We start from the raw sequence: 114,799 nt of genomic DNA on the forward strand, positions 1-114,799 counted from the left end.
GCAGCTGCGGGTACTTCTCGAAGTGCGGGGCCTTGAAGTAGTCGCTCCACAGCACCGAGATGTGGTGCTTGACGGCCTCGGCGCGCTGCTCCTTGATGATGACGGCGCGGGCGCGGAAGTGCGGGTCCTCGTTGGCCTGGTACTTCTCCTGGGTGGCCTTGACCGACTCGGCCTCCAGCTTGGCCTGCGCGGGGTCGTAGACGCCGCAGGGCAGGTCGCAGTGGGCGTGGACGGTGGCGCGCGGTGCAAACAGACGAGAGAACATGGGAGTCCTTCCTTAGATCGTCTTCCCGCGCCCGAGATTACCCTTCCGCCCTCCCGGTTTCGCGATCGGGCGGTGGGCCTAGGGCGAAAGACGGACCGGGAACCGGCGCAATCCGGACATCGGACGGACGGCGGTCCGTACGGCAGACTGGGGGCGCGAGCGGGGGCGGGAGGAGGAGTCGTGGCGCGGAGCACGCGAGCGGAGGGCGCCGGGGCGGGGGAGCGCGGCCCGGGCGGCGCGCTGCCGTTCGGGCTGGTCGACGTGGCGGGGCCGTCGATGGTCCCGACCCTGCGCGAGGGCGACCGGCTGCTGGTCCGCTACGGCGCGCCGATCCGGCCCGGCGCGGTGGTGGTCTTCCGGCACCCCTTCCAGCAGGACCTGCTGGTGGTGAAGCGGGCCGCCGAGCGCCGGGCCACGGGCTGGTGGCTGCTCTCCGACAACCGCCCGGTGGACAGCGACAGCCGCAGCTACGGCGCCGTCCCGGACGAGCTGGTGCTCGGCCGGGTGCTGCTGCGGCTGCGCCCGAGCCCGGTCTGGCTGGCGCCGGGGCGCCGGCTGGAGCGGCTGCTGCTCACCCCGCGGCTGGCCCGGGTGCCGGGCCTGGCCCGCCGGCTCGGCGCCTGGGTCGAGGAGGTCTAGCGGGCCGCTACGCCCGGGCCGCCGCCTCCGCCTCCAGGCGCTTGCGGGCCCGGTAGGCGGCCACGTTGGCGCGGGTCGCGCAGCGGTCCGAGCAGTAGCGGCGGGAGCGGTTGGTCGAGGTGTCCAGGTAGGCGTTGCGGCAGGGCGCGGCCTGGCAGATGCCGAGCCGGTCGGCGCCCAGCTCGGTGAGGTGGACGGCCAGGCCCATGCAGGCGACCGCGCTGAAGTGGGCGGTGGCGGTGGGGGAGTTGTCGGCCAGGTGCAGGTGCCAGCGCGGCCGCCCGGCGTCGTCCAGGTAGTCGTGCCCGGAGATCAGCGGGCTGACCGGGTACTCCATCAGCAGGCTGTTCAGCAGGTCGACGCCGCGGATCTCGTCCCCGCCGGCGGCGGCCTCGAAGACCCCGCGCAGCCGGGTCCGCACCGCCCGCAGCCGGGGCACGTCGGACTCGTCGGCGAGCGAGCGGGCCCGCGAGGAGTCGGAGAAGAGACCGCGCACCGCCTCCACGGAGGTCAGCGAGTCGGTGCCGCGCTCGGGCTCCTCGGTGTTCACCAGCCGGACGGCGAGATCGGCGTAGGCGGCGAGCTCCACAGGGGTCCTTCCAGGGGGGTCGGTAACGGGCTGACTGCCTCCAGCCTATTACCCGGGCGGGGAAAACGACGGCGCCCGGCAGGAGTGGCCTGCCGGGCGCCGGGCGTACGGGCTCAGAGCACCTTGGAGAGGAAGGCCCTGGTGCGCTCGTGCTGCGGGTCGGTGAGCACCTCGCGGGGGTTGCCGGACTCGACCACCACCCCGCCGTCCATGAACACCAGCGCGTCGCCGACCTCGCGGGCGAAGCCCATCTCGTGGGTGACGACCACCATGGTCATGCCCTCCTCGGCGAGGCCGCGCATGACGTCGAGGACGTCGCCGACCAGCTCCGGGTCGAGCGCGGAGGTCGGCTCGTCGAAGAGCATCAGCTTGGGCTTCATGGCCAGCGCGCGGGCGATCGCCACGCGCTGCTGCTGGCCGCCGGAGAGCTGCGAGGGGTAGTTCTTCGCCTTGTCGGCGAGGCCGACCCGCTCCAGCAGGGCCATCCCGCGCTCGCGGGCGTCGGCCCGGCTCTCGCCCTTGACCTGGACCGGCGCCTCCATGACGTTCTCGACGGCGGTCATGTGCGGGAACAGGTTGAAGCGCTGGAAGACCATGCCGATGTCGCGCCGCTTGAGGGCGACCTCGCGGTCCCTGAGCTCGTGCAGCCGGTCGCCCTTCTGCCGGTAGCCGACCAGCTCGCCGTCCACCCAGAGGCGGCCGCCGTTGATCTTCTCCAGGTGGTTGATGCACCGCAGGAAGGTCGACTTGCCGGAGCCGGACGGGCCGATCAGGCAGAACACCTCGCCCTGCCTGACCTCCAGGTCGATGCCCTTGAGCACCTCGACCAGGCCGTACGACTTGTGCACGTTCTCGGCGCGGACCATCGGCTCGCCGGACGCGCCGCCGCCGGCGGGGGACTTGGTCAGATCGGTCATACGTGACCACCTCCCTCGAGCCCCGGGACGACGTCGGCGGTCGTCCTGGGGGCGGGCTTCCCGGCGAACAGCCTCCGCAGCCGCTGCAGCGGGGTGGGCGGGAGGGTGCGGTTGGAACCTCGGGCGTAGTGGCGCTCGATGTAGTACTGGCCGATGGTCAGCACCGAGGTGAAGAACAGGTACCAGAGGCTGACCACGATCAGCAGCGGGATGTTCTGGTAGTTCCGGGAGTAGATGACCTGGCCGGCCCGGAAGATCTCCTCCAGGGAGATCACGGAGACCAGCGAGGTGGTCTTCAGCATCGAGATGGTCTCGTTGCCGGTCGGCGGGATGATCACCCGCATGGCCTGCGGCAGGACGATCCGGCGCATGGTCTGGAACCGGCTCATGCCGAGCGCGTGCGCGGCCTCGGTCTGGCCCTCGTCCACCGACTGGATGCCGCCGCGGACGATCTCCGCCATGTAGGCGGCCTCGTTGAGGCCGAGGCCCAGCAGCGCGGCGACGAAGGTCGGGATCAGCACGTTGGTCTGCTCGGACCAGAACTCCGGGCCCCACGGGACGCCGATCGACAGCTTGGCCCAGATCAGGCCGAGGAAGTTCCAGAACACCAGCTGCACCAGCACCGGGGTGCCGCGGAAGATCCAGATGTAGACCCACGCGACGCCGGCCAGCAGCGGGTTCGGGGACAGGCGCATCACCGCGAGGACGATGCCGCCGACCACACCCATGAGCATGGCGAGCACGGTCAGTTCCAGCGTCACCAGCAGGCCGTGCATGATGCTGTCGTGGAACAGGTACTGACCGACGATGTCCCACTTGAAAGCGGGGTTGGTGAAGAGGGCGCTCACCAGCATCGCCGCGAGTACGGCGATGACGACGGCGCCGGCCCAGCGTCCGGGGTGGCGGACGGGGACGGCCTTGATGGTCTCGGGCCGGCCCTGCTCCGCCGTCCCCTTGTCCAAAGAGTTCACGGTGTGGCCTCGGGGGAGAAGATGGAGCGGACGAGGGTCAGCTGACGGCGCCGTTGACGGTCGAGGTGGTGATGGCGCCGGACTCGACCCCCCACTTGGCGAGGATCTGCTTGTAGGTGCCGTCGTCGATCAGCGACTGGACGGCCCCCTGGACGGCCGGGGTGAGCTTGGAGCCCTTGGCCAGCGCGACGCCGTAGGGGGCCACGCCGTAGGTCTCGCCGACCTTCTCCAGCTGGCCGCCGGACTGCTTGATCGCGTAGTCGACGACCTGGGAGTCGGCCATCATCGCCTGGTCGCGTCCGGAGACCACGGCGTTGGTGACGTCCGTCTGGAGGTCGAACTTGTCGCCGCCGTTCTGGACGCCCGGCTTGCCGGCCTTGGCGCAGTCCGGGTCGCGGGTGTCCTTGATCTCGTCGGCCTGGGTGGTGCCGGTCTGGACGGCGACCTTCTTGCCGCAGAGGTCCTTCGGGTCGATCTTCTCCGGGTTGCCCTTCTTCACCGCGACGGCGCTGCCGGAGTTGAAGTAGGTGACCATGTCGACGATCTGCTCGCGCTCCTTGTTGTCCGTGAAGGACGACATGCCGAGCTGGAACTTGTTCGACTGGATGCCGGGGATGATCGCGGTGAAGCCGGAGTCCTGGACCTCGGCCTTCAGCCCGAGCTTGGCGGCGATGGCGTTGGCCAGGTCGACGTCCATGCCGATGACCTTGCCGCTGTCGTCCTTGAACTCGTCCGGCGCGTACGAGGCGTCGGCGCCGACCAGGAGCTTGCCGGCGGCCTTGACGTCGTCCGGGACGAGCCCGGCCAGCTTGGGGTCGGCCTTGACCTCGTTGACGGTCGCGGAGGCGTTGGGGGCGCCGCTGCTCTCGCTCTTGCTGCTGCTGCAACCGGTCAGCACCAGGGAGACCGAGGCGGCGACCACACCGGCTGCGAAGAGCCGGCTGCGCTGGGTACGGGTGGTCATGAGGGGGATCTCCATCCTGGGGGAGAGAGGTCGGGCGGAGCGCGCCGCGGGAGCGGCGCACCGGAACGGCGAGCCGCGCGGCTCGGTACGGGTGCGTGTCGCCGTACGTCGTCGTACGTGCAGGCCGGGTCGTGCAGTTGCCCGGGCGCGGGGGAGCCGTCCGGGGTTGTACGAGGTACTGCTTCCGCCACCCTCCGCCGAGGTGGACGTTGACCGGACGGCCTCGACCAGTGGCCGGCTCGATCCGAGATGGGGGGAATCCTGCCATCTGATGACAGTCAGGTGGCCCTCATCCAGATCAAAATCGGATAACGAGGGGTCGCGCTGTCCGCTATTCGGACTTATTCCGCGCCCCTGTCACTCTGCGCATAAGTATGCAGATCGGTCCGTGCCGTCCCCGGAGGCCCGCCGCCCCCGCCTCAGATGCCCCCGTTGACCACCGCGTTCTGCGCCGCGCCGGCGCCGACGTTCCACTTGGCCAGGATCTTGTCGTACTCGCCGCTGCGGATCAGCTGGTCGATCGCCCCGGCCAGCGCGTCCCGCAGCGGCCCGTCGTCCTTGCGCACCGCGATCCCGTACGGGTTGGAGGTGGACTGCCCGCCGGTCACCTCGAAGCGGGCGCCGCCGTCGGTGGTCTTCGCCGCGTAGGCGGCCACCGGGTAGTCGTTCAGGCCGGCCGCGGCGGCGCCCGAGGCGACCTCGGCCAGCGCCTTGGTGTCGCTGTCCAGCTTGTGCGGGGTCAGCGGGCGGCCGGCCCGGGTGCAGACGCCGACCTGGCGGGTGACGATCTCGTCCTGGGTGGTGCCCTGCTGGAACGCGACGGTCTTGCCGCACAGGTCGTCCAGGCCCCTGATCCCCTTGGGGTTGCCCTTCGGGACGACGATCGAGGTGCCCGCGATGAAGTAGTCCACGAAGTCCACGCCCGGGCCGGTCGGCTTGCCGGTCTCGTCCACCGCGTCCCGGCGCCGGCGGGTGTCGCTGAGCGCGGACATCGCCACGTCGTACTGCTTGGCCTGGAGGTTCGGCACCAGCTTGTCGAAGGGGGTGTCGACGAACTCGACCCGCACGTCGAGGATCCGGCCCAGGGCGGCGGCGAGGTCCGGGTCGAGGCCGGTCGGCTTGCCGTCCGGGCCGCGGAACTCCACCGGGGCGTAGTTGACGTCCATGCCGACCCGCAGTGCGCCGGCCGACCGCTGGGCCTTCGGCAGCTTGCCGCGGAGGTCCTTGACCGGGTCGCCCGGGGCGGCCTGCCCGCCGCCGCAGCCGGTCAGCAGGAGGGCTCCGGCGGCGGCCAGGGCGGCGCCGGCCGGGACCGGACGGAGGGCGTGGCGGACGTGCGGCATGAGGGCGGCTCCTGAGGGAGGGAGGTGGGGCCGCCACGGTGTCGCACGGGTGTACGCGAAATGGCGGACAAGCGATCCTGCCATCCCGCCCTGCCGGGCCCGGCGGCGGGTGTGTCAGAATTCGGTACCGGGTGACCCCCGAACGCTCGAACCAGGCCGACGAGCCCCGACAGGCTCGGGGTGCCCGGGAACGGAAGTCCTCACGCGGCTCCGTATCCGGGGCACCGGATCCCCTTCGGCCTGTGTTCACTCCTGCGGGTGCGCGTGCGCTCATGCCGTTGCCGCCGCCGGAGCCCGGCGCTTCCGCCGCCGGGCCCCTGTGACGCGACAGCGCGGCGATGAACCGTACGTGACGAGGACGAAAAGGCATAGGTGCGATGCCTTCCTCCGACCTACGCTCGGCCCGGAAGCACAACGCGGACAACACAGACCCCATACAACCCTCATCCGAGGGCGCCGCCCGACGGCAGCGCCCCGACCCCGACCCCGGGTCCGCTTCGGCGTACCCGGTTTCCGGTTTCCGGACGGGTCGCCCTGCCCGTCGGCCGCGCGTCCTCGCCAGATCAATGACGAAGAGGTCATCGTGGCAGCGGAGATCATTCACAGCAGCACCCAGGACACCGAGGATCCGGTCGACGCGGTCTTCGCGCTCCACCGCGGCGGGAAGATGGAGATCCGGGCGACCGTCCCGGTGCGCGACGCGGACGACCTGTCCCTCGCCTACACCCCCGGTGTCGCCCGGGTCTGCACGGCCATCGCCGAGCAGCCGGAGCTGGTCAACGACTACACCTGGAAGTCCAACACCGTCGCGGTGGTCACCGACGGCACCGCGGTGCTGGGCCTCGGCGACATCGGCCCGCAGGCCTCGCTGCCCGTGATGGAGGGCAAGGCCATCCTGTTCAAGCAGTTCGGCGGCGTGGACGCGGTGCCGATCGCGCTCGACTGCACCGGGGTCGACGAGATCGTCGAGACCGTGGTCCGGCTGGCGCCCTCCTTCGGCGGCGTCAACCTGGAGGACATCTCCGCGCCCCGCTGCTTCGAGATCGAGCGCCGGCTCCAGGAGGCCCTGGACATCCCGGTCTTCCACGACGACCAGCACGGCACCGCGATCGTCACCACCGCGGCCCTGTGGAACGCCGCCAAGGTGACGGGCCGTGAGATCGGCTCGCTGCGGGCCGTCATCTCCGGCGCCGGCGCGGCCGGCATCGCCATCGCCAAGATGCTGGTCGCGGCCGGCATCGGCGACGTGGCCGTCTGCGACCGCAAGGGCGTGGTGTACGAGGGCCGCGGCGACCTCACCGACGTCAAGGCCGAGATCGCCGGGCGGACCAACCGCACCGGTCTCAAGGGCTCGCTGGCCGACGCGATGGCCGGCGCCGACGTGTTCATCGGCGTCTCCGGCGGCACCGTGCCGGAGGAGGTCGTGGCGACCATGGCCGAGGGCGCGTTCGTCTTCGCGATGGCCAACCCCAACCCGGAGATCCACCCCGAGGTCGCCCACAAGTACGCCGCCGTGGTGGCCACCGGCCGCAGCGACTTCCCGAACCAGATCAACAACGTGCTGGCCTTCCCGGGCATCTTCGCGGGCGCCCTCCAGGTCCGCGCCTCCCGGATCACCGAGGGCATGAAGCTGGCCGCCGCCAAGGCGCTGGCCGGCGTCGTGGCCGACGAGCTGACGCCGCAGAAGGTCATCCCCTCGCCGTTCGACGAGCGGGTCGCGCCGGCGGTCACCAAGGCCGTCGCCGAGGCCGCCCGGGCGGAGGGCGTCGCCCGGATCTGACGAGGTGATCGGGGGAGCGCGCCCGCCACGGCGGCCGCTCCCCCGCGTCCCCCCGAGCGCCCGGAGGCGAGCGGGGGAGCAGCAGCCGGGACACGCGTCACACCTCCGCGTGGTTCCCGGCCCCGGCCGTCGCGGCTATCGTCCGGGGCATGTTCGCTGCCTACGCCGCACGTACCGACGCCGCCGACCCGCTGAGCGGGCTGGAGCTGGGCGACCTCCCCGAGCCGCAGGCCCGCCCCGGGTGGAGCGTGGTCACCGTCCGGGCCGCCAGCCTCAACCACCACGACCTGTGGTCGCTGCGCGGGGTCGGCCTGCCCGCCGAGCGGCTGCCGATGATCCTCGGCTGCGACGCCGCCGGCGTCGACGAGCACGGCAACGAGGTGGTCCTGCACTCGGTGATCGGCCAGAGCGGCCACGGGGTCGGCCCGGACGAGCCGCGGTCCATCCTGACCGAGCGCTACCAGGGCACCTTCGCCCAGCGGGTCGCGGTGCCCACCTGGAACCTGCTGCCCAAGCCCGCCGGGCTGAGCTTCGAGCAGGCCGCCTGCCTGCCCACCGCCTGGCTGACGGCCTACCGGATGCTGTTCACCAACGCCGGGGTCAAGCCCGGGGACACCGTCCTGGTGCAGGGGGCGGGCGGCGGCGTGGCGACCGCGCTGATCGTCCTCGGCAAGGCGGCCGGCCTGCGGGTCTGGGTCACCGGTCGGGACGAGGCCAAGCGGGCCCGGGCGGTGGAGCTCGGTGCCGACGCGGCCTTCGAGAGCGGCGCCCGGCTGCCCGAGCGGGTGGACGCGGTGCTGGAGACGGTCGGCGCCGCGACCTGGTCGCACTCGGTGAAGTCGCTGCGCCCGGGCGGCACCATCGTCATCTCGGGGGCCACCTCCGGCACCAACCCGAGCTCCGTCGAGCTGAACCGGATCTTCTTCCTGGAGCTCAGGGTGGTCGGCTCGACCATGGGCACCAAGGAGGAGCTGGCCGGGCTGCTCGCGTTCTGCGCCAACACCGGGGTCCGGCCGGTGATCGACTCGGTGCTGCCGCTGGCCGAGGCCCGGGACGGCTTCGCCCGGCTCGCCGAGGGCGACGTCTTCGGGAAGATCGTCCTCACTCCCTGACGGCACCCCGCTCCTGACGGAGCCCCACCCCCTGACGCCTGCCCGCGGGCGTGCGGCGGCCCGGTGCCTCCCGTGACGGGGGCACCGGGCCGCAGGAGCCGTTCCGGGCTCAGCCGAGCAGCCGCTTCAGCCGCTCGCCCGCGGCGCCCAGCACCGTACGGGCCTCGGCCAGCGTGTCCGCGTTCACCCCGCCGTCCCGGGCCGCGTCGCGGACCTGGTCGCGGAAGCGGTCGAGCAGCCGCTCCAGCTCGCGGGCCGGGTCCCCGGCCGGGTCGGTGGCGGCCCACGGCGGCAGGTCGGCCGGGGTGTCGGAGCCGTCCTTGTCCAGGTCGATCCTGGTCACGGTGACCCGCTCGGCGGGCTCGGCGGGCGGCTCCTCCGCGCCGTGGCCCCAGCGGGCCGCGTCCGCCAGGCCGGCCAGGCCCTTGGTCAGCTCGGACAGGCCCTCGGCCAGCCCGGTCGGCCAGTCGCCCTTCGCGGCGTGCTCGCGCACCTGCTGCTCGACCCGGCGCTTGATCCGCAGCGCCTCCTGCTGGGCCGCGGTGCGCGAGGCCTTGGCCTGCTCGCGCAGCCGTCGGGCCTCCGCCTCGGCGGCCTTCGCCTTGGCCTTGGCGGCCTTCTCCTGCTCCCGGGCGCGCTTGGCCTGCTCCTTGGCCTGCTGCTTGAACTGGGCGAACTCCTCCTTGGCGCGCTGCCAGGACTCGTTGTCGCCCCAGGGCCCGGCCCACGGGTCGCCGGGCTCGGTGCGCTCCGGCCCGGGCGCCTGCCGGGCGGCGTTCCACAGCTCCTCGCGCAGGTCCTTGGCGCTGTCCCGGACGTCCTCGCGGATCGCCCCGGCGAGCTGCGCCACGGAGTCCCGGATCTCCACCTCCAGCTCGTCCAACTCGACCTGCCGGGCTTCGAGTTCGGCGCGCCCGGCGTCGGTCAGCCGGTACACCTTGCGGCCGCCCTCGGTGCTGTGGGCGACCAGGCCCTCCTGCTCCAGCTTGGCCAGCCGCGGGTAGACCGTCCCGGCCGAGGGGGCGTACAGGCCCTGGAACCGCTCCTCCAGGAGCCGGATCACCTCGTAGCCGTGGCGCGGGGCCTCGTCCAGCAGCTTCAGCAGGTAGAGGCGGAGCCGGCCGTGGCCGAACACAGGGGTCATCTCAGGCCTCCTTGGTGAGGTTCGGGGTGCCCGGGCCGGCCGGGAGCTCCTTGACCACGACCGGGCCGTCCTCCTCCGCCTCGGGGCGGCGCAGCACGGTGACCGCGCCGGAGACGGTGGTGACGTGGAGGCTGCCGCGGCCCTCGCCGAGGCGGCCGGAGATCTTCTTGGCGCCCCAGGTGCTGCTCATCTGGAGCTCTTCGAAGGTGCTGGAGACGTCGCCGCTGGTGGAGCCGGCCTCGACGGTGGCGTCGGCCAGCGAGGGGATCCGGATCACGACGGCGCCGCTGACGGTGTTGACCTTGACGTCGGTCTCGCCGGCCACGTCGAGGTCCAGGGTGACGGCGCCGGTGACGGTGTTGGCCTGGACCCGGTCGGCGGTGCCGGCGATCACGGTGAGCTGCCCGGAGACGGTGTTGACCTTGAGCCGGCCGCCGACCGCGTGGGCGTCCACGTCACCGGTGACGGTGCCGGCCTCGATCTGGCCGGTGACCCCGGCGAGGGTGGTGTCGCCGTTGGCGCTCTGCACCGAGACGTGCCCGCTGACGCCGCTGACGGTGGTGTCGGCCGACACGGTGCCGACCTTGACCTCGACCTCGGTCGGGACGGTCACCGTCACGGCGGCGATCCGCTTGCGCTTGAAGGAGCCGAAGAGGTCCTTCACCGAGCCGACCGACTTGAGCCGGTCGCCGAACTCGCCCCAGCTGTGGATGTCCTTGTAGGTGACCGTCAGGACGCCGTCCACCAGGGTCACGTGCAGGGGCTCGCCGGCCAGCTCGGTGACCTCCAGGCGGGTCGGGCCGTCGGCCGCCACCACGTTCACCGTGCCCTCGATGGTCCGCACGTGCAGCGCGCGCACCGGCTCGTCGAAGGTGATCCTCTCGGTGCCCTCGACCGTCCACTGGCTCATGTCCGTCGCCTCCCGTTGTCGATCGCGATGTATCGCGTTCTCTTCTAAAGACGATATATCGCGTGCTGGCAGAGTCAAGCGCCCCGACCCCCGAACCCGACCCCGATCCGTCCCCGACCCGTCCCCGAGTCCTCCCCTACGAGGCCCCCGGGGTTCCGCACCCTTCCGCACTCCTCCGCACTCCTCCGCGCCCCGGACACGCGCGAGGCCCGGGAGGCGGTTGCCTCCCGGGCCTCACGGCGGCCGTCACCGGGTCACTCGTCGTCCTCGTCGTCGAGCCGCGCCAGCCAGGTGGCCAGCCGCTCGACCGGGACCTCGAAGTCCGGGTTGAGGTCGACGAAGGTGCGCAGCTGCTCGGCCAGCCACCCCAGGGTGACCTCCTCCTCGCCGCGCCGGTTCTCCAGCTCCTCGATGCCTCGGTCGGTGAAGTACACGGTTCGCTCCGGTCCGGTGGGGATTGACCTGGTCAGGATAGTCCGGGCCGGTCGGCCGTCGTACCGGTGGTGGCCCGGCGAACGCCCGCGGCCCCGCCCTCCCGGTGGGGAGGACGGGGCCGCGGGTGTGGAGAGCGTCGGGCTTCGGCTCGTCAGAGCGCGAAGACCTCCTCGACCAGCGCCTGCTGCTCGGCGGCGTGCCGCTTGGCCGAGCCGACCGCCGGGGACGAGGCGGCGGTACGGGCGACGCGGCGCAGACGGGCGTCGCCGCCGGTGCGGCCGATGACGACCTGGAGGTGGTCGACCAGGTTCATCGCGATGAACGGCCAGGCACCCTGGTTGGCCGGCTCCTCCTGCGCCCAGACGAACTGGACGTTGTCGCCGTAGCGGGCCAGCTCCTCCTGGAGCTCGGCCACCGGCAGCGGGTAGAGCCGCTCGACCCGGACGATCGCGGTGTCGGTGACGCCGCGCTCGGCGCGGGCCGCCGCCAGGTCGTAGTAGAACTTGCCGGCGGTGATGACCACCTTGCGGACCTGCGCCGGGTCGACGGTGGAGTCGCCGATGACCGGGCGGAACGAGCCGGACAGGAACTCCTCCGCCGCACTCGCCGCGGCCTTCAGACGCAGCATCGACTTCGGGGTGAAGACGACCAGCGGCTTGTGGTGCGGGTTGTGCGCCTGCCAGCGCAGCAGGTGGAAGTAGTTCGACGGCAGGGTCGGCATCGCGACCGTCATGTTGTCCTGCGCGCACATCTGCAGGAAACGCTCCGGACGGGCGGACGAGTGGTCCGGTCCCTGGCCCTCGTAGCCGTGCGGCAGCAGCAGGGTGACGCCGGAGTGCTGGCCCCACTTCTGCTCGGCGGAGGCGATGTACTCGTCCACCATGGTCTGCGCGCCGTTGACGAAGTCGCCGAACTGCGCCTCCCACATGACCAGCGCGTTCGGGCGGGTCAGCGAGTAGCCGTACTCGAAGCCCATGGCCGCGTACTCCGACAGCAGGCTGTCGTAGACGGTGTAGCGGGCCTGGTCCTCGGTGAGGTACTGCAGCGGGGTGTAGTCCTCGCCGGTCTTGCGGTCGATCAGGACGGCGTGCCGCTGGCCGAAGGTGCCGCGGCGGCTGTCCTGGCCGGCCAGGCGGACCGGGTGGCCCTCCATCAGCAGCGAGCCGATGGCGAGGGTCTCGCCCATCGCCCAGTCGATGGTGTTGTCCTCGACCGAGGCGGCGCGGCGCTGCAGCTGCGGCAGCAGGCGCGGGTGGACGGTCAGCCAGTCCGGGTGGTTGACCTGCGAGGCGGCGATCCGCTTGACCATCTCCTGGGAGATGCCGGTCTGGATGCTGACCGGGAAGTCGGCCTGCGGCTTGCCGGCGGTGGCGTCGGCCGGTGCCTGGGCCGCGTCGCGGACCTCGGCGAAGACCTTCTCCAGCTGGCCCTGGAAGTCCTGGAGCGCCTGCTCCGCCTCTTCCATGGTGATGTCGCCGCGACCGATCAGGCCCTCGGTGTACAGCTTGCGCACCGAGCGCTTCTTGTCGATCAGGTCGTACATCAGCGGCTGGGTGAACGACGGGTTGTCGGCCTCGTTGTGACCGCGGCGGCGGTAGCAGATGAGGTCGATCACCACGTCCTTGTGGAACGCCTGGCGGAACTCGAAGGCGAGCCGCGCGACGCGGACCACGGCCTCCGGGTCGTCGCCGTTCACGTGGAAGATCGGGGCCTCGATCATGCGGGCCACGTCGGTGCAGTACATCGAGGAGCGCGAGGACGCCGGGGCGGCGGTGAAGCCGACCTGGTTGTTCACCACGACGTGCACGGTGCCGCCGGTGCGGTAGCCGCGCAGCTGCGACATGTTCAGGGTCTCCGCGACGACGCCCTGGCCGGCGAAGGCCGCGTCGCCGTGGACCTGGATCGGCAGCACCGGGAAGGTGGTGCCGCCCTGGTCCAGGATGTCCTGCTTGGCGCGGGCGATGCCCTCGACGACCGGGTCGACCGTCTCCAGGTGGGAGGGGTTCGCGGCGAGCGAGACCTTGATGGTCTCGCCGTCCAGGCCGGTGAAGGTGCCCTCGGAGCCCAGGTGGTACTTGACGTCGCCGGAGCCGTGCATCGACTTCGGGTCGAGGTTGCCCTCGAACTCGCCGAAGATCTTGCCGTACGGCTTGCCGACGATGTTGGCCAGCACGTTCAGGCGGCCGCGGTGGGCCATGCCGATGACGGCCTCGTCGAGGCGGTGCTCGGCGGCGGAGTCGATGGTCGCGTCCAGCAGCGCGATCAGCGACTCACCGCCCTCCAGCGAGAAGCGCTTCTGGCCGACGTACTTGGTCTGCAGGAAGGTCTCGAAGGCCTCGGCCGAGTTCAGGCGGCGGAGGATCCGCAGCTGCTCCTCGCGCTCGGGCTTCGCGTACGGCTTCTCCAGGCGCTCCTGCAGCCACTTGCGCTGCTTCGGGTCCTGGATGTGCATGTACTCGATGCCGACGGTGCGGCAGTACGTGTTGCGCAGCAGGCCGAGGATGTCGCGGAGCTTCATCATCTTCTGGCCGCCGAAGCCGCCGACCGCGAACTCGCGCTCCAGGTCCCACAGGGTGAGGCCGTGGGTGGTGACGTCCAGGTCGGGGTGCTTGCGCTGCTTGTACTCCAGCGGGTCGGTGTCGGCCATGAGGTGGCCGCGGACCCGGTAGGAGTGGATCAGCTCCATGACGCGCGCGGTCTTGTTGACCTCGTCGTCGTGGGTGGTGGCGACGTCGGTGGCCCAGCGGACCGGCTCGTACGGGATCCGCAGCGACTCGAAGATCTCGTCGTAGAAGCCCTTTTCGCCGAGCAGCAGGCGGTGGATCTCGCGCAGGAACTCGCCGGACGCCGCGCCCTGGATGACGCGGTGGTCGTAGGTCGAGGTCAGCGTCATGATCTTGGAGACGCCCAGCCGGGACAGGGTCTCCGGGGCGGAGCCCTGGAACTCGGCCGGGTACTCCATGGCGCCGACGCCGACGATGGTGCCCTGGTTCTGCATCAGGCGCGGCACGGAGTGCACGGTGCCGATGCCGCCGGGGTTGGTCAGCGAGACCGTGACGCCGGTGAAGTCGTCCATGGTCAGCTTGTTGGCGCGGGCCCGGCGGACGATGTCCTCGTAGGCCTGCCAGAAGCCGAAGAAGTCGAGCGTCTCGGCCTTCTTGATGGCCGCGACGACCAGCTGGCGGTCGCCGTTCGGCTTGACCAGGTCGATGGCCAGGCCGAGGTTGACGTGCTCCGGCTTGACCAGGAAGGCCTTGCCGTTCTCCACCTTGTAGCTGTAGTTCATGCCCGGGGCGGCCTTGATGGCCTGGACCAGGGCGTAGCCGATCAGGTGGGTGAAGGAGACCTTGCCGCCGCGGGCGCGCTGCAGGTGGTTGTTGATGACGATGCGGTTGTCGATCAACAGCTTCGCCGGCACGGCGCGGACCGAGGTCGCGGTCGGCACCTCCAGCGAGGCGTCCATGTTGGTGGCGACGGCCTTGGCCGGGCCGCGGAGCTGGATCAGCTCGGGGCCGGCGGCGGCAGCGGGCTCGGCCGGCGCCGGGGCGGCGGCCTTGGGGGCCGGGGGCGCGGCGGGCGCGGCGGCGAGCGGAGCCGGGGCGGCGGCCGGAGCCGGAGCCGGGGCGGCCGGCGCCGGAGCGGCGGCGGGCGCGGCCGGAGCAGCGGCTGCGACGGCGGGCGCGGGGGCAGCGGCAGGGGTCGGCGCGGGGCCGGCCTGGGTCGCGGCCTGGGTCACTGGGGTCACCTCGGTACCGGGCTTGTAGTCGGCGAAAAAGTCCCACCAGGCTCGGTCGACCGAGTTCGGGTCCTGGAGGTACTGCTGGTAGATCTCGTCGACGAGCCACTCATTGGGGCCGAAGCCAGTGGAGCTTGCCGAGCTGTTGGGGGTTTCAGGGGACTGTGGCGACACGGCGGCAACCGCCCTCTTCCGCTTCCTTTTGGGATGTTTGGACAGCGGGGATTAAGGCTACGCCCCTGACCAGTGATCGCGCAGTCCCCGGGGCCCAGGCGTCGCCCAGATCACAGTGCTGACCTGCACTTTGGCTGAAAAAGTGCGTTAGAAAGCCGTATCTGAGGGGAACCGATCAGCGCCGAACAGGGGGCATACCGGGGCCAAAGCGGACAAAAACCCGGCCAAATCCTCTAACGATCTTCGTAGACCGCTGTGTCGGATCTGTGACAAATGTCCCGACCGTCGCTCTGACGCCGTGCGGGCAGCCGGACCTCGATCCGGCAGCCGCGCGGGGACTCGGCCACCGCGATCCGTCCGCCGTGCAGGTCCACCGCCCAGCGGGCGATGGCCAGGCCCAGTCCGGTGCCGCCGTCCGAGCCCGGCCCGGCGGCGGTCGCGGTGCCGCTGCGGCTGAACCGCTCGAAGACCCGGGAGCGGTCGGCCGGCGGGATGCCGGGGCCCTCGTCCTCGACCTCCAGCAGCAGGCCGCCCTCCTCGCCCTCCGGCCTCGCCCGCACCGTCACGGTGCCGCCGGGCGGGGAGTGCTTGCAGGCGTTGTCGACCAGGTTGGCGACCACCTGGTGGAGCCGTTCCGGGTCCGCCACGCCGGTCAGGCCGGTCGGGCTGACCTCCAGGGCCAGCCGGACGTCCCCGCGCCGGGAGAAGGCGCCGCCGGCCGTCGCACCGTCCACGGTGACCCCGCGCAGCACGCCGTCCAGGAACTCGCGCACCTCGAAGGGGCGGGCGTCCAGGGCGACCACGCCGTCGTCGATCTTGGAGAGGTCGAGCAGGTGGGTGACCAGGCGGCCGAGCCGCTCGGTCTGCTCCAGGGCCGCCCCCAGGGTGGCCGGATTGGGCTGGACGACGCCGTCCACCACGTTCTCCAGGACGGCGCGCAGCGCGGCGATCGGCGTCCGCAGTTCGTGCGAGACGTTGGCGACCAGCTCGCGGCGGTGCCGGTCGGCGGCCTGGAGGTCGGCGGCCATGGCGTTGAAGGCGGCCGCCAGCTCGCCGATCTCGTCGCGCGAGTTCACCTCGACCCGGCGGCTGTAGTCGCCGGAGGCCATCGCGCGGGCGGCGGCCGTCATCTCGCGCAGGGGGGCGGTCAGCCCGTGCGCGAGGAACTGCATGAAGAGCAGTGAGGCGATCATGGAGAAGACCATGATGATCCGGATCTGGGTCTCGGACCGGATCGCCACGACCACCATCCCGGTGGCCAGGCACACGGAGACGATCACGAGCAGGGTGAGCTTGCCCTTGATCGAGCGGACCGGGTCGAGCGGCCGGATGTCGGCCCAGACCCGGCGGGCGGCACGGGCGGCCAGGTTCTGCGGCCGCGTGTCGGCGGATTCCCCGTTGCGTTGCTGTGGAAAGGTCATCGGTTCCTTGTGGTCCCCGCGGTGTCGGCCCGCGTGGTGGCACGGCGTCGTCCGGGCTGCGGGCCCCCCGGTGGCCCGTCGCCCGAGGAGGGCCCTAGGAGAGCGGGGCCTCCAGCGCGTATCCGACACCGTGGACGGTGCGGATCCAGCTGGCGCCGATCTTCCGGCGCAGCGCCTTGACGTGGCTGTCCACGGTGCGGGTGCCGGAGGCGTCGGTCCAGTCCCAGACCTCGGCCAGCAGCTGCTCGCGGGTGAGCACGGCGCGCGGCTGGGCGGCCAGGCAGGCGAGCAGGTCGAACTCGGTCGGCGTCAGGTGGACGTCGCCCGAGGCCAGCCGGACCCGGCGCTGCACGTGGTCGATCTCCAGCTCGCCGAACCGCAGGCTGCCCAGCGCGGGCGTGCGGGCGGCCTGCTGGGCGCGCTCGACGCGGCGCAGCAGGACGTTGACGCGGGCGGCCAGTTCGCGCATCGAGAACGGCTTGGTCATGTAGTCGTCCGCGCCGACGCCGAGGCCGACCAGCAGGTCCGTCTCGTCGTCGCGGGCGGTCAGCATCAGCACCGGCACCGGGCGCTGGGCCTGGATCCGGCGGCACACCTCCAGGCCGTCGAAGCCGGGCAGCATGATGTCGAGGACCACCAGGTCCGGCTGCCAGGTGTGGAAGCCGTCGACCGCGCCGGGGCCGTCGTGGGCCACGGCGACCTTGAAGCCCTCGGCGCCCAGCCGGGCGGCGATCGACTCGGCGATCGTGGGCTCGTCCTCCACCACCAGGACTCTGCGCTGGCTGCTCACAGTGCCGCCGGCGTTGTGGTTGTCCTGCTGAATCTCTGTCACGGTCACGCCACCGCCCCCAGGGCTGCGGGCCGGCCACCTGTGGGGATGGCGGGGCTCCGCTCGTAGTCTTGTTCCGTCGTGGACTGTGCCGGGTCCGCCGTCCCGTCGCGCGATCGGGAGCCGAGGACGGATGGTCGGCCGCCCACTTCTCCCGCGCACTTCGCAGCGTACGGACAGCGGATGCTTCCCGGCAGGTGGACCGGACGTTTCCGGCCCGTGGGCCGGCTGTCGGGCCGCCCTCGGACCCACTGCACGAGTGGGCACGGGCCGATACCTTACCCGTCGAATTTTCTCTGCGTAACGGTACGTATGCAGTGCAGTTGACGCCAAGTCGCCGGTCAGAGGCCCTGGTGCCCCGTTTATGGGGAGAAGGTCTGGACCAATGTCGGGAATCCGGCGGTCCGCTACGGCGACGGTCTTCACGGGCTTCTTTCAGGTGCCTCTCAGAACCTCGACGTACCGTGGCCACGTGAGCGCCCGGCCGGGCGGAATCCGCGGCGCGCGCCGGTACGTTGGGCATCCGGCGGGGAGCCGGTGGCTGCGGCGTGGAGCGGAGGCGGCATGGCGGGACTCGGGCGGGGTGCCGACGGGTGCGGGAGTGCGGGGGCGCCGTACGGAATGCTCCGCCTCGGGCTGCGCACCGGCGTCCTGGAATGGCTGCTGGAACGGGTGCCGACGCCCCGGAGGACGCCCTTCACGCTCGGGTACCTCGCCGTCGTGGGAGCCACCACGACCTTCGCCCGGCTCGCCGATCCGGAACTCGTCCAGCGTCTGCAGGAGGCCTCCAGTTCGGACGGCCACAACCTGCTCCAGCATCCTTTGCGCGCCCTTGTGCTGAGCGGGTTCTGGGTGGCCGGCGAGGTGTGGATGCCGTACCTGTGGGGATTCGCCCTCACCCTCGCCCCGCTGGAGCGCAGGGTCGGCCCGGCCCGGGCCGCGGCGGTGTTCGCGGCCGGGCATGTCGCGGCGACACTGCTCTCCCAGGGCGTGGTGATCACCGCGGTGGAGACCGGGCGGATGGCGCCCGAGGCGATGGACTACCTGGACATCGGGGTCAGCTACGGCGTGCTCGCCTGCCTGGGCGCGGTGGCCGGGCTGCTCTCCTGGCGCGGGCGGCTGCTCGCGCTGGGCGGCGCCGGGCTGATGATCGCCGAGCAGATCGCCACCGACAAGGACGTGATCACCGGGGTGGGGCACCCGGCCGCGGTGCTGACCGGGGTCGCGCTGTGGCGCTGGCTGCGCCGGGCCGAGCGGCGCCCGCCCCGGCCGCGCCCGGCCGCCGCGACGGCCGCGGGCGGTGCGCCCGCGCGGGTGCGTGCGGCGCGCTGACGCCTGTGCGTTAGGCGCGTCTACGCTGTCGCCCGGTCGGACCTCCCCGGACTCGCGGGGCTCCCCGTCGGGACTTTTCGAGGCGTGTCCGGTGCTCTTTTGACGAAGTCGGGTGCCGCGCTTTCCCCGCCGATTCCTGTTCGCTCACGGCGAACAGGGGGCCGGGAACATCCGGCGCCTGTGAAGCCTTAGTCAGGTCGACTCAAGTTCACTGACTGGGGAGAGATCATGGCATCGACGTCCACACCGCTCACCCTGCCCGTGCTGCCGCTCGACGACGAGGTCGTCCTGCCGGGCATGGTCGTCCCGCTGGACCTGAAGGACACCGAGGTGCGCGCCGCCGTCGAGGCCGCCCGGGCCGCCGCCACCGGCGCCGGCAAGCCGCAGGTCCTGCTGGTCCCGCGGGTGGACGGCTCGTACGCAGCGGCCGGCACGCTGGCCACCGTGGAGCAGGTCGGCCGGCTGGCCGACGGGGAGCCGGCCGCGCTGGTGCGCGCCGTGCGCCGGGTCCGGATCGGGGTCGGCACCACCGGCCCCGGCGCCGCCCTCTGGGTGGAGACCACGCCGTTCACGGAGTCCTCGGTGGGCACCCCGGTGGCCGGCCGGGCCGCCGAGCTGGTCAAGGAGTACAAGGCGCTGTCCACCCAGTGGCTGCGCAGGCGCGGCGCCTGGCAGATCGTCGACCGGGTGGCGCAGATCGAGGGCGTCGGCGAGCTCGCCGACAACATCGGCTACGCGCCCTTCGCCACCGCCGAGCAGAAGCTCAAGGTGCTGCTGGAGGCCGACCAGGTCGCCCGCCTGGAGTACGCGCTCGCCCTGCTGCGCGACCACCTCGCCGAGGAGGAGGTCAACGACACCATCCGCAAGGACGTCGAAGAGGGCGTGGCCAAGCAGCAGAAGGAGTTCCTGCTCCGCCGCCAGCTGGAGGCCGTCCGCAAGGAGCTGGCCGAGCTGAACGGCGACCCGGCCGACGAGGAGGGCGACTACCGCGCCCGGGTCGAGGCCGCCGACCTGCCGGAGAAGGTCCGCGAGGCCGCGCTCAAGGAGGTCGACAAGCTGGAGCGCTCCTCCGACCAGTCGCCCGAGGGCTCCTGGATCCGCACCTGGCTGGACACCGTCCTGGAGCTGCCCTGGAACGAGCGCACCGAGGACGCGTACGACATCGCCGGCGCCCGCGCGGTGCTGGACGCCGACCACGCCGGCCTGGCCGACGTGAAGGAGCGGATCGTCGAGTACCTGGCCGTCCGCAAGCGCCGGGCCGACCAGGGGCTCGGGCTGATCGGCGGCCGCCGCGGGGGAGCGGTGCTGGCCCTGGTCGGGCCGCCCGGAACGGGAAAGACCTCGCTCGGAGAATCGGTGGCCCGCGCCATGGGCCGGAAGTTCGTCCGGGTCGCGCTCGGCGGCGTCCGGGACGAGGCGGAGATCCGCGGCCACCGGCGCACCTACGTCGGCGCGCTGCCCGGCCGGCTGGTGCGGGCGATCAAGGAGGCCGGCTCGATGAACCCGGTCGTCCTGCTCGACGAGATCGACAAGGTCGGCTCCGACTACCGGGGCGACCCGGCCGCCGCCCTGCTGGAGGTGCTGGACCCGGCGCAGAACCACACCTTCCGGGACCACTACCTGGAGGTCGAGCTCGACCTCTCCGACGTCGTCTTCCTCGCCACCGCCAACGTGCTGGAGTCCATCCCCGGGCCGCTGCTCGACCGGATGGAGCTGGTCCGGCTGGACGGCTACACCGAGGACGAGAAGGTCGTCATCGCCCGCGACCACCTGCTCCCGCGCCAGCTGGAGAAGGCCGGTCTGGGCGGCGGGCAGGTCACCGTGGACGAGCCGGCGCTGCGCAGGCTCGCCGGGGAGTACACCCGGGAGGCGGGCGTCCGCACCCTGGAGCGCTCGATCGCCCGGGTGCTGCGCAAGATCGCCGCGCAGGCCGAGCTGGGCGAGCGCGAGCTGCCCGCCGCGGTCGGCGCCGAGGACCTGCGCGCCCTGATCGGCCGGCCGCACCACGTGCCGGAGTCCGCCCAGGAGCCGGCCGAGCGCCGTACCGCCGTCCCCGGCGTGGCCACCGGCCTCGCGGTGACCGGCGCCGGCGGCGACGTCCTCTACATCGAGGCCTCGCTGGCCGACGCCGAGACGGGCGGCACCGGGCTGACCCTCACCGGGCAGCTGGGCGACGTGATGAAGGAGTCCGCGCACATCGCGCTCTCCTACCTGCGCTCGCGCGGCGCGGAGCTGGAGCTGCCGGTCACCTCGCTGCGCGACCGCGGCGTGCACCTGCACATCCCGGCCGGGGCCATCCCCAAGGACGGGCCGAGCGCCGGCATCACCATGACCACGGCGCTGGCCTCGCTGCTCTCCGGGCGCAAGGTGCGCACCGACGTGGCGATGACCGGCGAGGTGTCGCTGACCGGGCGGGTGCTGCCGATCGGCGGGGTGAAGCAGAAGCTGCTCGCCGCCGACCGGGCCGGGGTCACCACGGTGATCATCCCCAGGCGCAACGAGGCCGACCTGGACGACGTCCCGGCCGAGGTGCTGGAGCGGCTCACCGTCCACCCGGTGGCGGACGTCCGGGAGGTGCTGGAGCTGGCGCTGGAGCCGGCCGGGGCCGCGGTGCTGGTCGCCGCCTGACCGGCTCGCCCCGGCCGCCGCTCCGACCGCCGCCCGGGCCGCCCGAGCGGCGGTCCGGGCGGCCCGTCGGCGCCCCGCGGGGCCGCGGCGATCTGCGGGGCCGACGGCACCCCCGCGTGCGAGACTGCGGAGATGCCGTCCCCCACGCAGCGGGCCCTGGCCCGGGTGCCCGAGCGGCTGCGCCCGTTCCTGGTGCGGCACCGCCGGCTGGTGAAGTTCCTGCTGGTCGGGAGCGGCTGCTTCGCGCTCACCACGGTGATCGACTTCGAGCTCAAGTTCACCGTGCTGGAGCACAAGCCGGTGGTCGCGCTGACCGTCGCGACGGTGATCGGCACCGTCGTCTCGTACGTGCTGAACCGCCGCTGGGCCTTCCGGGCCCTGCGGGCCGACGGCCGGCGGCGCGAGGTGCTGGTGTTCGTCCTGGTCAGCGCGGTGGCGATCGCCGTCAACGACGTGCCGCTGGCGGTCTCCCGGTACCTCCTGGACCTGCGCGAGCCGTACGTCGACCCGCTCCGGCAGGAGGTCGCGGACTTCCTCAGCGGGATGGTCGTCGGCACCTTCGTGGCGATGCTGTTCCGCTACTGGGCGATCCGGCGGTGGGTCTTCCCGCCCGCCGGGACGGCCCCGGCCGAGCCCGTCCCGGTGCCGACGACGGTGCCCCCGGAACCCGGCTACGCTGCACCCGAGATGCCACGGGATGTGCCGTAAGGACGTAAAAGGGGCGAGGTGAGCCTTGTGCACGAGTCCGACCCCGCCCGGACCGGGCCCGCCAGCCAGCAGGGGATGCGCCGGGCCAACCTGGCCCTGGTGCTCGGGACGATCGCGAGCGGGCCGCGCTCGCGCGCCGAGGTGGCCGCCGGGACGGGGCTGACCAGGGCCGCCGTCTCCTCGCTGGCCGAACAGCTGATCGCCGCCGGCCTGGTGGTCGAGGAGGGCCCCGCCGCGCCCAGCGGCAAGGTCGGCCGCCCCGGCACCGCCCTCGGCCTCAACCCGGCCGGGCCCGGCGGCCTCGGCGCCGAGATCGGCGTGCGGCACCTGGGCGCCTGCGTGGTCGACCTGCGCGGGGAGGTCCGCGCCTGGCGGCGCCGGGAGGTCTCCAACCACGGCCGCGAGCCCGCCGCCGTGATGGCCGACCTCGCCCACCTGCTGCACGAGGCCGTCGCCGAGTCGGGGCTGCGCCCGGCCGCCCTCACCCTGGCCGTGCCCGGGCTGGTCGGCGGCTCCGGCGGGATGCTCCAGCGGGCCGCCAACCTGGGCTGGCAGGACGTCCCGCTGGCCGCGGCCCTGCGCCCCGCGCTGCGGACGGCCGGGGGCGGACTGGCCGACCTGCCGATCGAGGCGGACAACGAGGCCAACCTCGGCGGACTGGCCGAGCGCTGGCTGGGCGAGGGCCCGGAGGACTTCCTGTACGTCTCCGCCGAGGCCGGGGTCGGCGCGGCGATCGTGGTCGGCGGCCGGCTGCTGCGCGGGGCGGGCGGCTTCGCCGGGGAGTTCGGCCACGTGCCGGTCCACCCCGACGGGCCCCGCTGCGCCTGCGGGGCGCACGGCTGCCTGGAGCAGTACGCGGGCGAGGCGGCGGTGCTGCGGGCAGCCGGCCTGACCGGGGCCCGCGGCGACTGGGTGGCCCTGCTCGCCGACCGCGCCGGGGTCGGGGACCCGGCCGCCCTCGCGGCGCTGGCCGGGGCCGGTACGGCGCTCGGCACCGCGGCCGCCGGCGCGGTCAACCTGCTGGACCCGGCCGAGGTGGTGCTGGGCGGCGGCTACGCCCGGCTGGCGCCCTGGCTGCTGCCCGCGATGCGGGCCGAGCTGGCCGCCCGGGTGACGGTGCGGCCCTGGTCGGAGGAGCGGCTGACGGTCTCCCGGCTGGGCCGCCGGGGCCCGCTGCTGGGCGCGGCGGTGCGGGTCGTCCGAGCCGTCGTGGCCGACCCGGGCCCGGTCGGGTAGCGGCGGGGCCCGGCGGCAACGCGGCCGAGCCCCCGGCCGTGGCGGCCGGGGGCTCGGTGACGAGCGGGAGGAGTGCGGGGCTCAGCTCTCGGCGGCGGCCAGTTCGCGGCCGCCGGAGCGCGGGCCGCGCAGCACGGCCAGCAGGGCGACGCCGATGCCGATCAGTGCCCAGACCACCATGACCAGGATCGGCAGCCCCAGGTTGGTGGAGCCGAAGTAGGCGACCGACTTGGTGGCGGTGGTACCGGCGCCGTTGGGGATCCAGGAGCCGATCGCCCGCCAGAACGGCGGCGTCATCGGCGCCGGGTAGACCCCACCCGCGCTCGGGTTGCCGAGCACCACGAAGATCAGCACCGCGACGCCGATCCCGAGGATGTCGAACAGGCACTGCAGCGCCATGGTGAACGCGCCGACCGTGAACACCACCAGGGCGCCGATGGCGCTCAGTCCGAGGACCGAGCCCGGCAGGGCGTCCAGCACCGGCCCGGCGATCACCGTGCCGAGGACGCCGGCGCCGACCGAGTACACCGCGAGGACGCCGAGGCGGATCAGCAGGCGGTGGGTGTTGGCCGGCTTGGAGCCCGCGCTGATGCCCAGGATCGAGGCGACCAGGTAGCCGCCGACGCACCAGCCGATCACCAGGTAGAAGGCGGAGAGGCCGTTGGTGTCGCCCTTGGCGAGCGGCACCACGTCGTGGACCTTGACCGTACGGCCCTGGGACTGGTCGATCGCGGTGGTGATGGACTCGGCGGCCTTGGCGGCGGAGGTGCCGCGGGCGCTGCCGACCAGCAGGGTGTCCTGGGTGGAGGTCGGGTCCACGACCAGTGCGGCGTAGAGCTTCTGGTCCTTGATCAGCTGGGTCGCCGTCTCGGCGTCCGGCGCGGTGCTGGCGCGGACGGCGTCGTTCGGCACCGACTCCAGCGCGCCGACCAGCTTGGGGGCGACCTGCGGCGGGGCGACCACCGCGATGGAGAGGTTCTGCGGGGCGGGCTTGTGCAGTGCCCCGATGTAGGAGGTGATGAAGCCGAGCTGGAGCAGCAGCACGCCGATCACGAGCAGTGCCGCGCGCGGGGTGACCGCGCTCTTCAGTTCGGCGATGAAACCCTGCCCCGGGGCTGCCATCCACATCTCCTCGTGTAATGGGGAAAAACGGTACTTCCAGAACCGATACTTCATACCATGAAGTAGTTGGCTTGTCGCACCGGCCGCGCCGGGCCGCCGCCGGTGTCGCTGCGCGATACTGGCGCGGTGAGTGACGAGGAATCCCTGGTGGCGGTGGAGCGCGAGGTCGCGCTGATGTTCCGACGGGGCCGGGCCAGAGTGGCGGAACTCTCACGGCGGGTGCACCCCGGGCTGGAGGGGATGGCGTACAGCCTGCTCGGCTACATCGAGCAGGCCGGGCCGGTGCGGGTGACCGACGTCGGCGCGCACTTCTCGGTCGGCAAGGCGACGGTGAGCCGGCAGGTCCGGACGCTGGAGGAGCTGGGCCTGGTGGCCCGGGAGACCGACCCGCTGGACCGCCGGGCCGCGCTGGTCTCGCTCACCGAGGACGGGCGGCGGCGCTACCTGGCCGCGCAGGGCGTCCGGATGCGGCGGGTGCGCGAGGTGATGGGCGGCTGGTCGCCGGAGGACGTGACCCGTTTCGCGGAGCTGCTGCACCGCTTCAACGACGTGCTGGGGGAGTCGGCGGCCGACTGACCGGGCGGTCCCCGGCGGTGCGACAGGGCCCGTAGCTGCGGGTTTTACTTGCCCTTGAAGAAAGTTGCCTTATTCAACCATCTCGTTTTATGGTTGCTTACGGCAACGAAATTTCATGATCCGCGCATCCCGCCCGCCCGCCGAAGGACCCAGATGACCGTGACCACCGAGGCCGCGAGCGGAACCGCCGCCGCGGCCGACAGTCCCCAGATGACGCACCGGCAGGTGATGGAGGCGCTCTCCGGCCTGCTGCTCGGCCTGTTCGTGGCCGTGCTCTCCTCGACCGTCGTCTCCAACGCCCTGCCGCACATCCTGGCCGACCTGCACGGCGGCCAGTCCGCGTACACCTGGGTGATCACCGCGGCCCTGCTCACCCTCACCGCCTCCACCCCGATCTGGGGCAAGCTCTCCGACCTCGTCAGCAAGAAGCTGCTGCTCCAGATCGCCCTGCTGATCTACATCGGCACCTCGGCGCTGGCCGGCCTCTCGCAGAACACCGGCGAGCTGATCGCCTGCCGCGCGCTCCAAGGCGTCGGCGCCGGCGGTGTCGTGGCGCTCGGCCAGATCTGCCTGGCCGCGATGGTCCCGCCGCGCGAGCGCGGCCGGTACAGCGGCTACTTCGGCGCGGTCTTCGCGCTCGCCACCATCGGCGGGCCGCTGATCGGCGGCGTCATCGTGGACACCTCCTGGCTGGGCTGGCGCTGGTGCTTCTACGTCGGCATCCCGTTCGCGCTGGTCGCGATCCTGGTGGTGCAGCGCACCCTCAAGCTGCCGCTGGTCAAGCGCAAGGCGAAGATCGACTACCTGGGCGCGCTGGTCATCACCGCCTCGGTCAGCCTGCTGATGATCTGGATCACCCTGGCCGGCAAGAACTACGCCTGGCTGTCCTGGCAGACCGCGGCCATGGTCGGCGGCGGCCTGGTGCTGGGCGCCCTGGCCGTCGTGATCGAGCGCCGCGCCGCCGAGCCGATCATCCCGCCGAGCCTCTTCAAGTACCGCACCGTCACCCTGGCCGCCATCGCCAGCGTGCTGGTCGGCGTCGGGATGTACGGCGCGACCACCTTCCTCAGCCAGTACTTCCAGCTGGCCCGCGCCAAGTCCCCGACCATGGCCGGCCTGATGACCCTGCCGATGATCCTCGGCCTGGCGGTCTCCTCCGCGGTGGCCGGCCGGCTGATCACCAAGTACGGCAAGTGGAAGGCCTACCTGGTCTCCGGCACCGCGCTGCTCGCCATCGGCTTCGGCCTGCTGGGCACCGCCCGGGCCGACACGAACTACGCGCTGCTCTCCCTCTACATGGCGATCACCGGCGTCGGCCTCGGCCTGACCAGCCAGAACCTGGTGCTCGCGGTGCAGAACACGGTGCCCCGGCACGAGCTCGGCGCGGCCAGCTCGGTGGTCACCTTCTTCCGCACCATGGGCGGCGCGATGGGCGTCTCCGCGCTCGGCGCGCTGATGACCAACAAGGTCGGCCACTACCTGGCCGAGAACCTGGCCGCGGCGCACGTCCCGGCCTCGCCCGCGGCGACCGGCGGCGGCATCCCGGACCTGGCCAAGCTGCCGGCCCCGATCGTGCCGCTGGTGACGGACGCGTTCGGCCACGGCGTCGGCACCGTCTTCCTGTGGGCCGCCCCGTTCGCGGCGCTGGCCTTCGTCACCGTCCTCTTCATCCGGGAGACCGTGCTGAGGACCACCCAGGAGGGCTGACCGGCCGGCGGGACCGACCGCGGGCAGGGATGCGCGAACGGGCCGGGGAGTGTGGAGACACTCCCCGGCCCGTTCCGTTGTGCGTGGCGCGTGTGGCTAGTGGCCGGCGATCAGGGACAGCCCGTAGAGGACGACCCCGCCGCACAGGGCGAAGCAGACGTACGCGCCGGCCAGGGCCAGCCGCCCGCCGCCCGCGGCTCCGGCGGTGCCCTCGCCCGTACCGGCGGCGCTCACCGCGGCCTCGCGGCGGGACAGCGCCAGGATGCCGAGCGCGAAGACGGCGACCACGGCGACGGTGATGCCGAAGCTGAGACCGGCGGTCTGGGCCAGGGCGTTCCACTTGATGTGCATGGTGAGTGCTCCTCAGCCGGTGGCGCTCAGGCCGCGACGGTGGTCGAGGCGGGGGTGGGGGTGTTCGCGGTACCGGCCGGTGCGACCTCGACCGGGGTGACGTCGACGTCGTTGACGTTGTCCGCGCCGACCGGCTGGCGGCGGGAGATCACCCACATCGCGGCCGCGCCGGCCACCAGCACGACGCCGACCAGGGCGACGCCCCAGCTGCCCTGCTCGGCCAGCAGGGCGGCGCCGCCGGAGACCACCGCGGCGGCCGGCAGGGTCAGGCCCCAGGTGTAGACCATGCGGCGGACCAGGCTCCAGCGCAGCTCGCCCTTCGGGCCGCCGAGGCCGGCGCCCATGATGCCGCCGGAGCAGACCTGGGTGGTGGAGAGGCCGAAGCCCATGTGCGAGGAGGTCAGGATGACGGTCGCGGCGGCCGACTCGGAGGCGAAGCCCTGCGGCGGGCGGATGTCCGCCAGGCCCTTGCCCATCGAGCGGATGATCCGCCAGCCGCCCATGTAGGTGCCGAGCGCGATCGCCGCGCCGGCGGAGACGATCACCCAGGTGGGGGGCAGCGCGCCGTGCGGCAGGGCGCCGACCGAGACCAGGGTCAGGGTGATGATGCCCATCGTCTTCTGGGCGTCGTTGGTGCCGTGCGCGAGCGAGATCAGCGAGGAGGAGAAGACCTGGCCGGTCTTGAAGCCCTTCTCGGTGGTCGCGGTGTTGCCCTTGCGGGTGATCGCGTAGGCCAGCTTGGTGGCGCCCCAGGAGGCCAGTCCGGCGACGAAGGGGGACGCGACGGCCGGGATGAGGATCTTGGTGACCACGGTGTCGAAGTTGACGCCGCTCGTGCCGACGCCGACGATCGTGGCGCCGATCAGGCCGCCGTACAGGGCGTGCGAGGAGCTGGACGGCAGGCCGCGCAGCCAGGTCAGCAGGTTCCAGAGGATCGCGCCGGCCAGTGCGGCGAAGATGATCTCGGGATGGACGCCGGCCTTCTCGTTGACGATGCCGCCGGAGATGGTGGTGGCGACCTTCACGGACAGGAACGCGCCCGCGAAGTTGAGCAGGGCCGCGATGGTGACCGCGACCTTCGGACGAAGGGCCCCGGTCGCGATCGCGGTGGCGGCCGCGTTGGCGGTGTCGTGGAACCCGTTGGTGAAGTCGAAGGCGAGCGCCGTGATGATCACAACGGCTACCAGGAACGAGATGTGTTCCATACCCAAACAATCGTCGTAGTTGTCGCACGGACGTTGGTGACGTCGCGACCGTAGGTCTGCTTGGTAAACGGAAGGTGAACTGGGTCGGGAATCGTGGTTCCAATGGTTGACTCGCAGTGACCACTGGGTTTCGTCGGGGTGACATACGGCGCGCTGAACTGGACATTAGCGAAGAACGCGCCGGTTCGACCCGGTTTGCTGAGAGCTGTCTCACAGGTCAATCGAGAATTAACCTCCCAGTCCGCATGCGCCCTGTTTCCGGTGAGTAACCCGTGGGAGGATCTGCGGGATCCGGGAAGCCGGGACAGGGGCAGTGCGCGGCGGGGAGGACCAGCCATGGGCGGGGCGGGACAGAGAGCGGAGACGGCACGCGTACGGCCCTGGGTACGGGCGGCACTGCGCTGCGGAGCCGTCCTCGCGGCCGCGGCGCTCGCGCTGCCGGTCGGCGCGGCGGCCGCCTGGGCCGCACCCGACCCGGGAGCCGGGCAGGTCGTCGCCGGCGCGGACCCGCTCGCCGACGCCAAGGCCACCCTCGGCCCGCTGCTCGACCGGCTGCACGCGCTGTACCAGAGCGCCGAGGCCGCCACCGAGCAGTACAACGGCGCCGTCGCCAAGGCGGCGGAGCAGCAGACCTCGCTCACCGACCTCCAGGGCCGGCAGGACCGCCAGCAGAAGCAGGTCGACGCCGGAACCGACATCGCCTCCCAGCTCGCCGCCGCGCAGTACCGCAACGGGTCCGCCTCGGCCTACGCCGAGCTGCTGCTCTCCAAGGACCCGTACGAGGCGGTCGTCATCGCCGAGCTGCTCGCCTCGGCCAGCCGCTCGCAGTCGGAGTTCCTGGACAAGCTGAAGAGCGACCGGGACGCGCTGGACGGGCTGAAGAAGCAGACCGAGGAGGCGCTGAAGACCTCCCAGGCGCTGGTCGCCCAGCAGGACGCGGCCAAGGCCAAGGCCGCCTCCGACCTGGCCGCCGTCGAGCAGACGGTCGCCACCCTGACCGGCGCCCAGCGGGCCGAGCTGGAGCAGCTGGAGAAGGCCAAGGCGGACGAGGCGCAGCTCGCGTTCCTCGCCTCCGGGGCGCTCGGCAAGGGCGAGCGCACGCCCTCCCAGCAGGGTCGCGGGGCGATCGCCTTCGCGCTGGCGCAGGTGGGCAAGCCGTACCTGTGGGGCGGCACCGGCCCGGACTCCTACGACTGCTCGGGCCTCACCTCGCAGGCCTGGCTGCACGCCGGCCGGCCGATCCCGCGCACCAGCCAGGAGCAGTGGGCGCAGCTGCCGCACGTGGCGCTCAACCAGCTGCGGCCCGGCGACCTGGTGGTGTACTTCCAGGACGCCTCGCACATCGGGATGTACATCGGTGGCGGGCTGATCGTGCAGGCGCCGCGGCCCGGGGCGTTCATCAAGATCTCGCCGATCGGCTCGATGCCGATCCTCGGCGCCGTCCGGCCGGACCCGACCGGTGCGGCGGACGAGGCCGGCGGCGCCTGGAAGGTGCCCGACCTCCCGGCGAACTGGGACTCCGTGACGCCGATCGCGCCGAGCCCGGCCAACCAGGTGCCGGCCCCGCCGGCCACGGGCGGCACGGTGACGCCGCCGGCCGTGCCGGGCACGCCGACCGACCCGGGCACGCCGAGCACGCCGGGCGGGACCGGTACGCCGACCGACCCGGGGACGCCGACCGGCGGCACCCCGACCACGACCCCGACCGGGACGCCGACCGGGCCGGGCACCCCGAGCGGGACCGGCACGCCCACCCCGACCGGGACGGGCACCCCGACGGGGAGCCCGAGCGGCACCGGTTCGGCGACCGCCACGGCCGCGGGCAGTGCGACGGCGACGCTGCCGCTGGGCACCCCGACGCACTGACGCGCCGGACAGGCAACGAGGAGGCCGCCCCACGTCACCGGACGCGGGGCGGCCTTCGCGGTGCTCGGGGTTACGCGCCGCTGTCGGGGGCGAAGCGGATCACGACCGCCTTGGAGGTCGGGGTGTTGCTGATGTCGGCGGTGGAGTCCAGCGGCACCAGCACGTTGGTCTCGGGGTAGTAGGCCGCCGCGCCGCCGCGGGCGACGGGGTAGTGGACGACCCGGAAGTGCGGGGCGCGGCGCTCCACCCCGTCGCTCCACTCGCCGACCAGGTCGACGTACCCGCCGTCGGTCAGCCCCAGCTCCTCGGCGTCCGCGGGGTTGACCAGGACCACCCGGCGGCCGCCCTTGATGCCGCGGTAGCGGTCGTCGAGGCCGTAGATCGTGGTGTTGTACTGGTCGTGCGAGCGCAGGGTCTGGAGCAGCAGCCGGCCCGGCGGGACCTCGGGCGCGGTCAGCGGGTTGACAGAGAAGTTGGCCTTCCCGGTCGCGGTCGGGAAGGTGCGGGTGTCCCGGGGGCCGTGCGGCAGGGTGAAGCCGCCGGGGCGGCGGACCTTCTCGTTGAAGTCCTCGAAGCCCGGGACGACGCGGGCGATCCGGTCCCGCAGGGTGTCGTAGTCGGTGGCGAAGTCCTCCCACGGCACGGTGTCCCGCGGCCCGAGCACGGTGCGGGCCAGCCGGCAGACGATCGCGGTCTCGGAGAGCAGGCCGGGGGCCGGCGGGCGCAGGCCGCCGCGCGAGGCGTGCACCTGGCCCATCGAGTCCTCGACGCTGACGAACTGGGCGCCGCGTGCGCTGACGTCCCGGTCGGTGCGGCCGAGGGTGGGCAGGATCAGGGCGCGGGCGCCGGTGACCACGTGCGAGCGGTTGAGCTTGGTGGAGACGTGGACGGTCAGCCGGCAGTTGCGCATCGCGGCCTCGGTGACCTCGGTGTCCGGGGTGGCCGCGACGAAGTTGCCGCCCATCGCGAAGAAGACCCCGATCCGGCCGTCGCGCATGGCGCGGATGGTGTCCACCGAGTCGAGGCCGTGCTCGCGCGGCGGCTCGAAGCCGAACTCCCGGCCCAGGGCGTCCAGGAAGGCGTCGCCGGGGCGCTCGAAGATGCCCATCGTCCGGTCGCCCTGGACGTTGCTGTGCCCGCGCACCGGGCAGACCCCGGCGCCGGGGCGGCCGACGTTGCCGCGCAGCAGCAGGAAGTTGACCACCTCGCGGATGGTCGGCACGGCGTGCTTGTGCTGGGTGAGGCCCATCGCCCAGCAGACGATGATCTTCTCGGACTTCAGCACCAGCCGGCCGAGCTCCTCGATCTGCTCCCAGGGCAGGCCGGTCGCGGCGAGCACCTCGGCGCGGTCGGTCCGCCGCGCCTGGGCCTCGAACTCCTCGAAGCCGTAGCAGTGTTCGGCGACGAAGTCGCGGTCGACGCCGTCCTGCTCCAGGACGATCCGGTTCAGCGCGCGGAACAGCGCGAGGTCCCCGCCGAGGCGGATCTGCAGGAAGAGGTCGGTCAGCTTGGTGCCGTGGCCGACCAGGCCGCGCGCGTGCTGCGGGTTCTTGAACCGCTCCAGGCCGGCCTCCGGCAGCGGGTTGACGCTGACGATCGTGGCGCCCGCCCGCTTGGCGCGCTCCAGCGCGGAGAGCATCCGGGGGTGGTTGGTGCCCGGGTTCTGGCCGGCCACGATGATCAGGTCGGCCTGGTAGAGGTCCTTCAGGCTGACGCTTCCCTTGCCGACGCCGAGCGTCTCGGTGAGCGCCGAGCCGGAGGACTCGTGGCACATGTTGGAGCAGTCCGGCAGGTTGTTGGTGCCGAGCCGGCGGGCGAACAGCTGGTACGCGAAGGCGGCCTCGTTGCTGGTCCGGCCGGAGGTGTAGAAGGCGGCGCCGTCCGGGGTGTCCAGGGCCTTCAGCTCCTCGGCGACCAGCGCGAAGGCGTCGTCCCAGGAGACCGGCGTGTAGTGGGTGGCGCCCTCGTCCAGCAGCATCGGCTGGGTGAGCCGGCCCTGCTGGCCCAGCCAGTAGCCGGAGCGCTCGGCCAGGTCGGCGACCGGGTGGGCGGCGAAGAACTCGGCGCGGACGCGGCGCTCGGTGGCCTCCTCGGCGACGGCCTTGGCGCCGTTCTCGCAGAACTCGGCGGTGTGCGGCTTGTCCGGCTCCGGCCAGGCGCAGCCGGGGCAGTCGAAGCCGTCCTGCTGGTTGACCTTGAGCAGGGTGGCCAGGGTGCGGCGGGCGCCCATCTGCTCGGCGGCCATCCGCAGGCTGTGGCCGACGGCGGGCAGCCCGGCGGCGGCGTGCTGGGGCGCGGACACCTCGGGGGCGTCCTGCGCCGGGTCGCTCTGCGGGGCCTGCTTGGCCATGGCCGCTCTCCTCGGGCTCTGCTGGTGCGTACCGCCGCCTTCGTGCGGGGGTTCGATTCCATCCTTCCACCTGGCCGGGGGCCGGGGGAGGGGGCGGGCGGGGAGGGGCGACGGCGGGGCGAAGGGCGGCGGCCGGCGTCGGTAGAGTCTGGGCGTCATGGCGGGAGGGGAGCGCGCGTGCGAGTCGGGGACGTCCTGGACGGCCGGTACGAGCTGGTGGAGAAGCTCGGGCAGGGCGGGTTCGGGGTGGTGTGGCGGGCCGAGGACACCCGGATGGGGCGGCCGGTGGCGGTCAAGGTCATCGGGCACCACGGCGGCGACCGGGCGAAGGCCGCGCTGCGGTTCGTCCGGGAGGCCGGCGCGGCCGGCAACCTCTCGCACCCGCACATCGTCACGGTGCACGACCTCGGGCAGTGCGAGCTCGGCGGCGAGGAGGTCACCTACCTGGTGATGGAGCTGCTCACCGGCCGCACCCTCACCGAGGTGCTGGAGGCGGGGGTGCCCGAGCCCGGGCTCAGCCTGCGCTGGGGGCGGCAGATCAGCGGCGCGCTGGCGGCCGCGCACGACGCGGGCATGGTGCACCGGGACATCAAGCCGGACAACGTGATGATCACCGACGCCGGGCACCTGAAGGTGCTGGACTTCGGCATCGCCCAGCTGGACACCGGCGCGGGCGGGCTGACCACCACCGGGACGATCGTCGGCAGCCCGGCGTACATGGCGCCCGAGCGGTGGACCGGCGGCCGGGTGGACGGGCGGGCCGACCTGTACGCGCTGGGCTGCGTCCTGGTCGAACTCTTCACCGGGGCACGGCCGTTCGGCGGGGACTCGACGCCGGTGCTGATGTACCAGCACCTCAACGAGGTGCCCGCGCCGCTGGACCCGGCGCAGTTCGGGCTGCCGCCGCAGGTGGCCGGGCTGGTCGCGGAGCTGCTGGCGAAGGACCCGGCGGACCGGCCGGCCGACGCCCGTACGGTCGAGCGGCGGCTCGCCGAGCTGGCCGGGTGGGCGGGCGGCCGGGCGGGTGCGCCGGCGCCGGTGCCGACGGTGGTGGAGCGCCCGGCGCCGGTGGTGCCGCCTCCGCCGAGCGCCCCGCCGGTCGTCCCCGCGCCCGCCGTTCCCCCGCCCGCCGTGCCGCCCGCCGTTCCCCCGCCCGCCGCGCCGCCCGCCGTCCCGTCGGTGCTGCCGCCGCTGACCACGCCGCCGGTGACGGCCGCGCCGCCCTCCGAGGCCGTACGGGCCGGGCTGCGCGAGCGCCGGTCGGCCGCCTACCGGGCGGCGACGGCCGGCGAGTCGGCGATGCTCCTGCAGACCGTCGCCCAGGAGTGCGTGACCGTGCTCGGCGCGAGCGACCGGGACACCCTGTGCACCTGGCGGGACTTCGCCTGGTACCTCAGCCGGACCGGGGACCTGAACGGCGCGATCCGGCTGCTGACCGCCCTGGTGGGCGACATGCGCTCGGCGCTCGGCCCGCTCGACCCGGACACCCTCGGCGCCCGCTACCACCTGGTCTGGTGCGTCGGCGAGAGCGGTGCGCCGATCACCACGATCAGGCTGATGCACGAGCTGCTGCCCGACCTGCACGCCGCCTGGGGCCCGTACGACCCCCGGGTCCTGAAGGCCCGGCACGACCTCGCGCTGCACCAGGCCAACCGGGGCGACCCGCAGGGCGCGGTGATCCAGCTGCACGGGCTGCTGCCGGACCTCGCTCGGGTGCTGGGCGAGCAGCACCCGAGCACCGTGCAGGCCTGGCAGGACCTGGCCGGGTACCAGCGGCAGCTGGCCGAGGCCGGCCGCAAGGGGCCGGGGCCGCGCCGCCGGACGCCGCGGATGAGCCCGATGGAGGCGCTGGTGCTGGTGCGGCGGCTGCGGGTGTGGGACTTCGCCACCGACGAGCAGGCCCGGGCCTGCATGGACGCGCTGGACCGGGGGATCGGCCTGAAGGGCGTCGCGGACGTGGTGTTCGACGCGCCGGACCACGTCTCGGACGAGGACCTGGTGGAGGAGATCTTCGGGGCCTGAGCGCCGCCGCCACGGCGCCCAGGCCACGCCGGTGCCGTCGCCGCGGTGCTCAGGCCGATACCGCCGTCACCGTGCGCACGCCGCCAGCGCCGGGGCTGCCGCCGGGAGCGCGGCCAGGGCCCGGAGCAGGGCGCGGGCGGCGGCGTCGTTCTGCCGGAAGCCGGGGGCGTCGGTGCGGGGGCGGGCGAAGGCGGCGGCCGCGCGCAGGCTGGTGTGCGGGCCGAGGGCGGTGCGGCGCGGGTGCGGGGCGCCGCCGAGGGCCGGGTCCAGCAGCCGGCTGTCGGCGGCGGCGATGGTGACCAGGCCGGAGCGGTGGGTGTAGTCCGGGTCGGTGACCACCTCCTCGACGATCCGTCCGGTGCGGTGCAGTTCGCCGAGCACCGGGTCCAGGGTGCGGGCCAGCGCGTGCTTGGGCAGGTACGCCTCGACCAGGGCCGTCGCGGTGACGTGGTGGCCGGGCACGGTGGCGCCGGAGGCCCGCCAGGTGCCGCTCGCCTCGTCCCGTTCGATCCGTACGTCCGCGCCGAGGAAGCGCACCACCCCGGCCTCGGAGAGGGCGAGCAGCTGGCGCAGCCGGAACCCGGGCGGGCCGGAGGCGAGGAAGCTGAAGTAGCCGAAGAACCACTCGTCCACCTCCTCGGCGAGGGAGCGGGCGGTGAGCCGGCCGCTGGCGACGACCCGGGGGAGCCGGCCGAACAGCGAGAGCAGGGCGAGGAAGGCGCCGAGGTCGGCGCTGTGCGCGGGGTCGGCGCGGCGGTCGGCGTCGGCGGTGACGTACCCGCGCAGGTGCGCCTGGAGCTCCTCGTCGGTGCCGAGTTCGAGCCCGGCCAGCGGGTGGTCGAGCCGTTCGAAGTCGATCCGGTCGGCCGGGTCGGGGACGGCCTCGGCGACCAGGGCGGCGAGTTCGGGGGAGTACCAGGCGTGCCGGTCGTAGCGGGCGAGGAACTCCGGCCAGGGCAGGGCGGTGCGTCCGGGGTGGGCGTGGAACAGCTCGTGGTAGTGCCCGAAGGCGATCTCCTTGGCCATCAACGGCCAGAAGTCGCGCCGCAGTTCGAGCTGTCCGCCGGTGGCGAGCACGGCGTCCACGGCGGCCTCGTCGAAGTACCGGGGGAGCGGGGCGGGCGGCCCCTGGAGCCGGTAGCCGGTCTTGGAGTGGTACGGGACGCCGCGCCGGGAGCCGAGGTGGAGCACCGGCTCGCGGCCGGAGGGGAGGTAGCGCAGCGCGGGCCCGTCCCCGGTGGGCTCGAAGCGGCCGCCGCGGCCCTCGGTGAGCAGGGCGACCAGGTCCACCGAGGCGAGGCCGAGGCCGCGCAGCACCACGTGTTCGCCGGGGGCGAGGGCGGCCAGGTCGTCGGCCGCGTCGGCGGAGTAGGCGGGCGGGAGGTGGAAGCGGCCGTGCCGGGCGGCGAACCGGGCGTCGGCGGCGTAGCGCGGGTGCGGGACGGAGTCGAGGTGGCCGAGGGTGAGCACGACGTGGTCGGCGGCGAGGGTCCGGTCGCCGAGGCGGACGGTCTGCGGGCCGTCGGCCGGGCCCTCGATCCGGCGGACGGTGTCGCGGTGGACGGTGACCGTGACGTGGGCCGGCAGTTCGGCGACGGCGCGGCGGAACACCCAGTCCAGGTAGGCGCTCTGGGCCCGGCGGGTGGGGAAGTCGGTGGGGGCGAGGGTGCGCAGCTCGGCCCGGACGGCCGGGTCGGCGACCTCCCGGTAGGGCGCGAACTCCTCCTGCCGGGGCGCCCATTCGGCGAGCGAGGGGCCGGGGCGGACCGGTCCGTCGAGGGTGGAGCGCTCGTCGGTGAACATGGTGACGTCCTCGGCCATCGAGTTCATCCGCAGCAGCGGGGACTGGTCGTGGCGCCAGATCCGGCCCGCGCCCGGCGGGTACGGGTCGACCAGGTGGATCGCCAACGGCCGCTCGGCGGGCAGGAGTTCGGCGGCGTTGGCGGCGATCCGCTCCAGCAGCCCGGTGCCGCGCGGGCCGGCGCCGACGATGACGAGCTCCGTCATGCCCGCACCACCTTGACGAGGGCCGCGCGGGCCCGCTGCAGCGGCGTGGGCGGCAGGCCGTCGCGGGTGGCGCCCCGGGCGAAGCGGCGCTCCACGTAGTACTGGCCGATGGACAGCAGGGTGGTGACCACCAGGTACCAGATGGTGGCGACCATCAGCATCGGGATGACCTGGTACGACTGGAGGTAGACCAGCTGCACCGAGTAGAGCAGGTCGGAGACGGCCAGCACGCTGACGATGCTGGTGCCCTTGAGCGCGCCGATCAGCATGTTCCCGGCGGTCGGCACGATCGCCCGCATCGCCTGCGGCACCACGATCCGGCGCAGCACCCGCCACCGGCCGAGCCCGAGCGCGGCCGCCGCCTCCAGCTGGCCGCGGTCGACGGAGAGGATGCCGCCGCGGATCACCTCGGCGGCGTACGCGGTCTCCAGCAGGGTGAGGCCGATGACGGCGGTGAGGGTGGGGCCCATCAGGTTGACGGTCTTGACCGTGACGAACTCGGGGCCGAACGGGATGCCCAGGCCGAGGGTCGGGTAGAGCGCGCCGATGTTGAAGAAGAACAGCAGCTGCACCAGTGGCGGGGTGGAGCGGAACACCCAGATGTAGCCCCAACTGAGCGTGCGCAGGACGGGGTTGTCGGACAGCCGCATGGTGGCGAGGACGGTGCCGAGCACGAAGCCGAGGGCGAGGGTGGCGGCGGTCAGCCAGAGGGTCAGGGCGAGGCCGTCGAGCACGGAGCGGGCGGTGAACCAGTCGGCGACCACGCTCCACTGGAAGGCCTTGTTGCGGACCACCGAGTTGACCGCCATCGCGGCCAGCAGCAGGGCGACGGCGGCCGCGGCCCACTGGCCGGGCTTGCGGCGGGCGACGATCCGGGCCTCGGGGGCGGGCGGCGCGTCGGGGCGGTCGAGGAGGGCGGGGGCGGGCAGGACGTCCTGCGGGGTGGCCATGGCGGCGGCTCCTGGGCGGAGTGCGGGCGGGGAGAGGTACGGCGGTGGTCACGTACGGGGGCGGCGGCCCGTGTCCCTCAACACGGCCGGCGCGTGGCACTGCACTCCGCGTCGATCGTACGCACGCGCGATCGACGGCTGTCAAGGGTGGTCGGGGGTGCCGGACGGCTTCGTCGAAGCGCGTCGAAAAACCGACAGGAGATCGCAACAGTGCGGCAATGATGGATGGTTGACGTACCGATCGGCCGACTGTTCAACTTGGGGCCATGTACGCCGAGCAGCCCCTGGTCACCCGCGACCACATCGACTTCGGTCGGGTGTGGTCCGCGGCGTGTCGCAGCTGACCCGGCAGCGGGCCGCCCGTCCGGCCTGATCCCCCGGCGGGGAGAGCCCTCCCTCGGACCGCCCCGTCGCGGCCGGATCCGTCGTCGACGACCGGCGACGCGTCAGGCCCCCGCTGCCGCCGATGACCCCGCACTGCGCTCCGGCCCTCCCGCGCTCCGGCCCTCCCGTCGTCCGGCATCTCCGCTCCCGCACCCCTCCCACCGTCACCCGCTCGACGGCCGCCCCGCCGCGGCCGCCTCCGGTGCCGCCCACCCGCGGTCCACCGGACCTCCACCCACCCCGAAAGGTTCCGCCATGCCCGTCGAATTCCTCGGCATCGCCGCCACCGGCGACGGTTCGGAGACCACCGCCCGCACCACCGCCGCCTTCGACCGCGACTACACCCTGCGGCTGGCCCGGGCGCACGAGGACCACGGCTGGGACCGGGTGCTCTTCGCGTACGGGGCCGGGGCCCCCGAGCCGGCGGCCGCGGCGGCCTTCCTCGCCTCGCACCTGGACCGCCTCCAGATCCTGCTGGCGCACCGGCCGAACGTCTCCTACCCGACCTTCGCGGCCAAGACCTTCGCGACGCTCGACCGGATCAGCGACGGCCGGCTGACCGTCCACTTCATCACCGGCGGCAACGACCACGAGCAGCAGCGCGAGGGCGACTTCCTGACCAAGGACCAGCGCTACGAGCGCACCCGCGAGTACATCGGCATCGTCAAGAAGGCCTGGACCAGCCGGGAGCCCTTCGACCACGAGGGCCCGCACTACCGCTTCAACGACTTCGTCTCGGACGTCTTCCCCGTGCAGCAGCCGCGCCCCGGGGTCTCCTTCGGCGGCTCCTCGGACGCGGCCTACGCGGCCGGCGGCGCCGAGGCGGACGTCTACTGCCTGTGGGGCGAGCCGCTGGCCCGCACCGCCGAGCAGATCGAGCGGGTGCGGGAGGCGGCCCGGGCCGCCGGGCGCACCGACGTGCCGCGGATCCAGGTGGCGTTCCGGCCGATCATCGCGCCGACCGAGGCGCTGGCCTGGGAGAAGGCGCACCGGACGGTGGCCGCGATCCGGGCCCGCCGGGGCGCCGACCGGCCGGGGACCACCCCCGAGGCCGTGACACCCGAAAACACCGGCTCCCGGCGGCTGATCGAGATCGCCGAGGCCGGCGAGCGCTACGACCGCGCGCTGTGGACCCCGACCGCCGCGGCGACCGGCGGGGCGGGCAACTCCAACGCGCTGGTCGGCACCCCGGAGACGGTCGCCCAGGCGCTGCTCGACTACTACGACCTCGGTGTGGACATCCTCTCCGCGCGCGGCTACCACCTGCTGGACGACGCGATCGACTTCGGCCGGTACGTCATCCCGATCGTCCGCGAGGAGGTCGCCAAGCGGGACGCCGCCAAGGCCGGGGCCGCCCGGGCCGAGCGGGCCGAGCGCGACCGCCACCAGCTGATCGCGGCGCAGGCGTGAGCGCGGCCGGCGGGTGGGAGTTCCGCAAGGCGTCCGTCGACGACCCCCTGGTCGAACCGCTGCTGCGCGAGCTCACCCACGAGTACGTCACCCGGTACGGCCCCGAGGCGCACCAGGAGATGACCCGCTACCCGGGCGAGGCCTTCGCCGAGCCGCACGGCGTGCTGCTGCTCCTGCTGGAGGACGGCGAACCGGTGGCCGGCGGCGCGTACAAGCGCTACGACGAGCGCACCGCCGAGGTGAAGCGGATGTGGACGCACTCCGCGCACCGCCGCCGGGGCCTGGCCCGCCGGGTGCTGGCCGAGCTGGAGCGGACGGCCGTCGCGGCCGGCTACAGCCGGTTCTACCTCACCACCGGGCCGCGCCAGCCCGAGGCCAGGAACCTCTACCTGGCGGCCGGCTACACCCCGCTGTTCGACGTCTCGGCCGATCCGCTGACCATCGGCCCGCTCCCCTTCGAGAAGCGGCTGCCGGTCCTCGGACCGCAGTCGCCCGTTCTGGCCCACACTCCCTGAAAGGCCCCCCGTGAGAACCAGCACCGTCCGCCGCCGCCTGCTCGCGACCGCCGCCCTGCTGCCGGTCCTGGCCCTGGCCGCCTGCGGCTCGGACCCGAAGATCGCGGGCGCGGCGGCGGGCGGTCCGTCCGCCGCCGCCACCGAGGACCTCGTCTCCGGCCTCAGGACCTCGCAGGCCGCCGCCGCGCTGCTGCCCGAGGACGTCCGCGCCGCCGGCACGATCAGGTTCGGCTCGTCCTTCGGCACGCCGCCCAGCGCCTTCTACACCGACCAGGCCGACCGGAGGCCCGCCGGGATCGACGTGGACTTCACCGACGCGGTGGCCAGGCTGCTCGGCCTGACCGTGCAGCGCGAGCAGGCCGCCTTCGAGACCATCCTGCCCGCCCTGGACAGCGGGAAGTACGACGTCGGCACCGGCAACTTCGGGGTCACCGCGGCCCGGCTGAAGACCATCGACTTCGTCACCTACATCGACGACGGCCAGGGCTTCGCGGTGAAGAAGGACAACACCGCGATCCAGCCGGTCACCGACCTGGTCCAGCTGTGCGGACTGACCATCGGCACCGGCGCCGGCACCACCTTCGAGACCACCCTCAACAGCCGGAAGAGCGTCTGCACCGACGCCGGGAAGAAGCCGTACGAGGTCAAGGCGTTCAGCGAGAGCGGCGCCCTGCTGACCAGCCTCCAGCAGGGCCGGGTGGACATCGAGATGTCCACCATCAACGGCCTGCGCCACCAGGTCGCGCAGGAGGCCTCGGGGACCCGCTTCCTCAACGAGTTCCACCGCCTCGACGTCGGCTTCGCCCTGAAGAAGGGCTCGAAGCTCGCCCCGGCCCTCCAGGCGGCGGTCAACCAGCTGATCAAGGACGGGACGTACGAGCGGATCCTGCGCAAGTGGGGGGTCGCCGAGTCGGCGATCAAGGAGTCGCAGATCAGCCCGCCCGAGCACGCCTGAGCGCCGGCCCGAGCGAAGGAGACCCCCGATGACCACCGCCACCACCGCCACCACCGGGACCAGCGCGGCCCCGCCCAGCCGGCCGGCCCCGGCCGCCGCCCTCGACCTCGACCGGCTGGCCGGCCTGCGCACCGTCCCGGCCCGGCACCCCTGGCGCTGGGCCGCCGGGATCGCCGCGCTGGTCGTGCTCGCCCAGTTCGCCCACGGCCTGGCCACCAACCCCGGCTGGGACTGGGCCACCTTCCGGCTCTACTTCACCGCCGACACCATCCTCCGGGCGATCGGGCGGACCCTCGAACTCACCGCCTACGGCACGGTGCTGGGCTTCCTGCTGGGCACCGTGGTCGCCGCGATGCGGCTGTCCCGCAGCGCGATCCTGCGCTCCATCGCCTGGGCCTACGTGTGGGTGTTCCGCTCGATCCCGCTGATCGTCCAGCTGGTGTTCTGGTTCAACCTCTCCTACCTGTACAAGCGGTTCGGGATCGGCATCCCGTTCGGCCCGACCTTCGGCGAGGTCGAGACGGTCGGGGTGCTCAGCGCGCTCGGCGCGGCGGTGCTCGGCCTCGGGCTGCACCAGGCCGCGTTCGCCGCCGAGATCATCCGCGGTGGCATCATCGCGGTGGACGCCGGCCAGCGCGAGGCCGCCGCCGCACTCGGCATCCCGCGCTGGCGGCAGGGCCGGCGGATCGTGCTGCCGCAGGCCATGCGCGGCATCCTGCCGGCCGCCGCCAACGAGGTGATCTCGCTGCTCAAGGGCACCTCGGTGGTCTACGTGATGGCCATCGGCGAGCTCTTCTACCAGGCCCAGGTGATCTACGGCCGTACGGGCCGGGTGGTGCCGCTGCTGATGGTCGCCACCGTCTGGTACGTGCTGCTGACCACCGTGCTCTCGGTCGGCCAGTACTACGTCGAGCGCCACTTCGCCCGCGGCGCCCAGCGCACCCCGCCGCCCACCCCGTGGCAGCGCGTCCGGGCCCTCGCCCGGAGCCTGCCGGACCGCACCCGGCCCGCCGCCGCCCGTACCCCCGGAGGACAGTCGTGACCACCCTGACGAAGCCCGAGCCGAGCCCGGCCGCCCCGACCCCGGCCGCCCCGATGGTGCAGGTCCGCGGCCTGCACAAGAGCTTCGGCCGGCTGGAGGTGCTGCGCGGGGTCGACCTGGACGTCCCGGCCGGCTCGGTGACCGTGGTGCTCGGCCCGTCCGGCTCCGGCAAGTCCACCCTGCTGCGCGCGATCAACCACCTGGAGAAGCTGGACCGCGGCCACGTCGCCATCGACGGCGAGCTGATCGGCTACCGCCGCTCCGGCGACCGGCTGTACGAGCTCAAGGAGCGCGAGGTGCTGCGCCAGCGCACCGGCATCGGCTTCGTGTTCCAGAACTTCAACCTGTTCCCGCACCTCACCGTGCTGGAGAACCTGGTCGAGGCGCCGGTCTCCGCGCTGCGCCGCCCCAGGGCCGAGGCCAGGGCGACGGCGCTGGCGCTGCTGGAGCGGGTCGGGCTGGCCGACAAGGCCGCCGCCTACCCCCGGCAGCTGTCCGGCGGGCAGCAGCAGCGGGTGGCGATCGCCCGGGCGCTGGCGCTGGAGCCGAAGGTGCTGCTGTTCGACGAGCCGACCTCGGCGCTCGACCCGGAGCTGGTCGGCGAGGTGCTGGACGTCATCAAGGACCTGGCCCGCAGCGGCACCACGATGATCGTGGTCACCCACGAGATCGGCTTCGCCCGCGAGGTCGCCGACACCGTGGTCTTCATGGACGGCGGCGTGGTGGTCGAGCAGGGCCCGCCCGCCGAGGTCCTGGACCGGCCGCGGCACGAGCGCACCCGGGCCTTCCTGGCCAAGGTCCTCTGACCTTCCCCTTTCCTCAACCCCCCTTTACCGAGCAGGAGTTCCGCCATGTCCCTACCCCGTCGCGCCCTCGTGACCGCCGCCGCGCTCACCGCAGCCCTCGTCCTGGCCGGCTGCGGCAGCGGCGCCACGGGCGCGGCGGGGGAGCTCGCCCCGGCCAAGGGCAGCACCGCGCCGGACGGCACGGTGGTGAACCTGTCGCCGAACCAGGAACGGGTCACCACGCCCAAGGTCGACGCGATCGCCGCTCTGGTCCCGGAGGAGATCAGACGGAAGGGGACGCTGAGCGTCGTCGACTCCATCGGCTCCACCCCGCCGCTGGACTTCTACGCCAACGACGACAAGACCATCATCGGCGTCGAACCGGACCTCGCCCTCCTGATCGGCAACGTGCTCGGCCTCAAGGTCGAGTTCAACCCGGTCTCCTGGGAGAACATCTTCGTCGGCCTGGACAGCGGCAAGTACGACGTGGGCCTGTCCAACATCACCGTCACCGAGGCGCGCAAGGAGAAGTACGACTTCGCCACCTACCGGCTGGACGTCCTGGGCTTCGAGGCGAAGAAGGGCGGCGGCCTCAAGGTCACCGGCCCCAGGGACCTCGCGGGCAAGACGGTCGGCGTCGCCACCGGCACCAACCAGGAGAAGCTGCTGGTCTCCTGGAGCGAGGAGAACGTCAGGAACGGCCTCAAGCCGATCGACATCAAGTACTTCCAGGGCACCGAGTACTACCTGGCGCTCTCCTCCGGCCGGATCGAGGTCTACACCGGCCCCAACCCCAGCCTGGCCTTCCACGCCGTGCAGACCGGCGAGACCGAGGTCGTCGGCACCTACTCGGGCGGCGGCGCGGACGTCCTCGGCAAGATCGCGGCGACCACCCGGAAGGACAACGGCCTGGTCAAGGCGTTGAACGGGGCGATCGACGAGGTGATCAGGAACGGCACGTACGGGCAGGTGCTCAAGCGCTGGGGCCTGGACAACGAGGCCGTGAAGAGCTCCGAGATCAACCCGCCCGGGCTGCCCAAGCCGTAGCTGCCGGAAGTGGGCCCGGCTCGTTCACCCGTTCGTCCCCGCCCGCCGCTATGGTGACCCCTCCGACCCCTCCGGCGGCGAACGCCGAGCGGGCGCGGTCGGGTTGGGGGAGGGAATGGAGAAGGGCGAGGTGCTCGGCGGCCGCTTCCGGCTGGAGCAGGAGCTGGGCCGGGGCGGCTTCGGCGTGGTCTGGCGGGCGACCGACACGACCATCGACCGGCCGGTCGCGGTCAAGGTGCTGCTCGCCGAGCACGCCACCGACCGGGAGGCGGTCAGCCGGTTCGTCCGCGAGGCCCGGACGGCCGGCGGCCTCAACAACCCGCACATCGTCACCGTGTACGACTACGGGTGGACGGAGTCCGGCTCCGGGAAGATCCCGTACCTGGTGATGGAGCTGGTCCGCGGCCGGGCGCTGTCCGAGGTGCTCAAGGACGGCTGGCCGGACCACAAGCAGGGGCTGCGCTGGATGCGGCACGTGTGCAAGGCGCTGGACGCCGCGCACCGCTCGGGGATCGTCCACCGGGACATCAAGCCCGAGAACGTGATGATCGTGGAGGACGGGGAGCGGGCCAAGGTCCTGGACTTCGGCATCGCCCGACTGGTCACCCAGACCGTCCGGCTCACCTCCACCGGCAACGTGGTCGGCACCGTCCCGTACCTGGCGCCCGAGTGCTGGTCCGGCGGCCCGGTGGACGGCCGGGCCGACCTCTACGCGCTCGGCATCATGCTGTACGAGGTCTGCACCGGCACCCGCCCGTTCCGCGCCGCCTCGGCCGCCGAGTACATGTACAAGCACCTGGAGGAGGTCCCGCCCCGGGTGCGCGGCAAGGACCCGGCCCTGGCCGGGCTGGTCGCCGAACTGCTCGCCAAGCGGCCAGGACAACGGCCGGCCGGCGCCGCCGAGGTGCTGGAGCGGCTGCGCGCCATCCGGCCCGGGATGCTGCGCCCGGACGACCCCAGCCCGGAGCAGCTGCGCCGGCGGGCCGACCGGGCCTGGCGGCACGGTGAGGCCGGCGAGGCCGCGGAGGCGGTGGAGATCCTCACCGCGCTCGTCCCCGACTTCGCCCGGATCTGCGGCCCGGAGGACCCGCGCACCCTGCGCACCTGCCACGACCTGGCCCTCTGGGTGGCCCGGGACGGCAGCCCGGGCGCGGCCGCCGCCCTGCTGGACGAGCTGGCCCAGGTGCCCGGCGCCACCCCGGAGGCCCGGGCGGACGCCCGGCGCGACCTCGCGCACTGGCAGCGGGAGGCCGCCAGGCTCGGCCCGGGCCGGCCGCGGGCCGTCGCCCTGGCGGCGCTGCTCGGCGGCGGCGCGCAGGACGGCTGAGTCGCCTCCGCACGGTCGGCCCCCGGGGTGTCAACCGTGCGGGCCGCCGAGCCGGGGCGGCGGCCGGAGCGCCAACCGGGAGGATTTCGCCCATCGGGACGGTCTGGCCCGCCGCCCCGGCGCGTTGGTATACCTCGTTGCCGGACTCGGGAGCGGCCTCCGGGCCGCCCCGGTGAGCTGCGACGAAAGGCTGGTGACGGATCGATGAAGCTCCTGCGCGTCGGACCCGCGGGCGCCGAGCGCCCGGTCGTCCTGGGTGAGGACGGCACCGCGTACGACCTCTCGGGGCGGACCCGCGACCTCGACGGGGCCTTCCTGGCCGGGCTGGACCCGGCCGCACTGGCCCGGGACGCGGCCGCCGGCGTCCTGCCGGTGCTGGACCTCGACGGCCTGCGGGTGGGCGCACCGGTGCCCCGGCCGGGCAAGGTGGTCGGCATCGGGCTCAACTACCGCGACCACGCGGCCGAGGCCGGGGCCGCGATCCCGGCCGAGCCGGTCATCTTCCTCAAGCCGGGCTCCACCGTGGTCGGCCCGTACGACGAGGTGCTGGTGCCGCGCGGCGGCGAGAAGACCGACTACGAGGCCGAGCTGGCCGTCGTGATCGGCCGCACCGCCCGCTACCTGGACTCGCACGCCGAGGCGGCCGGGGTGATCGCCGGGTACACGATCGCCAACGACGTCACCGAGCGGGCCTTCCAGTTCGAGCGCGGCGGCCAGTGGGACAAGGGCAAGTCGGCGGAGACCTTCACCCCGCTCGGGCCCTGGCTGGTCACCCCCGACGAGGTGGCCGACCCGCAGGCGCTGACCCTGCGGCTGTGGGTCAACGGCGAGCGGCGGCAGCACGGCAGCACCGCGGAGATGATCTTCCCGGTGCTCGAACTGGTCCGCTACGCGAGCCGGTTCATGGTGCTGGAGCCCGGCGACGTGGTCATCACCGGCACCCCGGCGGGGGTCACCCTGGGCCGCCCCGGCACGCCGTACCTCGCCCCGGGCGACGTGGTCGAGATCGAGGTCGACGGGCTCGGCCGCCAGCGCCAGGTGCTCGGCAAGGCGTAATCACGCAGGCCGCCCCGACCCTTGGCACGGGGGTCGGGAGGGGCGCCGGGACCGCTCGGGTGCGGCCGCGCCGCCTAGGAGCCGCCGCCCAGCACCGCCCGCAGCCGCTCCGCCCGCTCCGGCCGCGGCCCCTCCAGCGCCAGCACCCCCGCCAGCACCTCGGCCGTCTGCGGGTCGTGCAGCGCCGTCGCCGCCGCCATCGCGGTGAACTGGTCCACCAGCCAGTCGCGCAGCTCCGCCACCGGCAGCGCGCGCCCCTCGTCCAGCCAGCTCAGCGACGCGCCCTCGACCACCGCGATCCAGGAGCGCACCAGCAGGGTCAGCCGCGGCCCGGCCTCCCGCACGCCCAGGTGGCGCAGCGTCCGGCGCAGCGCCTCCCGCCGGACGTCGTCCACGATCGCCGAGGTGCGGGCCGTCTCCACCACCGAACCGCCGCGCAGCAGCGCCGAGTAGCCCGCGTCGTGCTCGGCCACGAAGGCGAAGTAGCCGTCCAGCACCGCCGACAGCTGCTCGGACGGCGTCCCGCTCAGCCGCAGCGCGAAGCGGCTGCTCAGCTCGTCCGCCGCGGTGCGCAGCGCGGCCTCGTACAACTGCTGCTTGCCGCCCGCGAAGTAGCGGTACACCAGCGGGCGGGAGGCCCCGGCGGCCTCGGCGACGTCGTCCAGGCCCACCTCCTCGGGCGGCCGGGAGGCGAACAGCTCCAGGGCGACCGCGATCAGCTGCTCGCGCCGCTGCTGGACCGGCAGCCGCCGGTAGCCGGTGCGGCGCGGGCGCGGCTCGGGTGCGGCCGGGGCGGGGCTGGCTTCCATGGCGGCCAAGCGTAATGGGCGCCGGACGGATCGGATCCGGTCGCGCCGAACGGATTTTCGCAGGCGAACCCGGCTCGCAAAGGGGTTGCAAAGCTGCCGCGCCACGAAATGATGTCCGAATGCGTGAAGAACTGATCACCGCCGACGGCGCCACCCCTCGCCGCATCGCCGACGACCACGTCCGCGAACTGGCCGAGCTCGACCCGCTGACCGCGGTGTACCTCGGTCTCAACCTTGACGACGACCGGCTTCCCGACCTCTCCCCGGCCGGTCCCGAGGCCGTCGCCGACCTCGCCCGCCGCACCCTGGCGAAGCTCGACGAGGCCGAGCGGGCCGGTGCCGCCGACGACGAGGCGGAGCGCCGCTGCGCCCGGCTGCTGCGCGAGCGGCTGACCGCCGAACTCGCCGTCCACGAGGCGGGGGAGAACTTCCGCTCGCTGCGCAACCTGGGCTCCCCGGTGCACGACGTGCGGGAGTCCTTCACCCTGATGGGCACCGACACCGAGGCCGAGTGGCAGGTGATCGGCCGCCGGATGGCGCGGCTCCCGGAGGCGTTCGCGCAGTACCGACGCACGTTGACGGAGGGCGTCGAGCGCGGCCTGCTGTCCGGCCCGCGCCAGGTGGCCACGGTGCTCGGGCAGTTCGCCGAGTGGCTGGGCGAGGACGTGCCCGCCGCCGAGCGGGTGCCCGGCGCCTGGTTCGGCACCTTCGTCCAGGGCGCGCCGGAGGGTCTGCACCCCGAGCTGTCGAAGCACGCGGTGGCCGCCGCCGAGGCGCTGGCGGAGCTGCGCGACTGGCTGCGCGACGTGTACGGCCCGGCCGCGGCCGGCGCCCCGGACACCGCGGGCCGGGAGCGCTACGTCCGCTGGGTGCGCTATTGGACCGGTGCCGACCTGGACCTCGACGAGGCCTACGCCTGGGCCTGGAGCGAGTTCCACGACCTGCTGGCGCAGATGGAGACCGAGGCCGAGAAGGTCCTGCCGGGCGCGGGTCCGCTCGCGGCGATGCGCTGGCTGGAGTCGGACGGCCCGGCGATCGAGGGCGCCGAGGCCGCCCGGGAGTACCTCCAGGGCCTGATGGACCAGGCCGTCCGGGACCTCCAGGGCACCCACTTCGACCTGGCCGAGCCGGTCACCCGGGTCGAGTCGAGGATCGCCCCGGCGGGCAGCGCCGCCGCGCCGTACTACACCGCGCCCTCGCTGGACTTCAGCCGCCCCGGGCGGACCTGGCTGCCGCTGGTCGGCCGGGACCGCTTCCCGGTCTGGGACCTGGTCTCCACCTGGTACCACGAGGGCGTCCCGGGCCACCACCTCCAGCTCGCGCAGTGGAACTACGTCGCCGACCGGCTCTCCACCTACCAGGTGAGCCTCGGCGGGGTCAGCGCCAACCTGGAGGGCTGGGCGCTGTACGCCGAGCGCCTGATGGACGAGCTCGGCTACCTCACCGACCCGGGCCACCGCCTGGGCTACCTCAACGCGCAGATGATGCGCGCGCTGCGGGTCATCGTCGACATCGGCATGCACGTGGGCCTGGACTTCCCGGCGGACTCCCCGTACCGGCCGGGCGAGCCGGTCGCCCCGGAGCACGCCCGGGAGTTCTTCGGCCTGTACTGCGGCCTGTCCGCCGACTTCCTGGACAGCGAGCTGGTCCGCTACCTGGGCCTGCCCGGCCAGGCGATCGGCTACAAGCTGGGCGAGCGCGCCTGGCTGCGCGGCCGGGCGGCGGCGAAGGCGGCGCACGAGGCGCGCGGCGAGGAGTTCGACCTCAAGGCCTGGCACATGGCGGCGCTCTCGCAGGGCTCGCTGGGGCTGGACGACCTGGTCGAGGAGCTCTCGGCGCTCTGAGCCACCACGCGGCGCGAGCCGTGGAACCAGGCCCCCGGGACTCGGTCCGCAGTCCCGGGGGCCTGGTTCTTTTGTCCTGAAGGTCTGATTTGGTGAGGTTTTTCCTTGCCATCCGTCCGGAGCGGGGTTTGGCTGGAAGGCGACTGCGTGACCTCTCCGCCCCACTCCGGAAGGCTCGACCAGTGACTGCGAGAACCGTCGCCGGTCATGAGGACGCGGACCGCCGCCGCTGGTGGGCGCTGGCCGTCATCGCCACCGCCCAGCTCATGATCGTGCTCGACATCACCATCGTGAACATCGCACTGCCGTCCGCCCAGCGGGACCTGGGCATCTCGGACGCCGACCGGCAGTGGGTGATCACCGCCTACACGCTGGCCTTCGGCGGCCTGCTGCTGCTCGGCGGCCGGCTGGGCGACCTCTTCGGCCGCAAGCGCGTCTTCACCGTCGGCCTGCTGGGCTTCGCCCTCGCCTCCGCCTTTGGCGGCGCGGCGGTCGGCCCCGCCATGCTCTTCGGCGCCCGCGCCCTCCAGGGCGCGTTCGGCGCCCTGCTCGCCCCCTCCGCGCTGGGGCTGCTCTCCACCACCTTCTCCGATCCGCGGGAGCGCAGTACGGCCTTCGGCATCTTCGGCGCGATCGCCGGCGGCGGCTCCGCGATCGGCTTCATCGCCGGCGGCCTGCTGACCGAGTACCTGGACTGGCGCTGGTGCCTGTTCGTCAACGTGCCGATCGCCGCCGTCACCGCCTTCGCGGCCTTCAACGTGCTGAAGCGCGACCACGTCGGGAAGGGCCGCCGGCTGCGGCTGGACCTGCCCGGGGCGCTGCTCGGCTGCGGCGGCCTGCTGGCGATCGTCTACGGCACCTCCGAGGCCGTGACCAGGGGCTGGGGCGACGGCCTGGTGATCGGCCCGCTGGTCCTGGGCGTGGCGCTGCTCGCGGCGTTCGTCCTGGTGGAGCGGCGCACCGCGCACCCGCTGCTGCCGCTGCACATCGTCGCCGACCGCAACCGCGGCGGCGGCGCGCTCTCGGTGGGCCTGGCGATGGTCGGCATGTTCGGCCTCTTCCTGTTCCTGACCTACTACCTCCAGGCCATCAAGCACTTCTCGCCGATCGTGTCCGGCCTGTCCTTCCTGCCCATGACGGTCGCCATCGTGCTGAGTTCGACGGGCTTCGCGGCCCGGATGATGACCAGGGTGCCGTCCCGGAACCTGATCGGCCCGGGCCTGCTGCTCGCCGCGGGCGGCATGGCCTGGCTGACCCAGATGCGGGTGGACAGCCCGTGGGCCGGCATGGTGCTGCCCGCCGAGCTGCTGATCGGCTTCGGCATGGGCCTGGTGTTCATGCCGGCCATGAGCCTGGCCACCCTCGGGGTCGCCCCGAATGAGGCCGGCGCGGCCTCGGCCACCATCAACTCGGCGCAGCAGGTGGGCGGTTCGGTCGGCACCGCGCTGCTGAACACGGTCGCCGCGAGCGCCACCGCGAGCTTCCTGGCCACCCGGATCGCCGCCGACCCGGCGGTGCGGGCCCAGGGCGCGGTACACGGCTACGTGGTCGCGACCTGGGTGGCGATGGGCGTGCTGCTGGCGGCCGCGCTGGTCGCGGTGCTGATGATCGACCACCGGCCGACTCCGGTCGCGGCCACCGCCGTCGAGGGCGGGGCGGCATCGGCGTCCGCCGTACGGGCGGTGGACGGGCGGCCGAGCCCGCGGGCAGTGGCCCGGGCCGACGTCCGGGCGAACGTCGAGACCGGGGCCGAGGTCCGGGCCGAGGCGGGTCCGGAGCGGCCACCGGCCGATTGAAATTTGCAGCAAGTCCTTGCAGTCAACCTCCGGCGCCTGCTTGACTCCTGGCCACCACCGTCCAGGAAGCAAGGAGGCGCCGCCGTGCCGTCCGAGACCGTTTCGCCCGAGGCCGCGCCGCCCGAGTTCGACCTGCTCGTCGTCGGCGGCAGCGGCGTGGACACCATCGTCCGGGTCGAGCGGCTGGAACTCCCGCCCGGCGACTCGCGGTTCGTCGAGCCGGTGCGGGACTACGTCGGCCACACCGGCAACGGCGTCGCCCTCGGCGCCCACCACCTCGGCCTGCGCACCGCGTTCATCGACTTCCTCGGCGACGACCCCCAGGGCGACCTGGTCCGCGCCCACTACGCGCGCCACGGACTGCACTTCGCGCACCTGGTGAGCCCGTACGGCACCCCGCGCGGGGTCAACCTGGTGGACCCGGCCGGCCGCCGGTTCTCCTTCTTCGACGGCCGCCACCCCGCCGACCTGCGGCTGCCGCGCGACTTCTGTCTGCCGTACGCCGAGCGCAGCCGGCACGTCCACCTGTCCATCACCGGCGTCAACCGGGACATGTACGGCGACCTGCACCGCCTCGGCCGCACCACCTCCACCGACCTGCACGACTGGGACGGCGCCGACCCGCACCACCGCGACTACGCGCTCGGCTCCGACCTGGTCTTCCTCTCGGTGGCCGGCTGCCGCGGCCGGCACGAGGAGGTGATGCGCGCGATCCTCGCCGAGGGGCGCGCGCGGGTGGTCGTCGCCACCGCCGGCGCCGAGGGCTGCCACCTGCTCACCCGGGACGACCCGGCGCCGCGCCGGCTGCCGGCCGTCGACCCGGGCCGTCCGGTGGTGGACACCAACGGCGCCGGGGACGCCTTCGTGTCCGGCTTCCTGTACGCCTGGTTCCAGGGCCGCCCGCCATTGGACTGCGCCCGGGCCGGTACGGTGGCCGGGGCCTTCGCCTGCACCGCCGCCGGGACGCACACCGCTTTCGTCGGAGCCGCAGAACTGGACGCGGTGCTGACGCGCTGACGGTATTTCTCATCGAGCTCCAAGGAGCCGGTCACGCCCTTTCCAGGCTGAGGCGCCATAGTCGTTCACCGAACGACGCCACCGACCGCCCCGGCAGGAGAGACAGGCATGGGCAAGCACCGCCGCGAGGGTTCGCGCCGCCGCAGACTCCTGGCCCCGTCCCTGTTCACCGCGCTGTCCGCGGTGGCGGTCGCCGCGGTGCTGACCGGGACGCACGGGCTGGACCTGTCCGACACGACGGCCGCCGGGAAGGCGGCCCGCAGCACCCGTGCCGCCGTGCCCGTCCCGGCCGCCGACCCGGCGGCGGTCGCCCCGCCCGCCCCGGTCGCGGCCCCCACGCCCTCCGCGGTCCCGACCGCCGACCCGACGGCCACCGCGACGGCCACCCCCGCCGCCGCGCCGGCCGCCCCGACCACCACCGCCGCCGACGTCGCGCTCGGCACCACCGCCCCGGCGCCGGCCGGCGACCGCGAGACCGGGACGGTCGGCGCGCTGTTCAGCGGCACGCCGACGGCCGGCGACCACTTCTGCACCGCCAGCGTGCTGCACAGCGCCACCGGCAACCTGCTGCTGACCGCCGCGCACTGCCTCAGCAGCACCGACGGCGTCACCTTCGCCCCCGGCTACCGCGACGGCTCCGCCCCGTACGGCACCTGGCGGGTGACCGCGATCCACACCACCACCGGTTGGTCCCAGAAGGGCGACGAGGACGAGGACTTCGCGATCCTGGAGACCGCCCCCAGCAACGGCCGCAACGTCGAGGACGTGGTCGGCGGCAACCGGCTGGGCACCGACGAGCCGTTCGGCGCCACCGTCCGCCTCTACGGCTACCCCGCCGACGCCGAGGCGCCCGTCCTGTGCACCAACACCACCGGGCAGCAGAGCACCTACCAGCGGGTCGTCCACTGCCCGGCCTACCCGGGCGGCACCAGCGGCGGCCCGTGGATCAACACCGCCACCGGCGACGTGATCGGCGCGATCGGCGGCTACCAGCAGGGCGGCGACACCGACGACATCTCGTACAGCGCCCTCTTCGACCACACCATCGCGGACCTGTACACCCAGGCCGAGGCGGCCGCCTCCTGAGACACCGGGTCCGGACCCGGCCCCCACCCGGGCCCGGACCCGGTCGCGCGTCCGCATACGACAAAGGCCCAGATCCGTGGATCAACTCCACTGATCTGGGCCTGACTTGCACTTCCTGCGAAGTGCCCCCGGTAGGATTCGAACCTACGCACCCGCCTCCGGAGGGCGGTGCTCTATCCCCTGAGCTACGGGGGCCTGTTGGCCTGTCGGTCGCTCGCGCTTCCGACGTGAGAACAGTACCAGGCTCCGGGGGTGGTCCGTGCACGGGTTTCCCCGAAGATCGTCCGGCCCGCGAATCGGGCGGCGGATCGACCCGGGGATCGGGCCGTGTGCCGGGTGGGGGCGGAAGTGCCCAAAGGCCGGACGGGGCGGCGGGGCCGCCGATACCCTCGGTGAGGTGTCGGGAGTGTCCGGGCGGGTCCTCGTGGTGGACGACAGCGAGGTGATCCGCCAGCTGATCAGGGTCAACCTGGAGCTCGAGGGCTTCGAGGTGGTGACCGCCGCCGACGGCGCCGAGTGCCTGGAGGTCGTCCGCCGGGTGCGGCCCGACGTGGTGACGCTGGACGTGGTGATGCCGAGGCTGGACGGCCTGCGGACGGCGGCCCGGCTGCGCGCGACCCCGGACACCAGCCGGCTGCCGATCGCGATCGTGAGCGCCTGCACCCCGGCGGACCTCGACCTGGGGGAGACGGTCGGGGTGGACGGCTACCTCGGCAAGCCCTTCGACCCGGCCGACCTGGTGGCCCTGGTCCGGCGCCTGATGGGGCTCGCGGAACAGTCCGCCGGGCCGTCCGGCGGGCGCCGTGCCGGCCCGTCCGACGCAGTTCGCCCTGAGCGAACAGAGCGGACGGATCGCGGCTGAGACCCGGTAACCACGGCGCACCGGCGTCTCAACCGGTAAACCGGGTGGCGGGCGGGCACCCCGTCTCGCCTACGCTTGGCGTCGTGACCCCCGCAGACCTTTCCCAGGCAATCCAGGCCGCAGTGAGCTCCGCCGTCGAGGCGGGCGAGCTGGCCGTCGCCGTGCCCGAGCACGTGACGGTCGAACGGCCCAAGAACAGGGACCACGGCGACTACGCGACCAACGTGGCCCTCCAGCTCGCCAAGGCGGCCGGCAAGCCGCCGCGAGCCGTTGCCGAGCTGCTGGCCGACCGCCTGCGAGGGATCACCGGCGTCGCCAAGGTCGACATCGCCGGTCCGGGCTTCCTGAACATCACCCTGGACACCGCCACCGCCGGCGCGCTGGCGCGCACCGTCGTCGAGGCGGGCGAGGCCTACGGCCGCAACGAGGCCCTCAAGGGCCTGAGGATCAACCTGGAGTTCGTCTCCGCCAACCCGACCGGCCCGATCCACATCGGCGGCGTCCGCTGGGCCGCCGTCGGCGACTCGATGGCGCGCGTGCTGCGGGCCTCCGGCGCCGACGTCACCACCGAGTACTACCTCAACGACGCCGGCGTGCAGATCGGCAAGTTCGCCGCCTCGCTGCAGGCCGCCGCGAACGGCCGCCCGGCGCCCGAGGACGGCTACGTCGGCGAGTACATCGTCGACATCGCCAAGGCGCTCACCGACGCGATCCCCGGCGTGCTCGACCTCTCCGAGGAGGAGCAGCTCCAGGTCTTCCGCACCGAGGGCCTCAAGCTCATGGTCGCCGAGATCAAGCGCTCGATGGACGAGTTCGGCACCCACTTCGACGTGTGGTTCTCGGAGAAGACGCTGCACGACTCCGGCGCGGTCGAGAAGGCCATCGACCGGCTGCGCGAGCAGGGCCACGTCTTCGAGCAGGACGACGCGGTCTTCCTGCGCACCACCGACTTCGGCGACGACAAGGACCGCGTCCTGGTCAAGGCCGACGGCGACAAGACCTACTTCGCCGCCGACGCCGCGTACTACCTGTCCAAGCGGGACCGCGGCGCCGAGGTCGCGCTCTACATGCTGGGCGCCGACCACCACGGCTACGTCAACCGCCTCAAGGCCATCGCGGCCTGCGCGGGCGACGACATGGACCACAACATCGAGGTGAAGATCGGCCAGTTCGTGAAGATGCTTCGCGACGGCGAAGAGGTCCGCATGTCGAAGCGGGCCGGCAACATCATCACGATCGACGATGTGATCGAGTGGATCGGCGTGGACGCCGCCCGCTACACCCTGGCGCGCTCCTCCACGGACTCGACGATCACGCTGGACATCAACCTGCTGACCAGCCAGACCAACGAGAACCCGGTCTTCTACGTCCAGTACGCGCACACCCGGATGTGCGGCGTGGCCCGCAAGGCCGCCGAGCTGGGCGTGGACAAGGGCACGGTCGAGCAGTTCAAGCCCGAGCTGCTCGCCACCGAGTGGGAGTCCGACGTGCTCGGCCACCTCGCGGAGTTCCCGCGGGTGCTGGCCACGGCCGGCGAGCTGCGCGAGCCGCACCGGGTCGCGCGCTATCTGGAGGACCTCGCGGGCAAGTACCACCGCCTGTACGAGAACTGCATGTTCCTGCCCAAGGGCGACGAGGAGCTCTCCGACACGCACCGCGCCCGCCTCTGGCTGGTCGAGGCGACGCGCACCGTGCTCGCCAACGGACTCACGCTCCTGGGCGTGACGGCGCCCGAGCGGATGTAGGCACCACCCCCAAGCGCACGGCGGGGGCGGCTGACGGTCAACGTGGACCGTCGCCGCCCCTCGCCATAGGTCTCGAAGGATCTCCGAAGATGAGTCGCTCCGCACACCCGGCAGGCCCCCGTCACGGCGACGTCCTGCCCGAGGGCCACTACCAGGCCCCGCCCGCCGACCTGAACGCGCTCGACCCCAAGGTCTGGTCGCGCACCGTCGCCCGGAACGCCGAGGGCGTGGCGACCGTCGGCGGCATCGACGTCAAGCGGCTGGCCGCCGAGTTCGGCACCCCCGCCTACGTGCTGGACGAGGAGGACTTCCGGTCCCGGGCGCGCGCCTGGCGGGACGCCTTCGGCACCGGCGCGGACGTCTACTACGCCGGGAAGGCGTTCCTCTCCAAGGCCGTCGTGCGCTGGCTGCACGAGGAGGGCCTCAACCTCGACGTGTGCAGCCCGGGCGAGCTGGCGGTCGCCCTGGCCGCCGGGATGCCGCCGGAGCGGATCGCGCTGCACGGCAACAACAAGTCGGCGGACGAGCTGGAACACGCCGTGAAGACCGGCGTCGGGCACATCGTGGTCGACTCCTACGAGGAGATCGGGCGCCTGGCCGCGATCGCCGCCCGCCAGGGCGTGCGCCAGCGGGTGCTGATCCGGATCACCGTCGGCGTCGAGGCGCACACCCACGAGTTCATCGCCACCGCGCACGAGGACCAGAAGTTCGGGCTGTCGCTCACCGGGGGAGCGGCCGCCGAGGCGGTGCGCCGGGTGCTCGGCCACGACAGCCTGGAGCTGCGCGGCATCCACTCGCACATCGGCTCGCAGATCTTCGACATGGCGGGCTTCGAGGTGGCCGCCCGCCGGGTGGTCGGCCTGCTGGCCGGGATCCGTGACGAGCACGGCGTCCAGCTGCCCGAGATCGACCTCGGCGGCGGCCTCGGCATCGCCTACACCAGCGAGGACGACCCGCGCGAGCCGGCCGAGATCGCGGCCGCGCTGGCCGACATCGTCCGCCGCGAGTGCGCCGCCGCGAACCTGGACGCCCCCCGGCTGAGCGTGGAGCCGGGCCGGGCGATCGTCGGCCCGACGGCGTTCACGCTGTACGAGGTCGGCACCGTCAAGCCGCTGGAGGGCCTGCGCACCTACGTCAGCGTGGACGGCGGGATGTCCGACAACATCCGCACCGCGCTGTACGACGCCGAGTACTCGGTGGCCCTGGTGTCGCGCACCAGCGACGCGGAGCCGATGCTGGTGCGGGTGGTCGGCAAGCACTGCGAGTCCGGCGACATCGTCGTCCGGGACGCCTTCCTGCCGGCCGACCTGGCCCCGGGCGACCTGATCGCGGTGCCCGCCACCGGCGCCTACTGCCGGTCGATGGCGAGCAATTACAACCACGCCCTCAAGCCCCCCGTGCTCGCCGTCAGGGACGGTGCGGCGCGGGTGATCGTCCGGCGCGAGACGGAGGAGGATCTCCTGCGTCTGGATATCGGATGACGAAATCCTCGTCTCAGATCATGGAACGACCGTAGATCCGTACGGAAAGTCCCGGAGACTGGTAGAGACCGAAGTTCCCGGCGGTCCAGGAAAACCCGCCGGAAATTACCGAAGCAGAAGAATGCAGAGCGGAGTCGGATGATGCGTACGCGCCCGCTGAAGGTGGCGTTGCTGGGTTGTGGTGTGGTGGGCTCCGAGGTGGCGCGCATCATGACGACGACGGCCGACGACCTCGCCGCTCGCATCGGCGCTCCGGTCGAGTTGGCCGGGATCGCGGTCCGCCGGGCCGGGCGGACCCGCCCGGGCGTCCCCGAGCACCTGATCACCACCGACGCCGAGGCCCTGGTCAACCGGGGCGACATCGACGTGGTGGTCGAGGTGGTGGGCGGCATCGAGCCCTCCAAATCGCTGATCCTGTCCGCCTTCCGGCAGGGCGCCTCGGTGGTCAGCGCCAACAAGGCGCTGCTCGCCAAGGACGGCACCGAGCTGCACGCCGCGGCCGCCGAGGCCGGGGTGGACCTGTACTACGAGGCCGCGGTGGCGGGCGCGATCCCGCTGCTGCGCCCGCTGCGCGAGTCCCTCGCGGGGGACAAGGTCAACCGGGTGCTGGGGATCGTCAACGGCACCACCAACTTCATCCTCGACAAGATGGACACCACCGGCGCCGGCTACTCGGAGGCGCTGGAGGAGGCCACCGCGCTGGGCTACGCCGAGGCCGACCCGACGGCCGACGTCGAGGGCTTCGACGCCGCCGCCAAGGCCGCGATCCTGGCCGGCATCGCCTTCCACACCAAGGTCACCGCGGCGGACGTCTACCGCGAGGGCATCACCGAGGTGACGGCGGCCGACATCGCCTCCGCCAAGGAGATGGGCTGCGTGGTCAAGCTGCTCGCGATCTGCGAGCGGGCCGCGGACGGCGAGTCCGTCACCGCGCGCGTCCACCCGGCGATGATCCCGCTGTCGCACCCGCTGGCCTCCGTCCGCGAGGCGTACAACGCGGTGTTCGTCGAGGCCGAGGCGGCCGGCCGGCTGATGTTCTACGGCCCCGGCGCGGGCGGCTCGCCGACCGCCTCCGCGGTGCTCGGCGACCTGGTCGCGGTCTGCCGCAACAAGCTCGCCGGCGCCACCGGCCCCGGTGACTCGGTGTACACGCGGCTGCCGGCCAAGCCGATGGACGAGGTGGTCACCCGCTACCACGTCAGCCTCGACGTGGACGACCGCGCGGGCGTGCTCGCCCAGGTGGCATCCGTCTTCGCCGAGCACGGCGTCTCCATCGACACCGTGCGCCAGCAGGGCCGCGACGGCGACGCCTCGCTCGTCGTGGTCACCCACCGTGCCACCGACGCCGCGCTGTCGGCGACGGTCGACAAGCTCCGCGCGCTGGACAGCGTGCGGGACGTGGCCAGCATCATGCGGGTCGAAGGGGAATAAGGAACCAGCCATGAACGCCGTTGCCGAGAACGTCGTCCGAGGCGCGCACACCCACCAGTGGCGCGGCCTGATCGAGGAGTACCGGGACCGCCTGCCGGTCACCGCGGCCACCCCGGTGGTCACCCTGTTGGAGGGCGGCACGCCCCTGGTCCCCGCCCAGGTGCTCTCCGAGCGCACGGGCTGCGAGGTCTACCTCAAGGTCGAGGGCGCCAACCCGACCGGCTCCTTCAAGGACCGCGGGATGACGATGGCCATCTCCAAGGCCAAGGAGGAGGGCGCGCAGGCGGTCATCTGCGCCTCCACCGGCAACACCTCGGCCTCCGCCGCCGCGTACGCGGTGCGGGCCGGGATGGTCTCCGCGGTGCTCGTCCCGCAGGGCAAGATCGCCCTCGGCAAGATGGGCCAGGCGCTGGTCCACGGCGCCAGGATCCTCCAGGTCGACGGGAACTTCGACGACTGCCTCACCCTTGCGCGTGAACTGTCCGAGAAGTACCCGGTGGCGCTGGTCAACTCGGTCAACCCGGTGCGGATCGAGGGCCAGAAGACCGCGGCCTTCGAGATCGTCGACATGCTCGGCGACGCCCCGGACATCCACGTCCTGCCGGTCGGCAACGCGGGCAACATCACCGCGTACTGGAAGGGCTACCGCGAGTACGCGGCCGACGGCCTCGCCACCCGCACCCCGCGGATGTGGGGCTTCCAGGCCTCCGGCTCGGCCCCGATCGTGGACGGCGCGCCGGTGCTCAAGCCGCAGACCATCGCCACCGCGATCCGGATCGGCAACCCGGCCTCCTGGGACTTCGCGCTCGCCGCGCGGGACGAGTCCGGCGGCCTCATCGACAAGGTGACGGACCGTCAGATCCTGTCCGCCTACCGGCTGTTGGCCTCGCAGGAGGGCGTCTTCGTGGAGCCCGCCTCGGCCGCCTCGGTGGCCGGTCTGCTGGCCAAGGCGGAGGCCGGCCTGGTCGACCCGGGCCAGCGGATCGTCTGCACCGTGACCGGCAACGGCCTGAAGGACCCGGACTGGGCGGTGGCCGGCGCGCCGCAGCCGCAGATCGTCCCGATCGACCCGGAGGCGGCCGCCCGCAGCCTCGGACTGCTCGACCGGTAAAGGGTCCTGACGCCCCGACGGGCCGACCCTTTCGAGGGTCGGCCCGTCGGAGTTCCCCCCTGACACTTTTGTGTCAATTGGGTTCCGCATTGCGATCCTTTTCCACCCCTCCCGTCGACGGGGATGGGTGAGCATTTCCGGCCAGAACGGCAACACACCAGATCGAAGGCCCACGGGGTGTACCGCTCGGGAACCTCTCTTCGATACTCTGGCTTCGGCCGTGTGGCACATGCCCCGGGCCCGGCGGGTCCGGGCCGCGCCGACACCGCGACCGCCCGCCCCCCGGAGGGGCCGCGGTCCGTTCCCACCCTCGCACCGACGACGCGCTCCGCGCCGCCCGATTTACCCCAGGAGAGTCCACCGTATGGCCGGTCCCGCGTTCCGTGCCGCCGCCGTCCGGGTCAGGGTTCCCGCGACCAGCGCCAACCTCGGCCCGGGCTTCGACGCCTTCGGGCTCGCGCTGGGTCTGTACGACGACGTGGTCGTCCGGGTCGCCGACTCCGGCCTCTCCGTCGACATCGCCGGTGAGGGCGCCGAGACGCTGCCGCGCGACGAGCGCCACCTGCTGGTCCGCTCGATGCGCGCCGCCTTCGACCGGCTCGGCGGCCAGCCCCGCGGCCTCGAAGTGGTCTGCGCCAACCGGATACCGCACGGCCGCGGCCTCGGCTCCTCCTCGGCCGCCATCTGCGCCGGCATCGTGGCCGCCCGCGCGGTGACCATCGGCGGCCGGTCCGCGCTGGACGACGACGCGCTGCTGGCCCTCGCCTCCGAGCTGGAGGGCCACCCCGACAACGTCGCGGCCTGCCTGCGCGGCAACTTCACCATCGCCTGGACCGACGAGGAGTCGGCCAAGGCGGTCGTGCTGGAGCCGTCCGAGCAGGTCGTCCCGGTGGTGTTCGTGCCGGCCGGCGAGGTGCTCACCGAGACCGCGCGCGGACTGCTGCCGAAGACCGTCCCGCTGGCCGACGCGGCCGTCAACGCGGGCCGTTCCGCACTGCTGGTGGAGGCGCTGACCAGGCGCCCCGAACTGCTCCTCGCCGCCACCGAGGACCGGCTGCACCAGGACTACCGCGCCTCCGCCATGCCGGACAGCGCCGCGCTGGTCGGCGCCCTGCGCGCCGAGGGCTTCCCCGCGGTCGTCTCCGGCGCCGGCCCGACCGTCCTGGCCCTCACCGACGAGGCGGGCGCCGACAAGGTGCTCTCCTTCGCCGGACACCACGGCCACGGCGGCGACCCGGCGTTCGCCGCGCACCGGCTGGACGTCGACCGCACCGGGGCCGTCGTGCTCCCGCTGGACGTCTGAGCAGCCCGAACGGGCCGCTCGGGACCCGGCGCCGGCACCCTGCCGAGCCGGGTCCGACGGACACGATTGGCAAGCGCAAGGCTGGGGAATGTCTGAGGGGGTCGGTAGTGTTAACCTCATTGCTGCACCAGGTGCCCTCCGGGGCTAGGTGCGCCGCGTCCCGATCCCAGCGCTCCACGGCAGTGGAGTCCCGGCGATGCACGGGGCGACGATTCTCCGGGAGCCCACCGCAGCGCGTACGCAGCCTGCCTGCGCGACATGCGGCCGCATCCCGAAGCCGTGACGGCACCTGACTCCCACCCGCAGCCTCCCACCTGAGGCCAGGACGGGCGGAGCACGGGCCACCGTCACGCGACGGGGGCCCGGGATTCGCAGGAAGCGTGGGGGTTACGCCCTCAGGGGAGGTCGACACACGACCGGCCCACGCGCCACTCAGCACCACCGTGCTTCACGCACCGCACCTCGCACGTAACCCTCTCTCGACAGGCTCCCGCCATTCGAGGGATCACCGCCTCGGACCGACGCAGTCGAGCGTTGGTCAGGACAGCACAACCGGTCGCCGAGCCAGACAGGCCGACGTCCGCTCCAGGGAAGGACCCTTAGTGAGCGACTCCACCGATCTGATGGGCGCGCGCCCGGACGCAGAGGCGTCGGACGCAGCCGCCGCCCCCGCTGCTCCGGCGCGGCGCCGCCGCAGTGCCGCCGCGGGCCTGGACGGCATGGTCCTGGCCGAGCTCCAGAAGCTCGCCGCGGACCTTGGCATCACCGGTACCGGACGCATGCGCAAGAGCCAGCTGATCGAGACCATCAAGGAGAAGAGCGGCGGGGACCCGCTGCTCGCCGCCGGTGGCACCGCCCCGGCCGCCAAGCGCACCGCCGCCAAGGCGGACGCCGAGGCCCCGGCCGAGAAGCCGGCCCGCCGTACCAAGGCCGCCGCCGCCAAGGCCGAGGCCCCGGCCGCCGCCGAGCCGCAGGCCCAGATCGAGATCCCGGTCCAGGCCGCCGCGGAGACCGCCGCGCCCGCCCGTACCGAGCGCACCCGCCGCCGGGCCACCTCGGCCGCCGGCGCGCCCGTCGCCCCGGTCGCCGAGGCCGCCGCCGAGCCCGCCACCGTCGCGGTCGCCGAGCCGAAGCAGGCCGAGGCCCGCCCGGCCGAGACCCGCGGCTTCGAGGGCCGCGAGGACGGCCGCGAGTCGCGTCGCGACCGCCGCGAGCGCCGTGACCGCCGCGAGGGCACCGAGCGCACCGAGCGCACCGACCGCCAGGAGGGCGGCGAGGCCCAGGACGGCGACAGCCGCGAGTCGCGCCGCGACCGCCGCAACCGCCGCGAGCGCGCCGACCGCCAGCCCCAGCAGGGCGGCGGCCAGCAGCAGGGCGGCCAGGCCGAGCAGCAGGGCCGTCAGGGCCAGCAGACCCAGCAGCCGCAGGCCCAGCAGCAGGGCGGCTACGAGGACGACGAGTTCGGCGAGGGCCGCCGCGGCCGGCGCGGGCGCTACCGCGACCGCCGCGGCCGTCGTGGCCGTGACGGCTTCGAGGCCGCCGGCGTGGCCGAGCCGCAGGTCGGCGAGGACGACGTCCTGATCCCGGTCGCGGGCATCCTCGACATCCTCGACAACTACGCGTTCGTGCGCACCTCCGGCTACCTGCCGGGCCAGAACGACGTCTACGTCTCGCTCGCCCAGGTCCGCAAGAACGGCCTGCGCAAGGGTGACGCCATCACCGGTGCGGTGCGCCAGCCGCGCGAGGGCGAGCGCCGCGAGAAGTTCAACGCCATGGTGCGCCTGGACTCCGTCAACGGCATGGACCCGGAGAGCGGCCGCGGCCGCCCCGAGTTCAACAAGCTCACCCCGCTCTACCCGCAGGAGCGGCTGCGCCTGGAGACCGACCCGGGCGTGCTGACCACCCGGATCATCGACCTGGTGTCGCCGATCGGCAAGGGCCAGCGCGGTCTGATCGTCGCGCCGCCGAAGACCGGCAAGACCATGGTGCTCCAGGCGGTCGCCAACGCGATCACCCACAACAACCCCGAGTGCCACCTGATGGTCGTCCTGGTCGACGAGCGTCCGGAAGAGGTCACCGACATGCAGCGGTCGGTGAAGGGCGAGGTCATCTCCTCGACCTTCGACCGCCCGGCCGAGGACCACACCACCGTCGCCGAGCTGGCCATCGAGCGGGCCAAGCGCCTGGTGGAGCTGGGCCACGACGTGGTCATCCTGCTGGACTCGATCACCCGCCTCGGCCGCGCCTACAACCTGGCGGCGCCGGCCTCCGGCCGCATCCTGTCCGGTGGTGTCGACTCGACCGCGCTGTACCCGCCGAAGAAGTTCTTCGGCGCCGCGCGCAACATCGAGAACGGCGGCTCGCTGACCATCCTGGCCACCGCGCTGGTCGAGACCGGCTCGCGCATGGACGAGGTGATCTTCGAGGAGTTCAAGGGCACCGGCAACATGGAGCTCAAGCTCGACCGGAAGCTCTCGGACAAGCGCATCTTCCCGGCCGTCGACGTGGACGCCTCCAGCACCCGCAAGGAGGAGATCCTGCTCGGCAGCGAGGAGTTGGCCATCGTCTGGAAGCTCCGCCGGGTGCTGCACGCGCTCGACTCGCAGCAGGCGATCGAGCTGCTCCTGGACAAGATGAAGCAGACCAAGAGCAACGCCGAGTTCCTGATGCAGATCGCCAAGACCACCCCCGGCTCCGGCGACTGACCGTAGCCGGACGGCTGTCGAAGCACGGAACCCCGGATCGCGCGAGCGGTCCGGGGTTCCGTGCGTCCTGGCCGCTTTGTTCCAGAGTCGGGACACCTTGGGGGCGTTTGGATCATGTTGTCCGATTTACTCTGGACCGTATGGCCGAGCACAAGAGGGTCCTGAGTCGCCGCCGCAGAATCCTGCGGACGGCTGCCTGCGCGTTCGCCGCGCTCGTCGTCCTCGGCGCCGGCGCGGGCCTCTTCGCCTACTTCAGGCTCAACGGGAACATCACCAGCGTCGACATCGACGCCCGGCTCGGCGACGCCCGGCCGCCGGCCGCCACCGACGGCTCCTTCAACATCCTGGTGCTCGGCTCCGATTCGCGGGCCGGCGACAACGGCTCGGTCGCCGGCGGGGACACCGGCGGCACCGCCCGCTCGGACACCGCGATGGTGGTGCACGTCAACCAGGCCCACTCCGGCGCCCAGATCGTCTCGATCCCGCGCGACACCCTGGTCGCCCGCCCCGACTGCGTCGACGCGAACGGCAAGCCGGTGCCCGGCGCCAAGCGCGCGATGTACAACAGCGCCTTCGAGAGCGGCGGCGCGGCCTGCGCGGTCAAGACCACCGAGCAGCTCACCGGGCTGCGGATGGACCACTACCTGCAGGTCGACTTCGCCGGCTTCGCCCGGGTCGTGGACGCGATAGGCGGGGCCACCGTGACCACCACGGTGGCCATCCACGACAAGGACAGCGGGCTCGACCTGCCGCCCGGCGAGCACCACCTGGACGGACAGCAGGCGCTGGCCTTCGTGCGCACCCGGCACGGCGTCGGCGACGGCAGCGACCTCGGCCGGATCGAGCTCCAGAAGCAGATGGTGAAGTCGCTGCTGCAGCAGGTCGGGGGGAGCGGGATGCTCACCAACCCGGTCAAGCTGTGGTCGGTCGGCGACACGGTGACCAGGAGCATCACCACCGACTCCGCGCTCGGCTCGGTGAACTCGCTGGTGGGGCTCGCCCAGGAGCTCAAGGGGATAGGCCCGGACCAGCTGAGCATGGTCACCCTGCCGGTGGAGACGGCCCCCAGCGACCCGAACCGGGTGGTCCCGCTGCAGCCGCAGGCGGGGCAGGTCTGGGCGGCGCTCAAGGCCGACCAGCCGTTCCCCTCCGCGATCGTCTCCGAACAGCCGGAGAACCCCGCCCAGGCGGCCCCCACGGCCCCCGCGCCGGCCGCGGGGAAGCCGTCCGCGAAGGCCGCCGGCACGCGCTGAGGGGGGTCCGGAATATCCCGGAACGCGACCCGGTTTGGGAAGATGCGGCCGGTCCTGGCAGACTGGTCCGTCGGTCCCGGTTCACGTGCGGCGCCCCAGCCGCCGACCCGGTACCCTCCCGAAACCTAGGAGAACCCCTTGAAGCCCAACGTTCACCCCGAGTACGTGGTCACGCGCGTGACCTGCACCTGCGGCGCCGAGTTCACCACCCGCTCGACCGAGACCAGTGGCGAGATCCGCGCCGAGGTCTGCTCGCAGTGCCACCCGTTCTACACCGGCAAGCAGAAGATCCTCGACACCGGTGGCCGCGTGGCCCGCTTCGAGGCCCGCTTCGGCAAGCAGCACAGCGCGAAGGCCTAGCGCTCCCTCGGCGCCGGTTCCCGGTGCCCCCGTACTCGTTGTCGGGGGCGCTGGGGGCCGGCGCCGTTCGCGTCCCCCCGCGAATTCCCCACCCCCCACACGTTTCCGAGTCACCGGGAAGAAGGCCACCCCATGTTCGAGGCAGTCGAAGAGCTCCTCGTCGAGCACGCCGACCTCGAGACGAGGCTGGCCGACCCGTCCGTCCACGCCGACCAGGCCAACGCCCGCAAGCTGGCCAAGCGGTACGCCGAGCTGACCCCGATCACCCGGGTCTACCGGCAGTGGCGGCAGGCCGGCGAGGACATCGAGGCCGCGCGCGAACTCGCCGCGGAGGACCCGGAGTTCATCGCCGAGGCGAAGGCCTCCGAGGCCCGCAGGGACGAGCTCACCGAGGAGCTGCGGCTGCTGCTGGTGCCGCGCGACCCGAGTGACGACAAGGACGTCATCCTGGAGATCAAGGCGGGCGAGGGCGGCGAGGAGTCCGCGCTGTTCGCCGGCGACCTGCTCCGGATGTACCTGCGCTACGCGGAGCGGATCGGCTGGAAGACCGAGATCATCGACTCCAACGAGTCCGACCTCGGCGGCTACAAGGACGTCTCGGTGGCCGTGAAGACCAAGGGCAACGCCGAGCCCGGCCAGGGCGTCTGGGCCCGGCTGAAGTACGAGGGCGGCGTGCACCGCGTGCAGCGCGTCCCCGCCACCGAGTCCCAGGGCCGCATCCACACCTCCGCGGCGGGCGTGCTGGTCACCCCCGAGGCGGAGGAGGTCGAGGTCGAGATCGTCGCCAACGACCTGCGGATCGACGTCTACCGCTCCTCCGGCCCCGGCGGCCAGTCGGTCAACACCACCGACTCCGCGGTCCGGATCACCCACCTGCCGACCGGTATCGTGGCGTCCTGCCAGAACGAGAAGAGCCAGCTCCAGAACAAGGAGCAGGCGATGCGCATCCTGCGTTCGCGGCTGCTGGCCGCCGCGCAGGAGGAGGCCGAGCGGGAGGCCTCGGACGCGCGCCGCAGCCAGGTCCGTACGGTCGACCGCTCGGAGCGGATCCGCACGTACAACTACCCCGAGAACCGCATCTCGGACCACCGCACCGGATTCAAGGCGTACAACCTGGACCAGGTCCTGGACGGCGAACTGAACGCGGTGATCCAGTCCTGCGTCGACAAGGACGCGGAGGCCAAGCTCGCCGCCGCGGCCCAAGAGAACTGAGACCGGCGCGCCCCAGCCCGCGCTTCGCCCGAAGCCGGAGCGCAGAAACAAGAGGTCGTACGGATGAACCTGCTGCTCGCCGAGGTGGCCCAGGCCACCCAGCGGTTGGCCGCGGCCGGCGTGCCGTCGCCGCGCTTCGACGCGGAGGAGCTCGCCGCCTACGTCCACCGCGTCAAGCGCAGCCAGCTGCACACGGTGAAGGACGCCGACTTCGACGCCCGCTACTGGGAGGCGGTCTCCCGCCGCGAGGCGCGCGAGCCGCTCCAGCACATCACCGGGCGGGCGTTCTTCCGCTACCTCGAACTGGAGGTCGGCCCCGGGGTGTTCGTGCCCCGGCCGGAGACCGAGACGGTCGTCGAGTGGGCGATAGACGCGGTGCGCGACATGGACGTGGCCGAGCCGCTGGTGGTGGACCTGTGCTCCGGCTCCGGCGCGATCGCCCTCGCCCTGGCCCAGGAACTGCCGCGCTCCACCGTGCACGCCTTCGAACTGGACGAGGGGGCGCTGGAGTACACCCGGCGCAACATCGAGGCCAGCCCGGACCGCGCCCGGGTCACCCTGCACGCCGGTGACGCCACCAAGGCCTTCGAGGACGACCGCTCCTGGGACGGCCGCTTCGACCTGGTCATCTCCAACCCGCCGTACATCCCGCTCACCGAGTGGGAGTACGTCGCGCCGGAGGCCCGCGACCACGACCCGCAGATGTCCCTGTTCTCCGGCGAGGACGGCCTGGACACCATCCGCGGCATCGAGCGGGTCGCGGCCCGACTGCTGCGCCCGGGCGGCGCGGTGGTGATCGAGCACGCCGACCAGCAGGGCGGCCAGGTGCCGTGGATCTTCAACGAGGAACACGGCTGGACGGACACCGCCGACCACCGCGACCTGAACAACCGGCCCCGCTTCACGACCGCCCGGAGGGTCGGGTCGTGAACAGTCGGGCACAGGACGACCGCCCGGAGGGTCGGGTCGTGAACCGTCGGGCACAGGACCACGGCCCGGAGGGTCGGGTCGTGACCACCGAGCACCGTACGACGGCGCGCAAGGCTGCGCTGTAACGCCATGAGCCACTCCGGAAGGGGACCGCACCGATGAGCCGCCGTTACGACTGTGCCGATGCCGGGGACCGCGCCACCGGTCTGCGCGAGGCCGCCTCGGCCATCCGCCGCGGCGAACTCGTCGTGCTGCCCACCGACACCCTGTACGGGGTCGGTGCGGACGCCTTCTCCCCGGAGGCGGTCGGCGAGCTGATGGCCGCCCGCGGCCGCGGCCGCAACACGCCCTCGCCGGTGCTGGTCGGCTCGCCGACCACCCTGCACGGCCTGGTCACCGACTTCTCCGAGCAGGCCTGGGAGCTGGTCGACGCCTTCTGGCCGGGCGGGCTCACCCTGGTCGCCCGGCACCAGCCCTCACTGCGCTGGGACCTCGGCGACACCCGCGGCACCGTCGCGGTCCGGATGCCGCTGCACCCGGTCGCCATCGAGCTGCTGAACAGCACCGGCCCGCTGGCCGTCTCCAGTGCCAACCGGATCGGCGGGGTCTCCCCGCTGACCTGTGACGAGGCACAGGCCCAGCTCGGCGACGCGGTCTCGGTCTACCTGGACGGCGGGGCGGCCGAGGACTCCGCCACCTCGTCGATCGTGGACGTCACCGGCAAGGTCCCGGTCCTGCTGCGGGCCGGTGCGATCAGCGTCGAGCAGCTGAGGGAGGTCGTCCCCGACCTGGAGGCCGGCAGTTGACGCCCACCGCCTCGCTGCACGCCGGGCCGGGCATAGCGCCGTACCTGAGCGTGGGCCCCAGGCCGCTGGACCACTTCCGGATCCTGTTCGTCTGCACGGGGAACATCTGCCGCTCGCCGATCGCCGAGCGGCTGACCCGGCGTGAGCTGGACACCCGGCTGAGCCCCCGGGTGGCCGGCCGGATCCTGGTGGAGAGCGCCGGCACCTGGGGCCACGAGGGCGCGCCGATGGAGGACCACGCCGCGACCGTGCTCGACGAGTACGGCGCCGACAGCGGCGGCTTCACCGGCCGCGAGCTGCTGGACGAGCACGTGGTCGAGGCCGACCTGGTGCTCACCGCGACGCTGGACCACCGCGCCCAGGTGATCTCGATGGGCCACGAGGCGGGGCTGCGCACCTTCACGCTGAAGGAGTTCACCCGCCTGGTGCGGACGATAGACCCGGGCACCCTGCCGGACCCGAGGCGCGGCGCCGACGTCACCGAGCGGGCCCGCGCGCTGGTCCGGGCGGCGGCCGCGCTGCGCGGCTGGCTGCTGGCCGCCACGCCGGAGTCGGACGAGGTGGACGACCCGTACGGGGCGCCGATCGGCATGTTCCGCAACTGCGGCGAGGAGATATTCCACGCGGTCGACCCGGTGGTCACCGCGCTGACCGGCGTCCCCGCGCCGCGCTGACGGGCAGGGCGCCGCACGGGGCCGTTCGGCCGCGGCCCGGCGGGCCGGGTGGCGGGAGCGGTCCTACGCTGGGTGACACAGTCCCCGCAGCGCCCGGGAGCCCCGCCATGACCGTCACCGATGCCGCGTCCGGCCCGACCGCCACGACCGGGCGCCCCTGGGCGTCCGAGGCGCTGCACCGGGCCGATCCGCAGCTGGCCGACCTGCTGGCCGCGGAGGCCGAGCGGCGCGCCGAGACGATCCAGCTGCTGGCGGGGGAGAACCTGACCACCCCCGCCGTCCTGGCGGCGCTCACCGGCCCGCTGATCGACAAGTACGCCGAGGGCTACCCGGGCCGACGGCACCACACCGGCTGCGCGCTGGCGGACGCCGCCGAGCTGCTGGCGATCGACCGGGCCCGCGAGCTGTTCGCCGCCCCGCACGCCAACGTCCAGCCGCGGTCGGCGACTTCGGCGATGCTGGCGGCGTACGCGGCGCTGCTGCGGCCCGGCGACGGGGTGCTGGCGATGTCACTGGAGCACGGCGGCCACCTCAGCTGCGGCTCGCGCGCCAACTTCTCCGGGCGCTGGTTCGACTTCACCGGCTACGGCGTGCGCGAGTCCGACGGGCTGATCGACCTCGACCAGGTCCGCGACCTGGCCCGGCAGCACCGCCCCAAGGCCATCGTGGCGGGTTCGATCTCGCACCCCCGGCACCCGGACTGGGCGGCGTTCCGCGAGATCGCCGACGAGGTGGACGCCTACCTGATCGCCTCCGCCGCGCAGACCACCGGGCTGATCGCGGCCGGGGTGGCGCCCTCCCCGGTGCCGTACGCGGACGTCACGGTGGCGGCCACCCACAAGCTGCTGCGGGGCCCGCGCGGCGGGCTGCTGCTGTGCACCGCGGAGCTGGCCGAGCGGATCGACCGGGCGGTGTTCCCGTTCAGCCAGGGCGGCGCGGCGATGAACGAGGTGGCCGGCAAGGCGGTGGCCCTCGCGGAGGCCTCGAAGCCCGCGTACCGGGCGTACGCGGAGCGGACGGTGTCCGGGGCGCGGGCGCTCGCCGCGGGGCTCGCAGAGGCCGGAATGCGCCCCCTGACGGGCGGTACCGACACCCACCTGGTGACCGCCGACGTGAGCCCGCTCGGCGTGACCGGCGCGGAGGCCGAGCGGCGCTGCGCGGCGGCCGGGCTGCTGCTCGGCAAGTGCGCGCTGCCGTACGACCCGGCGCCGGCCGCCGAGACCTCCGGCATCCGGCTGGGCACGGGCACGGTCACCAGCCAGGGGATGGGGGAGCCGGAGCTGGCGGAGCTCGCCGGGCTGATCGCGCGGGTGCTCGCCGGGGACGCGGTCGTCCCGGCCGCGGCGCGGGTCCGGGAGCTGGCGGCGGCCTTCGCCGACCGGGCCTGACGGCGGCCTTCCGCGGGTATCCGGATCTCCTACCCGGGAGGGCGAACCGCGATGCACGGTCCGGGCGTCCGACTCAATAAGGTGTGTGCCGTGGCGACGCACCTCGAACCCCGGGAAGGCAGGGGAGTACCTTCGGTACTTCCCCGTTCGACAGTGATGCAGGAGGCCAGTGGTGCGTGAGTATCTGCTGGTGCTGTTCTGCACCGCCGCCGTCACCTACCTGTTGACGGGCCCGGTCCGGAAGTTCGCCATCGCGGCCGGCGCCATGCCGCCGGTGCGCGCCCGCGACGTGCACCGCGAACCCACGCCGCGGCTCGGCGGCATCGCGATGTTCGGCGGACTGTGCGCGGGCATCCTGGTCGCCTCGCAGCTGGACAACCTGAGCAAGGTGTTCTCCCAGGGCACCGACATCCGCGCGCTGCTGTCCGGGGCCGGGATCATGTTCCTGCTCGGGGTGCTCGACGACAAGTGGGGCGTGGACGCGCTGGTGAAGCTCGGCGGCCAGATGATCGCCGCCGGCGTGATGGTCTGGCAGGGCGTCACGGTGATCACCCTCCCGGTGCCCGGTGTCGGCCCGGTCGCGGTGAGCCCGACCCAGGGCATGGTCATCTCGGTCACCCTGGTCGTCGTCATGGTCAACGCGGTGAACTTCATCGACGGCCTGGACGGCCTGGCCGGCGGCATGGTGTGCATCGCCGCGATGGCCTTCTTCCTGTACAGCTACCGGCTCTGGTACGGCTACACGATCTCCGACGCGGCCCCCGCGGTGCTGTTCAGCGTGCTGCTGATCGGCATGTGCCTGGGCTTCCTGGCGCACAACATGCACCCCGCGCGGATCTTCATGGGCGACTCCGGCTCGATGATGCTGGGCCTGATGCTGGCCGTCGCCGCGATCTCCATCACCGGCCGGGTCGACCCGGACCTGATCAGCAACGAGGCCGGCTCGCAGACCGCCGCCGTGCACGCCCTGGTGCCGATCTACATCCCGCTGCTGCTGCCGCTGACGGTCATCGCGCTGCCGCTGGCCGACCTGCTGCTCGCGGTGGTGCGCCGCACCTGGGCGGGCCAGTCCCCGTTCGCCGCGGACAAGCGCCACCTGCACCACCGGCTGCTCCAGGTGGGGCACTCGCACAGCCGCGCCGTGATGATCATGTACTTCTGGGCCGCGCTGATCGCCTTCGGCTCGGTCGCCTTCTCGGTGACCAACACCGGCCGCACCGTCGTCCTGACGCTCGCCGGGCTCTGCCTGGTCGGCCTGGTGGTGCTGCTCACCCCGCGGTTCCGGCCGCGCGCCCCGCGGGCGGTGCAGTCCTTCGTCCCCCCGCGCTACCGCCGGCAGCAGAGCGGTCCGATGGCTGAACTGTCGGCCAAGGACAAGGAACTCCTGGGTGAAGCCGGGCGGGAGTCCGGCGTGGGCTCCACCGCGGTCGGCTCCCACCCCAAGGCCACCGGCCGCCACTGACAAGGGAGTTGATGCCACGACAGGTGGCCGTCACCCGAACGGCGGAATCGTTGCGCCGTTGGTGTGACAGGTGCCACACATTCATGGTAAAGCTCTCATCAAATAGTTTGTGATACCGTTCACGAGTATCGAGAACACGCCGAAAGACCTGACAGGTGGATGACTTCCGTCCCTGTCGGTCTCCCTCACCGGGCCCGTCGCTCACATGGCGGCCCGCGGCGATGCCTCGGTCCGGTGTCACCCGCCACCGCAGTGCCCGTCCCCCGCCACATCGACATGCCGCCGGAGCTGCCGACATGCCGTCCACCGACGCCCGGATCCTCCGAGGCGCCGCGATTCCCACTGCGGTCGCCGGAATCATCGCCATGGTGATCTCCTTTGCCGTTGCCGGTGGGAAGGGGCTGCTCGGCGCCCTCCTCGGCGCACTCCTCGTGATGGCCTTCTTCAGCTTCGGCCAGGTCGCGCTCGACCGGCTGACCAGGTCGAACCCGCAGATCATGATGGCCGCGGCGCTGCTGGTGTACACCACGCAGATCCTGCTGGTCGGCATCGTGCTCGCGGTCTTCAAGGACACCGAGCTGTTCAACCGGCAGGCCTTCGCGTTCACCCTGCTCGGCTGCGCTCTGATCTGGACGGGCTTCCAGGTGCGCGGTGCGCTCAAGGCCAAAACCTTCTACGTCGACCCCGACGCCTCCGAAAAGAAGGGCGACAAGCCCTCCGACAAGGGGCGTCAACAGTGACGAGGCCCAACTGTCCCCCCAACGAGGGGGGCGGTGTTTATGCCGCACTGACGGGCTGCTATCGTCCGTCGCAACAACGGAGTACGGGAAGAGGCCTGGTCTGTCCGGAGAGCGGACGGATCGCCCCCCTGATCCGCGCAGTCTTCGATGATCCCGCTGTGGTGCCGTGCACCGGCGCGCGGGGTCGGCGAGAAACCCATCAAGTTCCAGTGCCGCTCCGTGGTCGCAGGCCACGCCGACACACCGAGGTTGCCGTAACCATGCGTCACGACGAAGGAGTCCGCGGTGAGTGCTGAACTCACGTCCCTCGCCTCAGGCAGTTGCCACTTCGGGGACGCTGGCTGTGGCTTCCCGGCCCCGGGTCTGAACGAGTTCCAGTTCAAGCCGATCTTCTCGATCGGCAGCATCGAGTTCAACAAGCCGATGCTGCTGTCGATCATCGTCGCGCTCCTGGTCGTCGTGTTCTTCTGGGCCGCCTTCGCCAAGCCGCGCCTCGTCCCCGGCAAGCTGCAGCTGGTCGGTGAGATCGGCTACGACTTCGTCAAGCGCTCCATCGTGCTGGAGACGATCGGCAAGAAGGGCGAGAAGTACGTCCCGATGCTGGTCTCGATGTTCTTCTTCATCTGGTTGATGAACATCATGTCGATCATCCCGTTCGCACAGTTCCCGGTGTCGGCGGCGATCGCGTTCCCGGCCGGCCTCGCTGCGGTCGTGTGGATCACCTACATGACGCTGACCTTCAAGAAGCACGGCTTCGTCGGCGGTCTCAAGAACCTCTGCTGGCCGTCGGGCATCCCCGGCTGGGTCATGTTCATCCTGGTGCCGATCGAGTTCTTCTCGAACATCTTCGTGCGCCCCTTCACGCTCGCGGTCCGAGCCTTCGCGAACATGTTCGCCGGCCACCTGCTGATCGTGATGTTCTCCATCGCCTCCTGGTACCTGCTCAGCCCGTCCCTGGGCGCGCTGTACGGCTCGGCCTCGTTCATCGTGGCCGTCGGCCTGACCGCCTTCGAGCTGCTGGTCCAGTTCCTGCAGGCCTACATCTTCGTGATGCTGGCCAGCAGCTACATCGCCGGTGCCCTGGAAGAGGCGCACTGAGCCCCGGGGCCCCGGCCCCGCCGAGAACCACTTCCCGTCCCGGATCGCCCGGTGGCCAATCACCACCGGTTCACCACCCTGCAAAGGACAACGTCAATGAGCATCCTCGCTGAGGGCACTGTCTACGGTTCCGTCGCCTCCCTGGGCTACGGCCTCGCCGCCATCGGCCCCGGCATCGGCGTCGGTCTGATCTTCGGTAACGGTGTCCAGGCCATGGCCCGCCAGCCCGAGGCTGCCGGTCTCATCCGTTCCAACATGTTCATCGGCTTCGCGCTGACCGAGGCGCTCGCCCTCATCGGCATCGTCATGCCGTTCGTCTTCGGCAACAAGTAATCCCGCCGTAGACCCTTTCTGAGGAAGGTCCAGATATGAGCATGGCGATCGTCCAGCTCGCGGCCGAGGAGAAGATGAACCCTCTCCTCCCCGCGTGGCCCGAGATCATCATCGGCCTGCTCTGCTTCTTCATCGTCTTCGGTCTGCTCGGCAAGAAGCTCCTCCCCAGCATCGAGAAGGTGCTGTCGGAGCGCCGGGACGCGATCGAGGGCGGGATGGAGCGCGCCGAGGCCGCCCAGGTGGAGGCCCAGGCCCTGCTTGAGCAGTACCGCGCCGAGCTCGCCGAGGCGCGCCACGAGGCTGCCCGCATCGTCGAGCAGGCTCGCGAGCAGGGTGCCGCCCAGCTCGCCGAGATGCGCGAGGAGGGCCAGCGCCAGCGCGAGGCCATCGTCGCCGCCGGTCACGCCCAGATCGAGGCGGACAAGAAGCAGGCCACTGCCGCCCTGCGTCAGGACGTGGGCTCGCTGGCCACCCAGCTGGCGTCCCGCATCGTGGGTGAGTCCCTCGAGGACCACACCCGGCAGAGCGGCGTCATCGACCGCTTCCTGGACGAGCTGGAGGCCAAGGCCGCCGTTGCTCAGGGTGCGGCCAAGTGATCGGCGCCAGCCGTGAGGCCCTCGTCGCCGGCCGGCAGAACCTGGAGAGCCTGACCGACTCCACCTCGGTGGACGCGGCCAAGCTCGCCGAGGAGCTCACCGCCGTCACGGCCGTGCTGGACCGCGAGGTGTCGCTGCGCCGCGTCCTGACCGACCCCTCGCGGTCGGGCCAGGACAAGGCCCAGCTGGTCACCTCGCTGCTGACCGGCCAGGTCTCCGGCGAGGCCGTCGACCTGGTCTCCGGCCTGGTCCGCTCCCGCTGGTCGGGCTCGCGCGACCTGGTGGACGCGACCGAGGAGCTCGCCGCCTACGCGGAGATCATCGCCGCGGACAAGGCCGGCGCCCTGGACGACGTCGAGGACGAGCTCTTCCGCTTCGGCCGGGTGGTGAGCGGCTCGCACGAGCTGCGCGCCGCGCTGACCGAGCCGAAGGCCGGTGCCGTCGCGAAGGCCGGGCTGATCGGCAAGCTGCTCGGCGGCCGCGCCAACGCCGGTACCGTCCGGCTGGTCACCGCCCTCGTCAACGTGCCGCGTGGCCGTAGCCTGGAGCAGGGCCTGGAGTCCTACTCGAAGCTCGCCGCCGCGCGCCGCGGCCGCGTGGTGGCCCTGGTCACCACCGCGGTGCCGCTGTCGGACACCCAGAAGGAGCGCCTGTCCGGTGCTCTGGCCCGGATGTACGGCCGCCAGGTCCACCTGAACATCGACGTCGACCCCGAGGTCGTCGGCGGCGTCCGGGTGCAGATCGGCGACGAGATCATCAACGGCACCGTGTCGAGCCGCCTCGAGGGCGCTCGCCAGTCGCTCGAAGGCTGAGCACCCAAGCAGCACATCCGACCCTCGGTCGGGAAACCGGCTCCCCAAGGAGCCGGCACATCGTACGGCCGGTTCGGAAGACCCGGCCGAGAGTCGAATACTTGCGGCCCTCAATGGCGGGCCGAGGATCGCAAACTAGGAGAGCAGGGAAGCCTGATGGCGGAGCTTACGATCCGTCCGGAGGAGATCCGGGACGCGCTGGCCGACTTTGTCCAGTCGTACCAGCCGGACGCCGCTTCTGTGGAAGAGGTCGGCAAGGTCACTGACGCGGCGGACGGCATCGCGCATGTCGAGGGCCTGCCCTCGGTCATGGCGAACGAGCTGCTGAAGTTCGAGGACGGCACGCTCGGCCTCGCGCTGAACCTCGACACCCGCGAGATCGGTGTCGTCGTCCTCGGTGAGTTCGGCGGCATCGAAGAGGGCCAGACCGTGCGCCGCACCGGCGAGGTCCTCTCGGTTCCGGTCGGCGACGGCTACCTCGGCCGCGTCGTGGACCCGCTGGGCAACCCGATCGACGGCCTGGGCGACATCGCCGCCACCGGTCGCCGTGCCCTGGAGCTGCAGGCCCCCGGCGTCATGGCCCGCAAGTCGGTCAAGCAGCCGCTGCAGACCGGTATCAAGGCCATCGACGCGATGACCCCGATCGGCCGCGGCCAGCGCCAGCTGATCATCGGCGACCGCCAGACCGGCAAGACCGCGGTGGCCGTCGACACGATCATCAACCAGCGTGACAACTGGCGCTCGGGCGACCCGGAGAAGCAGGTCCGCTGCATCTACGTCGCCGTGGGCCAGAAGGGCTCCACCATCGCGTCCGTCCGCGGCGCCCTGGAGGAGGCCGGCGCGCTGGAGTACACCACCATCGTGGCCGCTCCCGCCTCCGACCCGGCCGGCTTCAAGTACCTCGCCCCGTACACCGGTTCGGCCATCGGCCAGGAGTGGATGTACGACGGCAAGCACGTCCTGATCATCTTCGACGACCTGTCGAAGCAGGCCGAGGCCTACCGTTCCGTCTCCCTGCTGCTGCGCCGCCCGCCGGGCCGCGAGGCCTACCCGGGTGACGTCTTCTACCTGCACTCCCGCCTGCTGGAGCGCTGCGCGAAGCTGAACGACGCCCTGGGCGGCGGCTCGATGACCGGTCTGCCGATCATCGAGACCAAGGCCAACGACGTCTCGGCGTACATCCCGACCAACGTCATCTCCATCACCGACGGCCAGTGCTTCCTGGAGTCCGACCTGTTCAACGCCGGCATCCGCCCGGCCGTGAACGTCGGTATCTCGGTCTCCCGCGTCGGTGGCTCCGCCCAGATCAAGGCCATGCGCTCGGTCGCCGGCCGCCTGCGTCTGGACCTCGCCCAGTACCGTGAGCTGGAGGCCTTCGCCGCCTTCGGTTCCGACCTGGACGCGGCCTCCAAGGCCCAGCTGGAGCGCGGTGCGCGCATGGTCGAGCTGCTGAAGCAGGGCCAGTACCAGCCGTTCCCGGTCGAGGAGCAGGTCGTCTCCATCTGGGCCGGCACCACCGGCAAGCTGGACGACGTCCCGGTCGCCGAGATCCGCCGCTTCGAGCGCGAGTTCCTGGACCACGTCCGCCTCCAGCACAAGGACCTGCTGGCCGGCATCGTGGAGACCGGCCTGCTGGCCGACGGCACCGTCGACGCGCTGACCAGCGCCGTCGAGGCCTTCAAGCAGGGGTACCAGACCGCTGACGGCAAGCTGCTCTCCGAGCAGGCCTGAGTCCGGTAGCGAGGGAAAGGACGTAACGACCCATGGGAGCACAGCTTCGGGTCTACAAGCGCCGGATCCGCTCTGTCACCGCGACGAAGAAGATCACCAAGGCGATGGAGATGATCTCCGCGTCGCGCATCGTCAAGGCGCAGCGCGCGGTGGCCGCCTCCACTCCGTACGCCGATGAGCTCACCCGGGCGGTGACGGCGGTGGCCACCCGGTCCAACGCCAAGCACCCGCTCACCACCGAGAACCCGGCCGCCAAGCGCGCCGCGGTCCTGCTGATCACGGCGGACCGCGGCCTGGCGGGCGGCTACTCGACCAACGCCATCAAGGCCGCCCAGGTGCTCAGCGAGCGCCTGCGGTCCGAGGGCAAGGACGTGGTGACGTACATCATCGGCCGCAAGGGCGTCTCGTACTACACGTTCCGCGGCCTGACGGTGGCGGACTCGTGGACGGGGTTCTCGGACAAGCCGACCTACGGTGACGCGAAGACCGTGGCGGCCGACCTGATCGAGGCCTTCACGGCCGAGACCGGCGGCGTGGACGAGCTGCACCTGGTCTCCACCGAGTTCGTGTCGATGCTGACGCAGAACGCGGTCGAGGCGCGGCTGCTGCCGCTGAAGCTGGACGAGGTCCAGCTCAGCGACCAGTCGCCGGCCAAGTCGGAGATCTTCCCGCTGTACGACTTCGAGCCGTCGGCGGAGGGCGTCCTGGACGCGCTCCTGCCGCGGTACGTCGAGAGCCGGATCTACAACGCGCTGCTGCAGTCGGCCGCTTCCGAGCACGCCGCCCGCCGCCGCGCGATGAAGAGCGCGACGGACAACGCCGGCGAGCTCATCAAGTCGCTCACGCGGCTTGCCAACTCGGCCCGTCAGGCCGAGATCACCCAGGAAATCAGCGAGATCGTCGGCGGCGCCAACGCCCTCGCCGACGCTAGCCGCGGGAGCGAATGAGTATGACCACCACTGTTGAGCCGACCACGGCGACGGGCCGCGTCGCGCGGGTCATCGGCCCGGTCGTCGACGTGGAGTTCCCCGTCGACGCGATTCCGGACATGTACAACGCCCTGCACGTCGAGGTGGACAACCCCGACGGCACGGGCAAGAAGATCCTGACCCTCGAGGTCGCCCAGCACCTCGGCGACGGCATGGTCCGCGGCATCTCGATGCAGCCGACCGACGGCCTGGTCCGCGGTTCGCAGGTCTCCGACACCGGTGCGGCGATCTCCGTCCCGGTCGGCCAGATCACCAAGGGCAAGGTGTTCAACGCCCTCGGTGACGTGCTGAACGTCGACAAGGCGGAGTTCGACAAGCAGGTCGAGGTCCGCTGGCCGATCCACCGCAAGGCTCCCGAGTTCAAGGACCTCGAGTCCAAGACCGAGATGTTCGAGACCGGTATCAAGGTCATCGACCTGCTCACCCCGTACGTCACGGGTGGCAAGATCGGTCTGTTCGGTGGTGCCGGTGTCGGCAAGACCGTTCTGATCCAGGAGATGATCTACCGCGTCGCCGAGAACTTCGGTGGTGTGTCGGTGTTCGCCGGTGTCGGCGAGCGCACCCGTGAGGGCAACGACCTCATCGACGAGATGGTCGACTCGGGCGTTCTGGACAAGACCGCGCTGGTCTTCGGCCAGATGGACGAGCCGCCGGGCACCCGTCTGCGGGTCGCGCTGTCCGCGCTGACCATGGCGGAGTACTTCCGTGACGTCGAGAAGCAGGACGTGCTCCTCTTCATCGACAACATCTTCCGGTTCACCCAGGCCGGTTCCGAGGTGTCGACCCTGCTCGGCCGCATGCCCTCCGCGGTGGGCTACCAGCCGAACCTGGCCGACGAGATGGGCCTCCTGCAGGAGCGCATCACCTCGACCCGCGGTCACTCGATCACCTCGATGCAGGCGATCTACGTCCCCGCGGACGACCTGACCGACCCGGCGCCGGCCACCACCTTCGCCCACCTGGACGCGACGACCGTTCTGTCGCGCCCGATCTCGGAGAAGGGCATCTACCCGGCCGTCGACCCGCTGGACTCCACGTCCCGCATCCTCGACCCGCGGTACATCGCGCAGACCCACTACGACACGGCCATCCGTATCAAGGGGATCCTGCAGAAGTACAAGGACCTCCAGGACATCATCGCGATCCTCGGTATCGACGAGCTGTCCGAAGAGGACAAGATCACGGTGCACCGTGCCCGTCGCATCGAGCGCTTCCTCTCGCAGAACACCTACGTGGCGAAGCAGTTCACCGGTGTCGAGGGTTCGACCGTGCCGCTGTCGGAGACCATCGAGGCCTTCAACGCGATCGCGGACGGCAAGTACGACTCCGTCCCGGAGCAGGCCTTCTTCATGTGCGGTGGCATCGAGGACCTCGAGAAGAACGCCGCCGAGCTGGCGAAGAAGTAATCGCGGCCGGTAGCAGCTGAGCGTGACCGTGAGGGGTGGGCCCCAGCCCTGGGACCCACCCCTCGCGTCGCATCGGCTGTGATTCCGGTCAAATCCGTGCCGCCGGTTTCATGCCGGAGGCGCGGGGCCGTTATTCTTACCGAAACTCCCGAGTAATCGGGCGTTGCATGAGCCTAGGAGCCCACGTTGGCTGAGCTGCACGTCGAGCTGGTCGCAGCCGACCGCAAGGTGTGGTCCGGTGCGGCCACCATCGTCGTCGCCCGTACGGCCTCCGGTGACACCGGCATCATGCCGGGCCACACCCCGGTGCTGAGCGTGCTGGAGACCGGTCCCGTCACCATCCGCACGGTGGACGGCGGCACCGTGATCGCCGCGGTGCACGGCGGCTTCATCTCCTTCGCCGACAACAAGCTGTCTCTGCTCGCGGAGATCGCCGAGCTGGCGGACGAGATCGACGTCGCGCGTGCCGAGCGCGCACTGGAGAAGGCCAAGTCGGGCCTGGACGAGCACGCCGAGCGGCGCGCCGAGGTCCGTCTGTTCGCGGCGCGCGGCCTCAAGGCCCACGCCTGAGTGCGCCGGACCCCGGTTTAGCGGGGTCGACCGACGGTCCCGGGGACGCGCGAGCGTGACCCCGGGACTGTCGTCGTAGTTGGTAGGTCAGCGCGGTCGCTTGATACGACCGTTACGGGGAACGCGGGTAGCGAGGAGGTAGGTGAGCATGGTCCTCGCGCTTGTGGTGTGTGCGGCGGTCGTGGCCCTGGGAGTGATCGGGCTGATGGCCTTCGCCGTCCGACGCCGCCTGATCCAGCGGGTCGGCGGCACCTTCGACTGCAGTTACCGGCTCAAAATGCCCGCCGACGCCTCGACGCAGCCCGACCTCGACGAGAACGGCAAACCCACCTCAGCCCCGGTCCCCCCGACCGACGGCAAGGGGTGGGTTTTTGGTATCGGCCGCTACAGCGGTGACTCGATCGAGTGGTTCCGGGTCTTCTCGTACGCCCCGCGCCCGCGCAAGATGCTTCCGCGCCGGGAGATCGAGGTGCTCGGCCGGCGCTACCCGGAGGGCCAGGAGGAACTGGCGCTGCTGTCCGGCTCGGTGGTGCTGCGCTGCCTGCACAACGGGGCGCCGCTGGAACTGGCGATGAGCGAGGACGCGCTGACCGGCTTCCTGGCCTGGCTGGAGGCGGCCCCGCCCGGGCAGAGGGTGAACGTCGCGTAGCGGCCTCTCCAGGCGGGGTTAACGTCGCCTAACCCGGCGGCTACGCTGGCCGCATGGTCAATCTGACGCGCATCTACACCCGTACCGGCGATGACGGCACCACCGCGCTCGGCGACATGAGCCGGACCAGCAAGACCGATCCGAGACTGATCGCGTACGCGGACGCCAACGAGGCGAACGCGGCGATCGGGGTGGCCCTCGCCGTGGGGGAGCTGCCGGAGGACATGACGGCGGTGCTCGTCCGGGTCCAGAACGACCTGTTCGACGTCGGCGCCGACCTGTCCACCCCGGTGGTGGAGGACCCGAAGTACCCGCCGCTGCGGGTGCTGCAGTCCTACATCGACCGGCTGGAGGCGGACTGCGACGACTACCTGGCGCGGGTGGAGAAGCTGCGCAGCTTCATCCTGCCCGGCGGCACGGCCGGGGCGGCCCACCTGCACCTGGCCTGCACGGTGGTCCGGCGGGCCGAGCGCTCCACCTGGTCGGCGATCGCGGAGCACGGCGACAGCGTCAACCCGCTGACCGCGAAGTACCTCAACCGGCTGTCCGACCTGCTGTTCATCCTGGCCCGGGTGGCCAACAAGGAGCGCGGCGACGTGCTCTGGGTCCCGGGCGAGAACCGCTAGAACGCGTCGAGGGCCCGTCCCCGGACTCCTCCCCCGTGGGGGTCCGGGGACGGGCCCTCGACGGTTCAGGGCCGGTCGGCGGGGGTGCCGCCGGGGGTGGTCCCGGCGAGGGTCTTCCCGGTGACCACCCGGCCGTCCTCGACCAGCACGCCGGCCGGCGGCTGCTTGGGCCAGAGCGAGTAGCAGCCGGCCACGATCACGTTGACCACGGCGGCGATGCCCAGCTTGAGGTACCACTGGAGGAAGGTGCCGAAGTGGGCGGAGCCCGCGGAGAGCGGGACGAGCAGGGTGATCAGGCTCAGCGTGACGGCGGCGGACACGACGGTCCGGCCGGCGATCTGCCACTCGTACCTGGTCCGCTCGGGCCCGTACTTGGGCGAGGGCAGCGGCTTGGGGCCGCCGGCGAAGCGGTGCAGGAAGTGCCGGTCGGCCCAGCGGACCAGCGAGGGGCCGTAGCCGATCGAGAAGCCCGCGTAGCTCGCGGCCAGGGCGTGCGTCCAGCTCGCGGTGGAGCCGCCGCGCAGGTCGAGGACGGTGAGGGCGTAGAGGGTGAGGTCGACCAGCGGCAGACCGACCAGCAGCGCGGTGCTGGTGCGGCGCCACCGGAGCAGGTAGCGGGTGGCGAGGCCGAGGCCGAGCAGGATCCAGAAGGAGATCTCGGCCGCGACGATGAGGGTGACGATCACGTTCTGCTCCCGGGTGTTTCGGCGGTGCTTCCAGCCTGGTGCGCGGGCGTGCCGCTGTCGTCGTCGCGCGGTGCCGTAGCGGCCTGCACCTTTCGATGTAGCGGGCTCCTCCGTGGACCGGAGCCGGGCCGGCCGCCGGGGATGGTGAGATGGGAACGTGCCCCTCCCGTTCCCCGCCCTCTCCCCGCGCCGGCAGGACCAGCTGATCGCCCTCTGCGGGCTGCTCGGCGGTTCGGTGCTGATCGTCTTCAAGGTGTACGACCGGGCCGACCGGGTGCCGCTGTGGGCGGTGGTGCTGCCGCTGATGGTGCTGGCGGGGTTGGAGCTGGTGCGCCGGACCAGGCCGGTGCTCGCGGTGTCGCTGGGCGGGCTGGCCTTCGCGGGCAGCCTGTTCGCGGGCAGCCTGCTGGCGACGCTGATCATGTACACCGACCTGCTGTACGCGGCGGTGATCTACGGGACCCCGCGGATGTCCCGGGTGCTGCACCTGAGCGGCGGGGCCACCGTGCTGGCGCTCTCCACCCTCGCGGCGATCTACGGCGGGACGTCCGGCGCGCTGCTGGTGGTGGTGGTCAGTTCGCTGGTCTTCCTGGCCCCGGTGTGGACCGGGGACGTGGTGCGCAAGCACCGGGAGGAGGCGGAGGCCGAGCGGCTGCGGGCGGAACAGACCGCGCTGCTCTCGGAGATGGACCGGCGCGAGGCGATCGGTGCCGAACGGGCCCGGATGGCACGGGAGTTGCACGACGTGGTGGCCAACCACCTGTCGGCGATCGCGATCCACGCCACCGGCGCCCAGTCGGTGGCCCGGCGCCGGAGCCTGCCCGAGGACGATCCGCTGGTGGAGGTGCTGGCGGTGATCCGGGAGAACAGCGTCCAGGGATTGGCCGAAATGCGACGCATGATCGGGCTGCTCCGGGACAGCGGCGGGGGAGAGGTGGACGAGTCCTACGCGGCGCCCGACCTGGCCGCGGTGGACGCCCTGCTGGCCAAGGCCCGGGCGGCGGGCCAGGACGTCGGGCTGGACTTCGAGCTGTCCGAGTCCGGTGAGCGCGGTGACCTGCCGGTGCCGGTCGGGCTGGCCGCGTACCGGATCGTCCAGGAGTCGCTGACCAACGCGCTCAAGCACGCCGGGCCCGGACTGGTCAGCCTGCGGCTGGAGTTCGCGCCGGAGGAGCTGCGGATCGCCGTCGACAGCCCGTACCGGGGCGGGCCGGGCCGCGGGCTGCCCGGCGCCCGGGCGGGGCTGGTGGGCATGGCGGAACGGGCCGGGCTGCTCGGCGGCAGCTTCGAGGCCGGGCCGCGGGACGGGTACTGGAGGGTGCGCGCGGTGCTGCCGCGCGCCCAGGGGAACGAGGGGCGGGCATGACGATCCGGGTACTGGTGGCCGAGGACCAGGCGGCGGTGCGGGCGGCGCTGGTGATGATCCTGCGCGCCGAGCCGGGCTTCGAGGTGGTCGGGCAGGCCGCCGACGGCGAGGAGGCCGTCCGGCTGGCGCTGGAGCTGCGGCCGGACGTGGTGCTGATGGACGTGCAGATGCCCCGGCTGGACGGCGTCTCGGCGACCCGCGAGGTGGTCGCCGCCGGGGCCGGGCAGGTGCTCGTGCTGACCACCTTCGACCTGGACGAGTACGTCTACGGCGCGCTGCGGGCCGGCGCGTCCGGTTTCCTGCTCAAGGACCTGGAGGCGGACACCCTGGTCGAGGGCATCCGTACGGTGGCGCGCGGGGACGGCATGCTGGCGCCCTCGGTGACCAAGCGTCTGATCGGGGCCTTCGCCCGCCCCGAGCGGACGGTCGGACCGGAGGCCCGGGCGGCGGTGGGGGCGCTGACCGGCCGCGAGCGGGAGGTGCTGGCCTGCATCGGCTCCGGGATGTCCAACGGGGAGATCGCGGCCCGGCTGGAGATGGCGGAGGCGACCACCAAGACGCACGTCAGCCGCATCCTGGCGAAGCTGCGGCTGCGCAGCCGGGTGCAGGCGGCGATCCTGGCCCAGGACCTCGGGATGACCATCTGATCACCCTCTTGTCGCCCTCCGGTCGCCTTCTTGGGCGACCGACCAGGTCGGTTGCAGATCACACTCCCGATTGCTATTGCACGGGGGATTTGGGCATTAGAGTCCGGCCAGAGCGATGCGGCTCCTACGGCGGGTGACCCCTGTCCTGAGCCGCCTTCAGGGCCCGCCCGCAGGGCGGCGACGGCATCGGGAGACCCAGCCATGAGCAATGCGTCCAGCAAGCAGATCGCCGTGATCGGTGCCGGCCTGATGGGCGCCGGCATCGCCCAGGTGTCCGCGCAGGCCGGCCACCCGGTGGTGCTGCGGGACGTCACCGAGGAGGCGCTCCAGCGGGGCCTGGCGGGCATCCGCGCCTCGTACGGGAAGTTCGTCGCCAAGGGCAGGCTGAGCGCCGAGGACGCCGAGGCCGCGCTGGGCCGGATCACCACCACCACCGACCTGGGCGCCGTCGCCGAGGCCGACATCGTGGTCGAGGCCGTGTTCGAGAAGCTGGAGGTCAAGGAGGGCGTCTTCCGCGAGCTCGACAAGCTCGCCAAGGACGGCGCCGTGCTGGCCTCCAACACCTCCGCCATCCCGATCACCCGGATCGCCGCCGCCACGGAGCGCCCGGAGTCGGTCGTCGGCGTCCACTTCTTCTCGCCGGTCCCGATGATGAAGCTGGTCGAGCTGGTCCGCGGCTACAAGACCAGCGACGAGACGCTGGCCACCGCCCGCGCCTACGCCGAGGGCGTCGGCAAGGAGGTCGTGGTGGTCAACCGCGACGTGGCCGGCTTCGTGACCACCCGCCTGATCACCGCGCTGGTCGTCGAGGCCGCCAGCCTGTACGAGTCGGGCGTGGCCACCGCCGAGGACATCGACACCGCCTGCCGGCTCGGTTTCGGCCACGCGATGGGCCCGCTCCAGACCGCCGACCTGACCGGCGTGGACATCCTGCTGCACGCCGCCCGCAACATCTACGACGAGACCCAGGACGAGAAGTTCGCCGCGCCGGAGATCATGGCCCGCATGGTCACCGCCGGTGACCTGGGACGCAAGAGCGGCCGCGGCTTCTACCCGTACGAGGGCAAGTGAGCCGGCGGGGCTGAACGACCGGCGGGCCGTGCGATCGGAGCATCGTACGGCCCGCTCCGCCGGGCCGGGTGAGTTTCCTCACGCAGCGTGCCGCAGACGGGTGATTTGGGCGGTAATCGAGCGTAGGTGTGGGGCCGACCTGCGTATATTCCCTCGGACGGGTGAAGTTGCTTCAGATCTGGCCGGAACCAGCAACCTGCGGAGCCGGTTCACCGTCAGATGAGGGAACCCGGCATTCCGCCCGGGGCCGGGTGAGGGGCTGCGGCCCGCCCGGACGAACCCCCCGCTCCCGTACCCGGCACGGCCGGGGCGGACCCGCCCCGCACCAGGCCGTCCAGGCGAAGGAGGAGAGCATGCGCATCACCGGCGACCACACGGCGCTGGCCATCGAAGGCCGCCTCGACGTGCGCACCGCCGCCGACGCGCGGGTCCGGTTGCACCAGGCCGTGGACGGCGGCCTCGGCGACCTCGTGCTCGACCTCGCCCGGCTGGAGTTCTGGGACGCCACCGGGCTCGGCGTGATCATGGGCACCCACCGGCGGGCCGGCCGGATCGGCCGCCGCCTGGTGCTGCGCTCCGTCCCGGCCCAGCTCCAGCGGCTGCTGGTGGCCACCAAGCTGCACCGCATCCTGGCCGTCGACGGCGCCGCGGGCGTCGCCGAGGCGCACGGGGTCGCGCTCTAGACCCGGTTGCTCCGCGCGCCGGACCGCACGCCCGCGTACGTCTGACCCCGCCCGCGCAACGCCCCTGGTCAGCGCCGCCGACCGGTCGTCAGCCACGGACCGCTCTGCACGGTCGGGGCCGGATGTGCAAGAGTCTGCCCGTCAGAAGACGGCCGCCGGGGCTGCCTCCAGCCCGGCCGCGGCCGCGAGCGGGACGTCAGCCGGGCGGCGCGGGGCGCCGACGGCCGAGCACGATGCGGAGCAGAACGTGTCACAGCCATCCGGTGAGTTCCGGCAGGAGGCCGTCCGCACCCGTGGCGGTGAACTGGTCTCCGGCGGCCTGCTGGTGGGCGTCGGCGCACCGGAAGGCTCCGAGGCCAGGACCTGTCCCGAGGAGTGGCGTCCGCGTCCGCGCCGGACCGGACGCAGCGAGCCCGCCCGCGGCCCGGTCGGCGGCGTCGGCCGCGCGGTCGGCCCGCTCGCGCTCGGCGCCGGGCCCGCCGACCTGCCGATGCTGGACCGCGAGGTCGACGTCGTCGAACTGCTCGGCCTGCTCTCCGAGGGCCGCTCGATACGCCTGGTCGGCCAGGCCGGCTCGGGCCGCAGCGCGCTGCTGTCGGCCGTCGCCGAGGCCGCCGCCGACCTCGCCCCCGGTGGAGTCGTGCAGCTCTGCGGCCACCGCCGGACCCTTCCCGACCTGCTCCAGGACCTCTTCGCGGCCACCCACCACGCCCCCGGCTACCGCCCCGACCCCGGGCAGCTGGCCGCCCACCTCGCCGAGGTCGGCGCGATCGTGGTGATCGACTCCGCCGAACCCGCGGGCGCCGACCTGGAGCAGCTGCTCGCCGCCGCCCCCGGCTGCGCCTTCCTGATCTCCGCCGCCCCGGACGGCCCGCCGCTGCCGGCCGGCTCCCGGCTCCAGGACCACCTGGTGGCCGGGCTCTCCCGCTCCGCCTGCCTCGCCCTCACCGCCCGGCTGGCCGGGCGGCCGCTGGACGTCGACGAGAAGGCCTGGGCGGTGGACCTCTGGTTCGAGTCCGAGGGCCTGCCGCTGCGCTTCGTCCAGGCCGCCGCCCTGCTGCGCCAGCGGGACGTCGCGGTGGACGCGCTGGTCGCCGCCGAGGACGACCGGATGGACGTCTTCGGGGCCGTCGAGGGGCCCGTCCACGACCCGGACCCGGCGATCCGGGAGGACGCGCTGCGCCGCACCGTCCCGCTGCCCTCGGTGGCGGAGACCGCCTCGCCCGCGGTGCGGCTCGCCGAGGGGCTGAGCGAGCCCGCGCAGGCCGTGCTGCGGCTCGCCGTCGCGCTCGGCGGCGAGTGCCCCACCGCGCCGCACCTGCCAGCGCTGATCGACGTCGGGCAGGGCGAGGCCGCGCTCGCCGAACTCGCCGACGCCGGACTGGCGGTGTCCATCGGCGGGCACCACCGGCTGACCGCCGGCGCGCAGGACCTGCTCGCCCCGCACTGGCCGGCCCGCGGCTGCGTCGACGGCGCCGCCCAGCACTTCGCCTGGTGGGTCGGGCACAGCTCGGTGACGCTGGAGCAGATCGCCGCCGAGGCCGAGGTGATGATCGGGGTGCTGCTCGCCGACCGCACCGCCGGGCGGCACGACGCGGTGGTCCGGCTCGCCCGTGCGGCGGCGCCCGCGCTGGCGCTGTCGCTGCGCTGGGGCGCCTGGGAGCGGGTGCTCCAGCTCGGTCTGGAGGCGGCCCGCCAGACCGGTTCGGCGGTCGACCAGGCCTGGTTCCACCACGAGGCGGGCGTGCACGCGATCTGCCTCCAGCAGCCCTCCCGGGCCATCGCCGAACTGGAGACCGCGCTCACCCTGCGGGCCGCCGCGGGCGACCAGCGCGGGGTGGCCGCCGTCGGCCGGATGCTCGACCTGCTGCGCGCCGAGGGCCGGCAGCTGCCGGCCGCCGCGCCCGCCGTGGCGGGGCCCGGCCGCGCCCCGGTGATCCGCAAGATCGCGGCCCGGGTGCCGGCCCGCCTGAAGTCCAGCCGGCGGCGGCGGGCGGCCGTGGTCTCCACGGCGGTGCTGACCCTGGGGGTGCTCGGCACGGCGGTGGCGATGAGCTTCAGCGGGCCGGACGAGGTCAAGGGGAAGGACCCGTACAGCGGCCGGATGGACGGCGGCGGCGACACCCAGGAGGCGCCGTTCCCGCAGCCCTCCGGCAGCACCGGGCCGGGGACGGCCGGTGCCGGGCCGGGCAGCCCGGCGGGGCAGGGGAGCGGCCCGCAGCCGTCCACGAGCGGCAGCGCCTCGCACGCGTCGAGTGCCTCGCCGACCAGGAGGCCGAGCTCCTCGCCGGGGGCGGGCGAGTCGCAGGCCCCGCAGCAGTCGCAGCCGCCCGCACCGGGCCAGTCGCAGCCGCCGGTCCAGCCGCCGGGTCAGTCGCCGCCGCCCCAGCAGACGGGGCAGCCCTCGCAGCCGCCGACGACGGGCCACAGCTCGTCGGCCTCGGCGTCCACCACGAGCTCGCCGTCGGCCACGTCCGGGTCGCCGACGACCCCGAGCGGGACGGCGAGCGCGACGCCGTGAGCGGTCAGAACAGCTTGAGCTTGTCGTCGTCGATGCCGCGCAGCTCGTCGTAGTCCAGCACCACGCAGCCGATGCCGCGGTCGGTGGCCAGCACGCGGGCCTGCGGCTTGATCTCCTGCGCGGCGAAGACGCCCTTGACCGGGGCCAGCAGCGGGTCCCGGTTGAGGAGTTCGAGGTAGCGGGTGAGCTGTTCGACACCGTCGATCTCGCCGCGGCGCTTGATCTCGACGGCCACCGTGGAGCCGTCGGCGTCGCGGCAGAGGATGTCGACCGGGCCGATCGCCGTGGGGTACTCGCGGCGGATCAGCGACCAGCCGGCACCGAGCACCTCCATCCGGTCCGCGAGCAGCTCCTGGAGGTGTGCCTCCACGCCGTCCTTGATCAGGCCCGGGTCGACCCCGAGCTCGTGGGACGAGTCGTGCAGCACCTCCTCCAGCGTGATGATGAGCTTCTCGCCGGCCTTGTTCTCCACCGTCCAGACCCCGTCGGCCTCCTTGAGGACGCACGGCGGGGACATCCAGTTGAGCGGCTTGTAGGCGCGGTCGTCGGCGTGGATGCTGACGCTGCCGTCGGCCTTGACCAGGATCAGCCTGGTGGCGGAGGGCAGATGGGCGGAGAGCCGACCGGCATAGTCGACTGAGCAGCGGGCAATTACGAGACGCACGGTCGACCACGCTAGCCCACCGGGGCCAGTTGATGCGATTCCGCGACGGCTGGGTGAAGAAAGCGCGAACCCGGCCAACATTGAGGTCCTGCGGTCCGGCTACCGCCCGTCGAGGCCTGGCGCCCCCACCCTCGGGTCGCTACGGTGTGTGACGACACGCTCGCGGGATCGCTGTCAACGGGGATGGAGACTTCAGATGAACGATCCGACGGGATCCGGCCAATCTGGTGCACCGCACTGTGTTTCCGAAGCAATCCACAGGAATGACGGGCCCGCCGCTCCGTTGACTGCCACGCTGTTGTGAGCGCGTTCGGTGTCCGGGACGTCACGTCCCGTGGCGCCGCCGCCGTCGCGAAGGCGCCGGAAACCCCTGTCCCTCGGTGTTCCGGACGCCCCATGCGAAACCACCACCCTCACTGTGAGCTTGACCTACGCACGACCACCCGGGCGCCGCGCGGGTGGACCGCGAGAGGAGAATCCATGTCGCTCGACGTCTCACCGGCCCTGCTGGAGAAGGCCGAGCGGGGCGAGGTCGACGAGCGGGAATTCGTCGACTGCGTCCGCGTCTCGCTGCCGTACGCCTGGGACCTGATCAGCTCGCTGGTCGCCCAGGCGAAGGTCGACGGCACCGACTTCGCCGACAACCAGGTGCCACCGCCCAGCGAGCAGGCCCGTGGCCAGCTGCTGCGCGCCCTTGCCAGCGACGCCATCCGGGGCGCCCTGCAGCGCCACTTCGGGGTCCGGCTGGCGTTCCAGAACTGTCACCGGGTCGCGGTGTTCCTGCCGTCGGAGGCCAACGCGGCGCGGTACGACCGCTTCACCTCGGTCCGGGAGCAGCTGCTCAACCAGTCCGAGGAGCTGCGGGACTGCTGATCGCCTTCCCGCGGTGCCGCGGCGCCGGCCGCCCCGTTCCCCGGTGCGGGGGGAGGGGCGGCGGCCCGGGCCCGTGACCCGTACGGGGCTCAGCCCAGTTGCGGCAGCACCTCGGAGCCGAGCCGGGCGATGTTGTGCAGGGTCGTCTCCTCGTCGCCGCTGCCCTCGGCGAGCAGGGCGAAGCGCCGGATGCCGGTGCGTTCGGCGGTGGCCAGCAGCCGGTCGGCGCACTGCCGCGGGGTGCCCACCGCGTGCAGGTCGCAGAGCAGCTCGGTGTACTGGCGCGGGTCGCGCATCCTGCGCTCGCGGCCGTCCACGGTGCGGTGGGCGCCGAGCCCGTACTCGAACCAGCCGGGCATCGCGTTCAGCAGCGTGGACCGGGCCGCCGCGACGCGGTCGTCGACCTGGGCCACCCCGGCCGCGACGTGCCGGCGGCCGATCCGGCGCAGCTGCTCCTCGGACCGCCCGGCGGCCAGCCAGGCGGACCGGTACAGCTCCAGCATCCGCAGCTTGTCGTCGTCCCCGGAGTGCATGCCGAGCAGCATCGGCAGGCCGCGCTCGGCGGCCATCCGCACCCCGCCCGGCGAGGTGCAGGCGACCACCACGGGCGGGCCTGACACCGGGCGCCCGGAGGCGGTGAGCTCCTCGCCGAGGCCCCCGTCGTCCCGGCGCTGGCGCGGGAAGCGCACCGGGCCGGACCGCTGGCCCAGGCCGAGCCAGCTGCTCAGGCCGGGCCGCCGCACCGGCTCGGTGGCCCGCGGCACCACCGCGACCTCGGGGAAGGCGAACTGCGGGCCGTCCGCGCCCACCCGGGAGCCGCGCAGCCAGCGCAGCAGCAGGTCCAGCCGCTCCGGGAAGCCGTTCTCGAAGGCGTCCACGCCGCCGCCGAACACGTCCAGGTCGATCCACGGGCCGCCGCGGCCCACCCCGAGCGTGAACCGTCCGCCGGAGGTGAGGTGCAGCAGCGCGGCCTGCTCGCCGAGCCCCACCGGGTGGCGGGTGGAGAGCACGCTGACCGCCGTGCCGACGCCGATCCGGCGGGTGCGGCCGAGCAGCAGCCCGGCCAGCGTGGCGGCGTCCGGGCACACCCCGTACGGCACGAAGTGGTGCTCGGCCAGCCAGACGCTGTCCAGGCCCGCGCGTTCGGCCTCGACGGCGGAGTGGACGGTGCGCTCCAGCGCCTCGCCGTGGCTCTGCCCGGGGAACTGCGCGGACAGCAGGAACAGGCCGACCCGCACCGGACCGGTGGCCGGCGGCAGCGCGCCGGCCCACTGGGTGGCCGGCAGCGGCTCGCCCGCGACGGCCGTCACCGGGGGGACGGAGGTCAGCGTCGGGCCGGGGGCGGGTGACCGGACCCCGACGGGCCGGCCGCTCTCGGCTCGGGCGCTGGTCTTGCTCATCGTGGGGCCTCCTCGGGTGCGCGCAGGGTCTGCGGGCCCCGCCTTCTCCCCCTGTGGGTATCGGATGTCATGTGCCAATGGCACGCCGAACCCCGAATTTCCCCGATGATCGGGTGGATCTCGGCAAAAACGCCGAAGTGCCGGACGGAGCCGTGGTAGTGGCCGTACGGGGCCCCGGGCGGCCGTAGGCTGGAACGACCCAGAGGCCAGCAGGAGAGGGAGTCCGCCGTGTCGCCGCGCCGCAACCGGATCAAGAGCGCCGCCCCCCACGAGAGCGCAGAACCGGCCGCCCCGCTCGGCGGTTCGCTGCGCCGCACCGAGAGCTACCAGGGCGACGACTGGGTGGTCCAGACGGTCGCCGGGACGGCCGGACGGTTCTACCGCTGCCCGGGCTGCGACCAGGAGATCCCGCCGGGGACGGGCCACGTGGTGGCCTGGCCGATGCACGGCGCGGGCGTGGACGACCGGCGGCACTGGCACCGCGCCTGCTGGGGAGCGCGGGAGCGCCGGGCCTCCAACCTGCTGCGGGGCCGCGGCGCTCCGCGGTACTGACGGCCGGGCCGCCGGGACGGCTACGCGTCGCGCTTCTTGAGCACCAGCGCGCCGCCGACCAGCGCGGCCGCCGTCCAGGCGAGGCAGATCAGGAAGCCGGTCCACGGCCCGTACGGCTGGCCGTGCTGCTCGTACACCAGCAGCATCCGGGAGCCCGCGTAGTCGGGGAAGTAGTGGGCCAGGGTCTTGACCTTCGGCACCGCCGAGAGGATCGGCGAGAGCAGGAAGAAGAACGGCACCAGCACGCCGAGCGCGAGCGTCTGGTTGTGCAGCATCGTGGTGACGCCCGCCGAGAACAGGCAGAGCAGCGTCAGGTACAGCGCCGCCCCGAACACCGCCCGCAGCACGTTCGGTTCGCCGATCGTGGTGGAGTGCGTGCCGAGCAGCGCCTGGCCGGCGAAGAAGGTGGCGAAGGCCGTCACCAGCGAGACCGCGAGGGCCAGCGCGCCGAGCACCACGGCCTTGCCGGTGAGCAGGGTGCCGCGCTGCGGGACGGCGGCCAGGGTGACCCGGACCATGCCGCTGCTGTACTCGTTGCCGATCGCCAGCACCCCGAAGACGATGATCGCCAGCTCGCCGAGCATGATGCCGGAGAAGGACGTCCCGGTGGCGTCGAACGGGGACTGGTCGCCGCGGCGGAACTCGGTGAAGTTGTTGTTGGTGAGCAGGGACAGCAGCGCGCCGATGCCGACCGTGACGACGAAGGTCAGCGCGAGCGTCCAGACCGTCGAGCGGACGCTGCGGATCTTCGTCCACTCGGAGCGCAGGACCGCCGGGAAGGACGCCATCTCAGTTCTCCTCCTGCCGTGCCGTGGTGTTCTGCGGGGTGCCGTCCGCCTTCCAGCCGGCGCCCCACTCGGTGGGCGCGCCGGCCGCGTCCAGGCCCGGGCCGTCGCCCGCGTGGTACTCCACCGAGTCGGCCGTCATCTGCATGAAGGCCTCTTCCAGCGAGGCCTGCTGCGGGCTGAGCTCGTGCAGCACCACGCCCTGGCCGGCGAACAGCTCGCCGAGCCGGGCGATGTCCCCGTCGACCACCTCGTAGGAGCCGTCCGGACCGGGTTCGTGCCGCAGGCCGGCCCGGGCCAGCACGTCGAGCAGCCGCTCGGGCTCCGGGCCGCGCAGCCGTACGGCGGAGCGGGAGTTGCGCCGGATGAACTCCGGCATCGGCAGGTCGGCGAGCAGCCGGCCCCGGCCGATGACCACCAGGTGGTCGGCGGTGACGGCCATCTCGCTCATCAGGTGGGAGGAGACGAAGACCGTCCGGCCCTCGCCGGCGAGGCGCTTCATCAGGTTGCGGATCCAGAGGATGCCCTCCGGGTCCAGGCCGTTGACCGGCTCGTCGAACATGACGATCTCCGGGTCGCCGAGCAGCGCGGAGGCGATGCCCAGGCGCTGGCCCATGCCGAGCGAGAAGCCGCGGGCCCGCTTGCGGGCCACCGGGGTGAGGCCGACCAGGGCGAGCACCTCGTCCACCCGGCGCTCGGGGATGCGGTTGCTCTGGGCGAGCCAGAGCAGGTGGTCGCGGGCGGTGCGGCCGGGGTGGACGGCCTTGGCCTCCAGCAGTGCGCCGATGTACTTGAGCGGCTCGCTGAGCTGGCCGTAGCGCTTGCCGTCGATGGTGACCCGGCCGGAGGTCGGGCGGTCGAGGTCGAGGATCATGCGCATGGTGGTGGACTTGCCGGCGCCGTTGGGGCCGAGGAAGCCGGTCACCACGCCCTGGGGGACCTGGAAGCTGAGGCGGTCCACCGCGAGGGTCTTGCCGTAACGTTTTGTCAGGTCGTGCAACTCGATCATTCGCGCTCCCTCAGGTCTTTGCCAGGCTAGGACAAAGGGGGTATCGCGGCCCGCTGAGTGGGCCCGCCGGGCGTGCCGGAATAGGTTGGACGCATGACCCAGCTCCCCTCCGCAGTGTCGGTCCGCGAGAGCGGTACCGGAACACCACTCCTGCTGCTGCACGCCTTTCCTCTGAACGCCTCGATGTGGTCGTCCCAGCTGGACGCGCTGCCCGGCCTGACCGGGGACGAAGCGCGGGTGCTCGCCCCCGACCAGCGGGGGTTCGGCGGCACCGGGCTGGGCGACGACGAGCCCTCGCTGGACCTGGTCGCGGACGACCTCGCGCTGCTGCTGGACGCCGCCGGAATCGAACGCGCGGTGGTCGCCGGGCTCTCCATGGGCGGCTACGCGGCGCTGGCCCTGGCCCGCCGCCACCCCGACCGGCTGGCCGGCCTGCTGCTCGCCAACACCCGGGCCACCGCCGACACCGACGCGGTCCGGGCCAACCGGGAGCGGATGGCCGCCGCCGTCACCGCGCGGGACAGCGTGCGGCTGCTGCTGGACGAGCGGGTCGCGGCCGGGCAGCTCGGGCCGGACTCGCAGCACCTGGTGGAGCGGGTGGAGGCGATGGTCGCCGCCGCGTCGCCGGCCTCCGTCGCCTGGGCCCAGCGGGCCATGGCGGCCCGCCCGGACTCCCTGGACGTGCTGGCCGGCCTGCCGGTGCCGGTCGCGGTCGTGGCGGGCGCCGAGGACGCCCTGGTGGCGCCGGAGGAGGCCGAGGCGATGCTGCGGGCCCGGCCGGACGCCGAGCTGACCGTCCTGCCCCGGGTGGGCCACCTGAGCGCCCTGGAGGCGCCGGAGGCCTTCGACGCCGTCGTGCGCGCCCTGCTCGCCCGGGTGGCCGCCGGATGAGCCAGGAGAGCCAGGACGCGGCGGCCTGGGACTTCTCGGCGCTGGAGGTGAGCGGCCGGATGCCGGTGACCAACCGGGGCGAGGGGCTGGTCGAGCTGACCCTGGAACCGCTCGGCGAGGACTACTGGATGCGCCCGGGGGAGACCTTCATCGTCACCTCGTACGGCGACTACGGGCCCGGGCACCCCTTCGAGGTGCAGTACTGGCCGGACTCGGTGTCGGTCTGGTGCACCTCCTGGTTCGGCACCGTCTCGGACGACGAGGGCAACCAGCTCAGCAGCGGGTACCAGCGGCCGGACGGCGCCTACCCCCGCTAGGGACCCTTCGTCAAGCCGCGCCGGAGGCGATGGCGGCGCGACAAGCCGACAGGCCCTCACCCGGGCGGGTGAGGGCCTGCGGTGCGGCTCGGCCGGTGTGCGTCAGCGCGACTGCTGGGCGGGCACGCCCAGGGTGTCGTCGGTCGGCAGCGAGGCGGCGGCCACGGCCGCGCCGGTCAGCGTCGCCAGCATCTCGCGGACGTTGGTCAGCTGGGCGTTGATGCTGTCGCGGCGGTTGGTGAGCGCCGCCAGCTCGCGCTCGGATTCGCTGCGGATGCGGTCGGCCTTGGCGTTGGCGTCGGCCACGATGTCCTCGGACTGGCGCTGGGCCGTCTCGACGGTCTGGCGGGCGCGGCGCTCGGCGTCGGTACGCAGCTTCTCGGCCTCCAGGCGCAGCTGCTCGGCCCGGTGCTCGATCTCGGCCAGGCGCTTCTCGGCCTTGGCCTGACGGGCGGCCAGGTCGCGCTCGGACTGCTCGCGGCGCTTGGCCAGGTTGGTCTCGAACTCCAGCGCGGCCTGGGCGGCCTTGGTGCGGGTGTCCTCGAAGAGGGCGTCCGCCTCCTCGCGCTTGTTCTGGGCGTCCTTGTTGGCCTCGGCGCGCAGCTGGGCGGCGTCGCTCTTGGACTTGTCGACGATCCGCAGCCCCTCGTCCTCCGCCTTGGCCTTGCGGTCCTTGGCGTAGTTCTCGGCCTCGGTGCGGACCTGCTGGGCGGCGGCCTCGGCGAGCTCGCGGTGCTGCTCGGCGGCGCGGTGCGCCTCGTCGCGCAGGTCCTTGGCCTCCTCCTCGGCGAGTCGCAGGATCTTCTCGACCCGGGCGCCGAGACCGGCGTAGGAGGGCTCCGCCTCGGTGACCGCCGCCTGGGCGGACTGGGTCTCGAGGTGAAGCTCCTCGATGCGCTTCTCCAGCGCGCTGATCCGGGTCAGGGCACTGTCACGGTCGGCCACCAGCTTGGTGATCCGCTCGTCGACCTGGGCGCGCTCGTACCCACGGCGCACCAGGTCGAAGCCGTGAGGGGAGTGACTGTCGCTCATGGGGTTCTGGGCTTCCTGTCGTCAAACCGCTGAGGTGGTTGAGGGAATCCTGACACGGTACCGGAGTGTCGACGGCGTTATGCCGTTCTCTCACGGACAATGACCGCCAATGTCCGCTCAATCGGGTGGTGAGCTCTTGGAGCGATTGCCACCCGACCGGGGGGAGCCAACTCCGGCACCGGCCTTGGCGCCCCCGTCCTTCTTGGTGCTGCTTCCCCCGTTGGCCTGGGCGACCGGTGACGGCGCCTCGAACGCCTCCAGGGCGGACAGCACGTCCTGGACCCTGGAGATCTCGGTGTTGATGTCCTTGCGGCGGCGCACCAGTTCGTCCAGCTCGCGCCGGCCCTCGTCGGTGACCCGCTTCGCCTCGGCCTTCGCCTCGGCGAGCAGCCGCTCGGCCTCCGCCTTCGCCAGCTCGACCTGCTCGTCCGCGGACTCGTCGGCGTCCCGCAGCCGCTTCTCCGCCTCGGTGGAGGCCCGGTCCAGCCGCTCCTCGGCCTCCGCCTCGGACGACCGGAGCTTGGCCTCGGCCTTCTCGATGAGCGCCTCGGCGCGGTCGGTGGAGTTGGCGAGCTTGGTCTCCGCCTCCTTGAGCAGGCCCTCGGCCTTGCGGACGGCGGACAGCCGGACCTTGCTGGCCTCCGCGGAGGCCTCCGAGGTCAGCTCGGCCGCGCGGTCCTCGGCCGCCGCGACCAGGGCCGCCGCGCGGTCCTCGGCCTCGGCGACGGTGGCCACCGCCTGCTCCTCGGCCTCGGTCAGCTGCTCCTGGGCGGCCGTCACCAGCGCGTCCACCCGCTCGCCGGCCGACTTCATGGCCGCCGCGTTCTCCTTGCGGGCGCGCTCGTGCAGGGCCTCGACCTCGGCGTCGGTGCGCTCGCGCAGCTCCTCGGCGCGCTCGCGGATCGCGGTCGCGTCCCGGCGGGCCTCGGCGAGCAGGGTGTCCGCGTCGGAGCGGCCCTTCTCGACCTCGGCCTGACCGGCCGCCTCGCCGGCGGCGACCAGCCGGTCGGCCTCCTTGCGGGCGGCCGCGACCATGGCGTCCGCCTGCTCCTCGGCGGCGGCGGTGGTCGCCAGCGCGGTGGTCTGGGCGTCCTCGCCGAGCGCCTCGGCGTCCGCGAAGGCCTTCTCCAGGACGGACTTGGCGTGCTCGCGGGTGGCCTTGTCGAACTGCTCGGCGGCCTCCCGGGTCTCCGCGTCGTAGGCGTCGGCGCGGGAGTGGGTGGCGGAGTCGTAGTCGTCGGCCAGGGTGCGGGTGGCGAGGGCGTACTCGTCGGCCTCGGCGCGCAGGGCCGCGGACAGCTCCTCGGCGTCGGCGATGCTCCGGGCGCCCTGGGCCTCGGCCTCGGCCACCGTACGGGCGGCCTGCGCCTCCGCGTCGGCGCGCAGCTGCTCGGCGGCCTCCTGGGCGGCCCGCAGCTCGGCCTCGGCCTCCGCGCGCAGCTGCCCGTCGTAGGCCCGGGCCTCGGCGCGCTGCCGGCCGATCTCGTCCTCGACGGCCTCCCGCTCGGCGGCCAGCTCCAGCTCGGTCTGCTCGCGCAGGGCGGTGGTCTCGGCCTCGGTGCGGGCCCGCAGGTCGGCGGTCTCGCGGTCGACGAGCTCGCGCTGCTCGGCGCTCTCCCGCTCGACCAGGCCGCGCAGCTCGGCGGCGTACGCGTCGGCGGACTCGCGCTGCTCGGTGCTCTCCCGCTCGGCCAGCTCCCGCTGCTCGGTGGTCTCGTACTCGGCGAGGGTGCGCAGCTCGGTGGCGTCCTGCTCGGCGGCCTCGCGGAGTTCGGTGACCTCCTGCTCGGCGGCGGCCCTGAGCGCGGCGATCTGCTCGGCGGCGGCCTCGTGCATGCCGGCCACCGACTGGCGGACCTCGGCGGCCTCGTCCTCGGCGGCGGCCACCAGCTCGGCGCCCTCGGCCTTGGCGGCGGCGATCAGCTCGGCGCGGTCGGCCCTGGCCTGCTCCAGCTCGGCACCGGCCTCGGCGCGGATGCCGTCGGCGGTGGCGCGGGCCTCGGACAGCTCGCGGCCGGCCTCGGCCCGGACGGTCGAGGCCTGCTCGTTGGCCAGGGCCAGTTCGGCGGCGGCCTTCTCGCGGGTGGCCTTGGCGTCCTTGGCGGCCTCGGCGCGGCGCTGCTCGGCGGTGGCCTCGGCGCGCTCCAGCACCTCGTCGGCGGCGGCGCGCTGCTCGGCGGTGTGGGCGTCGGCCTGCTCGCGGACCTCGGTGGCGTAGGCGTCGGCGGCGGTCTGCTGCTCGCCGGCGTACGTGTCGGCGGCCTCGCGGACCTCGACGCTGTGCTTCTCGGCGGCTTCGCGGACCTCGACGCTGTGCTTCTCGGCGGCTTCGCGGACCTCGACGTCGTACCGGTCGGCGGTCTCGCGGACCTCGGCGCCGTACCGGTCGGCCGCCTCGCGGACCTCGGCGGTCTCCGCCGCGGTCCGCTTGGTGAGGTCGGTGGCGTGCTGTTCGGCCTCGGTGCGGACCCGGTCGGCGTGGGCCTCGGCGGCCTCGCGCTGCTGGGTGGTCTCCTGCTGGGCCAGGGCCCGCAGCTCCCCGGCGGCCTGTTCGGCCTCGGCCCTGGTCTCCGCGGCGTAGGCGTCGGCCGCGGTGTGCTGCTCCGTGGCGTACGTGTCGGCGGCGGTGTGCTGCTCGGTGGCGTACGTGTCGGCCGCGGTGCGCTGCTCGTCGGCGTAGGCGTCTGCGGCTTCGCGGACCTCGGCGCCGTACTGGTCGGCGGTCTCGCGGACCTCGGTCGTCTCCGCCGCGGTGCGTTCGGTGAGGTCGCCGGCGTGCTGTTCGGCCTCGGTGCGGACCCGGTCGGCGTAGGCCTCGGCGGCCTCGCGCTGCCGGCTGGTCTCGCGCTGGGCGAGCGCCCGCAGCTCTCCGGCGGCCTGTTCGGCCTCGGCCCTGGTCTCCGCGGCGGCCTGTTCGGCCTGCTCGCGGGCGGCCTCGGCCGCGTCCAGGTGCTCGGAGGTCTCCTCGCGCTCGCGCCGCAGGCCGTCGGCGGCCTCCTCGCGTTCGCGCCGGCTCTCCTCGCGCAGCGCGTTCGCGGCCGCCTCGGCCTCGGCCCGGGCCCGGGCGGCCTCGGTGTCGGCCTCGGTGCGCACCCGCTCGGCGTCGGCCACCGCGGCGTCCCGGACGGCCTTCGCCTCGGCCTGTGCCTCGGTGGTCGTAGCCTCTGCCGCGGCGGTCGCCTCGGCGCGCACCCGCTGGTCGAACTCGGTTGCGTCGCGCCGGAGTTCGGCGGTCTCGCGCTCGGCGGCGGACCGGTTCTCGGCGGCCGCGGCCTTGGCGGCGGCGAGCGCGTCCTGGCCCTGCTGCTCGGCGGCCTCGGTGATCTTCCCGGCCTCGGCCCGGGCCCGGGTCAGGGTCTGCTCGGCCCGGCCCTGGGTCTCGGCGGCCTGCTCCTGGGCCTGCTCGCGCAGCCGCTCGATCTCCCCGGCGGCACCCGCGCGCAGCTCGTCCGCGTCGGCCTTGGCCTTGGTGAGCAGCTCCTCGGCGTTCTTCGCCGACTCCTCGATCTGGACCACGGCCTGGCGGCGGGCCTCGCCGCGCACCCGGTCGGCCTCGGCGGCGGCCTGGGCGCGCAGCTCCTCGGCCTCGGCCCGCAGCCGGGCCGCCTCGTCCTGCATCTGCTCGATCCGCTCGCGGATCGCGGCGGCGTCGTCCAGGGCGGCGTTCTGGGCCTGCTCGACGGCGGCCTGGGCCTGCTCGCGCAGGCGCTGCGCCTCGGCGGCGGCCTCGGCGCGGATCCGCTCGGCCTCGGCGGCGGCCTCGCCGCGCACCGTCTCGGCGTCCTGGTCGGCCCGGCCGAGGACCTCCTCGGCGGTCTTGGCGGCCTTGGCGAGGTGGACGGTGGCGTCCTTGGCGCCGGCCGCCCGGCCCGCCTCCTCGGCCTCGCCGCGCAGTCGCTGGGCGTCGGCCTCGGCGTGCGCGCGCAGCTCGGCGACGTCCCGCTCGGCCAGGGCGCGGAGTTCGGCGATCGCCGCCTCGGCCTCGGCCTTCAGTTCGGAGGCCACCGACTCGGCGGTGGCCCGCAGCCGCTCGCTCTCCTCGGCGGCGGCGGCCCGGGCGGCGTCGGCCTCGGCCTGCTTGGTGGCGGCCTCGGTGCGGACGCCCTCGGCCTCGGCACGGATCGCCGAGGCCTCCTTGGTGGCCTGGGCGACCATCCGGGCCACCTCGGCCCGGGCGGTCTGCGAGCGCTGCTCGTTGGCGGCCTCGCCGTCGGCGACCCGGCGCTCGGCGGCGGCCTCGGCGTCGGCCTGGAGCTGCTCGGCGGCCTGCTCGGCCTGGGCGCGCAGTTCGGTGGCCTCGTGGCGGGTGCGCTCCGCCTCGGCGATCGCCTCGGCGCGCAGCCGCTCTATCTCGGCCTTGGCGGCGGCGAGCTGCTGCTCGGCCCGGGCCTGCTCGTTGGCGGCCTGCGCCTTGAGCCGGCCGATCTCGGCCTGGGCGGCGACCAGCTGGCCCTCGGCGGCGGCGTGCGCGGCGGCCAGCTGCTGCTGGGCCTCGCCGCGGGCGGCGTCCACGTCGGCGGCGGCCTGGGCGCCGGCCTGCTGGGCCTGCTCGGAGGCGGCGCGCAGCAGGCGCTCGGCGTCGTTCTGGGCCCGCTGCAGAGCGGCCTCGGCGGCGGCCTGGGCCTCGCCGCGGGCGGCGTCCACGTCGGCGGCGGTCTGGGCGCGGGCGTGGTCGGAGAGGGCGACGGCCTCCGCACGGGCGGCGGCGACCATCCGCTCGGCCTCGGCGCGGGCGTCCTGGAGCAGCCGCTGGGCCTCCTGCTCGGAGCCGGCCCGGGTCTGCTCGGCCCAGCCGTTGACGTGCTGCTCGGCGGAGCGGCGCAGCTCGGCGAGCTCGTCCTCCAGCTGGCGGCGGCGGGCGGCGAGGTCGGCTTCCAGCCGGGCGGTGCGCTCGGCGGCCTCGGCCATGATCCGCTGGGTGGCGGCCTGGGAGTCGCGCAGCTGGCGCTCGGCGTCGGCGCGCAGCTGCTGGGCCTGCATCTCGGCGGTGCGGAGCATCTGCTCGGCCTGGCCGGAGACGGCGTCGAAGGCGCGCGGCTGGGCCAGCATCCGGCGGGACTCGTGCAGTTTCGCCCGCAGGACCTCCACCTGGTAGGCGAGGTCTTCGGCATGCTCGACTGCCTTGTCGCGCTCCTTCCGAGTCCGACCCATCTCGGCCTCGAACTGGGAGAGGTGATCGTCAGCCTCGTAGCGGTCGTTGCCCCGCACTCCGCGGTCCCATCCATCTCCTGGTCGCGTCCTCGACCCGGCCGGTTCCGGGCTCCGGTATCCCGGGCGCCGGTCCGACTGGTCCTTGCATCCGCAGCCGGTGGACGGTCCCCCGCCATGCCGGGGCCGCCCGCCGCGGTCGTCGGAATCCGGGGCGCGGGAGCGCGGGGGTGCCGCGTTCCCCCGTCCGAGTGGACTCCTGGGCGAACTCTTGCCTTGTGGAGAATGGTGACAGATCCGTCTTGCGACTGTTCAGCCGTGCCCGCGTAATGGACTCCCCTTGCGACGGGCCGACCGCCGGAGGGCGGACAGGCCTGTCTTCGGCCGTGCCCGTCGCCTCCGTCCCCCGGAGCCTTCGCGCACCTGGGCATTGTAGTGGGAGCGCACTGCGGGGGAATGGCCGCAGGGGTGTTTTCCGGCTCTTCCCGCCAGGTTACTGACGGGTCATGACCGACGGACCGTCGGCTGCCCCCGGGACGCCGCGCGCCCGGGGGCAGCCGGGAGGGGGTCAGTGCCCGTCGTGGCCCTGCTGCGCGGAGGTGACCAGCTCGGTCAGCACGCCGCCGCAGTCCTTGGGGTGCAGGAAGGTGATCCGCGAACCCATCGAGCCGATCCGCGGCTGGTCGTAGAGGACCCGGACGCCCTTGTCCCGGATGGCCTCGGAGTCGCCGTCCACGTCGGCGGTGCCGAAGGCGATGTGGTGCACGCCCTCGCCGTTCTTCTCCAGCCACTTGGCCACGGTGGAGTCGGGCCGGGTGGGCTCCAGCAGCTGGAGGTACGAGGCGCCGCCGTCGTCGGTGCCGTTGATCCGGAGCATGGCCTCGCGGACGCCCTGCTCCTCGTTGACCTCGGAGTGGAAGACCTCGAAACCGTAGGTGGCGCGGTAGAACTCGACCGTCTTGTCGAGGTCTCGGCAGGCGATGCCGATGTGGTCGATGCGGGTCAGCACGACGGCCTCCGGGAGGTGGGGAGAAGGTGGTGGGGCTAAAGGTGCACCCAGTGCAGCGCATGGCCCGCGACGGGCGCCAGTGCCGGGCGTGCGAGCCTGCTCACACGGCGGGCCGCCCGGCGGGCGGCCCGCCGGGCGGTTCACCCGGAGCGGGTCGGCACGGTGTTGACTGGATGGTGCCAGTGCGCTCGATCACACCGTCGCTCCGGTGACGGGCGGGTAACGGGTCAGTACATTGAGCGCATCCTCACCTGGCCACGACGTGCGAAGGGGCCCGTCCCATGACCAACACCACCTCTGTGATCGTTGCCGGTGCGCGGACCCCGATGGGTCGCCTGCTGGGTTCCCTCAAGGGCTTCTCCGGCGCCGACCTCGGCGCCGTCGCGATCAAGGCGGCCCTGGAGCGGGCCGGGATCACCGGCGAGCAGGTCCAGTACGTGATCATGGGCCAGGTGCTCCAGGCCGGCGCCGGCCAGATCCCGGCCCGCCAGGCCGCCGTCAAGGCCGGCATCCCGATGAACGTCCCGGCGCTGACCGTCAACAAGGTCTGCCTCTCCGGCCTCGACGCCATCGCGCTCGCCGACCAGCTGATCCGGGCCGGCGAGTTCGACATCGTGGTGGCCGGCGGCCAGGAGTCGATGACCAACGCCCCGCACCTGCTGCCGAAGTCCCGCGAGGGCTTCAAGTACGGCGCGATCGCGATGCTCGACGCGATGGCCCACGACGGCCTCACCGACGCCTACGAGAACATCCCGATGGGCGAGTCCACCGAGAAGCACAACACCCGCCTGGGCATCCCGCGCGAGGCGCAGGACGAGATCGCCGCCGCCTCCCACCAGCGGGCCGCCAAGGCGCAGGCCGACGGGGTCTTCGACGCCGAGATCGTCCCGGTCGCCATCCCGCAGCGCAAGGGCGAGCCGGTGCTGTTCAGCCAGGACGAGGGCATCCGCGCGGACACCACCGTCGAGGGCCTGGCCAAGCTGCGCCCGGCCTTCACCAAGGACGGCACGATCACCGCCGGCACCTCCTCGCAGATCTCCGACGGCGCCGCCGCCGTGGTCGTGATGAGCAAGGCCAAGGCCGAGGAGCTGGGCCTGACCTGGATCGCCGAGATCGGCGCGCACGGCAACGTGGCCGGCCCGGACAACTCGCTCCAGTCGCAGCCGTCCAACGCGATCAGGCACGCGCTGGCCAAGGAGGGCCTGGAGGTCGCCGACCTCGACCTGATCGAGATCAACGAGGCCTTCGCGGCCGTCGCCCACCAGTCCATGAAGGACCTGGGCGTCACCTCCGACATCGTCAACGTCAACGGCGGCGCCATCGCGCTCGGCCACCCGATCGGGATGTCCGGCGCCCGCGTGGTGCTGACCCTGGCGCTGGAGCTGCAGCGCCGCGGCGGCGGGGTGGGCGCGGCCGCGCTGTGCGGCGGCGGCGGCCAGGGCGACGCGCTGATCGTGCGCGTCCCGAAGGCCTGACCGGCTCCGACCCGACTTCGGGGCTGCGGACCGCCGGTGGCGGTCCGCAGCCCCTTCGGCATCCGCGCGCAAGGAGCTCCTGATGATCGATGTCGCCACGCTGGTCGAGCAGGCCCGGGAGGGCCGGCCGCGGGCGGTCGCCCGGCTGATCACGCTGGTCGAGAACGCCGCGCCGCAGCTGCGGGAGGCGATGGCCGCGCTCGCGCCGTACACCGGGCGGGCGTACACGGTGGGCCTGACCGGCTCGCCCGGGGTCGGCAAGTCGACCTCCACCTCGGCGCTGGTCTCCGCCTACCGGCGGCTCGGCAAGCGGGTCGGGGTGCTGGCCGTCGACCCGTCCTCGCCGTTCTCCGGCGGCGCGCTGCTGGGCGACCGGGTCCGGATGCAGGACCACGCGACCGACCCCGAGGTGTTCATCCGCTCGATGGCCACCCGCGGCCACCTCGGCGGGCTCTCCTGGGCGGCGCCGCAGGCGCTGCGGGTGCTGGACGCGGCCGGCTGCGAGGTGATCCTGGTGGAGACCGTCGGGGTGGGCCAGTCCGAGGTCGAGGTCGCCGCCCAGGCCGACACCACCGTGGTGCTGCTGGCCCCCGGGATGGGCGACGGCATCCAGGCCGCCAAGGCCGGGATCCTGGAGATCGGCGACGTCTTCGTGGTCAACAAGGCCGACCGGGACGGCGCCGACGCCACCGCGCGGGAGCTCAACCACATGCTGGGCCTCGGCGAGGCGCGGGAGGCGGGGGACTGGCGTCCGCCGATCGTCAAGACCGTCGCGGCCCGCGGCGAGGGCGTGGACGAGGTGGTCGAGGCGCTGGAGAAGCACCGCGCCTGGCTGGAGGAGCACGGCGAGCTCGCCGCGCGGCGCCGCCGCCGGGCCGCCGAGGAGATCGAGGCGATCGCGCTGGCCGAGCTGCGCGCCCGGATCGGCGACCTGCGCGGGGACCGGCACCTGGCCGTCCTCGCCGAACGCGTCGCCGAGGGCGCCCTGGACCCGTACGGCGCCGCCGACGAGCTCGTCGCCGGACTGACCCGCGGCTGACCCGGGCCGGGCGCGCGGGCCCGCGAACCGTTTCCGCCCCGCCGCGATCGGATCGCGGCGGGGCGGAGTGGTGCGTGGGGTGCTACGGCTTGCCGCGCAGGCCGCGGAGGTGTTCGGCGACGGGGGCGAGGGCCTGGTACATGTCGTCGAGCTGCTCCGGGGTGAAGCGGTCGATGAAGTGGGCCCGGACGCTGCGCACGTGGTCGGGGGCGACCCGCTGCATGGTCTCCCACCCGTGTTCGGTGAGGTGGGCGTAGAGGCCGCGGCGGTCGCCGGGGCACTCCTGGCGCAGCACCAGGCCGGCGTTCTCCATCCGGGTGATCTGGTGGGAGAGGCGGCTCTTCGACTGGAGGGTGGCGGTCGCGAGGTCGGTCATCCGCATCCGGCGGTCCGGGGCCTCGGAGAGCACGACCAGGATCTCGTAGTCGTTGATCGCGAGGTTGTGCGGCTGGAGTTCGCGGCTGAGCTGGTAGTCCAGCAGCTTGGCGACCTCCAGATGGGCGCGCCACATCCGCTGCTCCCTGGCGGTCAGCCAGGGAGTCTCCTCCTCGGGCTGCGACGGAGGGGTGTCCGCGGTCTCGATCGTGTGCGTATCCATGCCCTCTAGCATAGCCGATTTAGTTCAATCTTGTACAAGTTTACAGACCGAAACGTCGTCCGAGGTCGCCCAGGTTACCGAGCCCGGGGATGTTGGGGTTGCCGCCGCCGTGCCCGGCCGTGCCCGGCTGGGACGGCACGCCGCCCACCGGGACGCCCGCCTCGGCGTCGACCGCTCCGACCGACCGCTCCGCCATCAGCTTCTCGCTCGACTGCAGCAGCACCTGGCCGGCGCCGATGAACTCGAACTGGTGCTCCTCGCCGGAGGCCCCGCCGATGCCGGTCAGCCGGCGCAGGCCGCCGATCAGCCCGTGCATGTAGTCGTGGTCGTAGTGGTGGCACGGCGCCGGGCAGTCCGCCCAGCCGACCAGCGCCTGCGGGTCCACCCGGAGCGGCGGCTCGACGAAGTGCACCGGGCCGTTGGAGGCGGCGACGAAGCGGCCGGTGCCGATCAGGGTCAGGAAGCCCGGGATGATCGACTGCTTGAGCCGCAGCGTCGGGTCGAAGGCCAGCAGGTTGCCGGAGCGGACGGTCAGGTTGCCCTCGTCCAGGTCGTACGAGTTGAGGTCGAACGCCCGGTCGGCCAGCAGCAGTTTGCCGCGGCCCTCGGCGACCACCCAGTCCGCCGCGTGCATCGGCGAGTTGAAGTGCTGGCCGAGCACCCGGTCGACCGCCCCGGCGCCGACGCCCTTGAAGGTGATGTCGCCGTAGTAGGCGACCATCTTGCCCTTCTGGAGGAAGTAGGAGCCGTTCAGGTCGACCGAGAAGGCGTACGGGTTGACGTTGTCGCCGGCCGGCAGGCTGTGGGCGTCCCACACCACCGGCCCGGTGCCGCCGTGGCCGGTCGGCAGCGGGGCCAACGGGCCGCCGAACTGCTCCTGGGCGTACGGCTGTTGCTGGCCGTACGGCTGCTGGGGCGGCTGCTGGTACTGCTGCTGGGGCTGGTGGCCGGGCGGGGGCGGCGGGTAGCCCTGCGGCGGGGGCGGCGGGTACCCGCCGGGCTGCGGGTAGCCCGGCTGCGGGCCGTACCCCGGCGGGGGCGGCGGGGCCGCGAAGCCGGGCTGGGTCGGCTGGTTGTGCGGCGAACCGTACGGGGGCTGCGGCGGGTAGGACATCAGAGCTTCTCCTCGCTCGCCTGGACGTACACCGCGCCCTGCCCGGACAGTTCCAGCTGGAACGCCTCGCCCGAGCCGCGGCCGATCATGTCGCGCCAACCCAGCGCCGTGGAGAGCTTGTTGCGCACGTCGCCGCGGTGCGCCACGTACGCCTGCGGGTCGACGTGCACCGACTGGCCGGGGGTGATCGGCAGCTCGAAGACGCCGCCGTGGGCCATCACCGCGACCGAGCCCTGGCCCTCCAGCTTGGTGGTGAACAGGCCCTGCCCGGTGACCTGGCCGCGGACCATGCCCATCACCCCGCCCTGCGAGCCCATGAACATGGTGGACTGCCGCAGCGTGCCCTCGAAGGCGAGCAGCCGGTCCGCCTCGACGTACAGGGTGTCGCCGAACAGGTCGATCACGTGGACGTGGTGGCCGCCGTGGCCGAACATCACCCGGCCCTGGCCCTCGACGGTCATCAGCGGGGTGTCCTCGTTGGCCACCCGGCGGCCGATCATCGACATCACGCCGCCCTGCCCGCCGGTGATGTTCGGCGTGAAGCGGACGTCGCCGCTGTACGCGAGCATCGCGCCGCGCTGGCTGAACAGCCGCTGCCCGGGCACCACCTGGGCTTCGACCATCTTCCCGTTGATCTTCGTGAAGCCCATCAGACGTCGCCCCCGATGGTGGCCTTCTCGGAGGGCTGGACGTACACCAGGCCCTCGCCGGTGAACTCGATCTGGACGGCCTCGCCGCCGCCCTCGCCGATGATCGTGGTCCAGCCCGCGCCCGACTTCAGGCTGCGCTGCAGGGTGCCGGTGTGCGCCACGTACGCGCCCGGGTCCACCCGCAGCGGCATGCTCTTGTCGACCCGCAGGATGACGGCCGGGCCGTTGGAGGTGACGGCCGCCCAGCCGTGGCCCTCCACCTTGGTGGTGAACAGGCCGTTGCCCGAGGACATGCCGTTCAGCCCGGTGAAGCTGGTGCCGGTGTGCAGGGCGGACTCGGTGCAGAGGAGGTTGTCCGACTCGACGTACAGCGTCTCGCCGTTCAGCCGCACCAGGCTGATCTCGGTGGCCTTGTCGGCGAAGTAGCAGGTGCCCTGCCCCTTCACTTCCATGACCGTCATCTTCTCGCCGGTCAGCCGGCGGGTGACCATGCCGCGCAGGCCGTCCCCGCCGCCGGTCAACTTCTTGAAGGCCATCTGCCCGGTGTAGGCGACCATCGAGCCGTGTCGCGCCTTGACGGCGTCGCCGCCCAAGTCGACGGCGAGCACGCGCGATCCCTGGAGTCTGAACTGTGCCACGGCCGCAATCTAGCCGCTGTGGCCGTGGCGCGGGGAGGGTGCGTGGGCCGACTGGTACCGGTCTGGGACAAACGCGCCGGTCACGCCCGGCGCACGCGCCCCGGTCAGGCCCGGGCGTGCGCCCCCTGTCCGGGGCTCGGAACGGTGCCGGCCGCCTGCTCGACCTCCAGCAGCGAGGCCGAGTGGCGCTCCGCCTCGAAGGCCACCACGCCGCCGCGCAGCCCGAACAGGCGCTTGGAGAGCATGATCCAGAGCACCGCCGCGATGTTCAGCACCAGGGTGCAGATCTTCAGGGCGCTGACGTGGTGGCTCAGCTCGTAGCCCTCCAACGGCAGGAAGGCCGCGGTGGCGACCACCGTCAGGTACTCGGCCCAGCGCTTGTTCAGCCAGAGGCCGACCGCCTCGACGATCTCGATCACCGCGTAGGCGATCAGCGCGCCCGCGACGATCAGCAGGGTGCTCTTCTTGAAGTCGAAGGTCTTCCGGATGGTCTCGACGATCGGGGCGTGTTCGAGGTCCCAGTGGAAGTGGTCGGTGACCGGCCTGAACACCGTGAGGTTCTCGTCGAAGACCCGGTGCACCGCGTCCTGGCTGTTGGAGAACTTCCACACGGCCCAGGCGACCACGATGATCAGCAGTCCGCGCAGCACCCGCTCGACGGCCAGGAAGCGCAGGATGAACAGGTCCCGCAGCGCCTTGCCGCGCGGCACCAGCGGCGCTTCGTCGGCCGGGCCGGAGCCGTGCGGGGCGCCCAGTGCGAAGTCGCCGCAGCGCAGGCAGCGCCAGGCGTCGCCGAGGGCGGTCGACGCGTGCAGCCGGGAGGCCAGCTCCGGCTCCGTCGGCGCGTAGGTGGTGTGGCCGCGCTTGGCGCAGGTCCTGCGGTCCCAGTCGCGCTTGAACATGTGGTGAGTACCCCCCGTGTGCGATGCCTCGGCGCCCGGATCGGTGGGCGCGCGGGCAGCAGGATAGGGGTTCCCGGTGACGGGCGGTCGCGCTCGGTGGCGTTCCGGCACAGAGCTGTGACAGGGCGGGCGGGCGCCGGACGGGCTCCGGGTAGGTGCCGGGCCGGCCGCTGTGAGATGGGGCACGGTGGCCACCCCCGGCCGGGGTCCCGTCCGTGGGCTCGGCGATAATAGGCCGGAATGCTTGTGAGTCGCTTCACAAGCGAGCCCGCGCCGCCGACCCCCCATATCGAGGTATCCATCGTGAACAGCAGCGCCGTCCACCGCCTGCGCCTGGTCTCCGGCCCCGAAGGGGTCTCCTTCATCCTGCTGCTGATCTGCTCGGTGCTGAAGCGGACGACCTCGTTCGACGCCGTCCCGGTGATGGGCATGGTGCACGGCGTCCTGTTCATCCTGTACGTGGTCTTCTGGATCCAGGCCTGGCAGGCGCAGAAGTGGGACGCCAAGCGCGGCGTCCTGATGTTCGTGCTCGCGGTGCTGCCCACCGGCGGCTTCTTCGCCGAGCGGATGCTGGCCAAGGAGGAGCGGGGCGAGCTGAAGCCCGCCACCGCCTGAGCCGGCCGCCCGGGCCCCCGCTCGGGCTCCGGCCTCCTCGTGGACGGTCGACAGGCTGCCACGGCCTCCTCTCCCAAAGGGCCGCGGCAGCCTGTCGCCGTTTCTTACCGGGGGTGGCTCGATTTCCTACCGGTTGCTACCGGAGGTGGTGCGGGTCAGCTGACGTTGACGCCGCTCCAGGCCGCCGCGACCGCGTTGTACTCGGTGCTGGAGGCGCCGTACAGGTCGGTGGCGGCCTTCAGGGTCGCGGTGCGGGCGGCCTTGTAGTTGGTGGTGGAGGTCATGTAGACGGTCAGCGCGCGGTACCAGATCGCCGCCGCCTTGTCCCGGCCGATGCCGGTCACCGTCGAGCCGTTGGAGGTCGGGCTGTTGTAGCTGACCCCGTTGATGACCTTCGCCCCGCTGCCCTCGGCGAGCAGGTAGAAGAAGTGGTTGGCGACGCCCGAGGAGTAGTGGACGTCCTTGTTGCCGACCGTGGAGGACCAGTAGTCGGCCGAGGCGCCGTCCTTGGAGGGCTTGTCCATGTAGCGCAGCGGCGTGCCGTTGCCGTTGATGTTGAGCTTCTCGCCGATCAGGTAGTCGCCCGGGTCGACCGCGAGGTTGGCGGACCACTCGACCATGGTGCCGAAGATGTCCGAGGTGGCCTCGTTGAGGCCGCCGGACTCACCGGAGTAGTTGAGGTTGGCGGTGGCGGAGGTGACGCCGTGGCTCATCTCGTGGCCGGACACGTCGATCGCGGTCAGCGGGTGGGTGTTGCCGGAGCCGTCGCCGTACGTCATGCAGAAGCAGGAGTCGTCCCAGAACGCGTTGACGTAGTTGGTGCTGTAGTGGACCCGGCTCGCCGCGCCGACGCCGTTGTTCTTGATGCCGTTGCGGCCGAAGGTGTTCTTGTAGTAGTCCCAGGTGGCCGCCGCGCCGAACTGGGCGTCCACGGCGGCGGATTCGCGGTTGGAGGCCAGGCCGTTGCCGAAGCTGTTGGTGGTGTTGGCGACGAGCGTGCCGCTGCCCGAGGTGCCGCCCTTGAGGTCGGTGGTGGACTGGTTGCCCCGGGAGGCGTCCTTCAGCTGGTAGGAGCTGCCGCTCTGGGTGGTGGTGAGCGAGACGCTGCCGACGTTGACGCCCTTGCCGGTGCCGGTGGCGGTCTTCACCTGCTCGTCGGTGGAGAGCACCTGGCCGGTGGCGGCGTCGGTGACGACCACCTGGCGGCTCGGGGTGCCGTCCGCGCGCTGGCCCTCGACCGTGGTGCGGTGGGCCAGTCGCGGGGTGCCGTCGGCGGCCCAGACGACCAGCTCGGGCGCGCCGGCGCCGTCGACCCGGCTGAGCGCGGCCTCCTCCTGGTCGGCGGCGCCGACCGTGGCCCGCACGGCGGCGGTGGCCTTCTCGGCGGCCTGGGGCGCGGCGAGGCCCGGGGTCAGGCTGGGCACGGACAGCTGTCCGGCGAAGGCCCGGTCGACGGACTTCACCGAGCCGTCGGCCTTCTGGTGGACGACCAGGTCGCCGCCGAGCACCGGCAGGCCCGCGTAGGTCCGGTCGTACCGCAGGTGGCGGGTGCCGTCCTTGTCCACCACCACGTCCTTGGGCACCAGCTTCTCCTGGCCGCCGAGGGCGAGGGCCTGGGCGACCGGGGCGCTCTGCCCGGAGGCCAGCGCGAGCAGCGCGGACTGCTGCTGGGCCGGCGAGGGGGCGGCGGCCTGGGCGGGGACGGCGGCGATCTGGATGACGCCGGCCAGCAGTGCGGTGGCGGAGAGTACGGCTCCGACAGTCAGCTTTCGCTTCACGTACGGGGGTTCCTTCCACGAGACCCGCGGGTGCGTGCGGGTGCGCCGCGTACCGGGGCGCCGGGGTTGGCACCTTGGGGGCGGTAGGGCGCGGACGTGCCGGTCCCGTGCGGTACCTGACGATCCGCCGGAAACGGGTGGGGCGGCGGATGGTCGGACGGGACTTGGTCAGAAGCATGACAATCGTTGGCAGGGATGGACAGGGCGCCTACCGGGATTGGCCAAGAACCGCCAGTGCCGGTACGGATGGTTCGGTTGCCGCCCGTTGCCCGGTTTCGGCGGTTCGTCCCCCTGGCGGGACTCCGCCAGCCGGACGGCCTTGACAGCGCCGCCCGGAAGGCGGACGCCCGGGCCCTCCGGCAGGAGGACCCGGGCGTCCGACGCGCCTGTGCGGTACGTCAGTTGACGTTGACGGCGGCCCAGGTCGCGGCGACGGCGCTGTACTCGGCGCTGGAGGCGCCGTACAGGTCGGCGGCGGCCTTCAGGGTGCCGGTGCGGGCGCCCGCGTAGTTGGTGGTGGAGGTGAAGTAGGTGGTCAGCGCGCGGTACCAGATCTGTGCGGCCTTGTCCCGGCCGATGCCTGCGAGCGTGGAGCCGTTGGAGGTCGGGCTGTTGTAGCTGACGCCGTTGATGGTCTTGGCGCCGCTGCCCTCGGCGAGCAGGTAGAAGAAGTGGTTGGCGACGCCGGAGGAGTAGTGGACGTCCTTGTTGCCGACGGTGGAGGACCAGTAGTCGGCCGAGGCGCCGTCCTTGGACGGCTTGTCCATGTAGCGCAGCGGAGTGCCGTCCCCGTTGATGTTGATCAACTCGCCGATCAGGTAGTCCGGCTTGTCGGAGGGCAGGTTGGCGTAGAACTCGACCATCGTGCCGAAGATGTCCGAGGTGGCCTCGTTCAGGCCGCCGGACTCGCCCGAGTAGTTGAGGTTGGCGGTGGCGGAGGTGACGCCGTGGCTCATCTCGTGGCCGGCCACGTCGAGTTCGGTGAGCGGGTGGGTGTTGCCGCTGCCGTCGCCGTACGTCATGCAGAAGCAGGAGTCGTCCCAGAACGCGTTCACGTAGTTGGAACCGTAGTGGACCCGGCTGGTGGCGCCGACGCCGTTGTTCTTGATGCCGTTGCGGCCGAAGGTGTTCTTGTAGAAGTCCCAGGTGACCGCCGCACCGTACTGGGCGTCCACGGCGGCGGACTCGCTGTTGGAGGACAGGCCGTTGCCGAAGCTGTTGGTCGTGTTGGCGACCAGGGTGCCCGAGCCGGAGGTCTTGCCCTTCAGGGTGTACGTGGCCTGGCCGCCGCGGGTCGCGTCCTTGAGCTGGTAGCTCGAACCGCTCTGGGTGGTGGTCAGCGGGACGGAGCCGACGAAGACGCCCTTGCCGGTGCCGGCGGCGGTCCGCACCTGCTCGTGGCTGGAGAGCACCTCGCCGCTCGCCGCGTCGGTGACCAGCAGCTGGCGGCTCGGGGTGCCGTCGGCGCGCTCGCCCTCGACCGTGGTGCGGTACGCCAGGCGCGGGCTGCCGTCGGTGGCCCACACGACCAGCTCGGCCTTGCCGGTCTGGTGCACGGCGGTCAGCGGGGACTCGTCCTTGTCGGCGGCGATGCCCACGGTGGACTGCACGGCGCCGGTCGCCTGGTCGGCGGCCTTGTCGGCGGGGATCTGCGGGGTGAGGCTCGGCAGGGCGATGGTGGCGCCGGTGGCCTTGTCCACGGAGGTGGTCGAGCCGTCGGCCTTCTGGTGCACCACCAGGTCGCCGCCCAGGACGGGGAAGCCGGCGAAGGTGCGCTCGTAGCGCAGGTGGCGGGTGCCGTCGGCGTCCACCACGGCGTCCTTGGCCACCAGTTGCTCCTGGCCGCCCAGGGCCAGGGCGTGCGCGACCTTGCCGGCCTGGCCGTTGGCCAGGGCGATCAGGTCGGCGCGCTGCTTCGCGCCCTGGGACTGCGGGGCGGGGTCCGCGACGGCTGCGGTGCTCACCTGGACGACACCGGTGAGCAGGGCGGTGGCGGAGAGTACGGCGACTGCGGCGAGCTTTCGCTTCACGAACGAGTCCTTCCGGAAAACCGCGAGCGGGCGCGGTCGCGCGGCGTTCCGGGGGCCGGGGACGGCACCTGAGGGGCGGAACGGGCGCTGACGTGCGGGCCCCGTGCGGACTGAGCGGCTTCGCCACCGGTGGGTGGGGGTGGTGGCTACCGAACGGGGTTGATCGAAAGCATGACAATCGAGCAAATCAAATGACAGGTCTTGCTCATGAATTGGCCAAGTCCCGCCACGGCGGAGGAATGTGAACGGATGGACAAAAGGGGCAAATCGTCCTGGTTTGCAGCGGGTTACCGTCCGAACCGACGCCTGGTGGCGCGGCGCCGGGCCGCTCCGGGGTCAACCCCGGTGCGCCGGTGGCCCGTTGCCGCGCGTTCACGCCGGCGCAATGTCCTGGTATGGACCTGGCCGTCCGATTGGCGGGTTCCCGCCACGTGTTGCGCTTGTCCACCATCAGGACGCCTGGTAGCACACGTCCCGTCCGCCGGTACGGTAAGGAGGTGGCCAAGCCCCTCGCTCTCGACTTCGACCCGATCGCCCGCGCCGACGAGCTGTGGACCCGCCGTTGGGGCGGGGTCCCCTCGATGGCGGCGATCACCTCGGTCATGCGCGCCCACCAGATCCTGCTCTCCCGGGTGGACGCGGTGCTCAAGCCGTACGGGCTGACCTTCGCCCGCTACGAGGCCCTGGTGCTGCTGACCTTCAGCCGGACCGGCGAGCTCTCGCTCTCCAAGATCGGCGAGCGGCTCATGGTCCACCCGACCAGCGTCACCAACACCGTCGACCGCCTGGAGCGGGCCGGCCTGGTCGCCCGCCGCCCCAACCCGCTGGACGGCCGCGGCGTGCTGGCCGCGATCACCGGGCGCGGCCGCGAGGTGGTCGAGGAGGCGACCCGGGAGCTGATGGCGATGGAGTTCGGGCTGGAGGAGTACGACGCCGAGCAGTGCCACCAGGTGTTCGAACTGCTCAGGCCGCTGCGGATCGCGGCCGGCGACTTCGCCGAGCCGTCCGAGGGGGCTGCGAGGGGCCGGGCGTGAAGGCGGCTACCCTCGTGTGAGCGGTGCGCGGATCCGGGCGTACCGGCGGACCGTGCCGAGCGAGGCGAGGAAGATCATGAAGGCGACCCCCCTGCTGGGCTGGTACCGGGCCCTGGCCATTGCGACCGGTACGGCGCTGCTGGTGTTCTGCGGCTTCATGGTCGCGAAGTACGGCTTCGACGCGGCCAAGGACGTGACCACGTACGTCGCGATGCTGCACGGCTACCTCTACATCGGGTACTTCGTGGTCACCTTCATGCTCGGGCAGAAGCTGAAGTGGCCGATGGGCCGGCTGGTGCTCACCCTGGCGGCGGGCTGCATCCCGTTCCTCTCCTTCGTCTTCGAGCGCAAGGTGGCCCGCGAGGCCGCCGAGCAGCTCCCGGCGGGCGGCGGCGCCCGCCAGCCGGCCGGCGTCTGAGCCCCGGGCTCCGACTCCCGGGCTCCGACTCCCAGGTTTCGCGAGAGCGCCCCTTCCCCGACCGGGGGAGGGGCGCTCCGGCGTTCCCGGGCCCCGTTCGGGCGGCTCCCGGTCCCTTTCGGGGGATCGCGGGCCGTGCGGGCGGGTTGTCCATCGACAAGTACTAGGACGTCCGAGTAAATTGTTAGGACGTCCTACTAGCTGTGCCGCCCCGTCGCCGCGGCGGCCGTACGGAGCGGAGTTCGGGATCATGGACGCCGAGGAGATCGAGCGGGGCCGGCAGCGCTGGCAGCAGCGGTACGACAAGGCCCGCAAGCGCGACGCGGACTTCACCACCCTCTCCGGCGACGAGGTCGAGCCGGTCTACGGCCCGCCCGCCGGGCAGGCCTACGAGGGCTTCGAGCGGATCGGCTGGCCGGGCGAGTACCCGTACACCCGCGGTCTGCACCCGACCGGCTACCGGGGCCGCACCTGGACCATCCGCCAGTTCGCCGGCTTCGGCAACGCCCAGCAGACCAACGAGCGCTACCGGATGATCCTGGACGCGGGCGGCGGCGGCCTCTCGGTCGCCTTCGACATGCCGACCCTGATGGGCTACGACTCGGACGACCCGAAGTCGCTCGGCGAGGTCGGCCACTGCGGCGTGGCCATCGACTCGGCCGCCGACATGGAGGTGCTGTTCGACGGCATCCCGCTCGGCGGGGTCACCACCTCGATGACGATCAGCGGCCCGGCCGTGCCGGTCTTCTGCATGTACCTGGTGGCCGCCGAGCGCCAGGGCGTGGACCCGGCGGTGCTCAACGGCACCCTCCAGACGGACATCTTCAAGGAGTACATCGCGCAGAAGGAGTGGCTCTTCGCCCCCGAGCCGCACCTGCGCCTGATCGGCGACCTGATGGCCTACTGCGCCGAGGGCATCCCCGCGTACAAGCCGCTGTCGGTCTCCGGGTACCACATCCGCGAGGCCGGGGCCACGGCCGCGCAGGAGCTGGCGTACACCCTCGCGGACGGCTTCGGCTACGTCGAGCTGGGCCTCTCCCGCGGCCTGGACGTGGACGTCTTCGCGCCCGGCCTGTCCTTCTTCTTCGACGCGCACCTGGACTTCTTCGAGGAGATCGCCAAGTTCCGCGCCGCGCGCCGGATCTGGGCCCGCTGGATGCGCGAGCGCTTCGGCGCCAAGACCGACAAGGCGCAGTGGCTGCGGTTCCACACCCAGACC

98 protein-coding genes and 1 tRNA gene (2 of these 99 cut by a window edge) are annotated in these 114,799 nt (G+C 72.8%); 64 read left to right on the plus strand and 35 right to left on the minus strand.

The window, feature by feature from the left end; translation table 11 throughout:
• A protein-coding gene (gene sodN / locus ACFVXH_RS09875; protein WP_049649434.1) for a superoxide dismutase, Ni crosses the window boundary here: on the minus strand, positions 1-265 show its 5' portion. It extends 131 nt beyond the left edge of the window; the window shows 265 of its 396 coding nt (coding positions 1-265); the start codon lies at positions 263-265; its stop codon lies off the left edge, out of view.
• A 276-nt stretch (positions 266-541) separates the two neighbouring features.
• Between sodN and sodX the strand changes: the two genes are divergently transcribed.
• Complete coding sequence (sodX, locus tag ACFVXH_RS09880; RefSeq protein ID WP_082345175.1) at positions 542-904, plus strand: nickel-type superoxide dismutase maturation protease; 363 nt, start codon at positions 542-544, stop codon at positions 902-904.
• A 7-nt stretch (positions 905-911) separates the two neighbouring features.
• On the opposite strand, the gene ACFVXH_RS09885 is transcribed toward sodX, so the two are convergent.
• The 5 genes from ACFVXH_RS09885 to ACFVXH_RS09905 all read right to left on the minus strand — a co-directional run bounded on the left by ACFVXH_RS09885 (position 912) and on the right by ACFVXH_RS09905 (position 5,688).
• Positions 912-1,493, minus strand: a complete 582-nt coding sequence (locus ACFVXH_RS09885; protein WP_049649436.1) for a CGNR zinc finger domain-containing protein — start codon at positions 1,491-1,493, stop codon at positions 912-914.
• 113 nt (positions 1,494-1,606) lie between these two features.
• The gene (locus ACFVXH_RS09890; RefSeq protein WP_387821951.1) at positions 1,607-2,410 is read right to left on the minus strand and encodes an amino acid ABC transporter ATP-binding protein; all 804 of its coding nucleotides are present in this window, start codon (positions 2,408-2,410) and stop codon (positions 1,607-1,609) included.
• Positions 2,407-3,381 (minus strand): amino acid ABC transporter permease, encoded by a 975-nt coding sequence (locus ACFVXH_RS09895; RefSeq protein WP_049649438.1) that lies wholly within the window; start codon positions 3,379-3,381, stop codon positions 2,407-2,409. The genes ACFVXH_RS09890 and ACFVXH_RS09895 overlap by 4 nt, the downstream gene beginning before the upstream one ends.
• A 37-nt stretch (positions 3,382-3,418) precedes the next feature.
• Positions 3,419-4,345, minus strand: coding sequence for an ABC transporter substrate-binding protein (locus tag ACFVXH_RS09900; RefSeq protein WP_063780035.1), 927 nt, complete (start codon positions 4,343-4,345; stop codon positions 3,419-3,421).
• A gap of 419 nt (positions 4,346-4,764) precedes the next feature.
• A complete protein-coding gene (locus tag ACFVXH_RS09905) occupies positions 4,765-5,688 on the minus strand; it encodes an ABC transporter substrate-binding protein (RefSeq protein WP_387821956.1) in 924 nt (307 codons plus the stop codon).
• A gap of 583 nt (positions 5,689-6,271) precedes the next feature.
• On the opposite strand from ACFVXH_RS09905, the gene ACFVXH_RS09910 reads away from it, so the two are divergent.
• Positions 6,272-7,468, plus strand: coding sequence for an NADP-dependent malic enzyme (locus ACFVXH_RS09910; protein ID WP_049649441.1), 1,197 nt, complete (start codon positions 6,272-6,274; stop codon positions 7,466-7,468).
• Between the two features lie 149 nt (positions 7,469-7,617).
• Complete coding sequence (locus ACFVXH_RS09915) at positions 7,618-8,580, plus strand: zinc-binding dehydrogenase (RefSeq protein WP_049649442.1); 963 nt, start codon at positions 7,618-7,620, stop codon at positions 8,578-8,580.
• 109 nt (positions 8,581-8,689) lie between these two features.
• On the opposite strand, the gene ACFVXH_RS09920 is transcribed toward ACFVXH_RS09915, so the two are convergent.
• From ACFVXH_RS09920 to ACFVXH_RS09945, 6 genes are all read right to left on the minus strand, one after another.
• Positions 8,690-9,724, minus strand: coding sequence for a PadR family transcriptional regulator (locus ACFVXH_RS09920; RefSeq protein ID WP_049649443.1), 1,035 nt, complete (start codon positions 9,722-9,724; stop codon positions 8,690-8,692).
• Position 9,725: 1 nt separating this feature from the next.
• Positions 9,726-10,634, minus strand: a complete 909-nt coding sequence (locus ACFVXH_RS09925; protein WP_074001425.1) for a DUF4097 family beta strand repeat-containing protein — start codon at positions 10,632-10,634, stop codon at positions 9,726-9,728.
• A 254-nt stretch (positions 10,635-10,888) separates the two neighbouring features.
• The gene (locus ACFVXH_RS09930; protein ID WP_049649445.1) at positions 10,889-11,068 is read right to left on the minus strand and encodes a DUF6104 family protein; all 180 of its coding nucleotides are present in this window, start codon (positions 11,066-11,068) and stop codon (positions 10,889-10,891) included.
• Between the two features lie 152 nt (positions 11,069-11,220).
• Positions 11,221-14,979: a multifunctional oxoglutarate decarboxylase/oxoglutarate dehydrogenase thiamine pyrophosphate-binding subunit/dihydrolipoyllysine-residue succinyltransferase subunit gene (locus tag ACFVXH_RS09935; protein WP_387821961.1), complete on the minus strand. Its 3,759-nt coding sequence runs from the start codon at positions 14,977-14,979 to the stop codon at positions 11,221-11,223.
• A 233-nt stretch (positions 14,980-15,212) separates the two neighbouring features.
• Complete coding sequence (locus tag ACFVXH_RS09940; protein WP_082346227.1) at positions 15,213-16,400, minus strand: cell wall metabolism sensor histidine kinase WalK; 1,188 nt, start codon at positions 16,398-16,400, stop codon at positions 15,213-15,215.
• A gap of 94 nt (positions 16,401-16,494) precedes the next feature.
• Positions 16,495-17,232 carry a response regulator transcription factor gene (locus tag ACFVXH_RS09945; protein ID WP_181970677.1) on the minus strand — a complete coding sequence of 246 codons (738 nt, stop codon included), beginning with the start codon at positions 17,230-17,232 and terminating at the stop codon, positions 16,495-16,497.
• A gap of 618 nt (positions 17,233-17,850) precedes the next feature.
• On the opposite strand from ACFVXH_RS09945, the gene ACFVXH_RS09950 reads away from it, so the two are divergent.
• The 4 genes from ACFVXH_RS09950 (at position 17,851) to ACFVXH_RS09965 (ending at position 23,133) form a co-directional block, all read left to right on the plus strand.
• Positions 17,851-18,561 (plus strand): rhomboid-like protein, encoded by a 711-nt coding sequence (locus ACFVXH_RS09950; RefSeq protein ID WP_074001427.1) that lies wholly within the window; start codon positions 17,851-17,853, stop codon positions 18,559-18,561.
• Between the two features lie 228 nt (positions 18,562-18,789).
• On the plus strand, positions 18,790-21,189 hold the full coding sequence (gene lon / locus ACFVXH_RS09955; protein WP_049660270.1) for an endopeptidase La: 2,400 nt from the start codon (positions 18,790-18,792) through the stop codon (positions 21,187-21,189).
• A 132-nt stretch (positions 21,190-21,321) separates the two neighbouring features.
• Positions 21,322-21,897: a GtrA family protein gene (locus tag ACFVXH_RS09960; protein WP_375876495.1), complete on the plus strand. Its 576-nt coding sequence runs from the start codon at positions 21,322-21,324 to the stop codon at positions 21,895-21,897.
• 75 nt (positions 21,898-21,972) lie between these two features.
• Entirely contained in the window at positions 21,973-23,133 is a 1,161-nt protein-coding gene (locus ACFVXH_RS09965) for an ROK family protein (RefSeq protein WP_387822184.1), read from the plus strand.
• A gap of 81 nt (positions 23,134-23,214) precedes the next feature.
• Here ACFVXH_RS09965 and ACFVXH_RS09970 read toward each other — a convergent pair whose 3' ends face one another.
• Entirely contained in the window at positions 23,215-24,255 is a 1,041-nt protein-coding gene (locus ACFVXH_RS09970; RefSeq protein WP_387821967.1) for a DUF3533 domain-containing protein, read from the minus strand.
• Positions 24,256-24,381: 126 nt separating this feature from the next.
• Between ACFVXH_RS09970 and ACFVXH_RS09975 the strand changes: the two genes are divergently transcribed.
• Positions 24,382-24,831: a MarR family winged helix-turn-helix transcriptional regulator gene (locus ACFVXH_RS09975; RefSeq protein WP_234348623.1), complete on the plus strand. Its 450-nt coding sequence runs from the start codon at positions 24,382-24,384 to the stop codon at positions 24,829-24,831.
• A gap of 153 nt (positions 24,832-24,984) precedes the next feature.
• Positions 24,985-26,538 (plus strand): MDR family MFS transporter, encoded by a 1,554-nt coding sequence (locus ACFVXH_RS09980; RefSeq protein ID WP_074001431.1) that lies wholly within the window; start codon positions 24,985-24,987, stop codon positions 26,536-26,538.
• A 96-nt stretch (positions 26,539-26,634) separates the two neighbouring features.
• Here ACFVXH_RS09980 and ACFVXH_RS09985 read toward each other — a convergent pair whose 3' ends face one another.
• Both ACFVXH_RS09985 and ACFVXH_RS09990 read right to left on the minus strand, forming a co-directional pair.
• Complete coding sequence (locus tag ACFVXH_RS09985; protein WP_049658085.1) at positions 26,635-26,889, minus strand: hypothetical protein; 255 nt, start codon at positions 26,887-26,889, stop codon at positions 26,635-26,637.
• Positions 26,890-26,915: 26 nt separating this feature from the next.
• Positions 26,916-28,094 (minus strand): anion permease, encoded by a 1,179-nt coding sequence (locus ACFVXH_RS09990; RefSeq protein ID WP_380740239.1) that lies wholly within the window; start codon positions 28,092-28,094, stop codon positions 26,916-26,918.
• A gap of 336 nt (positions 28,095-28,430) precedes the next feature.
• Here ACFVXH_RS09990 and ACFVXH_RS09995 point away from each other — a divergent pair, with 336 nt between their 5' ends.
• A complete protein-coding gene (locus ACFVXH_RS09995) occupies positions 28,431-29,960 on the plus strand; it encodes an NlpC/P60 family protein (protein ID WP_387821972.1) in 1,530 nt (509 codons plus the stop codon).
• Positions 29,961-30,030: 70 nt separating this feature from the next.
• On the opposite strand, the gene ACFVXH_RS10000 is transcribed toward ACFVXH_RS09995, so the two are convergent.
• Entirely contained in the window at positions 30,031-32,310 is a 2,280-nt protein-coding gene (locus tag ACFVXH_RS10000) for an FdhF/YdeP family oxidoreductase (RefSeq protein WP_074001433.1), read from the minus strand.
• Positions 32,311-32,487: 177 nt separating this feature from the next.
• Here ACFVXH_RS10000 and ACFVXH_RS10005 point away from each other — a divergent pair, with 177 nt between their 5' ends.
• Positions 32,488-34,332, plus strand: coding sequence for a protein kinase (locus ACFVXH_RS10005; RefSeq protein WP_387821976.1), 1,845 nt, complete (start codon positions 32,488-32,490; stop codon positions 34,330-34,332).
• Between the two features lie 66 nt (positions 34,333-34,398).
• Here the strand turns inward: ACFVXH_RS10005 and ACFVXH_RS10010 are convergent, their stop codons facing one another.
• Positions 34,399-36,339: an FAD/NAD(P)-binding protein gene (locus ACFVXH_RS10010; RefSeq protein ID WP_387821979.1), complete on the minus strand. Its 1,941-nt coding sequence runs from the start codon at positions 36,337-36,339 to the stop codon at positions 34,399-34,401.
• Positions 36,336-37,289 carry an amino acid ABC transporter permease gene (locus ACFVXH_RS10015; protein WP_049655456.1) on the minus strand — a complete coding sequence of 318 codons (954 nt, stop codon included), beginning with the start codon at positions 37,287-37,289 and terminating at the stop codon, positions 36,336-36,338. Before ACFVXH_RS10015 ends, ACFVXH_RS10010 begins: the two co-directional genes overlap by 4 nt.
• Before the next feature lie 639 nt (positions 37,290-37,928).
• On the opposite strand from ACFVXH_RS10015, the gene ACFVXH_RS10020 reads away from it, so the two are divergent.
• From ACFVXH_RS10020 to ACFVXH_RS10055, 8 genes are all read left to right on the plus strand, one after another.
• Complete coding sequence (locus ACFVXH_RS10020; RefSeq protein ID WP_117489518.1) at positions 37,929-39,083, plus strand: LLM class flavin-dependent oxidoreductase; 1,155 nt, start codon at positions 37,929-37,931, stop codon at positions 39,081-39,083.
• Positions 39,080-39,598, plus strand: coding sequence for a GNAT family N-acetyltransferase (locus ACFVXH_RS10025; RefSeq protein ID WP_049655459.1), 519 nt, complete (start codon positions 39,080-39,082; stop codon positions 39,596-39,598). Before ACFVXH_RS10020 ends, ACFVXH_RS10025 begins: the two co-directional genes overlap by 4 nt.
• Positions 39,599-39,608: 10 nt before the next feature.
• Entirely contained in the window at positions 39,609-40,553 is a 945-nt protein-coding gene (locus ACFVXH_RS10030; RefSeq protein WP_049655460.1) for an ABC transporter substrate-binding protein, read from the plus strand.
• Between the two features lie 28 nt (positions 40,554-40,581).
• Positions 40,582-41,595, plus strand: a complete 1,014-nt coding sequence (locus ACFVXH_RS10035; protein WP_387821984.1) for an amino acid ABC transporter permease — start codon at positions 40,582-40,584, stop codon at positions 41,593-41,595.
• A gap of 53 nt (positions 41,596-41,648) precedes the next feature.
• Positions 41,649-42,401, plus strand: coding sequence for an amino acid ABC transporter ATP-binding protein (locus tag ACFVXH_RS10040; RefSeq protein WP_049655467.1), 753 nt, complete (start codon positions 41,649-41,651; stop codon positions 42,399-42,401).
• A gap of 45 nt (positions 42,402-42,446) precedes the next feature.
• Positions 42,447-43,427, plus strand: coding sequence for an ABC transporter substrate-binding protein (locus ACFVXH_RS10045; RefSeq protein WP_387821987.1), 981 nt, complete (start codon positions 42,447-42,449; stop codon positions 43,425-43,427).
• A gap of 115 nt (positions 43,428-43,542) precedes the next feature.
• Complete coding sequence (locus tag ACFVXH_RS10050) at positions 43,543-44,754, plus strand: serine/threonine-protein kinase (protein ID WP_387821990.1); 1,212 nt, start codon at positions 43,543-43,545, stop codon at positions 44,752-44,754.
• A 204-nt stretch (positions 44,755-44,958) separates the two neighbouring features.
• On the plus strand, positions 44,959-45,810 hold the full coding sequence (locus tag ACFVXH_RS10055; protein ID WP_387821993.1) for a fumarylacetoacetate hydrolase family protein: 852 nt from the start codon (positions 44,959-44,961) through the stop codon (positions 45,808-45,810).
• A 74-nt stretch (positions 45,811-45,884) separates the two neighbouring features.
• Here ACFVXH_RS10055 and ACFVXH_RS10060 read toward each other — a convergent pair whose 3' ends face one another.
• Positions 45,885-46,619, minus strand: a complete 735-nt coding sequence (locus ACFVXH_RS10060; protein WP_074001443.1) for a TetR/AcrR family transcriptional regulator — start codon at positions 46,617-46,619, stop codon at positions 45,885-45,887.
• 119 nt (positions 46,620-46,738) lie between these two features.
• On the opposite strand from ACFVXH_RS10060, the gene ACFVXH_RS10065 reads away from it, so the two are divergent.
• The 4 genes from ACFVXH_RS10065 to ACFVXH_RS10080 all read left to right on the plus strand — a co-directional run bounded on the left by ACFVXH_RS10065 (position 46,739) and on the right by ACFVXH_RS10080 (position 52,362).
• Entirely contained in the window at positions 46,739-48,463 is a 1,725-nt protein-coding gene (locus ACFVXH_RS10065; protein WP_387821996.1) for a DUF885 domain-containing protein, read from the plus strand.
• A gap of 182 nt (positions 48,464-48,645) precedes the next feature.
• Positions 48,646-50,259 (plus strand): MFS transporter, encoded by a 1,614-nt coding sequence (locus tag ACFVXH_RS10070; protein ID WP_387821999.1) that lies wholly within the window; start codon positions 48,646-48,648, stop codon positions 50,257-50,259.
• A gap of 84 nt (positions 50,260-50,343) precedes the next feature.
• Positions 50,344-51,276 (plus strand): carbohydrate kinase family protein, encoded by a 933-nt coding sequence (locus ACFVXH_RS10075; RefSeq protein ID WP_049657742.1) that lies wholly within the window; start codon positions 50,344-50,346, stop codon positions 51,274-51,276.
• Between the two features lie 108 nt (positions 51,277-51,384).
• Positions 51,385-52,362: a trypsin-like serine peptidase gene (locus tag ACFVXH_RS10080; protein WP_387822003.1), complete on the plus strand. Its 978-nt coding sequence runs from the start codon at positions 51,385-51,387 to the stop codon at positions 52,360-52,362.
• A 123-nt stretch (positions 52,363-52,485) separates the two neighbouring features.
• Here ACFVXH_RS10080 and ACFVXH_RS10085 read toward each other — a convergent pair.
• Positions 52,486-52,557, minus strand: a tRNA-Arg gene (locus ACFVXH_RS10085).
• Positions 52,558-52,768: 211 nt separating this feature from the next.
• Here ACFVXH_RS10085 and ACFVXH_RS10090 point away from each other — a divergent pair.
• From ACFVXH_RS10090 to ACFVXH_RS10215, 26 genes are all read left to right on the plus strand, one after another.
• Positions 52,769-53,224, plus strand: a complete 456-nt coding sequence (locus ACFVXH_RS10090; protein ID WP_049655897.1) for a response regulator — start codon at positions 52,769-52,771, stop codon at positions 53,222-53,224.
• 83 nt (positions 53,225-53,307) lie between these two features.
• The gene (gene argS, locus ACFVXH_RS10095) at positions 53,308-54,969 is read left to right on the plus strand and encodes an arginine--tRNA ligase (RefSeq protein WP_049655895.1); all 1,662 of its coding nucleotides are present in this window, start codon (positions 53,308-53,310) and stop codon (positions 54,967-54,969) included.
• 89 nt (positions 54,970-55,058) lie between these two features.
• Entirely contained in the window at positions 55,059-56,450 is a 1,392-nt protein-coding gene (gene lysA / locus ACFVXH_RS10100) for a diaminopimelate decarboxylase (protein WP_387822007.1), read from the plus strand.
• 138 nt (positions 56,451-56,588) lie between these two features.
• Positions 56,589-57,881: a homoserine dehydrogenase gene (locus tag ACFVXH_RS10105; RefSeq protein WP_049655891.1), complete on the plus strand. Its 1,293-nt coding sequence runs from the start codon at positions 56,589-56,591 to the stop codon at positions 57,879-57,881.
• Positions 57,882-57,891: 10 nt separating this feature from the next.
• The gene (gene thrC / locus ACFVXH_RS10110; RefSeq protein ID WP_049655889.1) at positions 57,892-58,992 is read left to right on the plus strand and encodes a threonine synthase; all 1,101 of its coding nucleotides are present in this window, start codon (positions 57,892-57,894) and stop codon (positions 58,990-58,992) included.
• A 364-nt stretch (positions 58,993-59,356) separates the two neighbouring features.
• On the plus strand, positions 59,357-60,295 hold the full coding sequence (gene thrB, locus ACFVXH_RS10115) for a homoserine kinase (protein ID WP_049655887.1): 939 nt from the start codon (positions 59,357-59,359) through the stop codon (positions 60,293-60,295).
• Between the two features lie 602 nt (positions 60,296-60,897).
• Positions 60,898-63,000: a transcription termination factor Rho gene (gene rho, locus ACFVXH_RS10120; RefSeq protein WP_181970680.1), complete on the plus strand. Its 2,103-nt coding sequence runs from the start codon at positions 60,898-60,900 to the stop codon at positions 62,998-63,000.
• Between the two features lie 140 nt (positions 63,001-63,140).
• Complete coding sequence (locus ACFVXH_RS10125) at positions 63,141-64,253, plus strand: LCP family protein (RefSeq protein ID WP_375876474.1); 1,113 nt, start codon at positions 63,141-63,143, stop codon at positions 64,251-64,253.
• A 138-nt stretch (positions 64,254-64,391) separates the two neighbouring features.
• The gene (gene rpmE, locus ACFVXH_RS10130; protein ID WP_030057539.1) at positions 64,392-64,613 is read left to right on the plus strand and encodes a 50S ribosomal protein L31; all 222 of its coding nucleotides are present in this window, start codon (positions 64,392-64,394) and stop codon (positions 64,611-64,613) included.
• 132 nt (positions 64,614-64,745) lie between these two features.
• A complete protein-coding gene (gene prfA, locus ACFVXH_RS10135; RefSeq protein WP_049658075.1) occupies positions 64,746-65,825 on the plus strand; it encodes a peptide chain release factor 1 in 1,080 nt (359 codons plus the stop codon).
• Between the two features lie 63 nt (positions 65,826-65,888).
• Positions 65,889-66,755: a peptide chain release factor N(5)-glutamine methyltransferase gene (gene prmC / locus ACFVXH_RS10140; RefSeq protein WP_049658073.1), complete on the plus strand. Its 867-nt coding sequence runs from the start codon at positions 65,889-65,891 to the stop codon at positions 66,753-66,755.
• 158 nt (positions 66,756-66,913) lie between these two features.
• Positions 66,914-67,561 (plus strand): L-threonylcarbamoyladenylate synthase, encoded by a 648-nt coding sequence (locus tag ACFVXH_RS10145; protein WP_049658072.1) that lies wholly within the window; start codon positions 66,914-66,916, stop codon positions 67,559-67,561.
• 14 nt (positions 67,562-67,575) lie between these two features.
• Positions 67,576-68,235 (plus strand): protein-tyrosine-phosphatase, encoded by a 660-nt coding sequence (locus ACFVXH_RS10150; RefSeq protein ID WP_369808349.1) that lies wholly within the window; start codon positions 67,576-67,578, stop codon positions 68,233-68,235.
• A gap of 107 nt (positions 68,236-68,342) precedes the next feature.
• Entirely contained in the window at positions 68,343-69,623 is a 1,281-nt protein-coding gene (gene glyA, locus ACFVXH_RS10155) for a serine hydroxymethyltransferase (protein ID WP_117489544.1), read from the plus strand.
• Between the two features lie 172 nt (positions 69,624-69,795).
• The gene (locus ACFVXH_RS10160; protein ID WP_049651812.1) at positions 69,796-71,085 is read left to right on the plus strand and encodes an MraY family glycosyltransferase; all 1,290 of its coding nucleotides are present in this window, start codon (positions 69,796-69,798) and stop codon (positions 71,083-71,085) included.
• A 296-nt stretch (positions 71,086-71,381) separates the two neighbouring features.
• On the plus strand, positions 71,382-71,825 hold the full coding sequence (locus ACFVXH_RS10165) for a hypothetical protein (RefSeq protein WP_387822017.1): 444 nt from the start codon (positions 71,382-71,384) through the stop codon (positions 71,823-71,825).
• A gap of 285 nt (positions 71,826-72,110) precedes the next feature.
• A complete protein-coding gene (gene atpB, locus ACFVXH_RS10170) occupies positions 72,111-72,923 on the plus strand; it encodes a F0F1 ATP synthase subunit A (protein WP_049651806.1) in 813 nt (270 codons plus the stop codon).
• A 96-nt stretch (positions 72,924-73,019) separates the two neighbouring features.
• Positions 73,020-73,256, plus strand: a complete 237-nt coding sequence (atpE, locus tag ACFVXH_RS10175) for an ATP synthase F0 subunit C (RefSeq protein ID WP_031074289.1) — start codon at positions 73,020-73,022, stop codon at positions 73,254-73,256.
• Between the two features lie 35 nt (positions 73,257-73,291).
• Complete coding sequence (locus ACFVXH_RS10180) at positions 73,292-73,852, plus strand: F0F1 ATP synthase subunit B (RefSeq protein WP_107086439.1); 561 nt, start codon at positions 73,292-73,294, stop codon at positions 73,850-73,852.
• Positions 73,849-74,664 carry a F0F1 ATP synthase subunit delta gene (locus tag ACFVXH_RS10185; protein ID WP_049651805.1) on the plus strand — a complete coding sequence of 272 codons (816 nt, stop codon included), beginning with the start codon at positions 73,849-73,851 and terminating at the stop codon, positions 74,662-74,664. The genes ACFVXH_RS10180 and ACFVXH_RS10185 overlap by 4 nt, the downstream gene beginning before the upstream one ends.
• Positions 74,665-74,820: 156 nt before the next feature.
• Positions 74,821-76,395 (plus strand): F0F1 ATP synthase subunit alpha, encoded by a 1,575-nt coding sequence (gene atpA, locus ACFVXH_RS10190; protein ID WP_049651804.1) that lies wholly within the window; start codon positions 74,821-74,823, stop codon positions 76,393-76,395.
• 32 nt (positions 76,396-76,427) lie between these two features.
• Entirely contained in the window at positions 76,428-77,342 is a 915-nt protein-coding gene (locus ACFVXH_RS10195; protein WP_049651803.1) for a F0F1 ATP synthase subunit gamma, read from the plus strand.
• 2 nt (positions 77,343-77,344) lie between these two features.
• On the plus strand, positions 77,345-78,790 hold the full coding sequence (gene atpD, locus ACFVXH_RS10200; RefSeq protein ID WP_049651802.1) for a F0F1 ATP synthase subunit beta: 1,446 nt from the start codon (positions 77,345-77,347) through the stop codon (positions 78,788-78,790).
• Between the two features lie 186 nt (positions 78,791-78,976).
• Positions 78,977-79,360 carry a F0F1 ATP synthase subunit epsilon gene (locus ACFVXH_RS10205; RefSeq protein WP_030235805.1) on the plus strand — a complete coding sequence of 128 codons (384 nt, stop codon included), beginning with the start codon at positions 78,977-78,979 and terminating at the stop codon, positions 79,358-79,360.
• A gap of 148 nt (positions 79,361-79,508) precedes the next feature.
• Positions 79,509-80,009 carry a DUF2550 domain-containing protein gene (locus ACFVXH_RS10210; RefSeq protein ID WP_049651801.1) on the plus strand — a complete coding sequence of 167 codons (501 nt, stop codon included), beginning with the start codon at positions 79,509-79,511 and terminating at the stop codon, positions 80,007-80,009.
• Positions 80,010-80,062: 53 nt separating this feature from the next.
• Positions 80,063-80,635 (plus strand): cob(I)yrinic acid a,c-diamide adenosyltransferase, encoded by a 573-nt coding sequence (locus tag ACFVXH_RS10215; RefSeq protein WP_049651800.1) that lies wholly within the window; start codon positions 80,063-80,065, stop codon positions 80,633-80,635.
• Between the two features lie 65 nt (positions 80,636-80,700).
• On the opposite strand, the gene ACFVXH_RS10220 is transcribed toward ACFVXH_RS10215, so the two are convergent.
• Complete coding sequence (locus tag ACFVXH_RS10220) at positions 80,701-81,321, minus strand: hypothetical protein (RefSeq protein WP_063780161.1); 621 nt, start codon at positions 81,319-81,321, stop codon at positions 80,701-80,703.
• 157 nt (positions 81,322-81,478) lie between these two features.
• Here ACFVXH_RS10220 and ACFVXH_RS10225 point away from each other — a divergent pair, with 157 nt between their 5' ends.
• The 5 genes from ACFVXH_RS10225 to ACFVXH_RS10245 all read left to right on the plus strand — a co-directional run bounded on the left by ACFVXH_RS10225 (position 81,479) and on the right by ACFVXH_RS10245 (position 87,609).
• Positions 81,479-82,687 (plus strand): sensor histidine kinase, encoded by a 1,209-nt coding sequence (locus tag ACFVXH_RS10225; RefSeq protein WP_387822027.1) that lies wholly within the window; start codon positions 81,479-81,481, stop codon positions 82,685-82,687.
• Positions 82,684-83,334 carry a response regulator gene (locus ACFVXH_RS10230; RefSeq protein ID WP_387822030.1) on the plus strand — a complete coding sequence of 217 codons (651 nt, stop codon included), beginning with the start codon at positions 82,684-82,686 and terminating at the stop codon, positions 83,332-83,334. Before ACFVXH_RS10225 ends, ACFVXH_RS10230 begins: the two co-directional genes overlap by 4 nt.
• A 201-nt stretch (positions 83,335-83,535) precedes the next feature.
• Positions 83,536-84,405 (plus strand): 3-hydroxyacyl-CoA dehydrogenase family protein, encoded by an 870-nt coding sequence (locus tag ACFVXH_RS10235; RefSeq protein ID WP_049651797.1) that lies wholly within the window; start codon positions 83,536-83,538, stop codon positions 84,403-84,405.
• A 353-nt stretch (positions 84,406-84,758) separates the two neighbouring features.
• Complete coding sequence (locus tag ACFVXH_RS10240; protein WP_049651796.1) at positions 84,759-85,088, plus strand: STAS domain-containing protein; 330 nt, start codon at positions 84,759-84,761, stop codon at positions 85,086-85,088.
• A 247-nt stretch (positions 85,089-85,335) separates the two neighbouring features.
• Positions 85,336-87,609: an ATP-binding protein gene (locus ACFVXH_RS10245; protein WP_387822034.1), complete on the plus strand. Its 2,274-nt coding sequence runs from the start codon at positions 85,336-85,338 to the stop codon at positions 87,607-87,609.
• 4 nt (positions 87,610-87,613) lie between these two features.
• Here the strand turns inward: ACFVXH_RS10245 and nucS are convergent, their stop codons facing one another.
• On the minus strand, positions 87,614-88,273 hold the full coding sequence (gene nucS / locus ACFVXH_RS10250) for an endonuclease NucS (protein WP_049655746.1): 660 nt from the start codon (positions 88,271-88,273) through the stop codon (positions 87,614-87,616).
• A 480-nt stretch (positions 88,274-88,753) separates the two neighbouring features.
• Between nucS and ACFVXH_RS10255 the strand changes: the two genes are divergently transcribed.
• Positions 88,754-89,146 carry an SCO5389 family protein gene (locus tag ACFVXH_RS10255; RefSeq protein WP_030282024.1) on the plus strand — a complete coding sequence of 131 codons (393 nt, stop codon included), beginning with the start codon at positions 88,754-88,756 and terminating at the stop codon, positions 89,144-89,146.
• A gap of 89 nt (positions 89,147-89,235) precedes the next feature.
• Here the strand turns inward: ACFVXH_RS10255 and ACFVXH_RS10260 are convergent, their stop codons facing one another.
• Positions 89,236-90,384 carry an LLM class flavin-dependent oxidoreductase gene (locus ACFVXH_RS10260; RefSeq protein WP_387822188.1) on the minus strand — a complete coding sequence of 383 codons (1,149 nt, stop codon included), beginning with the start codon at positions 90,382-90,384 and terminating at the stop codon, positions 89,236-89,238.
• Positions 90,385-90,774: 390 nt separating this feature from the next.
• Here ACFVXH_RS10260 and ACFVXH_RS10265 point away from each other — a divergent pair, with 390 nt between their 5' ends.
• Positions 90,775-91,098 carry a hypothetical protein gene (locus ACFVXH_RS10265; RefSeq protein WP_049655743.1) on the plus strand — a complete coding sequence of 108 codons (324 nt, stop codon included), beginning with the start codon at positions 90,775-90,777 and terminating at the stop codon, positions 91,096-91,098.
• Positions 91,099-91,118: 20 nt separating this feature from the next.
• On the opposite strand, the gene ACFVXH_RS10270 is transcribed toward ACFVXH_RS10265, so the two are convergent.
• Positions 91,119-91,886: an ABC transporter permease subunit gene (locus ACFVXH_RS10270; protein WP_387822039.1), complete on the minus strand. Its 768-nt coding sequence runs from the start codon at positions 91,884-91,886 to the stop codon at positions 91,119-91,121.
• 1 nt (position 91,887) lies between these two features.
• Positions 91,888-92,892, minus strand: a complete 1,005-nt coding sequence (locus tag ACFVXH_RS10275) for an ABC transporter ATP-binding protein (RefSeq protein ID WP_387822042.1) — start codon at positions 92,890-92,892, stop codon at positions 91,888-91,890.
• A 93-nt stretch (positions 92,893-92,985) separates the two neighbouring features.
• On the opposite strand from ACFVXH_RS10275, the gene ACFVXH_RS10280 reads away from it, so the two are divergent.
• The gene (locus ACFVXH_RS10280) at positions 92,986-93,783 is read left to right on the plus strand and encodes an alpha/beta fold hydrolase (protein WP_117489550.1); all 798 of its coding nucleotides are present in this window, start codon (positions 92,986-92,988) and stop codon (positions 93,781-93,783) included.
• Complete coding sequence (locus tag ACFVXH_RS10285; RefSeq protein WP_049655736.1) at positions 93,780-94,100, plus strand: hypothetical protein; 321 nt, start codon at positions 93,780-93,782, stop codon at positions 94,098-94,100. The genes ACFVXH_RS10280 and ACFVXH_RS10285 overlap by 4 nt, the downstream gene beginning before the upstream one ends.
• 102 nt (positions 94,101-94,202) lie before the next feature.
• On the opposite strand, the gene ACFVXH_RS10290 is transcribed toward ACFVXH_RS10285, so the two are convergent.
• From ACFVXH_RS10290 to mce, 3 genes are all read right to left on the minus strand, one after another.
• Entirely contained in the window at positions 94,203-95,132 is a 930-nt protein-coding gene (locus ACFVXH_RS10290) for a cellulose-binding protein (protein WP_049655735.1), read from the minus strand.
• Positions 95,133-95,249: 117 nt separating this feature from the next.
• Complete coding sequence (locus ACFVXH_RS10295) at positions 95,250-100,283, minus strand: hypothetical protein (RefSeq protein WP_387822047.1); 5,034 nt, start codon at positions 100,281-100,283, stop codon at positions 95,250-95,252.
• A 565-nt stretch (positions 100,284-100,848) separates the two neighbouring features.
• A complete protein-coding gene (gene mce, locus ACFVXH_RS10300; protein ID WP_049651447.1) occupies positions 100,849-101,289 on the minus strand; it encodes a methylmalonyl-CoA epimerase in 441 nt (146 codons plus the stop codon).
• Positions 101,290-101,570: 281 nt separating this feature from the next.
• On the opposite strand from mce, the gene ACFVXH_RS10305 reads away from it, so the two are divergent.
• Together ACFVXH_RS10305 and meaB are read left to right on the plus strand one after the other, a co-directional pair.
• Positions 101,571-102,764, plus strand: coding sequence for an acetyl-CoA C-acetyltransferase (locus ACFVXH_RS10305; RefSeq protein WP_074001457.1), 1,194 nt, complete (start codon positions 101,571-101,573; stop codon positions 102,762-102,764).
• 82 nt (positions 102,765-102,846) lie between these two features.
• Positions 102,847-103,803, plus strand: coding sequence for a methylmalonyl Co-A mutase-associated GTPase MeaB (meaB, locus tag ACFVXH_RS10310; protein WP_380671624.1), 957 nt, complete (start codon positions 102,847-102,849; stop codon positions 103,801-103,803).
• An 82-nt stretch (positions 103,804-103,885) separates the two neighbouring features.
• Here the strand turns inward: meaB and ACFVXH_RS10315 are convergent, their stop codons facing one another.
• The 5 genes from ACFVXH_RS10315 to ACFVXH_RS10335 form a co-directional block, all read right to left on the minus strand.
• The gene (locus ACFVXH_RS10315) at positions 103,886-104,401 is read right to left on the minus strand and encodes a MarR family winged helix-turn-helix transcriptional regulator (RefSeq protein WP_049651450.1); all 516 of its coding nucleotides are present in this window, start codon (positions 104,399-104,401) and stop codon (positions 103,886-103,888) included.
• A gap of 40 nt (positions 104,402-104,441) precedes the next feature.
• Complete coding sequence (locus ACFVXH_RS10320; RefSeq protein ID WP_074001575.1) at positions 104,442-105,251, minus strand: AIM24 family protein; 810 nt, start codon at positions 105,249-105,251, stop codon at positions 104,442-104,444.
• 263 nt (positions 105,252-105,514) lie between these two features.
• On the minus strand, positions 105,515-106,165 hold the full coding sequence (locus ACFVXH_RS10325; protein ID WP_049651451.1) for an AIM24 family protein: 651 nt from the start codon (positions 106,163-106,165) through the stop codon (positions 105,515-105,517).
• Positions 106,165-106,803: an AIM24 family protein gene (locus ACFVXH_RS10330; RefSeq protein ID WP_074001459.1), complete on the minus strand. Its 639-nt coding sequence runs from the start codon at positions 106,801-106,803 to the stop codon at positions 106,165-106,167. The genes ACFVXH_RS10325 and ACFVXH_RS10330 overlap by 1 nt, the downstream gene beginning before the upstream one ends.
• 104 nt (positions 106,804-106,907) lie before the next feature.
• On the minus strand, positions 106,908-107,705 hold the full coding sequence (locus ACFVXH_RS10335) for a DUF2127 domain-containing protein (protein ID WP_049651453.1): 798 nt from the start codon (positions 107,703-107,705) through the stop codon (positions 106,908-106,910).
• A 240-nt stretch (positions 107,706-107,945) separates the two neighbouring features.
• On the opposite strand from ACFVXH_RS10335, the gene ACFVXH_RS10340 reads away from it, so the two are divergent.
• Complete coding sequence (locus ACFVXH_RS10340) at positions 107,946-108,320, plus strand: DUF3817 domain-containing protein (protein WP_049651454.1); 375 nt, start codon at positions 107,946-107,948, stop codon at positions 108,318-108,320.
• 155 nt (positions 108,321-108,475) lie between these two features.
• On the opposite strand, the gene ACFVXH_RS10345 is transcribed toward ACFVXH_RS10340, so the two are convergent.
• Together ACFVXH_RS10345 and ACFVXH_RS10350 are read right to left on the minus strand one after the other, a co-directional pair.
• Positions 108,476-110,098 (minus strand): M4 family metallopeptidase, encoded by a 1,623-nt coding sequence (locus ACFVXH_RS10345; protein WP_049651455.1) that lies wholly within the window; start codon positions 110,096-110,098, stop codon positions 108,476-108,478.
• 398 nt (positions 110,099-110,496) lie between these two features.
• Positions 110,497-112,128, minus strand: coding sequence for a M4 family metallopeptidase (locus tag ACFVXH_RS10350; RefSeq protein WP_387822056.1), 1,632 nt, complete (start codon positions 112,126-112,128; stop codon positions 110,497-110,499).
• Positions 112,129-112,625: 497 nt separating this feature from the next.
• Between ACFVXH_RS10350 and ACFVXH_RS10355 the strand changes: the two genes are divergently transcribed.
• The 3 genes from ACFVXH_RS10355 to ACFVXH_RS10365 form a co-directional block, all read left to right on the plus strand.
• Positions 112,626-113,162 carry a MarR family winged helix-turn-helix transcriptional regulator gene (locus ACFVXH_RS10355; RefSeq protein WP_387822059.1) on the plus strand — a complete coding sequence of 179 codons (537 nt, stop codon included), beginning with the start codon at positions 112,626-112,628 and terminating at the stop codon, positions 113,160-113,162.
• Between the two features lie 76 nt (positions 113,163-113,238).
• Positions 113,239-113,580, plus strand: a complete 342-nt coding sequence (locus ACFVXH_RS10360; protein ID WP_049651458.1) for a DUF3817 domain-containing protein — start codon at positions 113,239-113,241, stop codon at positions 113,578-113,580.
• A 250-nt stretch (positions 113,581-113,830) separates the two neighbouring features.
• Positions 113,831-114,799, plus strand: the 5' portion of a protein-coding gene (locus ACFVXH_RS10365; RefSeq protein ID WP_049651459.1) for a methylmalonyl-CoA mutase. The gene runs 717 nt beyond the window's last position; the window shows 969 of its 1,686 coding nt (coding positions 1-969); the start codon lies at positions 113,831-113,833; its stop codon lies off the right edge, out of view.

This window comes from Kitasatospora sp. NPDC058184 (genome assembly GCF_042883725.1).
Classification (GTDB): Bacteria; Actinomycetota; Actinomycetes; order Streptomycetales; family Streptomycetaceae; genus Kitasatospora.

Coding starts and splice junctions, on each gene's coding strand:
- ACFVXH_RS10325 (WP_049651451.1), bottom strand. CDS start 106,165: ATGGGCTTCACGAAGATCAACGGGAAGATGGTCGAAGCCCAGGTGGTG.
- ACFVXH_RS10210 (WP_049651801.1), top strand. CDS start 79,509: ATGGTCCTCGCGCTTGTGGTGTGTGCGGCGGTCGTGGCCCTGGGAGTG.
- ACFVXH_RS10080 (WP_387822003.1), top strand. CDS start 51,385: ATGGGCAAGCACCGCCGCGAGGGTTCGCGCCGCCGCAGACTCCTGGCC.
- ACFVXH_RS10275 (WP_387822042.1), bottom strand. CDS start 92,892: ATGATCGAGTTGCACGACCTGACAAAACGTTACGGCAAGACCCTCGCG.
- ACFVXH_RS10230 (WP_387822030.1), top strand. CDS start 82,684: ATGACGATCCGGGTACTGGTGGCCGAGGACCAGGCGGCGGTGCGGGCG.
- ACFVXH_RS09940 (WP_082346227.1), bottom strand. CDS start 16,400: ATGACCTTTCCACAGCAACGCAACGGGGAATCCGCCGACACGCGGCCG.
- ACFVXH_RS10340 (WP_049651454.1), top strand. CDS start 107,946: ATGCTTGTGAGTCGCTTCACAAGCGAGCCCGCGCCGCCGACCCCCCAT.
- ACFVXH_RS09950 (WP_074001427.1), top strand. CDS start 17,851: ATGCTCCGCCTCGGGCTGCGCACCGGCGTCCTGGAATGGCTGCTGGAA.
- ACFVXH_RS10125 (WP_375876474.1), top strand. CDS start 63,141: ATGGCCGAGCACAAGAGGGTCCTGAGTCGCCGCCGCAGAATCCTGCGG.
- ACFVXH_RS10035 (WP_387821984.1), top strand. CDS start 40,582: ATGACCACCGCCACCACCGCCACCACCGGGACCAGCGCGGCCCCGCCC.
- ACFVXH_RS09980 (WP_074001431.1), top strand. CDS start 24,985: ATGACCGTGACCACCGAGGCCGCGAGCGGAACCGCCGCCGCGGCCGAC.
- ACFVXH_RS09965 (WP_387822184.1), top strand. CDS start 21,973: ATGCGCCGGGCCAACCTGGCCCTGGTGCTCGGGACGATCGCGAGCGGG.
- ACFVXH_RS10360 (WP_049651458.1), top strand. CDS start 113,239: ATGAAGGCGACCCCCCTGCTGGGCTGGTACCGGGCCCTGGCCATTGCG.
- ACFVXH_RS10165 (WP_387822017.1), top strand. CDS start 71,382: ATGCCGTCCACCGACGCCCGGATCCTCCGAGGCGCCGCGATTCCCACT.
- ACFVXH_RS10020 (WP_117489518.1), top strand. CDS start 37,929: ATGCCCGTCGAATTCCTCGGCATCGCCGCCACCGGCGACGGTTCGGAG.
- meaB (WP_380671624.1), top strand. CDS start 102,847: ATGATCGATGTCGCCACGCTGGTCGAGCAGGCCCGGGAGGGCCGGCCG.
- thrB (WP_049655887.1), top strand. CDS start 59,357: ATGGCCGGTCCCGCGTTCCGTGCCGCCGCCGTCCGGGTCAGGGTTCCC.
- ACFVXH_RS09925 (WP_074001425.1), bottom strand. CDS start 10,634: ATGAGCCAGTGGACGGTCGAGGGCACCGAGAGGATCACCTTCGACGAG.
- ACFVXH_RS10305 (WP_074001457.1), top strand. CDS start 101,571: ATGACCAACACCACCTCTGTGATCGTTGCCGGTGCGCGGACCCCGATG.
- ACFVXH_RS10315 (WP_049651450.1), bottom strand. CDS start 104,401: ATGGATACGCACACGATCGAGACCGCGGACACCCCTCCGTCGCAGCCC.
- ACFVXH_RS09905 (WP_387821956.1), bottom strand. CDS start 5,688: ATGCCGCACGTCCGCCACGCCCTCCGTCCGGTCCCGGCCGGCGCCGCC.
- ACFVXH_RS09900 (WP_063780035.1), bottom strand. CDS start 4,345: ATGACCACCCGTACCCAGCGCAGCCGGCTCTTCGCAGCCGGTGTGGTC.
- ACFVXH_RS10295 (WP_387822047.1), bottom strand. CDS start 100,283: ATGGGTCGGACTCGGAAGGAGCGCGACAAGGCAGTCGAGCATGCCGAA.
- prfA (WP_049658075.1), top strand. CDS start 64,746: ATGTTCGAGGCAGTCGAAGAGCTCCTCGTCGAGCACGCCGACCTCGAG.
- ACFVXH_RS10105 (WP_049655891.1), top strand. CDS start 56,589: ATGATGCGTACGCGCCCGCTGAAGGTGGCGTTGCTGGGTTGTGGTGTG.
- lon (WP_049660270.1), top strand. CDS start 18,790: ATGGCATCGACGTCCACACCGCTCACCCTGCCCGTGCTGCCGCTCGAC.
- ACFVXH_RS09920 (WP_049649443.1), bottom strand. CDS start 9,724: ATGACCCCTGTGTTCGGCCACGGCCGGCTCCGCCTCTACCTGCTGAAG.
- ACFVXH_RS10280 (WP_117489550.1), top strand. CDS start 92,986: ATGACCCAGCTCCCCTCCGCAGTGTCGGTCCGCGAGAGCGGTACCGGA.
- atpD (WP_049651802.1), top strand. CDS start 77,345: ATGACCACCACTGTTGAGCCGACCACGGCGACGGGCCGCGTCGCGCGG.
- ACFVXH_RS10270 (WP_387822039.1), bottom strand. CDS start 91,886: ATGGCGTCCTTCCCGGCGGTCCTGCGCTCCGAGTGGACGAAGATCCGC.
- ACFVXH_RS10255 (WP_030282024.1), top strand. CDS start 88,754: ATGTCGCTCGACGTCTCACCGGCCCTGCTGGAGAAGGCCGAGCGGGGC.
- glyA (WP_117489544.1), top strand. CDS start 68,343: ATGACCGTCACCGATGCCGCGTCCGGCCCGACCGCCACGACCGGGCGC.
- ACFVXH_RS10285 (WP_049655736.1), top strand. CDS start 93,780: ATGAGCCAGGAGAGCCAGGACGCGGCGGCCTGGGACTTCTCGGCGCTG.
- ACFVXH_RS10050 (WP_387821990.1), top strand. CDS start 43,543: ATGGAGAAGGGCGAGGTGCTCGGCGGCCGCTTCCGGCTGGAGCAGGAG.
- ACFVXH_RS10060 (WP_074001443.1), bottom strand. CDS start 46,619: ATGGAAGCCAGCCCCGCCCCGGCCGCACCCGAGCCGCGCCCGCGCCGC.
- ACFVXH_RS10195 (WP_049651803.1), top strand. CDS start 76,428: ATGGGAGCACAGCTTCGGGTCTACAAGCGCCGGATCCGCTCTGTCACC.
- ACFVXH_RS09970 (WP_387821967.1), bottom strand. CDS start 24,255: ATGGCAGCCCCGGGGCAGGGTTTCATCGCCGAACTGAAGAGCGCGGTC.
- thrC (WP_049655889.1), top strand. CDS start 57,892: ATGAACGCCGTTGCCGAGAACGTCGTCCGAGGCGCGCACACCCACCAG.
- ACFVXH_RS10065 (WP_387821996.1), top strand. CDS start 46,739: ATGCGTGAAGAACTGATCACCGCCGACGGCGCCACCCCTCGCCGCATC.
- ACFVXH_RS10180 (WP_107086439.1), top strand. CDS start 73,292: ATGAGCATGGCGATCGTCCAGCTCGCGGCCGAGGAGAAGATGAACCCT.
- ACFVXH_RS09960 (WP_375876495.1), top strand. CDS start 21,322: ATGCCGTCCCCCACGCAGCGGGCCCTGGCCCGGGTGCCCGAGCGGCTG.
- ACFVXH_RS09985 (WP_049658085.1), bottom strand. CDS start 26,889: ATGCACATCAAGTGGAACGCCCTGGCCCAGACCGCCGGTCTCAGCTTC.
- ACFVXH_RS09915 (WP_049649442.1), top strand. CDS start 7,618: ATGTTCGCTGCCTACGCCGCACGTACCGACGCCGCCGACCCGCTGAGC.
- ACFVXH_RS10335 (WP_049651453.1), bottom strand. CDS start 107,705: ATGTTCAAGCGCGACTGGGACCGCAGGACCTGCGCCAAGCGCGGCCAC.
- ACFVXH_RS09995 (WP_387821972.1), top strand. CDS start 28,431: ATGGGCGGGGCGGGACAGAGAGCGGAGACGGCACGCGTACGGCCCTGG.
- atpA (WP_049651804.1), top strand. CDS start 74,821: ATGGCGGAGCTTACGATCCGTCCGGAGGAGATCCGGGACGCGCTGGCC.
- ACFVXH_RS10045 (WP_387821987.1), top strand. CDS start 42,447: ATGTCCCTACCCCGTCGCGCCCTCGTGACCGCCGCCGCGCTCACCGCA.
- ACFVXH_RS10145 (WP_049658072.1), top strand. CDS start 66,914: ATGAGCCGCCGTTACGACTGTGCCGATGCCGGGGACCGCGCCACCGGT.
- ACFVXH_RS10015 (WP_049655456.1), bottom strand. CDS start 37,289: ATGGCCACCCCGCAGGACGTCCTGCCCGCCCCCGCCCTCCTCGACCGC.
- ACFVXH_RS10290 (WP_049655735.1), bottom strand. CDS start 95,132: ATGAGCGACAGTCACTCCCCTCACGGCTTCGACCTGGTGCGCCGTGGG.
- prmC (WP_049658073.1), top strand. CDS start 65,889: ATGAACCTGCTGCTCGCCGAGGTGGCCCAGGCCACCCAGCGGTTGGCC.
- ACFVXH_RS10000 (WP_074001433.1), bottom strand. CDS start 32,310: ATGGCCAAGCAGGCCCCGCAGAGCGACCCGGCGCAGGACGCCCCCGAG.
- ACFVXH_RS10055 (WP_387821993.1), top strand. CDS start 44,959: ATGAAGCTCCTGCGCGTCGGACCCGCGGGCGCCGAGCGCCCGGTCGTC.
- ACFVXH_RS10010 (WP_387821979.1), bottom strand. CDS start 36,339: ATGACGGAGCTCGTCATCGTCGGCGCCGGCCCGCGCGGCACCGGGCTG.
- ACFVXH_RS10240 (WP_049651796.1), top strand. CDS start 84,759: ATGCGCATCACCGGCGACCACACGGCGCTGGCCATCGAAGGCCGCCTC.
- ACFVXH_RS10040 (WP_049655467.1), top strand. CDS start 41,649: ATGGTGCAGGTCCGCGGCCTGCACAAGAGCTTCGGCCGGCTGGAGGTG.
- atpE (WP_031074289.1), top strand. CDS start 73,020: ATGAGCATCCTCGCTGAGGGCACTGTCTACGGTTCCGTCGCCTCCCTG.
- ACFVXH_RS10235 (WP_049651797.1), top strand. CDS start 83,536: ATGAGCAATGCGTCCAGCAAGCAGATCGCCGTGATCGGTGCCGGCCTG.
- ACFVXH_RS10215 (WP_049651800.1), top strand. CDS start 80,063: ATGGTCAATCTGACGCGCATCTACACCCGTACCGGCGATGACGGCACC.
- ACFVXH_RS09890 (WP_387821951.1), bottom strand. CDS start 2,410: ATGACCGATCTGACCAAGTCCCCCGCCGGCGGCGGCGCGTCCGGCGAG.
- sodX (WP_082345175.1), top strand. CDS start 542: ATGGTCCCGACCCTGCGCGAGGGCGACCGGCTGCTGGTCCGCTACGGC.
- lysA (WP_387822007.1), top strand. CDS start 55,059: ATGAGTCGCTCCGCACACCCGGCAGGCCCCCGTCACGGCGACGTCCTG.
- ACFVXH_RS09990 (WP_380740239.1), bottom strand. CDS start 28,094: ATGGAACACATCTCGTTCCTGGTAGCCGTTGTGATCATCACGGCGCTC.